The sequence below is a fragment of the Shewanella sp. 10N.286.48.B5 genome, from assembly GCF_002874355.2.
Lineage (GTDB): Bacteria > Pseudomonadota > Gammaproteobacteria > Enterobacterales > Shewanellaceae > Shewanella.
Genome location: NZ_MCVG02000003.1, coordinates 230,687 through 346,029, shown reverse-complemented (window position 1 = coordinate 346,029; position 115,343 = coordinate 230,687). Strand labels below are relative to the sequence as shown.

General features: G+C 43.3%; 108 protein-coding genes, 1 tRNA gene, 3 rRNA genes and 1 riboswitch (1 of these 113 cut by a window edge). Of the genes, 68 read left to right on the top strand and 44 right to left on the bottom strand.

Annotated elements, in window-relative coordinates; translation table 11 throughout:
* Together BCU57_RS18510 and BCU57_RS18505 are read left to right on the top strand one after the other, a co-directional pair.
* Nucleotides 1–233, top strand: the end of a protein-coding gene (locus BCU57_RS18510) for a DUF294 nucleotidyltransferase-like domain-containing protein (RefSeq protein ID WP_102437251.1). The gene continues 1,633 nt to the left of window position 1, outside the view; only the last 233 of its 1,866 coding nucleotides appear in the window; its start codon lies off the left edge, out of view; the stop codon is at nucleotides 231–233.
* Complete coding sequence (locus BCU57_RS18505) at nucleotides 234–944, top strand: 3'-5' exonuclease (RefSeq protein WP_102437249.1); 711 nt, start codon at nucleotides 234–236, stop codon at nucleotides 942–944.
* A 256-nt stretch (nucleotides 945–1,200) separates the two neighbouring features.
* Here the strand turns inward: BCU57_RS18505 and BCU57_RS18500 are convergent, their stop codons facing one another.
* The 3 genes from BCU57_RS18500 to BCU57_RS18490 all read right to left on the bottom strand — a co-directional run bounded on the left by BCU57_RS18500 (nucleotide 1,201) and on the right by BCU57_RS18490 (nucleotide 3,195).
* Nucleotides 1,201–1,824: a bifunctional 4-hydroxy-2-oxoglutarate aldolase/2-dehydro-3-deoxy-phosphogluconate aldolase gene (locus tag BCU57_RS18500; protein ID WP_102437247.1), complete on the bottom strand. Its 624-nt coding sequence runs from the start codon at nucleotides 1,822–1,824 to the stop codon at nucleotides 1,201–1,203.
* Nucleotides 1,825–1,902: 78 nt separating this feature from the next.
* Nucleotides 1,903–2,844, bottom strand: a complete 942-nt coding sequence (locus BCU57_RS18495) for a sugar kinase (RefSeq protein ID WP_102437245.1) — start codon at nucleotides 2,842–2,844, stop codon at nucleotides 1,903–1,905.
* An 18-nt stretch (nucleotides 2,845–2,862) separates the two neighbouring features.
* Complete coding sequence (locus BCU57_RS18490; RefSeq protein ID WP_102437243.1) at nucleotides 2,863–3,195, bottom strand: cupin domain-containing protein; 333 nt, start codon at nucleotides 3,193–3,195, stop codon at nucleotides 2,863–2,865.
* A gap of 436 nt (nucleotides 3,196–3,631) precedes the next feature.
* Here BCU57_RS18490 and BCU57_RS18485 point away from each other — a divergent pair, with 436 nt between their 5' ends.
* Together BCU57_RS18485 and BCU57_RS18480 are read left to right on the top strand one after the other, a co-directional pair.
* Nucleotides 3,632–5,767, top strand: coding sequence for a heparinase II/III family protein (locus BCU57_RS18485; protein ID WP_102439905.1), 2,136 nt, complete (start codon nucleotides 3,632–3,634; stop codon nucleotides 5,765–5,767).
* 4 nt (nucleotides 5,768–5,771) lie between these two features.
* Nucleotides 5,772–7,922: a heparinase II/III family protein gene (locus BCU57_RS18480; protein ID WP_102475843.1), complete on the top strand. Its 2,151-nt coding sequence runs from the start codon at nucleotides 5,772–5,774 to the stop codon at nucleotides 7,920–7,922.
* Nucleotides 7,923–8,057: 135 nt separating this feature from the next.
* On the opposite strand, the gene pstB is transcribed toward BCU57_RS18480, so the two are convergent.
* The 4 genes from pstB to BCU57_RS18460 form a co-directional block, all read right to left on the bottom strand.
* Nucleotides 8,058–8,807 carry a phosphate ABC transporter ATP-binding protein PstB gene (gene pstB, locus BCU57_RS18475; protein ID WP_102439903.1) on the bottom strand — a complete coding sequence of 250 codons (750 nt, stop codon included), beginning with the start codon at nucleotides 8,805–8,807 and terminating at the stop codon, nucleotides 8,058–8,060.
* Between the two features lie 12 nt (nucleotides 8,808–8,819).
* Nucleotides 8,820–9,683: a phosphate ABC transporter permease PstA gene (gene pstA, locus BCU57_RS18470; RefSeq protein ID WP_076541860.1), complete on the bottom strand. Its 864-nt coding sequence runs from the start codon at nucleotides 9,681–9,683 to the stop codon at nucleotides 8,820–8,822.
* On the bottom strand, nucleotides 9,683–10,594 hold the full coding sequence (pstC, locus tag BCU57_RS18465) for a phosphate ABC transporter permease subunit PstC (protein ID WP_076541861.1): 912 nt from the start codon (nucleotides 10,592–10,594) through the stop codon (nucleotides 9,683–9,685). Before pstC ends, pstA begins: the two co-directional genes overlap by 1 nt.
* Nucleotides 10,595–10,668: 74 nt before the next feature.
* Entirely contained in the window at nucleotides 10,669–11,478 is an 810-nt protein-coding gene (locus BCU57_RS18460; RefSeq protein WP_102439902.1) for a phosphate ABC transporter substrate-binding protein, read from the bottom strand.
* A gap of 641 nt (nucleotides 11,479–12,119) precedes the next feature.
* On the opposite strand from BCU57_RS18460, the gene BCU57_RS18455 reads away from it, so the two are divergent.
* Nucleotides 12,120–13,325: a potassium/proton antiporter gene (locus tag BCU57_RS18455; protein WP_102439901.1), complete on the top strand. Its 1,206-nt coding sequence runs from the start codon at nucleotides 12,120–12,122 to the stop codon at nucleotides 13,323–13,325.
* A 50-nt stretch (nucleotides 13,326–13,375) separates the two neighbouring features.
* Here the strand turns inward: BCU57_RS18455 and BCU57_RS18450 are convergent, their stop codons facing one another.
* The 3 genes from BCU57_RS18450 to BCU57_RS18440 all read right to left on the bottom strand — a co-directional run bounded on the left by BCU57_RS18450 (nucleotide 13,376) and on the right by BCU57_RS18440 (nucleotide 15,143).
* A complete protein-coding gene (locus tag BCU57_RS18450) occupies nucleotides 13,376–13,585 on the bottom strand; it encodes a DUF2061 domain-containing protein (protein WP_102439900.1) in 210 nt (69 codons plus the stop codon).
* Between the two features lie 220 nt (nucleotides 13,586–13,805).
* Nucleotides 13,806–14,708: a 1,4-dihydroxy-2-naphthoyl-CoA synthase gene (locus BCU57_RS18445; protein WP_102439899.1), complete on the bottom strand. Its 903-nt coding sequence runs from the start codon at nucleotides 14,706–14,708 to the stop codon at nucleotides 13,806–13,808.
* Between the two features lie 87 nt (nucleotides 14,709–14,795).
* Nucleotides 14,796–15,143 (bottom strand): hypothetical protein, encoded by a 348-nt coding sequence (locus tag BCU57_RS18440; RefSeq protein WP_102439898.1) that lies wholly within the window; start codon nucleotides 15,141–15,143, stop codon nucleotides 14,796–14,798.
* Between the two features lie 168 nt (nucleotides 15,144–15,311).
* Here BCU57_RS18440 and ccoG point away from each other — a divergent pair, with 168 nt between their 5' ends.
* The 7 genes from ccoG (at nucleotide 15,312) to BCU57_RS18405 (ending at nucleotide 24,374) form a co-directional block, all read left to right on the top strand.
* Nucleotides 15,312–16,739: a cytochrome c oxidase accessory protein CcoG gene (gene ccoG / locus BCU57_RS18435; protein ID WP_102439897.1), complete on the top strand. Its 1,428-nt coding sequence runs from the start codon at nucleotides 15,312–15,314 to the stop codon at nucleotides 16,737–16,739.
* Nucleotides 16,740–17,336: 597 nt separating this feature from the next.
* Nucleotides 17,337–18,879: ribosomal RNA gene (locus BCU57_RS18430) — 16S ribosomal RNA — on the top strand.
* A 377-nt stretch (nucleotides 18,880–19,256) separates the two neighbouring features.
* A 23S ribosomal RNA gene (locus BCU57_RS18425) occupies nucleotides 19,257–22,149 on the top strand.
* A 151-nt stretch (nucleotides 22,150–22,300) separates the two neighbouring features.
* Nucleotides 22,301–22,416 (top strand): 5S ribosomal RNA (gene rrf, locus BCU57_RS18420).
* Together the 16S, 23S and 5S rRNA genes with 1 tRNA gene alongside form the textbook arrangement of a ribosomal RNA operon.
* A 102-nt stretch (nucleotides 22,417–22,518) precedes the next feature.
* A tRNA-Asp gene (locus BCU57_RS18415) sits at nucleotides 22,519–22,595 on the top strand.
* 1,039 nt (nucleotides 22,596–23,634) lie between these two features.
* Nucleotides 23,635–23,886: a YkgJ family cysteine cluster protein gene (locus BCU57_RS18410; protein ID WP_102435385.1), complete on the top strand. Its 252-nt coding sequence runs from the start codon at nucleotides 23,635–23,637 to the stop codon at nucleotides 23,884–23,886.
* A gap of 32 nt (nucleotides 23,887–23,918) precedes the next feature.
* Nucleotides 23,919–24,374 carry an Rrf2 family transcriptional regulator gene (locus BCU57_RS18405; protein ID WP_102435383.1) on the top strand — a complete coding sequence of 152 codons (456 nt, stop codon included), beginning with the start codon at nucleotides 23,919–23,921 and terminating at the stop codon, nucleotides 24,372–24,374.
* Here BCU57_RS18405 and BCU57_RS18400 read toward each other — a convergent pair.
* From BCU57_RS18400 to gpmM, 4 genes are all read right to left on the bottom strand, one after another.
* Nucleotides 24,349–25,101: a divergent polysaccharide deacetylase family protein gene (locus BCU57_RS18400; RefSeq protein WP_102435381.1), complete on the bottom strand. Its 753-nt coding sequence runs from the start codon at nucleotides 25,099–25,101 to the stop codon at nucleotides 24,349–24,351. The genes BCU57_RS18405 and BCU57_RS18400 overlap by 26 nt on opposite strands.
* A gap of 10 nt (nucleotides 25,102–25,111) precedes the next feature.
* The gene (locus tag BCU57_RS18395; RefSeq protein WP_102435379.1) at nucleotides 25,112–26,314 is read right to left on the bottom strand and encodes a S41 family peptidase; all 1,203 of its coding nucleotides are present in this window, start codon (nucleotides 26,312–26,314) and stop codon (nucleotides 25,112–25,114) included.
* 110 nt (nucleotides 26,315–26,424) lie between these two features.
* Nucleotides 26,425–27,558, bottom strand: coding sequence for a murein hydrolase activator EnvC family protein (locus BCU57_RS18390; protein ID WP_198589350.1), 1,134 nt, complete (start codon nucleotides 27,556–27,558; stop codon nucleotides 26,425–26,427).
* 10 nt (nucleotides 27,559–27,568) lie between these two features.
* On the bottom strand, nucleotides 27,569–29,101 hold the full coding sequence (gpmM, locus tag BCU57_RS18385; protein ID WP_102435376.1) for a 2,3-bisphosphoglycerate-independent phosphoglycerate mutase: 1,533 nt from the start codon (nucleotides 29,099–29,101) through the stop codon (nucleotides 27,569–27,571).
* Nucleotides 29,102–29,478: 377 nt separating this feature from the next.
* Here gpmM and BCU57_RS18380 point away from each other — a divergent pair, with 377 nt between their 5' ends.
* The 4 genes from BCU57_RS18380 (at nucleotide 29,479) to BCU57_RS18365 (ending at nucleotide 32,885) form a co-directional block, all read left to right on the top strand.
* The gene (locus BCU57_RS18380; RefSeq protein WP_076541491.1) at nucleotides 29,479–29,913 is read left to right on the top strand and encodes a rhodanese-like domain-containing protein; all 435 of its coding nucleotides are present in this window, start codon (nucleotides 29,479–29,481) and stop codon (nucleotides 29,911–29,913) included.
* A gap of 131 nt (nucleotides 29,914–30,044) precedes the next feature.
* The gene (gene secB / locus BCU57_RS18375) at nucleotides 30,045–30,533 is read left to right on the top strand and encodes a protein-export chaperone SecB (RefSeq protein WP_102435374.1); all 489 of its coding nucleotides are present in this window, start codon (nucleotides 30,045–30,047) and stop codon (nucleotides 30,531–30,533) included.
* Between the two features lie 3 nt (nucleotides 30,534–30,536).
* Nucleotides 30,537–31,553 carry an NAD(P)H-dependent glycerol-3-phosphate dehydrogenase gene (gene gpsA / locus BCU57_RS18370; RefSeq protein WP_102435372.1) on the top strand — a complete coding sequence of 339 codons (1,017 nt, stop codon included), beginning with the start codon at nucleotides 30,537–30,539 and terminating at the stop codon, nucleotides 31,551–31,553.
* A 147-nt stretch (nucleotides 31,554–31,700) separates the two neighbouring features.
* Entirely contained in the window at nucleotides 31,701–32,885 is a 1,185-nt protein-coding gene (locus BCU57_RS18365; RefSeq protein WP_102435370.1) for an NAD(P)/FAD-dependent oxidoreductase, read from the top strand.
* Between the two features lie 114 nt (nucleotides 32,886–32,999).
* On the opposite strand, the gene BCU57_RS18360 is transcribed toward BCU57_RS18365, so the two are convergent.
* The 6 genes from BCU57_RS18360 to BCU57_RS18335 form a co-directional block, all read right to left on the bottom strand.
* Nucleotides 33,000–34,102, bottom strand: a protein-coding gene (locus BCU57_RS18360; protein ID WP_102435368.1) for an IS3 family transposase whose coding sequence is annotated in 2 segments (ribosomal slippage) — nucleotides 33,000–33,838 and nucleotides 33,838–34,102 — 1,104 coding nt in all. Because the reading frame shifts where the segments join, the coding sequence is not laid out codon by codon here.
* A 284-nt stretch (nucleotides 34,103–34,386) separates the two neighbouring features.
* Nucleotides 34,387–34,677, bottom strand: coding sequence for a cytochrome c3 family protein (locus BCU57_RS18355; RefSeq protein WP_102435366.1), 291 nt, complete (start codon nucleotides 34,675–34,677; stop codon nucleotides 34,387–34,389).
* Nucleotides 34,678–34,697: 20 nt separating this feature from the next.
* Nucleotides 34,698–35,639: a cytochrome c nitrite reductase subunit NrfD gene (gene nrfD, locus BCU57_RS18350; RefSeq protein WP_102435364.1), complete on the bottom strand. Its 942-nt coding sequence runs from the start codon at nucleotides 35,637–35,639 to the stop codon at nucleotides 34,698–34,700.
* Nucleotides 35,636–36,325 carry a 4Fe-4S dicluster domain-containing protein gene (locus tag BCU57_RS18345; RefSeq protein ID WP_102435361.1) on the bottom strand — a complete coding sequence of 230 codons (690 nt, stop codon included), beginning with the start codon at nucleotides 36,323–36,325 and terminating at the stop codon, nucleotides 35,636–35,638. Before BCU57_RS18345 ends, nrfD begins: the two co-directional genes overlap by 4 nt.
* Nucleotides 36,326–36,341: 16 nt before the next feature.
* Nucleotides 36,342–36,815, bottom strand: coding sequence for a nitrite reductase (locus BCU57_RS18340; RefSeq protein ID WP_102435359.1), 474 nt, complete (start codon nucleotides 36,813–36,815; stop codon nucleotides 36,342–36,344).
* An 84-nt stretch (nucleotides 36,816–36,899) separates the two neighbouring features.
* Complete coding sequence (locus BCU57_RS18335) at nucleotides 36,900–37,397, bottom strand: DUF2726 domain-containing protein (RefSeq protein ID WP_102435357.1); 498 nt, start codon at nucleotides 37,395–37,397, stop codon at nucleotides 36,900–36,902.
* Between the two features lie 524 nt (nucleotides 37,398–37,921).
* On the opposite strand from BCU57_RS18335, the gene BCU57_RS18330 reads away from it, so the two are divergent.
* On the top strand, nucleotides 37,922–38,887 hold the full coding sequence (locus tag BCU57_RS18330; RefSeq protein ID WP_102435893.1) for a LysR family transcriptional regulator: 966 nt from the start codon (nucleotides 37,922–37,924) through the stop codon (nucleotides 38,885–38,887).
* A gap of 102 nt (nucleotides 38,888–38,989) precedes the next feature.
* On the opposite strand, the gene BCU57_RS18325 is transcribed toward BCU57_RS18330, so the two are convergent.
* Nucleotides 38,990–39,976 (bottom strand): LysR family transcriptional regulator, encoded by a 987-nt coding sequence (locus tag BCU57_RS18325; RefSeq protein WP_102435895.1) that lies wholly within the window; start codon nucleotides 39,974–39,976, stop codon nucleotides 38,990–38,992.
* Between the two features lie 250 nt (nucleotides 39,977–40,226).
* On the opposite strand from BCU57_RS18325, the gene BCU57_RS18320 reads away from it, so the two are divergent.
* Both BCU57_RS18320 and mog read left to right on the top strand, forming a co-directional pair.
* Complete coding sequence (locus tag BCU57_RS18320) at nucleotides 40,227–40,811, top strand: C40 family peptidase (protein WP_102435897.1); 585 nt, start codon at nucleotides 40,227–40,229, stop codon at nucleotides 40,809–40,811.
* A gap of 110 nt (nucleotides 40,812–40,921) precedes the next feature.
* The gene (gene mog, locus BCU57_RS18315; RefSeq protein WP_102435899.1) at nucleotides 40,922–41,455 is read left to right on the top strand and encodes a molybdopterin adenylyltransferase; all 534 of its coding nucleotides are present in this window, start codon (nucleotides 40,922–40,924) and stop codon (nucleotides 41,453–41,455) included.
* Between the two features lie 72 nt (nucleotides 41,456–41,527).
* On the opposite strand, the gene BCU57_RS18310 is transcribed toward mog, so the two are convergent.
* The gene (locus BCU57_RS18310; RefSeq protein ID WP_102435901.1) at nucleotides 41,528–41,707 is read right to left on the bottom strand and encodes a hypothetical protein; all 180 of its coding nucleotides are present in this window, start codon (nucleotides 41,705–41,707) and stop codon (nucleotides 41,528–41,530) included.
* A 164-nt stretch (nucleotides 41,708–41,871) separates the two neighbouring features.
* On the opposite strand from BCU57_RS18310, the gene BCU57_RS18305 reads away from it, so the two are divergent.
* On the top strand, nucleotides 41,872–42,876 hold the full coding sequence (locus tag BCU57_RS18305) for a GlxA family transcriptional regulator (RefSeq protein ID WP_102435903.1): 1,005 nt from the start codon (nucleotides 41,872–41,874) through the stop codon (nucleotides 42,874–42,876).
* A 164-nt stretch (nucleotides 42,877–43,040) separates the two neighbouring features.
* Here the strand turns inward: BCU57_RS18305 and BCU57_RS18300 are convergent, their stop codons facing one another.
* From BCU57_RS18300 to BCU57_RS18285, 4 genes are read right to left on the bottom strand one after another with little or no spacing between them, the layout of a single operon-like run.
* Nucleotides 43,041–44,174, bottom strand: coding sequence for an ABC transporter permease (locus BCU57_RS18300; RefSeq protein WP_102435905.1), 1,134 nt, complete (start codon nucleotides 44,172–44,174; stop codon nucleotides 43,041–43,043).
* Nucleotides 44,174–44,296: a hypothetical protein gene (locus BCU57_RS18295; RefSeq protein ID WP_277869075.1), complete on the bottom strand. Its 123-nt coding sequence runs from the start codon at nucleotides 44,294–44,296 to the stop codon at nucleotides 44,174–44,176. The genes BCU57_RS18300 and BCU57_RS18295 overlap by 1 nt, the downstream gene beginning before the upstream one ends.
* Complete coding sequence (locus BCU57_RS18290) at nucleotides 44,296–45,030, bottom strand: ATP-binding cassette domain-containing protein (protein ID WP_102435907.1); 735 nt, start codon at nucleotides 45,028–45,030, stop codon at nucleotides 44,296–44,298. The genes BCU57_RS18295 and BCU57_RS18290 overlap by 1 nt, the downstream gene beginning before the upstream one ends.
* Nucleotides 45,031–45,032: 2 nt before the next feature.
* Complete coding sequence (locus tag BCU57_RS18285; RefSeq protein WP_241903445.1) at nucleotides 45,033–46,583, bottom strand: alpha/beta hydrolase; 1,551 nt, start codon at nucleotides 46,581–46,583, stop codon at nucleotides 45,033–45,035.
* A 663-nt stretch (nucleotides 46,584–47,246) separates the two neighbouring features.
* On the opposite strand from BCU57_RS18285, the gene BCU57_RS18280 reads away from it, so the two are divergent.
* The 3 genes from BCU57_RS18280 to BCU57_RS18270 all read left to right on the top strand — a co-directional run bounded on the left by BCU57_RS18280 (nucleotide 47,247) and on the right by BCU57_RS18270 (nucleotide 49,900).
* Nucleotides 47,247–47,381: a hypothetical protein gene (locus BCU57_RS18280; RefSeq protein WP_277869076.1), complete on the top strand. Its 135-nt coding sequence runs from the start codon at nucleotides 47,247–47,249 to the stop codon at nucleotides 47,379–47,381.
* Nucleotides 47,382–47,499: 118 nt separating this feature from the next.
* On the top strand, nucleotides 47,500–49,293 hold the full coding sequence (locus BCU57_RS18275) for an AMP-dependent synthetase/ligase (protein WP_102435909.1): 1,794 nt from the start codon (nucleotides 47,500–47,502) through the stop codon (nucleotides 49,291–49,293).
* A gap of 196 nt (nucleotides 49,294–49,489) precedes the next feature.
* A complete protein-coding gene (locus BCU57_RS18270; RefSeq protein WP_102435911.1) occupies nucleotides 49,490–49,900 on the top strand; it encodes an acyl-CoA thioesterase in 411 nt (136 codons plus the stop codon).
* A 13-nt stretch (nucleotides 49,901–49,913) separates the two neighbouring features.
* Here BCU57_RS18270 and BCU57_RS18265 read toward each other — a convergent pair whose 3' ends face one another.
* Nucleotides 49,914–50,339, bottom strand: coding sequence for an acyl-CoA thioesterase (locus tag BCU57_RS18265; RefSeq protein WP_102435913.1), 426 nt, complete (start codon nucleotides 50,337–50,339; stop codon nucleotides 49,914–49,916).
* 148 nt (nucleotides 50,340–50,487) lie between these two features.
* Here BCU57_RS18265 and BCU57_RS18260 point away from each other — a divergent pair, with 148 nt between their 5' ends.
* Entirely contained in the window at nucleotides 50,488–51,756 is a 1,269-nt protein-coding gene (locus BCU57_RS18260) for a hypothetical protein (protein WP_102435915.1), read from the top strand.
* Nucleotides 51,757–51,859: 103 nt separating this feature from the next.
* Here the strand turns inward: BCU57_RS18260 and mtnC are convergent, their stop codons facing one another.
* On the bottom strand, nucleotides 51,860–52,540 hold the full coding sequence (gene mtnC / locus BCU57_RS18255; RefSeq protein ID WP_076541452.1) for an acireductone synthase: 681 nt from the start codon (nucleotides 52,538–52,540) through the stop codon (nucleotides 51,860–51,862).
* 260 nt (nucleotides 52,541–52,800) lie between these two features.
* On the opposite strand from mtnC, the gene BCU57_RS18250 reads away from it, so the two are divergent.
* From BCU57_RS18250 to BCU57_RS18235, 4 genes are all read left to right on the top strand, one after another.
* Nucleotides 52,801–53,250, top strand: coding sequence for a dCMP deaminase family protein (locus BCU57_RS18250; RefSeq protein WP_102435917.1), 450 nt, complete (start codon nucleotides 52,801–52,803; stop codon nucleotides 53,248–53,250).
* Between the two features lie 348 nt (nucleotides 53,251–53,598).
* Nucleotides 53,599–53,922, top strand: a complete 324-nt coding sequence (locus BCU57_RS18245) for a c-type cytochrome (RefSeq protein WP_372000418.1) — start codon at nucleotides 53,599–53,601, stop codon at nucleotides 53,920–53,922.
* A 186-nt stretch (nucleotides 53,923–54,108) separates the two neighbouring features.
* Nucleotides 54,109–55,836, top strand: a complete 1,728-nt coding sequence (locus tag BCU57_RS18240) for a DUF3373 domain-containing protein (RefSeq protein WP_102435921.1) — start codon at nucleotides 54,109–54,111, stop codon at nucleotides 55,834–55,836.
* Nucleotides 55,837–55,883: 47 nt separating this feature from the next.
* Entirely contained in the window at nucleotides 55,884–57,266 is a 1,383-nt protein-coding gene (locus BCU57_RS18235; protein WP_413201665.1) for a tetrathionate reductase family octaheme c-type cytochrome, read from the top strand.
* A gap of 170 nt (nucleotides 57,267–57,436) precedes the next feature.
* Here the strand turns inward: BCU57_RS18235 and hutI are convergent, their stop codons facing one another.
* A complete protein-coding gene (gene hutI, locus BCU57_RS18230) occupies nucleotides 57,437–58,681 on the bottom strand; it encodes an imidazolonepropionase (RefSeq protein WP_102435925.1) in 1,245 nt (414 codons plus the stop codon).
* Nucleotides 58,682–58,802: 121 nt separating this feature from the next.
* Here hutI and hutC point away from each other — a divergent pair, with 121 nt between their 5' ends.
* From hutC to hutH, 3 genes are all read left to right on the top strand, one after another.
* On the top strand, nucleotides 58,803–59,507 hold the full coding sequence (gene hutC, locus BCU57_RS18225; RefSeq protein WP_102435927.1) for a histidine utilization repressor: 705 nt from the start codon (nucleotides 58,803–58,805) through the stop codon (nucleotides 59,505–59,507).
* Between the two features lie 91 nt (nucleotides 59,508–59,598).
* A complete protein-coding gene (gene hutU, locus BCU57_RS18220) occupies nucleotides 59,599–61,272 on the top strand; it encodes a urocanate hydratase (protein ID WP_102436061.1) in 1,674 nt (557 codons plus the stop codon).
* Nucleotides 61,272–62,816, top strand: a complete 1,545-nt coding sequence (gene hutH, locus BCU57_RS18215) for a histidine ammonia-lyase (protein WP_102435929.1) — start codon at nucleotides 61,272–61,274, stop codon at nucleotides 62,814–62,816. Before hutU ends, hutH begins: the two co-directional genes overlap by 1 nt.
* Nucleotides 62,817–62,918: 102 nt before the next feature.
* Here hutH and BCU57_RS18210 read toward each other — a convergent pair whose 3' ends face one another.
* Nucleotides 62,919–63,455, bottom strand: a complete 537-nt coding sequence (locus tag BCU57_RS18210; protein WP_102476489.1) for a hypothetical protein — start codon at nucleotides 63,453–63,455, stop codon at nucleotides 62,919–62,921.
* Between the two features lie 287 nt (nucleotides 63,456–63,742).
* On the opposite strand from BCU57_RS18210, the gene BCU57_RS18205 reads away from it, so the two are divergent.
* A complete protein-coding gene (locus tag BCU57_RS18205) occupies nucleotides 63,743–64,999 on the top strand; it encodes a mechanosensitive ion channel family protein (protein WP_102435933.1) in 1,257 nt (418 codons plus the stop codon).
* Here the strand turns inward: BCU57_RS18205 and BCU57_RS18200 are convergent.
* Nucleotides 64,996–65,568 (bottom strand): lysophospholipid acyltransferase family protein, encoded by a 573-nt coding sequence (locus BCU57_RS18200; protein WP_102435935.1) that lies wholly within the window; start codon nucleotides 65,566–65,568, stop codon nucleotides 64,996–64,998. The two genes, BCU57_RS18205 and BCU57_RS18200, sit on opposite strands and share 4 nt — an antisense overlap.
* 667 nt (nucleotides 65,569–66,235) lie before the next feature.
* On the opposite strand from BCU57_RS18200, the gene BCU57_RS18195 reads away from it, so the two are divergent.
* Nucleotides 66,236–66,634, top strand: a complete 399-nt coding sequence (locus tag BCU57_RS18195; protein WP_102435939.1) for a YybH family protein — start codon at nucleotides 66,236–66,238, stop codon at nucleotides 66,632–66,634.
* Between the two features lie 30 nt (nucleotides 66,635–66,664).
* On the opposite strand, the gene BCU57_RS18190 is transcribed toward BCU57_RS18195, so the two are convergent.
* Together BCU57_RS18190 and BCU57_RS18185 are read right to left on the bottom strand one after the other, a co-directional pair.
* Nucleotides 66,665–67,441: an NRDE family protein gene (locus tag BCU57_RS18190; RefSeq protein ID WP_102435941.1), complete on the bottom strand. Its 777-nt coding sequence runs from the start codon at nucleotides 67,439–67,441 to the stop codon at nucleotides 66,665–66,667.
* 100 nt (nucleotides 67,442–67,541) lie between these two features.
* A complete protein-coding gene (locus tag BCU57_RS18185) occupies nucleotides 67,542–69,149 on the bottom strand; it encodes a metal transporter (RefSeq protein ID WP_102435943.1) in 1,608 nt (535 codons plus the stop codon).
* A 224-nt stretch (nucleotides 69,150–69,373) separates the two neighbouring features.
* Between BCU57_RS18185 and BCU57_RS18180 the strand changes: the two genes are divergently transcribed.
* The 3 genes from BCU57_RS18180 to BCU57_RS18170 all read left to right on the top strand — a co-directional run bounded on the left by BCU57_RS18180 (nucleotide 69,374) and on the right by BCU57_RS18170 (nucleotide 72,851).
* Complete coding sequence (locus tag BCU57_RS18180) at nucleotides 69,374–69,967, top strand: YhgN family NAAT transporter (RefSeq protein ID WP_102435945.1); 594 nt, start codon at nucleotides 69,374–69,376, stop codon at nucleotides 69,965–69,967.
* 211 nt (nucleotides 69,968–70,178) lie between these two features.
* Complete coding sequence (locus BCU57_RS18175) at nucleotides 70,179–70,460, top strand: hypothetical protein (protein WP_102435947.1); 282 nt, start codon at nucleotides 70,179–70,181, stop codon at nucleotides 70,458–70,460.
* A 12-nt stretch (nucleotides 70,461–70,472) separates the two neighbouring features.
* Nucleotides 70,473–72,851: an immune inhibitor A domain-containing protein gene (locus BCU57_RS18170; protein ID WP_102435949.1), complete on the top strand. Its 2,379-nt coding sequence runs from the start codon at nucleotides 70,473–70,475 to the stop codon at nucleotides 72,849–72,851.
* Nucleotides 72,852–72,933: 82 nt separating this feature from the next.
* Here BCU57_RS18170 and BCU57_RS18165 read toward each other — a convergent pair whose 3' ends face one another.
* Nucleotides 72,934–73,512 carry a chorismate--pyruvate lyase family protein gene (locus tag BCU57_RS18165; protein ID WP_102435951.1) on the bottom strand — a complete coding sequence of 193 codons (579 nt, stop codon included), beginning with the start codon at nucleotides 73,510–73,512 and terminating at the stop codon, nucleotides 72,934–72,936.
* Between the two features lie 107 nt (nucleotides 73,513–73,619).
* Between BCU57_RS18165 and BCU57_RS18160 the strand changes: the two genes are divergently transcribed.
* Both BCU57_RS18160 and rlmF read left to right on the top strand, forming a co-directional pair.
* Nucleotides 73,620–74,021, top strand: coding sequence for a flagellar basal body-associated protein FliL (locus BCU57_RS18160; protein WP_102435952.1), 402 nt, complete (start codon nucleotides 73,620–73,622; stop codon nucleotides 74,019–74,021).
* 11 nt (nucleotides 74,022–74,032) lie between these two features.
* A complete protein-coding gene (rlmF, locus tag BCU57_RS18155) occupies nucleotides 74,033–75,073 on the top strand; it encodes a 23S rRNA (adenine(1618)-N(6))-methyltransferase RlmF (protein WP_241903444.1) in 1,041 nt (346 codons plus the stop codon).
* A 73-nt stretch (nucleotides 75,074–75,146) separates the two neighbouring features.
* Here rlmF and BCU57_RS18150 read toward each other — a convergent pair whose 3' ends face one another.
* Nucleotides 75,147–75,986, bottom strand: a complete 840-nt coding sequence (locus BCU57_RS18150) for a formate dehydrogenase accessory sulfurtransferase FdhD (protein ID WP_102435956.1) — start codon at nucleotides 75,984–75,986, stop codon at nucleotides 75,147–75,149.
* A gap of 401 nt (nucleotides 75,987–76,387) precedes the next feature.
* Between BCU57_RS18150 and BCU57_RS18145 the strand changes: the two genes are divergently transcribed.
* The 16 genes from BCU57_RS18145 to BCU57_RS18070 all read left to right on the top strand — a co-directional run bounded on the left by BCU57_RS18145 (nucleotide 76,388) and on the right by BCU57_RS18070 (nucleotide 94,629).
* Nucleotides 76,388–76,852 carry a DUF3305 domain-containing protein gene (locus tag BCU57_RS18145; RefSeq protein WP_076541409.1) on the top strand — a complete coding sequence of 155 codons (465 nt, stop codon included), beginning with the start codon at nucleotides 76,388–76,390 and terminating at the stop codon, nucleotides 76,850–76,852.
* Nucleotides 76,852–77,475: a DUF3306 domain-containing protein gene (locus BCU57_RS18140; RefSeq protein ID WP_102435958.1), complete on the top strand. Its 624-nt coding sequence runs from the start codon at nucleotides 76,852–76,854 to the stop codon at nucleotides 77,473–77,475. Before BCU57_RS18145 ends, BCU57_RS18140 begins: the two co-directional genes overlap by 1 nt.
* A 152-nt stretch (nucleotides 77,476–77,627) precedes the next feature.
* Nucleotides 77,628–79,307, top strand: coding sequence for a 4Fe-4S binding protein (locus BCU57_RS18135; protein WP_102435960.1), 1,680 nt, complete (start codon nucleotides 77,628–77,630; stop codon nucleotides 79,305–79,307).
* Between the two features lie 10 nt (nucleotides 79,308–79,317).
* Nucleotides 79,318–80,013, top strand: a complete 696-nt coding sequence (locus BCU57_RS18130) for a molecular chaperone (RefSeq protein ID WP_102435962.1) — start codon at nucleotides 79,318–79,320, stop codon at nucleotides 80,011–80,013.
* Between the two features lie 136 nt (nucleotides 80,014–80,149).
* Nucleotides 80,150–80,353, top strand: a complete 204-nt coding sequence (locus BCU57_RS18125) for a twin-arginine translocation signal domain-containing protein (RefSeq protein WP_102435964.1) — start codon at nucleotides 80,150–80,152, stop codon at nucleotides 80,351–80,353.
* A gap of 17 nt (nucleotides 80,354–80,370) precedes the next feature.
* Nucleotides 80,371–83,220 (top strand): formate dehydrogenase subunit alpha, encoded by a 2,850-nt coding sequence (locus tag BCU57_RS18120; RefSeq protein WP_102435965.1) that lies wholly within the window; start codon nucleotides 80,371–80,373, stop codon nucleotides 83,218–83,220.
* Between the two features lie 26 nt (nucleotides 83,221–83,246).
* Nucleotides 83,247–83,843 carry a formate dehydrogenase FDH3 subunit beta gene (fdh3B, locus tag BCU57_RS18115; protein WP_102435967.1) on the top strand — a complete coding sequence of 199 codons (597 nt, stop codon included), beginning with the start codon at nucleotides 83,247–83,249 and terminating at the stop codon, nucleotides 83,841–83,843.
* 48 nt (nucleotides 83,844–83,891) lie between these two features.
* A complete protein-coding gene (locus BCU57_RS18110; protein ID WP_102435969.1) occupies nucleotides 83,892–84,902 on the top strand; it encodes a formate dehydrogenase subunit gamma in 1,011 nt (336 codons plus the stop codon).
* Nucleotides 84,903–85,698: 796 nt separating this feature from the next.
* Nucleotides 85,699–85,896: a twin-arginine translocation signal domain-containing protein gene (locus BCU57_RS18105; RefSeq protein ID WP_102435971.1), complete on the top strand. Its 198-nt coding sequence runs from the start codon at nucleotides 85,699–85,701 to the stop codon at nucleotides 85,894–85,896.
* A gap of 17 nt (nucleotides 85,897–85,913) precedes the next feature.
* On the top strand, nucleotides 85,914–88,769 hold the full coding sequence (locus BCU57_RS18100) for a formate dehydrogenase subunit alpha (RefSeq protein WP_102435973.1): 2,856 nt from the start codon (nucleotides 85,914–85,916) through the stop codon (nucleotides 88,767–88,769).
* A gap of 28 nt (nucleotides 88,770–88,797) precedes the next feature.
* A complete protein-coding gene (fdh3B, locus tag BCU57_RS18095; protein WP_102435975.1) occupies nucleotides 88,798–89,367 on the top strand; it encodes a formate dehydrogenase FDH3 subunit beta in 570 nt (189 codons plus the stop codon).
* Between the two features lie 74 nt (nucleotides 89,368–89,441).
* A complete protein-coding gene (locus BCU57_RS18090) occupies nucleotides 89,442–90,431 on the top strand; it encodes a formate dehydrogenase subunit gamma (RefSeq protein ID WP_102435977.1) in 990 nt (329 codons plus the stop codon).
* A 319-nt stretch (nucleotides 90,432–90,750) separates the two neighbouring features.
* The gene (locus tag BCU57_RS18085) at nucleotides 90,751–92,088 is read left to right on the top strand and encodes a coproporphyrinogen III oxidase family protein (RefSeq protein ID WP_102435978.1); all 1,338 of its coding nucleotides are present in this window, start codon (nucleotides 90,751–90,753) and stop codon (nucleotides 92,086–92,088) included.
* A gap of 171 nt (nucleotides 92,089–92,259) precedes the next feature.
* Nucleotides 92,260–93,114, top strand: coding sequence for a PfkB family carbohydrate kinase (locus BCU57_RS18080; RefSeq protein WP_102436063.1), 855 nt, complete (start codon nucleotides 92,260–92,262; stop codon nucleotides 93,112–93,114).
* A 395-nt stretch (nucleotides 93,115–93,509) separates the two neighbouring features.
* Nucleotides 93,510–94,220 carry an MOSC domain-containing protein gene (locus BCU57_RS18075; protein ID WP_102435980.1) on the top strand — a complete coding sequence of 237 codons (711 nt, stop codon included), beginning with the start codon at nucleotides 93,510–93,512 and terminating at the stop codon, nucleotides 94,218–94,220.
* Between the two features lie 49 nt (nucleotides 94,221–94,269).
* Nucleotides 94,270–94,629 (top strand): DUF4870 domain-containing protein, encoded by a 360-nt coding sequence (locus tag BCU57_RS18070; protein ID WP_102435982.1) that lies wholly within the window; start codon nucleotides 94,270–94,272, stop codon nucleotides 94,627–94,629.
* A gap of 97 nt (nucleotides 94,630–94,726) precedes the next feature.
* On the opposite strand, the gene BCU57_RS18065 is transcribed toward BCU57_RS18070, so the two are convergent.
* Entirely contained in the window at nucleotides 94,727–96,376 is a 1,650-nt protein-coding gene (locus tag BCU57_RS18065; RefSeq protein WP_102435984.1) for an electron transfer flavoprotein-ubiquinone oxidoreductase, read from the bottom strand.
* Nucleotides 96,377–96,584: 208 nt separating this feature from the next.
* Nucleotides 96,585–96,718: riboswitch (molybdenum cofactor riboswitch) on the top strand.
* Here BCU57_RS18065 and moaA point away from each other — a divergent pair.
* The 11 genes from moaA (at nucleotide 96,706) to BCU57_RS18010 (ending at nucleotide 105,055) form a co-directional block, all read left to right on the top strand.
* Nucleotides 96,706–97,686 carry a GTP 3',8-cyclase MoaA gene (gene moaA, locus BCU57_RS18060; RefSeq protein WP_076541378.1) on the top strand — a complete coding sequence of 327 codons (981 nt, stop codon included), beginning with the start codon at nucleotides 96,706–96,708 and terminating at the stop codon, nucleotides 97,684–97,686. It overlaps the preceding riboswitch by 13 nt.
* Before the next feature lie 64 nt (nucleotides 97,687–97,750).
* Nucleotides 97,751–98,233: a cyclic pyranopterin monophosphate synthase MoaC gene (gene moaC, locus BCU57_RS18055; RefSeq protein ID WP_102435986.1), complete on the top strand. Its 483-nt coding sequence runs from the start codon at nucleotides 97,751–97,753 to the stop codon at nucleotides 98,231–98,233.
* 111 nt (nucleotides 98,234–98,344) lie between these two features.
* Nucleotides 98,345–98,593, top strand: a complete 249-nt coding sequence (moaD, locus tag BCU57_RS18050) for a molybdopterin synthase sulfur carrier subunit (protein ID WP_076541374.1) — start codon at nucleotides 98,345–98,347, stop codon at nucleotides 98,591–98,593.
* 2 nt (nucleotides 98,594–98,595) lie between these two features.
* Complete coding sequence (moaE, locus tag BCU57_RS18045) at nucleotides 98,596–99,072, top strand: molybdopterin synthase catalytic subunit MoaE (RefSeq protein ID WP_102435988.1); 477 nt, start codon at nucleotides 98,596–98,598, stop codon at nucleotides 99,070–99,072.
* 17 nt (nucleotides 99,073–99,089) lie between these two features.
* Complete coding sequence (modA, locus tag BCU57_RS18040; protein ID WP_413211467.1) at nucleotides 99,090–99,941, top strand: molybdate ABC transporter substrate-binding protein; 852 nt, start codon at nucleotides 99,090–99,092, stop codon at nucleotides 99,939–99,941.
* Nucleotides 99,942–99,944: 3 nt separating this feature from the next.
* A complete protein-coding gene (modB, locus tag BCU57_RS18035; protein WP_102435991.1) occupies nucleotides 99,945–100,625 on the top strand; it encodes a molybdate ABC transporter permease subunit in 681 nt (226 codons plus the stop codon).
* Nucleotides 100,606–101,712, top strand: coding sequence for an ABC transporter ATP-binding protein (locus BCU57_RS18030; RefSeq protein WP_102435993.1), 1,107 nt, complete (start codon nucleotides 100,606–100,608; stop codon nucleotides 101,710–101,712). The genes modB and BCU57_RS18030 overlap by 20 nt, the downstream gene beginning before the upstream one ends.
* 82 nt (nucleotides 101,713–101,794) lie before the next feature.
* Nucleotides 101,795–102,319 carry a hypothetical protein gene (locus tag BCU57_RS18025; RefSeq protein WP_102435995.1) on the top strand — a complete coding sequence of 175 codons (525 nt, stop codon included), beginning with the start codon at nucleotides 101,795–101,797 and terminating at the stop codon, nucleotides 102,317–102,319.
* An 11-nt stretch (nucleotides 102,320–102,330) separates the two neighbouring features.
* Nucleotides 102,331–103,008 carry a response regulator transcription factor gene (locus BCU57_RS18020; protein ID WP_102435997.1) on the top strand — a complete coding sequence of 226 codons (678 nt, stop codon included), beginning with the start codon at nucleotides 102,331–102,333 and terminating at the stop codon, nucleotides 103,006–103,008.
* A gap of 100 nt (nucleotides 103,009–103,108) precedes the next feature.
* Nucleotides 103,109–104,314 carry a sensor histidine kinase gene (locus BCU57_RS18015; RefSeq protein WP_413201618.1) on the top strand — a complete coding sequence of 402 codons (1,206 nt, stop codon included), beginning with the start codon at nucleotides 103,109–103,111 and terminating at the stop codon, nucleotides 104,312–104,314.
* Nucleotides 104,315–104,374: 60 nt separating this feature from the next.
* On the top strand, nucleotides 104,375–105,055 hold the full coding sequence (locus BCU57_RS18010) for a TIGR01621 family pseudouridine synthase (protein WP_102436001.1): 681 nt from the start codon (nucleotides 104,375–104,377) through the stop codon (nucleotides 105,053–105,055).
* 47 nt (nucleotides 105,056–105,102) lie between these two features.
* On the opposite strand, the gene BCU57_RS18005 is transcribed toward BCU57_RS18010, so the two are convergent.
* On the bottom strand, nucleotides 105,103–106,299 hold the full coding sequence (locus BCU57_RS18005) for a GGDEF domain-containing protein (protein ID WP_102436003.1): 1,197 nt from the start codon (nucleotides 106,297–106,299) through the stop codon (nucleotides 105,103–105,105).
* A gap of 138 nt (nucleotides 106,300–106,437) precedes the next feature.
* On the opposite strand from BCU57_RS18005, the gene BCU57_RS18000 reads away from it, so the two are divergent.
* Nucleotides 106,438–106,605, top strand: a complete 168-nt coding sequence (locus BCU57_RS18000) for a YqaE/Pmp3 family membrane protein (RefSeq protein ID WP_076541354.1) — start codon at nucleotides 106,438–106,440, stop codon at nucleotides 106,603–106,605.
* A gap of 139 nt (nucleotides 106,606–106,744) precedes the next feature.
* Nucleotides 106,745–106,966: a DUF2986 domain-containing protein gene (locus BCU57_RS17995; protein ID WP_102436005.1), complete on the top strand. Its 222-nt coding sequence runs from the start codon at nucleotides 106,745–106,747 to the stop codon at nucleotides 106,964–106,966.
* Nucleotides 106,967–107,037: 71 nt separating this feature from the next.
* Here the strand turns inward: BCU57_RS17995 and BCU57_RS17990 are convergent, their stop codons facing one another.
* The 3 genes from BCU57_RS17990 to glp form a co-directional block, all read right to left on the bottom strand.
* Nucleotides 107,038–107,370 (bottom strand): DUF333 domain-containing protein, encoded by a 333-nt coding sequence (locus BCU57_RS17990; protein ID WP_102436007.1) that lies wholly within the window; start codon nucleotides 107,368–107,370, stop codon nucleotides 107,038–107,040.
* A 77-nt stretch (nucleotides 107,371–107,447) separates the two neighbouring features.
* A complete protein-coding gene (moeB, locus tag BCU57_RS17985; protein WP_102436009.1) occupies nucleotides 107,448–108,218 on the bottom strand; it encodes a molybdopterin-synthase adenylyltransferase MoeB in 771 nt (256 codons plus the stop codon).
* A gap of 38 nt (nucleotides 108,219–108,256) precedes the next feature.
* Nucleotides 108,257–109,510, bottom strand: a complete 1,254-nt coding sequence (glp, locus tag BCU57_RS17980; RefSeq protein ID WP_102436011.1) for a gephyrin-like molybdotransferase Glp — start codon at nucleotides 109,508–109,510, stop codon at nucleotides 108,257–108,259.
* Between the two features lie 137 nt (nucleotides 109,511–109,647).
* On the opposite strand from glp, the gene BCU57_RS17975 reads away from it, so the two are divergent.
* Nucleotides 109,648–110,004 (top strand): GIY-YIG nuclease family protein, encoded by a 357-nt coding sequence (locus tag BCU57_RS17975; RefSeq protein ID WP_102436013.1) that lies wholly within the window; start codon nucleotides 109,648–109,650, stop codon nucleotides 110,002–110,004.
* 71 nt (nucleotides 110,005–110,075) lie between these two features.
* Here the strand turns inward: BCU57_RS17975 and BCU57_RS17970 are convergent, their stop codons facing one another.
* The 4 genes from BCU57_RS17970 to hslR form a co-directional block, all read right to left on the bottom strand.
* Nucleotides 110,076–111,944 carry a M14 family metallopeptidase gene (locus BCU57_RS17970; protein ID WP_102436015.1) on the bottom strand — a complete coding sequence of 623 codons (1,869 nt, stop codon included), beginning with the start codon at nucleotides 111,942–111,944 and terminating at the stop codon, nucleotides 110,076–110,078.
* Between the two features lie 197 nt (nucleotides 111,945–112,141).
* Nucleotides 112,142–113,683 carry a phosphoenolpyruvate carboxykinase gene (locus tag BCU57_RS17965; RefSeq protein ID WP_102436017.1) on the bottom strand — a complete coding sequence of 514 codons (1,542 nt, stop codon included), beginning with the start codon at nucleotides 113,681–113,683 and terminating at the stop codon, nucleotides 112,142–112,144.
* 299 nt (nucleotides 113,684–113,982) lie between these two features.
* Entirely contained in the window at nucleotides 113,983–114,843 is an 861-nt protein-coding gene (gene hslO, locus BCU57_RS17960; protein ID WP_076541343.1) for an Hsp33 family molecular chaperone HslO, read from the bottom strand.
* A 33-nt stretch (nucleotides 114,844–114,876) separates the two neighbouring features.
* On the bottom strand, nucleotides 114,877–115,275 hold the full coding sequence (gene hslR / locus BCU57_RS17955; RefSeq protein WP_102436019.1) for a ribosome-associated heat shock protein Hsp15: 399 nt from the start codon (nucleotides 115,273–115,275) through the stop codon (nucleotides 114,877–114,879).
* Nucleotides 115,276–115,343: the final 68 nt, after the last annotated feature.

The following is a 115,343-nucleotide window of genomic DNA, read 5'->3' as shown; positions in this document are numbered from 1 at the left end:
TGAATCAAAATCTACTCCATGAAGATGACTTTAAAGATATTATTGAGGCCTTCTATTTTGTGACTCAAGTGCGTTATAACCATCAACTATCGGCATTGCGTCAGGGGCAAAAACCCAATAATCACATGGAGCCGAGCTCGATCAGCTCATTTGAGCGTAAACATTTAAAAGATGCTTTTAGAATTATCAGTAACCTTCAGGATGCGGCCAAGCTTCGCTTTAGTGGTAATTAAATGATAAAAAAATGGCTAAACCACTTTCACCCACTAACGCGACTCAATAAAGCCAGGCAGGATTATATTGCTGCGCATCCGCAATTACCGGATTTTTTATTGGCGTTATTAACCCAGCCGTTGCCAGAGCTTGGAGCTAAGGTCACTGAACTCACCTATTTATCGCTAGACATTGAAACCAGTGGTTTGGATGCTAAGCAAGATCATATTTTGAGTGTTGGTTACGTTACTATGCGTGGCAAGCGAATTGACTTAGCCAGTGTCGGCCATACCTATATTAAAGGTGTGGTGAGGCCAGAAACCGCGGTGATAAACCACATTATGCCGCAGATGGTTAATCGGGCGCAGAAGTTGGATATTGTGATGGAGCATCTGTTTCGGCAGATGCAGGGTAAGTTACTGTTAGTGCATGGTAAGCAAGTTGAGCAGCAGTTTATTGATCATTATTTGATGAAAAAATATCAGCTACCACCCATGCCACTGTTGTGGCTTGATACCTTAGCGATTGAAAAGTCGATGACCTTGAACAAAGCTAGTCAACAAGATGGTGATTATCGACTGATATCGATACGACAGCGTTACGGTTTACCTGAATACCATGGTCATAGTGCCTCGGTTGATGCAGTGGCTACCGCAGAGCTTTATTTGGCCTTATGCACGAAATTATTTGGCAATCAAACAGGAGAGATTAAGCAGGTCTATCGCCCTTAACGTTGTGGTTTTATCGTGGTTTAGTTAGCTGCAGGCATAAAGCGAAAAATCCCCAATATCCATATTGGGGAAAGAATACCACCGGAGTGGGAGTATGATTTTTTTATTATTATTTGAGCATGGGGATTAGGTTTTCGCTAGTTTCTGCACTAGCTTTTATATCGGATTTAAAATGATGATTTGGTCTTTCTGTTAATCTTTTAATAAGCGCTGCAACTTGCTCATTTGCAGCAACTCATAATATTCACCACAGGTATTAGTTTAGTGCAGCTACCGCTTCACGAACTAAACGGCCAATTTCATCCCATTGCTGATTATCAACTAAATTCGCTGGCACCATCCAAGTTCCACCACAGGCAACCACAGCATCAACAGCTAAGTAGTCATTGATGTTTTTTGGTGAAACGCCACCAGTAGGCATGATTGTTACTGGGTAAACAGCGGTTAATGCTTTTAGCATTGATATGCCGCCAGAAGGCTCTGCTGGGAAAAACTTAACTGTGTCTAAACCCATTTCCATTGCTTGCTCAACTAATGATGGGTTGTTTACACCAGGGATAATCGGCATACCGCGTTGCTGACAGTATTTAACCGTGCTTGGGTTAAAACCTGGGCTAACAATGAAATCCACGCCTGCATCAATAGCCGCATCTACCGTTGCTGAATTTAATACCGTGCCCGCACCAATTAACATATCAGGGTAAGCTGCGCGCATATTCTTAATGGCTTGAGCCGCTGCTGGAGTACGGAAGGTAATTTCCGCACAAGGCATACCATTTTCAACTAAAACTTGGCTGAGTTTCACCGCATCATCGGCATTTTTTATGGCAATGACCGGGATAACTTTTAGCTGTTTTAGTCTTTCGTTTAGCGTGCTCATATTGTTTCCTTTTGAATAATAACTAGCGGTAATTCGCCCAAATGGATTACCTAAAACTGTTGCAGAAAATACTTAGCGCTATGAATCAAAGGCCATTGGTATTGCTGGCATTACGCTGATATCAATGATGGCACCTTTGTGCTGGATCACTTCACTTGCTAATGCATGACCGGTAAGCGCTGACTGTTGTTGGCTTGCGCCCAGTAAACGTTGTGACAAATACCCAGCAGCAAATGAATCGCCCGCTGAGGTGGTATCAACCACAGTTTCTACTAAGGTGGCTGGCACACTAACTTGGCCGTCTTTGGTGACGATGAGGCACTCTTCTGCACCGCGCTTAATGACTACTTCGCTCATGCCTGCACTGAGGCTGCGATCGATACAGGTCGCCAGTTGCGTGTCACCAAACAAGGCTTGTTCGTCTTCAAACGTGAGTAAGCCAATATCGGTTAGGGCCAACATTTTAAGATAGCTTTCTTGGGCCTGTTGATGTGACTGCCACAATCTGGGACGGAAGTTATTATCAAAAATAATCTTGCCGCCATTGTCTTTACACTTTTGCAGGACGTCGAACAGTATTGCTCGGCTTTTAGGGGTTAAAATCGCCAAGCTAATACCTGATAAGTACAACACATCGTATTGACTGATCGTTGTTAGCAGTGTTGCTGAAGCGTGTTCTAACCAGAATTTTGCCGCGGCATCATTACGCCAGTAATGGAAGCTTCGCTCACCTTCGTCATCGACTTCGATAGCGTATAAACCTGGCAGCTTTTCAGACATAATTTGAACGTGCTGGGTATCTATGCCTTCTTGTTGCCAGCTTTTAAGCATGTTTTGGCTGAAGGGGTCTTGACCTAAGGCACTGAAGTAGCTGATGGTCATATTTTTATCTTGAGTTAATCGAGATAAATACACCGCAGTATTCAGGGTGTCACCACCGAAGCTTTGGACAAGTTCGCCATCACGTTGTTGCAGTTCAATCATGCATTCGCCAATGATACCGACCTTTAACATAGACATATCAGCTCCTATTTGGCTTTATAGAAAATCTTGACGAGCAGGATTGAACATATCAATTAAAATGCTGTCTTGCTCTAACGCGACGGCACCATGCATCACCATTTTAGGCGCAATATAAGCATCGCCAGCTTTAAGCACTTTTTTAACACCATCGATTTCAGCTTCAAAGCTGCCTGCAGCCACATAACCAATTTGATCGTGAATGTCGTGAGTATGCGGGTGGCCGATGGCACCTTTATCAAATTTTACAAATACAGCCATTAAATCAGGAGTATAACCAATTATTTTGCGGCTCAAACCATCACCTAGGTCTTCCCAAGCGGTTTTGTCGTCTTCATAAAATGCGTTCATTACAATCTCCTTTTATTGTCGATAGCAGCAAGTAAGCTATATTCATCAGGCCTTAGTGCTTGATTGAACTTTGTGGTATCGACTATTTATCTTGGCTAAAGTTGCCGCTCAATTTGTACGTTAATCGAACGCCACCTTGTTTAGTATGATCTAAGTGTACTAGTAAAATACTTTTATTTGTAATACAAATCTACCGTAACTGTGATCGGCTTCGTATTTGTTTTATATTATTTTACAGGTCATACATCTATCTGATTGATTTATCGGGTTAAAAATAAATTATGTAATTTATTCATTATTTTAATAAGCACAGTTGATAGTGAAAACTAAAACTAATAGTCAGTGATCCAAGTCTATTATTAGTTTATATATGCTGAAATTTTTGTTTATTTGTATTATTTTAGATTCAGATGAGCACTTTTAGTTTGAGGTTAATATGTCGCAAGCCATTAAAGCGGTACTTTTTGAACAGTCGGAAATCACATCAATCGCCAATGAATTAGGTAAAGATAGCCTAATGGGTAAAAGCTTAACCAAGTTAATTGAAGATACTGACGCGTTTATGGCGTTAGGGGTTGAAGTCCCTGGCCATAGTGAAGCGGGTGGTTATGCACATAATCGTCACAAACAAAACTATCAATATATTAACCAAGCAGGACGTTTGTTTCTGGTAACAGGTGAAGACAAGTACGCTCAGTATACAGCTGACCTGTTACTTGCTTATGCAGATAAGTATTTGAAGCTTGATTATCATGAGCAATTGAACACTAACCCACCGGGTCGTTTGTTTCATCAAATCCTCAATGAACATGTCTTCCTGCTTTATTCTAGCTTAGGTTATAGCTGTATTCGCCATTGGTTATCTGCTGAGCAGCAGCAAACCATTATCGATGGTTTATTCCAGCCAATGTTAGATATGTTTACTGATAAGTATGCATTCGATTTTGACCGCATCCATAACCACGGCATCTGGGCTGTAGCAGCTGTTGCCATGTGTGGTTTAGCCATCGATAAGCCTGAATATGTTGAAATGTCTATTCACGGTCTTAAAGGTGATGACATTGAAGGTGGTTATTTAGCGCAAATCAGTAAGTTGTTTGCTCCTTCTGGCTACTACATGGAAGGTCCTTACTATCATCGTTATGCCATTCGTCCACTATGTTTGTTTGCTGAGGCGATTCACCGTCACCGTCCTGAGCTAGATATCTTTAACTTTAACGGTCAAGTCATTGGTAAAACCGTTAAAGCAATGCTGGCAACAGCTTATCCAAATGGGGTATTCCCTGCATTAAATGATGCTTCACTGACCATGGATATTTGCGATGCGGGTGTGATTGTGGCGCTGAGCTTATACGCGAAACACTATGGTATTGATGATGACATCTTAGGCATGGCGCAGATTCAAGATACAGTGTGGGTTAATGCTTGTGGCCAAGCACTTTCAAGCGCTTTTGATAACAATGAAGCTGCTTTAAACCCTTGCTGGGCCAGTGTTGAGCTAAACGAAGGCCCAAATGGTGATCGTGGCGCGCAGGCATTTTTACGTATGCAAAGTAATAAAGGCGATGTGAGCCAGTTAGTGATGAACTACGGTCAACACGGCATGGGCCATGGTCACTTTGATACCTTAGGAGTGAGCTTCTTTAACAATGGCCAAGAAGTATTACGTGAATACGGCTTTGGTCGCTGGGTTAACGTGGAGCCAAAATTTGGTGGTCGTTACTTAGATGAAAACAAATCTTATGCTCGCCAAACTATTGCCCATAATGCGGTAGCGGTAGATCAAAAGTGTCAAAACAACTTTGACGTTAAATTAGCTGATAGCCGCCACGGTGAACCACACTTCTTTAGCGGTGATGATAAAGAAATTCAAGGTGTGAGTGCATTTTGTCGTGACTTCTATGAAGGGGTTGATCAGCAACGTAGCTTGCTCATGATAAACGACGAGCGTTTAGCACAACCCATCTTGGTTGATTTATACCGTTTAACCAGTGAGGTGGCGCATCAATATGACTACGCACTGCATTACGATGGTCAAATCGTGCGGACAAACTTTGATTATCAAACTCACGCCGAGTTATCGACGCTAGGTGATGATTTTGGTTATCAACATCTTTGGAATGTTGGTCAAGGTAAAGCAAAAGACACCACTTTAGTGAGCTGGTTACAAGGTAGCAGCTATTATACTTGGCTTACGGCATCAAGCGAAGAAGACGAAGTTATCTTTACTCGCAGCGGCGCCAATGACCCATCATTTAACTTACGCAGCGAGCCAGGCTTAGTATTACGTCGCAATGCAAAAGACACGCTATTTGCCAACGTACTTGAGACTCATGGTTACTTTAATGAAGCCATTGAAGCCAGTACTGAAGCCCGCGGCCAAATTACCGAGGTTAAGGTTATTGGCACCAATGAGCAGGGATCGGTCATCGAAATTATCGCTAAAGATTACTCAATCATTGTGATGGTCAGTAACCAAGTTGGCGTGACTGACGAGAGCAAAACTAGCGTGACATTTAACAATCAAGATTTCCAATGGCAGGGTTACTTTGCTGTTGAAGTAAGAGGTTAATACCATGAGTTACCAACCATTATTAATGAGCTTTGAAGAAGCTGCCGAGTTACGTACTCATCTAAATACAGACAGCTTAATGGGCCGCTCTATTGCTACTGAAGTGGCAGCTCTAGAAGCTTATCTACCTGTCGGCATTGAAATTCCTGGCCACGGTGAAGCGGGCGGTTATGAGCATAACCGCCACAAGCAAAACTACATCCACCTGGATTTAGCAGGGCGTTTATTCTTGATCACTCAAGATAAGCGCTACCTTGATTACGCTAAAACCATGTTGGTTGAGTACGCTAAGGTGTATACCAGCTTTGAGCTGAACACTAGCCGTGACTCAAACCCACCAGGGCGTATTTTCCATCAGACACTGAATGAAAACATGTGGATGCTGTATGCATCTTGTGCTTATTCGTGTATTCGTCATGAGTTAACCACTGACGAACAACAATTAATCGAAAACGACTTATTCCGTCCTATGATTGACTTGTTTGTTGATACTTATGCCCACGATTTTGACATCGTCCATAACCATGGCCTTTGGGCTGTGGCGGGTGTGGGTATTTGTGGTTACGCCATTAACGACCAAGCCAGTGTTGATAAAGCACTTTATGGCTTAGCGGGTGACAGCGTATCAGGTGGCTTTATTGCTCAGCTTACGCAACTGTTCTCGCCAGATGGTTACTATATGGAAGGTCCGTATTATCACCGTTTCTCGCTTAGACCGATTTACTTATTTGCTGAGACTATTCAACGTCGTCAGCCTGAAATCGATATCTATAACTTGAAAGATCAAGTGATTAAAACCACCACTTACGCCGTGATGTCTACCGCGTTCCCTAATGGTGTGTTGCCAGCCCTTAATGATTCATCTAAAACCATGGACATTAAAGACGAAGGGGTACTGATTGCCACTAGCGTGTGCTTTAAGCGTTACTCCCAAGATGACAACCTTAAATCAATGGCTGTGCATCAAGATAAGGTTTGGGTACATGGTTCAGGTGCCGCATTATCTGACGGTGTAGCAAACTCTGAAAAACTCGCCGGTTTTAACTGGGGTAGTTTACAACTCACTGACGGCCCACAAGGAGAGCGCGGCGGTATTTCAATTTTACGTCATCGTGATGTTAAAGCTGACGATAGCATGGCGCTACTATGGTACGGCCAACACGGTAGTGACCATAAATTGCATTCAGCATTAGATCACGGTCATTTTGATGGTTTACACCTCAGCCTGTTTAATCACGGTCAAGAAGTGACTCACGATTATGGCTTTGGCCGTTGGGTTAACGTTGAGCCAAAATTTGGCGGTCGTTATATTCCTGAAAACAAAAGCTACTGCAAGCAAACTGTTGCTCACAATACAGTTGTGGTTGATGAAACCAGTCAAAACCAAGGTGACACCGCCACTGCTGAAGCACGTTGGGGTGAACCGCACTTCTTTGTGGCAGGTGATAACAACATGCAAGCCATGAGTGCATTTGTACGTGGCTACTACCCAGGGGTTGATCAACAACGCACAGTAGTGATGTTCGAAGTTGCCGGCATTGCTAAGCCAATCGTATTGGATTTATTCCGCTTAACCAGTGACGAGCAGCATACCTATGATTATGTAATGCATCACAGCGGTCAAATTATCCGTACTGATTTTGAGTACCAAACGGCGTCTAAGCTTAAGCCTGTCGGTGAAAAATCAGGTTATCAGCACTTGTGGAACATTGCTTCAGGCAAGGTTGATCAGCAAGGCAGCTTGGTAAGCTGGTTAATGGGCAGCAGCTACTATTCAATGGTGAGCAGCGCAACCCAAGACAGTGAAGTCATTTTTGCCCGTACTGGCGCCAATGATCCTGATTTTAACTTACGCAGCGAGCCGGTAATGCTGTTACGTCAGCAAGGCAAGACGCATTTATTTGCTAACGTCTATGAAACCCATGGCTATTTCAATGAAGCGATTGAAGCGAGCACTGATGCTCGCGGTCAAGTGAGCAAGGTTGAAGTACTCACTCACACAGCTGATGCATCAGCTGTGAAACTGACGCTGGTGTCAGGCCAAGAGGTTAATGTGTTTGTATCAAACAAAGCTGATGTCAATGCAGACAGCCACACAAGCCTTGAAATTGCTGGTAAAACAGTAAGCTGGAAAGGTGAAGTGCATATTGGTTAATGGCCAATAAGGCTGCCTAATAAGCAGTCTTATTTATTACCAATCAAAAAAGCCCGAGCTAACCATGTTAGTCTCGGGCTTTTTGTCTTTAGCGGGCAGTATAAGCAGGCTTGGATAAACTATTTAGTAGACTGCTTAACCAAATTCACCGCTAACATAACCTTGAGTGCGGCTATCAACAGGATGTTGGAATAAGGTGGCGGTATCTGCATGTTCAACTAACTCGCCCATCCAGAAGAAGGCGGTTTTATCTGAAATCCGTTTTGCCTGATTCATTGAGTGAGTCACAATTACAATGGTGAACTTTTTACGTAGCTCGTCCATTAACTCTTCAATTTTATGGGTGGCGATAGGATCAAGCGCACTGGTTGGCTCGTCCATCAAAATCACTTCAGGTTGCATAGCAATGGCACGGGCAATACACAAACGTTGCTGCTGACCGCCTGATAAACCAAGTGCTGGACTATGAAGGCGTTCTTTCACTTCATCCCATAATGCTGCACCACGCAGAGACTCCTCTACGGTTTTATCAATCACTGACTTGTCTTTTTCGCCTTGCGCTTTTAGGCCAAAGGCAACATTGTCATAAATACTCATTGGGAATGGGTTGGGTTTTTGAAATACCATCCCCACGCGCATCCGCAGTTGTTTTACATCAATGTCTGAATATATGTTTTCGCCTTCAAATAACACATCACCATCAATTTTTACCCCTGCCACTAAGTCGTTCATGCGGTTTAAGGTGCGCAATAAGGTTGATTTACCACAACCTGACGGGCCAATTAACGCCGTGACCTGTTTAGCAGGAATAGGCAATGAAATATTCTTCAGCGCTTGGTTTTCGCCGTAGAAAAGGTTGAGATTATTGACTTCAAGCTTGTTCATTTTTAAATTGCCTTAATGTGAATGTTTATCAAATCGAGCTGCGATAATTTTGGTGGCTAGATTGAGTACTAGCACTAATACAATCAAGATGGTGGCTGTGGCATAGGCCTGGTCCCACTCATGTTGAGTAAATAATTCTTGGGTGAGTTTATATAAATGCACGGTTAAGGTGCGGCCAGAATCTAATACTGATTCAGGAATTTGTGTCACCATGCCCGCGGTTAAAAATACCGGTGCCGACTCACCAATCACCCGGCCTGTACTCAAAATAATTGAGGTCACAATACCCGGTAATGCGTTAGGTAAAATGAGGCGCCAAATGGTATAAATCTTTGAACTGCCCAGTGCATAACCCCCTTCACGGTAGCTCATAGGTACCGCCATTAACGCTTCTTCAGTGGTACGAATAATTACAGGTAAAATCAGCATTGACAGTGTCAGTGCGCCAGCAAGGATAGAGAACCCAAGGCCCAGTACTGTCACAAAGAAGGTCATACCAAACAGACCGTAAACAATCGATGGTATACCGGCTAATGATTCAATACAAAAACGGATCACTTCAACCAATTTACTGCCTGGTTTGGCGTATTCGGTTAAGTAAATAGCGGTCATAATCCCCAGTGGCGCTGCGATACCCAGTGACAATCCAACCATATAAACGGTTGATACAATCATCGCCCAAATACCTGATGCTTCGCCAATGCGTGTGTAGCTACTGGTAATAAACTCCCAACTGACATGGCTTAAGCCGTTAGATAAAATGTGCCACACGACCCAAAGTAAAAATACTATGGTGAGCGCTGCAGATGCCCAAACGCCTGCCAGTGCAGCCTTGTCTTTAAACACTCGGGATTGCTTGTTTGATACTTGAGTCATTATGCATGCCCTCTTTTACGGTTTAGATAAAGTAGTCCAGCATTTAAACAAACGATAAAGGCCAGTAATACAATGCCTGTAGCGTATAAAGCACTTGAGTGGATGCCGGTTGCATAAGACATTTCCATAGCGATGTTAGCCGTTAATGAACGTGCAGGTTCAAGTAGTGAACCTGGCATAGCAGGAGCATTACCCATCACCATGATAATGGCCATGGTTTCACCAATGGCGCGGGCGACACCTAAAGCCACACCGGTATAAATTCCGCTTTTAGCAGCAGGAATTAATACGTTAAAAATACTGTAAATGTGCGATGCCCCTAAGGCTAAAGCACCTTCTTTATAAGTCGGGGTGAGTGCGCGTAGTGATGTTTCTGAAATCGTAATAACGGTTGGCAAAATCATAATCGCCAACACGATAATCCCCGCTAATAGAGTGTTACCTGCAGGAATATTAAAAATGCTTTCAATAGCTGGCACGATAACAATCAAACCGAAAAAGCCATAAACCACCGACGGAATACCCGCTAATAGCTCAACAGCAGGTCTAACAATGTTGGCGAGCCACTTTGGGGCAATTTCCGCTAAGAAGACTGCGGTTAATATTGCGACTGGTACGCCAATCATTACCGCGCCCATGGTTGAAGCAAGCGAGGCGACAATCATGGCGGCGATACCGTAAAGCGCAGGTGGTAGCCATTCTTTACCAAAAATGAGGTTTAACACTCCCGCTTCTTTAAATGCGGGTAATCCTTCATAGAAAACGAACCAGCCAATAGTGATGACCGATACCACGCCGACCATGGCGCTGAGAAAAAATAACCCGTGAAAGAGTAGTTCAACCCAATCAATTTTCTTGGCAGGAGACAGTGACACCTTTGTCGTCATGTCTATTTTGCTAGCCGTTTCCATGTTACAACCTCTATATAAACAAAAAGCAGCATAAGAAGGTCTAGGCCTTCTTATGCCATGCATTCAATCAGTAATTACTGAACGCGGATGTAGCCTTCTTCTGCAACGATACCTTGACCGTCTGCAGACATAATAAATTCAATAAATGATTTTGCTGTTGCTGGTGCGTCTTCATTTATTAACGCAATGAAAGGGCGGGCAATTTGATAGTCGCCAGCGGCAATGTTGCTACCGGTAGCTGCAACACCATTGACTGATAATGCGTTGAGTGAATCATCAACACTACCTAGTGAAATATAACCAATAGCGTATGGGTTGTTAGCAACGATGGTTTTAATCATGCCGTTACCGTTACCGACTTGAGCGGAAGGAGTAATAGCAGTTACTGTGTGGCCATTAACTTTACGTTGTAGCTGCATGATTTCTTCAAATGCGCCACGAGTACCTGAACCATTTTCGCGAGTAACAACAACGATTGGACGTGCTTCGCCGCCAACTTCGCTCCAGTTTTTGATTTCGCCACGGTAGATTTTAGAAATTTGTTCTTGAGTCAGGTCTTTAACTGGGTTTGCTTTATTTACTGCAGCAGCAATACCATCACGAGCAATAACAATTTCTTTTGTTTTTGGCGTTAATTCATTTGGTTTGATATTACGAGATGACATACCAATCATACTGGTGCCATCTTTAGCGGCGCGAATGCCTGCTGATGAGCCGGTGCCCTGTACTTCAACATTTTTGTTTGTCGTATTTTGATAATTTTCTGCCAGCACTTCCATAACGTGGGCAACAGAGGTTGAACCAGACACTGTAACTGTACCAGCTTGAACAAGAGGTGCTGCCATTAAACCAACAGCTGTTAGTAAACCAATCACTTTTTTCATCACAAGTTCCACTTAATATAGGTAGTTCGTTTAATCCATTTGGATATCAACATTAGGGCGCTTCTCTTTTAAGGTTCGATTTGAAGCGAGTGCATTAAGACAGATCAATATGACAGTTAAGTTACAGTCAAAAGCGAGCAAATTAATTTGGATTAATTGTGGTTAGGTTATTGTTTTGTTGGTGTTAATTGGTTGTTGCCGGTAACGGGTGGTCGAGTGAGGCATTTTGGAAGTTGGCTTTTAATTTCTTAAATTTGCAGGCTTTATGTGGATATAGTTGTAGTGGGTGCTTGGGTGCGTTCGGGGCTTGTCAGCTAGTTGTTTTGCTGTGTTAAGTTAATTGTGAATTAAGTTTATTTTAACCTTGTGTCGATATTTGGGTTTTTCTTTATGCAGTGGTTATTAACATTTGGGCTAATATGAAAGTTTTATGACAATCAATTAAGGCGCTAAAATAATATACAATTAGTAAGCTAAACCGCCGTTTGAGTGGGGTTAAGTCATCGCAATGTACACTGCAACATCGTCTTTTTACCTTTTCATTGCCAAGTTTACGAGCAACTAAGATATGCACACCGCATGCAACGCCCACTCTTACAGCAGAGTGCATCGACATTATTCACACTATATAAGGTAAATGTATGACAACAGAAATGGTCATGATTGGCATCTCAGTACTCATTGTTATTGGCATTTTATTGCACCATCCATCTCGCACCTTAGGCATACCTTCGTTGCTGATATTTATGGGGGTCGGTTTATCCTTGGGTAATGGTGAGTTTAATTTCGTGTATGACAATCTCGACCAAACTGCATGGATAGGGGGGTTGGCACTTAATGTGATTGTATTTGTCGGTGGCTTAAATACCTCCACCGATAAAATTAAAGTGGCCTATAAAGAAGGCGGAGTATTAGCGTCATTTGGGGTGATATTTACCACACTCATCTTTGCGGCAATTCTTTATGGACTGCTGGATTTTAATCTAATCACCTGCTTGTTATTTGCCGCTATCGTATCTTCAACTGATGCGGCGGCAGTATTTTCAATTTTAGAGTCTAAAAAGCTTAAGTTAAAAGAGCAAACCGATACTGTGCTGGAGTTCGAGTCAGCCACCAATGACCCTGTGGCAATGCTAATGGTGATTGTATTAACCGATATGACACTGGCTTCTCATCAAGCGGTTGCTATTTCAGCCTTATCACTGCACCTAGCGAGCCAGATTTTGGTTGCCATTGTGGTGGGCTTCTTAATTGGTAAATTAGCAGTATTACTGCTTAATCGAATTAGTTTGGCTGAATTCGGGCTTATTCCGGTATTTGTGTTAGCGAGCTTTATTATTGCTACTTATAGCGCCGAGATGCTTGGCGGTAATATTTTACTGGCGTCTTATATTGCTGGTGTGGTGATAGGTAATGGCATTAAGCGCGGCCAACTGGTTAATTTACACTTTTTTAATAGTTTATCTTGGTTGGCGCAGGCGTTGATGTTTATCGTGCTCGGACTGCAGATATTCCCGCAGACATTAATGAACGTCTTTTGGATTTCTATTATTCCGGGGCTATTACTTATCTTGGTCGCGAGACCGTTAGCGGTGCAGTTATGTTACTTGCCGTTTGTGAAGGCCAGCTGGAAAAAGCGTTTATTTATTTCAATGATAGGCCTAAAAGGGGCAACTCCGATTGTGTTTGCCTTAATACCTGCAGCGGCAGGCGTACCAGGTGCGATAGAAATCGTCCACATGGTATTCTTTTTTGTATTGATGTCTGTGTTTATTCAGGGCGGCGCTATTGCACCCTTGGCCAATAAACTTGGGTTAGAGCAAAAAGAGCAGCATAAAGCAGAGTGATCGATCAGATCATTTGATACTGTAATTGGCTAAGCCATTATAAATGGGGGTTAAGCTGCGCTGAGTTGTTGCAAGGTATCTTCAGCTTTAGCTTGCTCAATGCGTTTCCAGACTTTCTCATGAAAATAGAATACTACGGTATTTACAGCAGGTTCTAATAGTGCGATAGCGCCGCCGATAACAATACTGCCTGTTAATAGATAAGTGACAGTAAAAGCGACACAGAAATGTAAGATGGCGAAAGTGATTGTTTTTTTCATGATAAATGACCTGTTTTATTAACCTGATGCAAATGATAATCGTTATCATCTAGGTTGTAAAGGTCAGTTTATCGATAGGCGTTATTTGATTTTTCAATTAAGCCGACCGAGAAATGGTCGGCTTAATTTGCTGCTATTACTATGAGTGGCTGACATCTTCTAAGTTAACGATAGTAAGCAACAGTAAGCAACAGTAAGCAACAGTAAGCAACAGCAAGTATTAGTAATGCCAAGGGAACTTAGAAAAGTCTTGGTCGCGCTTTTCTAAAAATGCATCACGGCCTTCTTGCGCTTCGTCTGTGCCATAAGCTAAACGAGTGGCTTCACCAGCAAATAATTGCTGCCCAACCAAACCATCATCTGGCAAGTTAAAGCCATATTTGAGCATACGCATCGCGGTTGGGGATTTACTGTTGATTTCTTTCGCCCAGCTTAATGCTTCAGTTTCAAGTTCAGCATGGGGGATAGAGCGGTTAACCATGCCCATATCAAACGCTTCATCAGCGGTATAATTAAAGCCAAGGAAGAAAATCTCACGAGCACGTTTTTGGCCGATCATTTTCGCTAAATAAGCACTACCATAGCCTGAGTCAAAACTGCCTACATCAGGATCCGTTTGCTTAAATACCGCATGTTCTTTAGAAGCTAAGGTGAGGTCGCACACAACATGTAAGCTATGGCCGCCGCCAACAGCCCAGCCAGGTACTACAGCAATAACCACTTTAGGCATAAAGCGGATAAGGCGTTGTACTTCTAATATGTGCAAGCGGCCCATGCGTGCCACATCAGGTTTACCTTCTTCTGCGCCTTCATATTTATAGCCATCTTTACCTCGGATACGCTGATCGCCACCGGCGCAAAAAGAGTGCTGACCTTTTGCTGATGGGCCGTTACCTGTAATTAATACACAGCCGACATCAGACCATTGGCGGGCATGATCTAACGCAGTGTAGAGTTCATCAACGGTTTTTGGGCGGAATGAATTAAGACAGTCGGGGCGGTTAATCGCGATACGCACCGTACCTTGAACTTTTGCGCGATGATAAGTGATGTCTTCAAAATCGAAGTCAGTTACAGTGTCCCAAAGTGTTGGGTCGAATATGTCAGAAACCTGCTGAGTCATTTTTTGCTAGCCTTTTTCAATAGATTATCCAAAGGCTAGGCTGAAATAATTCTCAGGTCAATTGACATAGGGCAGGAAAGCCAAAAATTATATTTTATCGCAGATAAATTGCAGGTTTTGTTTACTAATAGCAGGATGTGTCAGCCCAAAACCGCAATACTCATCTTTAAATGCACTCACAGACTCATTGTCAGTAAACACGCTTTTCAGTTCAGTGAGTTCTTTAGCTGTCAGTCTTTCAATCACCTCACTGGGAATGGTCGGGATCCGCTCTTCCTTTCTGGTGATCTTAGTGCCCGTCATTGATTTTAGTTTTTTTTCTGTATCGTTGAATACCGACTCAACTGCAGCAATAGGTTCATCTAATTTGTCGGTTTCGGTGGCAAAGTAGTAAATAACGCCGCCAATCAGTGCTATAAGGATCCAGCCTCTCATCTTTTAGTCCAATTAAAGTGAATAAGTTTAAACAATGCGAGTATAATACACTTAATTAACACTCTATAAACGAGTGCGTAGCAGTTACAGGCTATTTTTATCTAAATTAATAACGTTTTCTGTAACCTAAACAGAATTTGCCCCTTTTTTGAGTAGTAAGGCATCAAGATGACACAAGAATCTCAAACTAAAGATTACGCTAAGCAAACCCGGATCAAGATTCATCAACCCGACGCCAGTAAAGCGGATCGCTTTAATCCGAGTAACAGTATCTATGTCCGTGCTGTCACAGGACTGTGGACCACGGTAAGACGCCGTATTGGCTGGGCGACTTTATCTTTCTTTCTTATCCTGCCTTGGTTGCCTTGGGGTGATAGACAAGCCGTGTGGTTTAATTTGGGTGAACAGAAGTTCCACATCTTTAATCTCACTATTTGGCCGCAAGATTTAACCCTATTGGCAGCACTCTTTACTATTGCCGCATTTGGACTGTTTTTTGTTACCACCTATCTCGGGCGAGTTTGGTGTGGCTACACTTGTCCGCAAACCGTGTGGACATTTATCTTTATCTGGTTAGAAGAGAAGTTTGAAGGTGCGCGAAATAAACGTATCAAGCTAGATCAGATGCCCTGGAGCTTTAATAAGCTATGGCGTAAAACAGCCAAACACACTTCTTGGTTACTCATATCATTACTTACAGCGATGACCTTTGTGTCGTACTTTGTGCCAAGCCGTGAAGTCTATATTGATGTATTTACCCTTAATGCCGATATTGGCATTTATTTCTGGGTAGTATTTTTTACCTTAGCAACCTACGGTAATGCTGGCTGGATGCGTGAGATCATGTGTATTCATATGTGCCCTTATGCGCGCTTCCAAGCAGCCATGTTTGATAAGAACACTTATATAGTCGGTTATGACGCAAAACGTGGTGAAACCCGTGGCCCACGTTCACGCAAAGCAGACCCTAAAGAAATGGGCTTAGGTGATTGTATTGACTGTGACCTATGTGTCCAAGTTTGCCCTACCGGTATTGATATTCGTAATGGACTTCAATATGAGTGTATTAACTGCGGCGCCTGTATTGATGCCTGCGATACCACAATGGAGCGAATGGGTTATGACAAGGGACTTATCAGCTACACCACCGAAAATAAATTAGAAAACGTTAAAGAAAGCATCATAAGACCGAAATTGGTGGGTTATGGTGTGGCGTTAACAGTCATGATCTTAGTGTTTATCTATGCCAGCGCCACAATTGCCCCTGTGCGAATGGATGTTATCCGAGACCGAAATGCTTTATATAGAATAACCAACGATGGCTTAGTGCAGAACACCTATACCTTAAAGCTACTTAATAAAACTGAGCAAGCACAGCAATATGCACTTTCGATGGATGGTATTGAAGGATATGAATGGAGCGGTCCACAAACCGTATCAGTGCAAGCGGGTGAAGTGCTCACCTTACCTATTAGTATTGCTGTCGATCCAGGGGTGTTAGAGCGAACCGTGACTAAAATTAACTTAATCGTAGCCGCGACCATTGATGATGAGGCCGTTGTCATCAAACAAGAATCAAGATTCTTTGGTGAGTAAAGCCTGATATAGCGCCTTAAAAGGGACGGTTAGTCCCTTTTTTGTGCGTTTCGTTTGAAATAGCAACGAACAAGCCATTTTCTATCGTTTTCTTCATAAAAGCCCTTGCGCTAAATCTTAACTTGCCTATAATGCGCATCCACTGACACGGCGACAGGCCAATAGCCTCAAGGTGTTAGCGTTAATTAAGACGCTTTTAAAGCTTCATAATTAACCGGTTGAAAAGCATTTTAAATTAACGTTAAAAATGACTTGACGCCAACAACGGGAGGTGTAGAATACGCATCCCTAAGCCAACGACCTAGCGTCAAATGGCTGCTGATATGAAAGATTATTTCTTACATAATTAGCAACGCTCTTTAACAAATCAAACAAGAAATCTGTGTGGACACTCACAGGTGTTGAGTTAATCGAAATTGCTCATTCTTTCTCGTAAAGAGTGAAGCAATCAAAATTATTACTCAATGTAACGATGAGTGTTCATAGCAATATGTAACAAACGTTTTAGAGATTCTTCCGAGTCTTTAAATCGAAATCAGAATTCATTGAGCCGAAACGAAGCTTTTATTTATAAGAGTGGTTGTTTCAACAAAACTTTAATTGAAGAGTTTGATCATGGCTCAGATTGAACGCTGGCGGCAGGCCTAACACATGCAAGTCGAGCGGTAACAGGAATTAGCTTGCTAATTCGCTGACGAGCGGCGGACGGGTGAGTAATGCCTAGGGATCTGCCCAGTCGAGGGGGATAACAGTTGGAAACGACTGCTAATACCGCATACGCCCTACGGGGGAAAGGAGGGGACCTTCGGGCCTTTCGCGATTGGATGAACCTAGGTGGGATTAGCTAGTTGGTGAGGTAATGGCTCACCAAGGCGACGATCCCTAGCTGTTCTGAGAGGATGATCAGCCACACTGGGACTGAGACACGGCCCAGACTCCTACGGGAGGCAGCAGTGGGGAATATTGCACAATGGGCGAAAGCCTGATGCAGCCATGCCGCGTGTGTGAAGAAGGCCTTCGGGTTGTAAAGCACTTTCAGTAGGGAGGAAAGGTTAACGGTTAATAACCGTTAGCTGTGACGTTACCTACAGAAGAAGGACCGGCTAACTTCGTGCCAGCAGCCGCGGTAATACGAGGGGTCCAAGCGTTAATCGGAATTACTGGGCGTAAAGCGTACGCAGGCGGTTCATTAAGCCAGATGTGAAATCCCCGGGCTCAACCTGGGAATTGCATTTGGAACTGGTGAACTAGAGTCTTGTAGAGGGGGGTAGAATTTCAGGTGTAGCGGTGAAATGCGTAGAGATCTGAAGGAATACCGGTGGCGAAGGCGGCCCCCTGGACAAAGACTGACGCTCATGTACGAAAGCGTGGGGAGCAAACAGGATTAGATACCCTGGTAGTCCACGCCGTAAACGATGTCTACTCGGAGTTTGGTGCCTTGAGCACTGGGCTCCCAAGCTAACGCATTAAGTAGACCGCCTGGGGAGTACGGCCGCAAGGTTAAAACTCAAATGAATTGACGGGGGCCCGCACAAGCGGTGGAGCATGTGGTTTAATTCGATGCAACGCGAAGAACCTTACCTACTCTTGACATCCAGAGAATTCGCTAGAGATAGCTTAGTGCCTTCGGGAACTCTGAGACAGGTGCTGCATGGCTGTCGTCAGCTCGTGTTGTGAAATGTTGGGTTAAGTCCCGCAACGAGCGCAACCCCTATCCTTATTTGCCAGCGCGTAATGGCGGGAACTCTAGGGAGACTGCCGGTGATAAACCGGAGGAAGGTGGGGACGACGTCAAGTCATCATGGCCCTTACGAGTAGGGCTACACACGTGCTACAATGGCGTATACAGAGGGTTGCAAAGCCGCAAGGTCTAGCTAATCTCACAAAGTACGTCGTAGTCCGGATTGGAGTCTGCAACTCGACTCCATGAAGTCGGAATCGCTAGTAATCGTAGATCAGAATGCTACGGTGAATACGTTCCCGGGCCTTGTACACACCGCCCGTCACACCATGGGAGTGGGCTGCACCAGAAGTAGATAGTCTAACCTTCGGGAGGACGTTTACCACGGTGTGGTTCATGACTGGGGTGAAGTCGTAACAAGGTAGCCCTAGGGGAACCTGGGGCTGGATCACCTCCTTACCTATACGACTAACTTAATGTTTGTTGAGTGTTCACACAGATTGCTTGTTAACTTCTTCGGAAGTTGAGCGAAATGCGCCGCTGGCCGGTTAGCATTGTTCTTTAACAATTTGGAAAGCTGATAGTATTTAATACGATGATGTCTGTCGTTGTATTAATTACAAATCGTATTATTGGGAAATTAATCCTTTTCTGATAATACATTGAGTTCTCAAAACACTTTATTAAGTGTCTTGAATATTCTAAAAACTAAGGCGAATTTGTGTACTCGCAAGAGATGCAAATTATGTAATAAACCAGCTAGTTACGATACAGCTGTTAGGGCTACCCGCTCTAACAACGATTAAGTTTCCTTGTGAAACTCATTTGGGTTGTATGGTTAAGTGACTAAGCGTATACGGTGGATGCCTTGGCAGTCAGAGGCGATGAAGGACGTAGTAACTTGCGAAAAGCGTTGGCGAGCTAGTAACAAGCATTTGAGCTAACGATGTCCGAATGGGGAAACCCGGCCACATAAGTGGTCATCATAACGTGAATACATAGCGTTATGAGGCGAACCTGGGGAACTGAAACATCTAAGTACCCAGAGGAAAAGAAATCAACCGAGATTCCCCTAGTAGCGGCGAGCGAACGGGGATTAGCCCTTAAGTCTATGGGGTGTTAGTGGAATGAGTTGGAAAGCTCAACGGTACAGGGTGATAGTCCCGTACATGAAAACTAACCATAGATGAAAACGAGTAAGGCGGGACACGTGACATCCTGTTTGAATATGGGGGGACCATCCTCCAAGGCTAAATACTCCTGACTGACCGATAGTGAACCAGTACCGTGAGGGAAAGGCGAAAAGAACCCCTGTGAGGGGAGTGAAATAGAACCTGAAACCGTGTACGTACAAGCAGTGGGAGCGGTTCTTGAGACCGTGACTGCGTACCTTTTGTATAATGGGTCAGCGACTTACGTTTTGTAGCGAGGTTAAGCGAATAGCGGAGCCGTAGGGAAACCGAGTGTTAACTGCGCGTTTAGTTGCAAGGCGTAGACCCGAAACCGAGTGATCTAGCCATGGGCAGGTTGAAGGTTGAGTAACATCAACTGGAGGACCGAACCGACTAATGTTGAAAAATTAGCGGATGACTTGTGGCTGGGGGTGAAAGGCCAATCAAACTCGGAGATATCTGGTTCTCCTCGAAAGCTATTTAGGTAGCGCCTCGAGCGAATACCACTGGGGGTAGAGCACTGTTAAGGCTAGGGGGTCATCCCGACTTACCAACCCTTTGCAAACTCCGAATACCAGTGAGTACTACTCGGGAGACAGACGGCGGGTGCTAACGTCCGTCGTCAAAAGGGAAACAACCCAGACCATCAGCTAAGGTCCCAAAGTTATTGCTAAGTGGGAAACGATGTGGGAAGGCTTAGACAGCTAGGATGTTGGCTTAGAAGCAGCCATCATTTAAAGAAAGCGTAATAGCTCACTAGTCGAGTCGGCCTGCGCGGAAGATTTAACGGGGCTAAGCAATACACCGAAGCTATGGGTTTGCTCTTATGAGCAAGCGGTAGAGGAGCGTTCTGTAAGCGGTTGAAGGTGAAGGGGTAACCCACACTGGACGTATCAGAAGTGCGAATGCTGACATGAGTAACGATAAAGGGAGTGAAAAACTCCCTCGCCGAAAGACCAAGGGTTCCTGTCCAACGTTAATCGGGGCAGGGTGAGTCGACCCCTAAGGCGAGGCCGAAAGGCGTAGTCGATGGGAAACGGGTCAATATTCCCGTACTTCTGCTAACTGCGATGGAGAGACGGAGAAGGCTAGGCTAGCGCGGCGTTGGTAGTCCGCGTTTAAGGTTGTAGGCTGTTCACTTAGGCAAATCCGGGTGAACATTAGGCTGAGAGCTGATGACGAGTCACTAAGGTGATGAAGTAGTTGATGCCATGCTTCCAGGAAAATCTTCTAAGCTTCAGGTTAGTAGGAATCGTACCCCAAACCGACACAGGTGGTCGGGTAGAGAATACCAAGGCGCTTGAGAGAACTCGGCTGAAGGAACTAGGCAAAATGGTACCGTAACTTCGGGAGAAGGTACGCTGCTGTTGGTGATGGGACTTGCTCCCTAAGCTGACGGCAGTCGCAGATACCAGGTGGCTGCAACTGTTTATCAAAAACACAGTACTGTGCAAAATCGCAAGATGACGTATACGGTATGACGCCTGCCCGGTGCTTGAAGGTTAATTGATTGGGTTATCTTCGGAGAAGCTCATGATCGAAGCCCAAGTAAACGGCGGCCGTAACTATAACGGTCCTAAGGTAGCGAAATTCCTTGTCGGGTAAGTTCCGACCTGCACGAATGGCGTAATGATGGCCACGCTGTCTCCAGCCGAGACTCAGTGAAGTTGAAATTGCGGTGAAGATGCCGTATACCCGCGGCTAGACGGAAAGACCCCGTGAACCTTTACTATAGCTTGGCACTGAACATTGAACCTACATGTGTAGGATAGGTGGGAGACTTTGAAGCTTCGTCGCTAGATGGAGTGGAGTCAATCTTGAAATACCACCCTTGTAGTTTTGATGTTCTAACCGTGGCCCCCTTATCGGGGTTCGGGACAGTGCCTGGTGGGTAGTTTGACTGGGGCGGTCTCCTCCCAAAGAGTAACGGAGGAGCACGAAGGTTGGCTAAGTACGGTCGGACATCGTACGGTTAGTGCAATGGCATAAGCCAGCTTAACTGCGAGACATACACGTCGAGCAGGTACGAAAGTAGGTCATAGTGATCCGGTGGTTCTGTATGGAAGGGCCATCGCTCAACGGATAAAAGGTACTCCGGGGATAACAGGCTGATACCGCCCAAGAGTTCATATCGACGGCGGTGTTTGGCACCTCGATGTCGGCTCATCACATCCTGGGGCTGAAGTCGGTCCCAAGGGTATGGCTGTTCGCCATTTAAAGTGGTACGCGAGCTGGGTTCAGAACGTCGTGAGACAGTTCGGTCCCTATCTGCCGTGGGCGTTGGATGATTGAAGGAAGCTGCTCCTAGTACGAGAGGACCGGAGTGGACGAACCGCTGGTGTTCGGGTTGTTATGCCAATAGCATTGCCCGGTAGCTACGTTCGGAATCGATAACCGCTGAAAGCATCTAAGCGGGAAGCGAGTCCTAAGATGAGTCATCCCTAGAGATTTAATCTCTCTAAAGAGCCGTTCGAGACTAGGACGTTGATAGGCAGGGTGTGTAAGCGTTGTGAGGCGTTGAGCTAACCTGTACTAATGACTCGTGAGGCTTAACCATACAACCCAGATGAGTTTTATCTGAGTTGATGGTAACTAGATTTATTACAAAAGACTTAGTGATAGAATTTAAGCACTTGATAAAGTAAGAAACTCAAACAGCTTTCCGAATTATTATTTACTGCATTTGCGGTAAATAAAGCAAGAATTTGCTTGGTGACAATAGCATTGTGGTACCACCTGATCCCATCCCGAACTCAGTAGTGAAACGCAATCGCGCCGATGATAGTGTGGGGTCTCCCCATGTGAAAGTAGGTCATCGCCAAGCGCCTAATTTCTCGTAAGAGAAGCTCGAAAGAGCAAGTCTACTAACTTTGACATGTTAGCGACTTTAAAAGAATTTAGTATACTGCGTAAGCAATTTACTAAAGGAGCGGTAGTTCAGTTGGTTAGAATACCGGCCTGTCACGCCGGGGGTCGCGGGTTCGAGTCCCGTCCGCTCCGCCAACATTACGATAAGCCCTGCTAGCAATAGCAGGGCTTTTTCGTATCTGTTATTTAAAGAATGAATAATAGTGACCTGCTAAAGTAGTTTGCTAAAGCAGCGGTAATTCAGTTGCTTAGACGCTTGATTAGAGATCAACGGCCTGTCACGCCGGGGGCGAGGGTTCGTCTCTTGATAAGAGTAAGTCCGCTCCGCCAACATTACGATAAGCCCTGCTAGCAATAGCAGGGCTTTTTCGTATCTGTTATTTAAAGAATGAATAATAGTGACCTGAAAAGTAGTTTGCTAAAGCAGCGGTAATTCAGTTGCTTAGACGCTTGATTAGAGGTCAACGGCCTGTCACGCCGGGGGCGAGGGTCGTCTCTTGATAAGAGTAAGTCCGCTCCGCCAACGTAAAGACGAAAGCCTATACAGCAATGTAGAGGCTTATTTCGTTTTAGAAATGAATGAATTGTCTGCGAGAAAGCGAAAGTTCAGCTGTGTGAATCTGATAATGTGATTGTTATTAGAGACTGTCGACTCGTCACACGCTAAGACGCACTGGTATAACTCTTGATAAGAGTAAGTTAGCTGCGGCAACATAAAGAATAAAGATCAAAGCCTCTACCGTAGTGATTTAGTGCAAGGTAGAGGCTTTTTTAGTTCTGGAATTTAGTTTTTATTTACTCAATATTAATGCAGAAGTAGAATATTCGGTTGGTCAGGATGTTTTTAGAAACTGCCGACCTATGAGACGTTCGAATTTCAAGATCCAAGAATTATGGTTCTATTGCAACATGCAGACTTTTTGTTTTTAGCAAATTAAGAAAGTTTTTGGCTTATTGCATCAATCTTGTCTAAATGAAAGTAAAGGCTTTTTGTCATTATGGGTAAAGGCTTTGACTCTTTAACTCTAGTCAATACAGATACAAGTAGTTTCGATTGTACCCAAAACTCACATTTTTAAACAAAAGATGCATTTAATGTACTTTTTTTGATTTAGATGTTTTTATATTAGTGATGAGTAAGATATATTGCTCTTTTAAGCAGGTAGGTGGAAGTATGGATTGTCGTTTAGGTTGTGGTGCATGTTGTATTGCTCCGTCAATTACCAGTCCAATACCCGGCATGCCTAACGGTAAACCTGCAGGGGTTCGCTGTATTCAGTTAAATGACGATAATTTGTGTAAGATTTTCGGCGATCCATCAAGACCTGCTGTTTGCGCAGAATTTACCGCGACAATGGATGTTTGCAGTACATCAAATGAGCAAGCATTGATTTTGATCACTGAGCTAGAAGCTTCAACGTCTTAGTATGTACCTTTAATTAGTTTGGATATGACTTTATGCAACTGACCCGTTATACCGATTATGGCATCCGTATTTTAATGTACCTTGCTGCACAGCCAAAAAGAGAGACTTTATTTCGTATTGCTGAAGTCACGGAAGTCTTTGAGCTGTCTTCTAATCATGTTGCAAAGATTATTCATCATCTGGGTAAGCTAGGTTATATACAAACTTTACGTGGTAAAAGTGGTGGGTTTAAATTAGCAGTGAAGCCTAGTGACATTAATCTTGGTCAGCTTGTTGGTGAATTAGAGCCTTCACTGGCCCCTGTTAATTGCAGTGAACCCTATTGCCGCTTTACGCCAGCATGTAGTTTAAAAGGTATTCTTGCGAACGCAGTTGCTGCATATATGAACGTGCTGAATGACTGCACTTTGGCTGATATCGTTAAGAATGCAGATGAGTTAATGGATACCTTACCTGATTTATCTATCTCAATACTTGAACTGAACTAGTGGCTTTATTACTGATCATTGTTACGGGCAACAGCTTTGAAGTATGGACTAGGCTAATTCCTTCGGCTTCTAAGCGATGTAAATTTTGATTCAAAAAGTGCACTGTTTCAGGATATGGGTGTGCTATTACAACAATATTTTCATCGTTTTTTGCTTTTAGTATGATCTGCTTAAATTGTTTCTCTAGTGCCTGCTCACTGACATCGTTATCTAAAAAAATTTGTCTGCGTAATAATGGCACCTCATGTTGCTGCGCCTGCTCACTGGCAACACTAAAGCGGGTTGTCCTGCTATCGACAAAATACAAGTCCTGCTCTTTTAAGCTTTGCATCAGCCAAGTCATTGGGCTTTCAAGTTGTGTGAGCAAACTGCCCATATGGTTATTTGCCCCTTTAGCATAAGGGATATTGGCAATAGAATCTTTTAGCTGGTGTTTTAACTCTTGCTCATCCATTTCATTCGTTAAACCACCTTGGCCTAGGTTTTTACCATTGAGTGCCTGCATGGGAATATGCAGCATAATTTCATTGCCACGCTGATGGCCTTGCTTTGCAAGTTGCTGACCTAATGGAGTATGAGGTATTACCGAAAGGGTAATGCCGTTTGGTAAAGACAAAACCGCCTCATCGGTTTGACGATAACCAATATCGTCAATGATGATAGCGATTTGGGTTGCTTGAACTGGAGCCGTTAACAGTAAAGCTAAAAGTATCAATATATAGCGCACAAAGTCTGCTTTAATTATGAGTTGTTATCCATGCAATAGCGGAAGAAATTTGACCATCCTGTGGTTCATCATATTGCGCTGTAGTTTGTTCAATTATATCCAGATAATCTGTTTTTAGGATAGCATCATTTGATATTTTAATGTCCGGTTCAATACCTTTAGTGTGAATGTCGTTACCATCTGGCGTGCTATATTTTGCAATCGTGAGCTTTATAGCGTTGCCCATATCCAGCATGGGGATCAAACTTTGCACCGTACCTTTTCCAAAGCTGGTTTCTCCCACTAGCGTGGCGCGGTTATTTTCTTGTAATGCTGCAGCCAGTACTTCTGATGCCGATGCTGAGCCCTTATTAATAAGTACTACCATAGGCACGCCTTTAAATATGGTAGCTTGCGATGCATAGTAGTTTTCATTTGCATCGAAAAAACGCCCTTCAGTTGAAACAATTAAACCTTTTTGCAAAAACAAATCAGCAATACTGATGGCTTGACTGAGTAGCCCGCCGGGATTGTTTCTAACATCTATAATAAGACCTTTTAATTGCTGTTGTTGCCATAGTTTAGCTTGGTTAATAATGGCATTGGTAGCGTCTTCCTGAAACGAGTTAAGTTGTATATAGCCGATATTATTATCAATAATTTTCGCATTAATTGATTTAATATGAATTAGCTCAGGGGCGAGATTAAATAGAAGTGTTTCGTTAGCTTGGCGCTCAATGGTGAGTGTTATTGGTCGCTTGTTGATACTGTGCTGCTTAATCTCGGTAAGTACATCGGTTAAATTGGTTTGATCAATCAGGGTGTCGTTAAGTTGCAGGACCTTATCGCCAGGTTGAATATTAGCGCGGGCCGCAGGTGAGTTGGCATAAGGAGTAATGATAGTGATTTGGTTGTCATCAGTTGCCACTTCAAAGCCGAAACCAAAGTACTGGCCATTATTACTGTCATTAATGCTTTGATAATCGCCAGTATCTAAAAAGCCTGAATAGGGGTCTAGTTTATTGAATATTCCTTCGATGGCGTATTCAATTAAGTCTTCGCGGTCTACTTCATTAAAGTAATAGGTATGAACCGTATCGATGACATCAAGTAAGAGTGAGTAACTGTATTCAGATTGGGTTTTATAGTGTTGCTCTGAACTGGATAAGTTCAATGAAAATGCAACGCTTACGCCTAATATGAAGCACAAAATATAACGTGTAATTTGCATCATAACTGCCCCTTAGATACCTTGCGGTATTATTAGGGCGTCGATTGATCAACGATTAAACCTACGGAAGGTTTGATAACCGCCAAAGATTAAATTACTTTATTATTAGCGTGTTATCGACAATATCTCGCTGGGTTAATGGCTTGCCCTTTGTGTCTTATTTCAAAGTATAGGCCAGATTCTGTTTGTCCGCCTGAACTCCCAACAAGTGCAATGGATTCTCCTTTTTTAACGGTTTCGCCAGGTGGAATAAGTAATGACTGCGCGTGACCATATAAACTCATATAGCCTTCGCCGTGATCGATCACCATAACCATACCAAAGCCTCGTAACCAGTCTGAATAAATAACGGTGCCATGAGCAATAGCGGTGATGGTTTGTCCTTCAGGAGCGGCAATTACCGCACCTTTCCAGCTGATTTGTCCTGAGCGGCTACTGCCAAATTTGGACGAAACTCGTCCTTTAGTTGGCCATTTTAATTTACCGCGCAGCTTGGCTAAGCCATCCATTGAGGGGCTATTTTTGGCCGCCAGCACCGCTTGTTCAATAAGGTGTTTTAAGCTGGCTTCTTCAATTTGTAGTTGTTCAAGCTCTGCGCCTTTGCTGGTCAAGGTGCGTTGAATTTGTGCTAAGGTTTGTTGACGTTGTGATTGTTCTTTAGCGAGTTGTTTAGCCTGCTTTTGTTGCTCAAGAATTAAGGAATTAAGTTTTTGCTGTTCATTAACTTGCTCAACTTTAACTAGCTCTAATTGCTCAATAGTTGTTTTTAAACTGGTAATGGCTTTAATACGGGCATTATTAAGGTATTGATAATACGCTAACATCCGCTCAACTGTGGCAGGGTTTTGCTGGTTAAGCATCATCTTTGAATAGTCATGGTTACCGGCAAGGTAAGCGCTAGATAATTGTTTAGATAAGGTCTTTTGCTGCGTAACTCGCAGTGTATCTAAGTTGACTTTTTCAGCATCAAGTTCGCGAAGTTTAGTATTTACCGCAGACAGTGAGTTTTGGGTTTGATTAACTTTTTGAGCAGCATTAGAGATAGCTTGCTCATCTCGCTTTAACAACGAAATGAGCTTTTCTCGTTGACGACTGGTGTCCTTCAAAGAGCTTTGTTGTTGGTTAATCTGAGCCTGAATAGATTTCAGCTCTGATTGACGCTTACCAAGATCGGCACTTTGAACTGATGATGTCAGTATCACCAAGCCAGCAAACATGCTGGCTTTAAACAAAAGTCGTTTTTTCACGAGTGGCTAGTTACTCTTTGAGTTTAATGATTGAACGGCCGGTCATTTCCTGCGGCACTTCTTGTTCCATCAAGGTTAACATAGTCGGCGCAATATCGCTCAATCGTCCACCTGCATCAATGGTGGCTTCACGGCCTACATAAATGAAAGGTACCAACTCACTGGTATGGGCAGTATGAGCTTGACCCGTTTGTTCATTGGTCATTTGCTCAGCATTACCATGATCGGCAGTAATAATGCATTCGCCGCCGACTTTCGCTAGCGCCTCTACTACACGACCAATACAAGCATCGACTGCTTCACAGGCTTTAACCGCAGCATCAAATTTACCGGTATGACCGACCATGTCACCATTTGGATAATTACAAATAATCACGTCATAGTCAGTAGACTCAATGGCAGCAACTAATTTATCTGTGAGCTCGGTTGAGTTCATTTCAGGCTGCAAATCATAAGTTGCCACATCTGGCGACTTAATCAAGGTGCGATCTTCGCCTTCAAATGGCTCTTCTTTGCCGCCATTAAAAAAGAAGGTCACATGGGCATATTTTTCTGTTTCAGAAATACGCAGCTGTTTTTTACCCTGTTTTTGTAAGGTTTCACCTAAGGTATTGACCAGATCTGTTGATGGAAATGCCACCACAGCGTCAATGTCATTAGCATAGTTGGTTAGCATCACGAAGTTGATTGCAGGGGTAACTTCACGTGTAAAGCCAGCAAAATCGGTTTCGACAAAACAACGAGTGATTTCTCGGGCGCGGTCAGCGCGAAAATTCATGAAGATTAACGCATCGCCATCAGCTAAGCTTGCGGCCTCACCTATGGTCGATGCAGCGACAAACTCATCGTTTTCATCACGTTCGTAAGCGGCGTCTAATGCCGCAACTGCGCTTGGGTAATTAAAGTCACCTTTACCTTGAGCAATTAAGTTGAACGCTTTTTCAACTCGATCCCAGCGGTTGTCGCGATCCATGGCGTAGTAACGACCAATCAATGAGGCTACCTTACCGTGACCCAAGCTTGCAAATAACTCATCAAAATGGATCAAAGAGTTTTTTGCGCTACGAGGTGGGGTATCACGACCATCTAAAAAGGCATGTAAATACACCTTAGTGGCACCGCGCTCAACCGCCATGCGGCACATGGCTTCAATGTGCTCTTCATGGCTGTGAACACCACCTGGCGACATTAAACCCATAATATGCACAGCACCATCATTGGCGATAGCTTTATCGATTGAAGCGCACAGTGCCTCATTTTGATTAAACTCATTGTCAGCAATGGCTTTGCTAATGCGGGTAAGCTCTTGGTAAACAATACGGCCAGAACCAATATTGATATGACCCACTTCTGAGTTGCCCATTTGACCGTCAGGTAGGCCAACATCCATACCTGATCCGGAAATTAAACTGCTTGCATATTGGGCGGTTAACTTATCTAAAACTGGAGTTTTCGCATGAAAAACCGCATTTTTATGCGTATTTTCACGATGACCCCAGCCATCTAAGATAAGTAATGCCAGTGGACGTTTTGGTGTCGTCATGGGAGTACCTTTAAGTTTTAAAAGAAAAAGTTTTAAGAGAAAGCTAAAATTTTAATGGTATGGATATTACTTCTTTTTCAGCTCCTGAAAAAGAAATTTACCTTTGAAGAGCGGCTCAGTAGAGGCAATTTACGATGAATAGCTTGCCCAGTCACAATCCCGTGCAAGATGAATAAGGCTCAATAACAACACATTTAGTCAAAAACCTGTGAGCTATTGCCCTTAGGATAGTAAGCAAATGCAATGTTTCGTCGTTAAAGTGCTGCCCATGGCACAGTAGAGAAGATGATTAGGCTTGAATTTGCTGCATTATAAAGATGCAATCGGTATACTCTGTGGCTTATTAATTTTAGCCATTTTTAAAGTAGGCAGAGAAGATGCAAGAATATATCGAATTTTTTCAAGCTAACCCTGTATTAAGTATCGCATGGGTTGGTTTATTTGCTGCAGTTGTGGTGATGACCATTAAATCAGCAACCTCAAAAGTGAGCAACGTCAATACTCAAGAACTGACCATGCTAATGAACAAGCAAGGCGCTAAAGTTGTTGATGTGCGCTCTCAAGACGATTACCGCAAAGGTCACATCGTTGACGCTATTCATGTGCCATTAGCAGAAATCAAAAATAATAAAGCGACTGCCCTTGAAAAGTTTAAAACCAGTCCCATTATTACTGTATGTGCTGCTGGAATGACATCTTCGCAAGCTGCTCAACTTCTTGTCGCTCAAGGGTTTGAGAATGTTCATAACCTAAAAGGCGGTATGGGTGATTGGCAAGCGGCAAACTTACCTGTTGTTAAAGGTAAGAAGTAAGATAACAAACTGGTGAGACCCAATTTACCGGGATGGTCTAAAATGTTGTCTAACGGCCACATTTTAGCGACAAGCCCAAATTTACGATTAGCTTCGCAGAAGAGCTAAAAAACATTTGAAGGTAGGAAATCATGGCTGAAGTAGCAAACAACGAAGAGCAAGCACCACAATTCAACATCCAACGCGTTTACACAAAAGATGTGTCTTTTGAAACGCCAAACAGCCCAGAAGTTTTCCAAAAAGAATGGAATCCAGAAGTTAAGCTGGATCTTGATACTCGTAGCAACAAGCTATCTGATGATGTTTATGAAGTGATCCTTTCTCTAACTGTTACTGCACAAAATGGCGAGCAAACTGCTTTCTTATGTGAAGTTCAACAAGCGGGTATCTTCTCTATCACTGGCTTAACTGAGCAACAACTTGCTCACTCTTTAGGTGCTTACTGCCCTAACGTACTATTCCCATACGCACGTGAAACAGTAGGTAACTTAGTTTCTCGTGGTACTTTCCCACAGCTTAACCTTGCTCCAGTGAACTTTGATGCACTATTTGCACAATATGTTCAACAGCGTCAGCAAGAAGCTGCTGCAGCACCAGCTGCTGAAGAAGCAAACGCATAATATATGAATAACACTGCTGAAATTGCGGTTTTAGGGGCGGGGTCTTACGGCACCGCCCTTGCCATTTCTCTTGCAAGAAGTGGCCACAAGACCTTACTTTGGGGTCATGAGCCTGAGCACATGACCGCGTTAACTAACGATCGCGCCAATAATGCCTTTCTACCAGGGATTACCTTTCCTGATAGTCTTGAAATTGAAGCCGACTTAGCCACCGCACTTGCTGCCACTAAAAATGTATTGGTTGTGGTGCCAAGCCATGTGTTTGGTTTAGTACTGCAACAGGCCAAGCCTTTGCTACGAGATGATGCACGCATTGTCTGGGCGACAAAAGGTTTAGAGCCTGAAACAGGTCGATTACTGCAAGATGTTGCTCTTGAGCATCTTGGGGATAAATTTCCATTAGCAGTATTATCAGGCCCAACCTTTGCAAAAGAACTGGCTGCAGGTATGCCAACAGCAATTTCGGTAGCGGGCACCTGCCCAAGCTTCACTAATGATTTAGTGGAACTACTGCATAGCCCGAAACGTTTACGTGTTTACGCTAATGATGATTTTACCGGCTTACAATTAGGTGGCGCAGTTAAAAACGTTATCGCAATTGGCGCTGGCATGTCTGATGGCATTGGCTTTGGTGCCAATGCACGCACCGCATTAATCACTCGTGGTTTGGTTGAGCTAACCCGTTTAGGCGTTGCTTTAGGTGCTGATGCTAATACCTTTATGGGTATGGCAGGCCTTGGTGACTTAGTACTAACTTGTACCGATAACCAATCACGTAACCGTCGTTTTGGCTTGGCATTAGGTAAAGGCTGCGATGTCGATACTGCTCAAGACGAAATCGGTCAAGTGGTTGAAGGCTATCGCAACACCAAAGAAGTTTACACTTTAGCTAAACGTCTTAATGTTGAAATGCCTATCACTGAGCAAATTTACCAAGTGTTATATCAAGGTAAAAGCCCAACAGATGCCGCTAAAGAGCTACTGGGTCGAGACCAAAAGTCTGAAACCATTAGTGAATAGCTAAGTGTGAATGCGACTAAAAGGGTGCTAATATAGCGCCCTTTTTTGTGGCTTAAATATACCGCTTGCTAGCTGATTAACGCTGTCGAGTAGGCAGCGTAAACTGTCACAATAATCGCCCCCAATCATTTTAAAGAGAGTAAGCTTGTGAAACATCATGACGTGATCATTATTGGCGCTGGCGCAGCAGGACTCATGTGCGCCTCTACTGCTGGCTATCGAGGTCGTGATGTTCTAGTGCTAGATAATGCTAAGCAAGCAGGCCGTAAAATTCTCATCAGTGGCGGCGGTCGTTGTAACTTCACTAATCAAAAAGTGGAACCTCACAACTTCTTGTGTGGTAACAGCCACTTTGTAAAATCTGCCTTAGCACGTTACCGTTCAAGTGACTTTATCGAGTTAGTTGAGCGTCATGGCATTGAATATCACGAGCGTGATCATGGGCAGTTATTTTGTAATGACTCAGCTAAAGAAATTGTCAGCATGTTAATGACAGAGTGTGAATGGGCTGGCGCGCAAATACAGCTACGCACTGAGATTGTGTCGGTCACCAAAAATGATGCTGGGCAGTTTGCAGTCGTGACCTCAAACGGTGAGTTTAGTTGTGAGTCACTGGTGATTGCCACGGGCGGCTTATCAATGCCCAAACTTGGCGCATCACCTTACGGTTACAAGCTTGCAGAACAATTTGGACTAAAGGTGTTACCGACCACAGCAGGCTTAGTGCCGTTTACATGGCATACGGAGCAAAAAGCGCGTTTTGAGCCTCTGTCGGGCATTGCGGTGCCAACAACAATCACCGCGCAAGATGGCACTCAGTTTAGCGAAGCATTGTTATTTACCCATCGCGGCTTATCAGGCCCGGCAATTTTACAAATTTCAAATTACTGGCAAGCAGGCCAAAGTATTAGCATTAACCTGTTACCCAATGAGTCAGCGAAAGATAAAATCGAGCTAGCGCTTGCAAATCACCCTAAGCAAAGCCTACGTAACACCATCAGCCAATGGCTACCAAAGCGCTTGGTTGAAGCGTTATTTGAAGCAGCACTGCTTGATAAAGCCTTAAACCAGTTAGGCCACGGTGAGCGTGAGCAAATAGCACAAGACCTTAATGAATGGTCAATCGTGATGAACGGTACCGAAGGCTATCGCACTGCTGAAGTCACCTTGGGTGGCGTTGATACTAATGAGTTATCATCTAAAACCATGCAGTCTAGCAAGGTTACTGGATTGTACTTTATTGGAGAGGTGATGGACGTAAGTGGTTGGTTAGGCGGGTTTAATTTTCAATGGGCTTGGTCGTCTGGTGTTGCTGCAGGTATGGCGGTTTAGTTGTAATGATGAAATTCGAACGAAGACTATTTGAACTCAACGAAGACAATCTTTTTGTGAAAATTGCTTTGAAACAATCTATGTGATTGATTGTGTAACCCTCCCTTATATCGATCATATTTTAAGAGAGTTTTCTTTATTTAACCGCTCATATAGCTTGGGCGGTAGATCGTTTAGTGATTCATGGGGCCGATCATAATTATATTCTTCAAGCCAACTGTCCGTGATTTCCCTTACTTCAGTCAAGCTGTTGAACAAATAACAGTCCAATACTTCATTTCGATAAGTTCGGTTAAATCGTTCAATAAACGCATTTTGAGTGGGCTTACCTGGCTTAATAAAGTCTAACTTAATACCGTGTTGTTCAGCCCATATCTCAAGTGCATGTGAGATAAACTCAGGCCCATTATCTTGCCTTAAACGCTTAGGGTAACCGCGATAGGCTGCGATTCTATCCAGTACACGTATTACCCGTTGAGCAGGTAAGCTTGAGTCCACTTCTATCGATAAAGCTTCACGATGATAGTCATCAATCACATTAAAAGTTCTGAACGACTTTCCTGAAAACAAGTTGTCGTTCATAAAATCCATTGACCAGCATTCATTTGCCTTTACAGGAACGGCTAGTGGCTCTGGCTCACGTGAGGGTAAACGTTTTTTGCCTTTACGTCGTAAGTTAAGTTTTAAACCACAATAAACGCGATACACACGTTTATGATCCCATTGATGCCCTAGGAGCCGTAGTCGTTTAAATATCTTTCGAAAACCATAAGCCCTATGTTTCTCTGCAATGCCTGATACGGCCTCAATGATGTCATTATCATCGATACGCTTGAGTTGGTAATAAAATGTGCAACGACTAATACTTAGCGCATCACAAGCCAACACAACACCTAGGCCAAATTCATTAATGGCATAGTGGGCTAACACCTTCCGCTCTGCTGGCTTTATAGCTTTTTTTCAACAATGTCTTTAAGTGCCATGTTTTGCAAACTGACATCTGCAAACATCTTTTTAAGCTTGGCATTTTCAGCTTCTAATTCACGCATACGGGTTAAATCAGAGGCTTGCATCCCACCGTATTTCGATTTCCATTTGTAATAGGTACTTTGACCAACATTATGTTTGCGGCATAACTCAGGCACAGTGAGTGCGCCTGACTCACCTTCTTTGAGGATATTGATAATTTGGCTTTCAGTAAAACGTGTCTTTTTCATGTGATTCTCCATTTGGTTTAGTGTAAATGGAAAACTCTATTTAAAACATTCTGATTTTAAGGGAGGGTTACAGCATCAAATTACCCCTAAAAAAGCCACCTTGTTAAAGGTGGCGAACCCATTTGGAGGTTGGGTGCAAGTTAATGCAAAGTATAGTTATCTAAAAAGTGGCATCCTGCCCAATGACCTCCTTGTGGATTCGATGAAATGGCAGAATGCCATTTCTTCGATTTCACAGCCCTTCAAAGGCTAATTATATCTTCCATGCTTTTGTTTACTGCGCTCTAGTGGCAGTCTGCACAGGTGTCATTTGGGTCAGCCACTTCGTGAGTGATATGACAAGTACCACAGTCCAAAATACCATCGTGTTGCTGATGAATTACACCTTCAATGCTGTCTAAACCGCCATGACAATCAATACAAGTTTGATTCTCATAAGCCATATCTGCTGATGGCTCACCGTCCATGTGACAAGCCTCGCATCCGGCCATATCTGTATGGGTGTCTGCGATTGACGCCGCAAATGCTGTACCAGAAAAACTCAGTAAAATGGTCAATCCTAAAACTTTAAGCATGGTTTACTCCTACATATTGATTAAGCAACGGTCATTTGACCGGTATAAAGAATGAAATTACGCAGTAACAGCACACCGAATAGGCTGCAACTTGCTGTGATAGCCACATATGAGAATTTACGTTTGGCTGATGCGGTCATGAATAAGTTAAACGCCAATGGCATTGCTAACCCGACGACGACAATACCTCCCCAGAACACCCAGCCCCAGAAACCTTCACCAATGGCATTAAGTGCAGCTACCTGGCTTTGACCACCGGTTAGGATAAGGCCAACAAAGAAAGTAAATAGCAGTGCTAATTCAAGCAAAATTAACGGAATTTCAATGTTATGGATAAAGTGCACTTCTTTACCATCAGGATTCCCTTTCATCAATAAACCGCCAAGCAAAGTGCCTGCAGCACCAGATGAAATACCCGAGATTAAGAACAACATTGGTAATACTGGGTTATTCAGCATTGGGAACGTGGTGAGTGCTGACAATAAGAACCCTGTGTAAGCACCCAGTGACAATGCAAGGATAACGAGTAACCCTGTAATGGTTGCTTCTAACTTCATTAAGTAGTTCAGTACTTTTTCAACGATAGGCCAGCGGTTATCACACCACTTCAGAATCGGCTCTTTGAACAAACATGCTAACCATGCAAACAATGCCACCTGATAAACCATGAGTACTGCTACACCCACTGACATTATCGATGTCGGATTGTAAAATACTAAAATTTTCCAAAAGTCGAACGGCTTGGTTAAATCGATAACCAAGATCCCTAAGCCACCCCATACGGCTAAAGGCGCAATGAGACAGGCCGCTTTTACGAAGCTTGATTTATAGGCATCTTTACCTAACTTGAAGTGCTTTAATAACACTGCAAAACAAATCGCACCGGCTGAAATACCTGCTAGAAATAAGTAAATGGCAATTGGCCAGGGCCAAACCAAACTGTCAAAGTGAAATGGGCTCATAATTTGATTTCTCCCTCTTGCGACGCAATACGGAACACTTTAGGGCGAGTGCCTAGTTCTGTTTTACTGCGATAGTTAGGCGTGGTCTTAAGCACTTCAACCACTTGTGAGTGGGGATCTTTAAGGTCGCCAAAGGTTAGTGCTTTTGTTGGACAGGCTTCAACACATGCTGGCTGTCTGCCTTCTTTTAAACGGGTCTCTTTACAGAAATCACATTTGTCAGCGGCTTTAGTCACAGGGTTAATAAAGCGAATTTGATATGGACAGGCGGCGATGCAATATAAGCAACCCACACACTTCCATTCATCAACACTCACAATACCTGTTTTAGGGTCATAGTAAGCTGAACCCGTTGGGCAAACGTTGACACAAGGCTTACCTTCACATTGCTGACAAGATTTTCGGGTAAAGCGATAGAATTGATTTGGGTATTCTCCATAAGGGCCTTCACGTTCAATATCTAAACGGCTTACACCTTCTGGTACATCATTAGCTTCACGGCAAGCGACGGAGCAGGCGTCACAACCAATACATTTGTTTTCATCATGGATCAGCGCATATTTACAGTTTGTTTCGTCACTACCTTGCTGACTTCTAGACTGTGCGATGCTAAGACCTGATGCGCCTGCAACACCAACCGCTGCTAAACATGCACCTTTTAAAAATAGTCTTCTTTCTTTTTTCATTGTTTTATCCTCCTGATTACTGGCTTTCATGACAGCTCACGCATGACTTAATGCGAACGGTCTCTGTTTGACCAATAACGGGATCAACTTCTGGATGTAGCTGATGGCAGTCTGCGCAGTTCACTTTGTCTGAGTGGACATTGTGGGTCCAATCAGCTTCGGCAAGTTCTTCTTGACCGTGACACGCCATACAAGCCGCTGTTTGTTGCTCTGCTGAGGCTGGTGAGTTTTCGCCAAAACCGATGAGCTCTGACTCGCCACGAGGATGTCTGCCTTTTTCACCATGACAGTCCTGGCAGGTCTGGCCTAATGCGTCATTAGCATGCATGCCATACATGTTGCCGTTTTTCTTGTGACACATGATGCATTGACGGTTTTGATTCATTTTAAACTCTGGGGTGTCAGCTTTAGCAATGGGTGCAGTAAAGCTGAGTACCACCATCAAAATGGAGGTCAGCAGGGGAAGGGTGATTCTTGAAATTCTGGACATAATGAGCCCTCACATAATTCAGTGATACAGTTGGATCTTGTTAAGGATTGGAGTGCTGAAAAAATTCTTCAGCACTCGATAGAGTTATGCTGCGAGAGAGTTCCGGATTAAGGTTTCATCACATTGTTGGTTACTCGCAAGGTGAATTACTTTAATGCCAACTTCTGCTAATGACTGGTCGATAAACTCATTATTTTCAGGTGTGTTGTGCTGTGGATCGGTAATCACCAATTTCACTGAAGATTGCTCATCGACAACGACATAGTCGAGGTGACAGTGCTGTAAATGCTGGTGAGCATCTTCTGGCTTGTCAGTATTGCCGATATCAACGATGCTATCCATTGTTGTGCCGTATAAGATGTTGTACTTACCCTTAACTATTGTATTTAGTTTATTGAAAATGCCAACTGGCTTATTCGCAATTCTATCTGGGTTTAATTTAATATTAACTCCCACATTCTTTACATGGCTTGTTTTGAAAAACTTTATGCAGGTCATAGTAAATGTCACTAAAACAAAAGGGACAACCAAGAACAATACAAAGTAGACAAAAGCATAGCTTAATATGACTGATGTGTTCATAAACGCCTCCAAACTTTCATTGATTATTAAATTTATATTTTTAACGCAGAGCCAGTATTTCGTTCTTCAGCTTTATAAACATTGATTTAAATCAATTTAATAATGAGATGGTTATTTTTGTATTTAAATATCTAACTTGCAGCTGTTTATTATTATTCGCAATTTATAAATTTGAATATTCACTTTCCCAATTTCATTTTTTGAATATTTGAATCAAATATTTTAATTGTTGAAATGTGTGTATTCTATAATTTTAAAGTGATATTTTTAAAGTGTGTTTAATTGTCGGGAGCCCTTATGTAGCCTAGATTTTACGTTTTGACTTTTGTTGTTTTATAATTTTTTATTAATAATTGGTGATCCCAGTTGTGAGTATTTCAATGTTTACATAATTGCTATTCATTATCTGTATATCCAAATAAGTGACTTGGTCAACATTTTCAAAAAAACAATTAAAATAAAACAACAAACATAAATATAAATTTGGTATTATGAAATTGAACTTATCATTGGGAGGTATTTAGATGAGAGATATTAGCTATAGTGACCTAGATTTATTAAGCATTAATATTCTAGTGAACCTCTATGAAAACAAATCTGCGACATATGTATCGAATAAATTGAATGTACCAGCGCCCAAGATAAGCCGTTGCCTTAAACATGCTCGTGAAATTTTTGGTAATGAGCTATTTATACGCAAGAAGTATGGCCTAGTACCTAACGAGTTCGCAGGAAAGGTTTATCCCATTGCGAAGCAGATCTTAGAATGCTCTAATAGCCTACAACAGCTACATGGTGAGGCTGTTGCTGATAATGTTCATAACTTTGAAATTGTCGCACCTGATTTAGTGTCATTTCCATTCCCTAAGATGTTATTAACATCTATTAGAGATGCAGGTAAAGATGTTAACTTTAATATTTCTGCTTGGAATAAGTCTTCTCTTGATAGTATTGTGTCTGGTGACATCGATATTGGAATATGTTGCAGTAAAGCATTAGATAAATTAGAAAAAATTGATGATAACCTTGCTGTTTTACCTTTGATGAAATTGAATAAGCTTTTTTTGATTTGTGATGATAAACATCCAATTCTAAAAGAAGAAATTACTTTAGAGTCAATTGCCAAATACCCTTACGTTAATAGTAATGTCGGTGATGCAGAGCAAAAAATGAGTGGGTTTCAAGAATATTGCTCCCGCAAACAAATACCGCTAAATACTGAAATGGATTTAAATGGTGTTTCTAGCTTATTCGAATACCTAAGACAAACTAACGCCGTTGCACTGCTGCCTTATAGCTCTATATATAACATGATTAATACAACACCTGGCTTGCATGCTTGTCGGATAGCAGAAGTTGAATCGGAAAGGCTGTATATGGAAGTCGAAGCTCCAACCTTATATATGGTTTATAAAAAGAATAATCATGAAGCTAATTTTCACTGGCTATCAGAAAAAATTCAAGGGTTAGTCCACTCCGCATTACATTAAAGGTATATGTAATCGTAAATATAAAAAGGCCACTAGATTAATAGTGGCCTTTTTATATATTTATGTATTGAATGATAGAAGTGTGGATTGCACTTTTTGAAATTATATATTTAATAATTGGCTTTGTTTTATTTTTTTATAACTATCCTGTGCACTTTTTAAATGAATTGTCATTGAATCTGATAATAGTGTCGTAAAGTTTTTATCATGGGCATCATGATATTGTAGAAAGTGCTTTGGATGTAGAATTTCTTCTACGTGTTTTAAATTTTCATTATAGAATTCTGTAATATCGATTAATTCAATATCATCTCGCTTCTTAGCGAGTTCATAGGGAAATACTGATGGTGCAGAACAAATATCCTCGGAGTGGGCTGCTCGTTCAAAGGCCATGAGTAAACTGGAAGTGATCAAGCTAATATTCGCTTTTTTGTTGACCGTTTTACTGCAAAGATCTACTAATGTGGTTAGTTCTGCAATCGGGGCGTTATTAATGAAGATTAGACGGTAGTCTAATATCGTTTCAAGGCTAATTGGCTTTTGCAATATTGGATGGCCCTTCTTGACCGCCAGAAACCTAAATTCAATATCACCCAACTTGTTGTTTATGACATTCTCGTGCATAAACTCGCGAGACGAAATGGCATAGTCTAGCTTTCCTTGAACAATCAACTGTTCTACATTTTCAGTCCAAGGGTTAATGTCGACGGTTAAGCTTATATTAAGGCTCTTACTGACTTGCTCAATGGATTTAAAAATGAATGATGACATCTGTTCTGGTGCAGCAATATGAAGCACTTTGTGTTGCTCTGGTTGCGTGTTGGCTACAACCGCCATTTGGTCATAAGCTGCAATTATATTTTTAGCTAAAGGGTATAGGCGCGAGGCCATGGCGTTGGGCTGTAAGCCATATTGCTTTCTGATAAACAGTTCATCATGGATAACTTCACGCATGTTGCTTAGCGCTCGGCTTATCTTAGGCTGAGTGCTATTGAGTTTCTCTGCCACTATGCTGCCATTTTTAAATTCGAATAAACCGATCAGCACTTTTAACGTAAAATAATCTAGTCTTGACAGTTGTTTTTGCATAGTTTTTTACCAAGTGAGCCAGTCTGGATGAGTAAGTTAGCATAATATGTAGTTGCTAAAGTGTGCTTAAATCACACAAATACCTAAATAGGGGTATGTTTTTGGGTTTGTACGATCTATTTCTCATTATATTCAGTTAGATACTGCATTAATTTGAGGTGCTTGTTGTTGGTTTGTTCTGGTTTGGTGACGTTGAGGTTTAAGATGCTAAACTTTTATCTGCCTTGTTGGTCACAGGGGGCTTTAATTAATGAAAACCATTCCCAATACGCAGATAAAGCGTAAAAGTATTGATAGTTTCCTAGATAATGGCGAGTTAGTAGCGGAATACATCACAGAGGTGACTTTGTACAAAAAAATCCTTATTGCGTTTATTGCACTTGTCATTAGTGGTTGTGCTGCACGTATTGAGCAAACTGCTGGCAATGGCATAGCTGTCGATGGGTATAGCGTAATGACTGATGCTCAACGATGGAATGAAGCTCGTTTACTGCAATTTCACCAGCAGTGGCAGGGTACACCATATCGATTAGGCGGATTAACCAAAAAAGGCTTAGATTGTTCTGGTTTGGTGTATGTGGCTTATCAAGATCTCGTGGGGCCCAGTATTCCAAGAACTGTGCAAGGTCAAACAAGCTTAGGTATTCGCATTGCTAAAAGTGACTTACAAAGTGGTGATTTAGTGTTTTTTAAAACCACGGGCAGTGGACGTCATGTTGGGGTGTATTTGTCTGGTAATCGCTTTTTACATGTATCGACCAAAAAAGGGGTGATTATTTCCAGTATGGATAATGTTTATTGGAAACCGCGATACTGGTTTGCTAGTCGTATTTAACACCGTTTCGCTATCTGTTGATCAATCTCTCCGCTATGGCAGATAAATTATGTTATTTTAGCCTCATCTAAGTCGTTATTGTTTATGTGATCAAGTTTAAGGACCCAGTCATGACTAAAGCTAAAATCGGTATTGTTACTGTAAGTGATCGTGCGAGTGCAGGTGTATACGAAGATTTATCAGGTAAGGCCATCATTGCTGTACTAAATGAGTACTTAACCTCTGAATGGGAACCTGTTTATAAAGTTATCCCTGATGAGACAGATGTGATTGAAGCCACCTTGATAAAAATGGCCGATGAGCAAAATTGCAGTTTGATTGTGACCACTGGTGGTACCGGCCCTGCTAAGCGTGATGTGACCCCTGAAGCCACAGAAGCGGTGTGTGATCGCATGATGCCAGGCTTTGGTGAGCTAATGCGCGCTGAGTCATTAAAGTTTGTACCAACGGCTATTTTGTCTCGTCAAACAGCAGGTTTACGCGGTGATTCACTGATTGTTAATTTACCAGGCAAGCCTAAGTCAATTCGTGAATGCTTAGATGCAGTGTTCCCAGCGATCCCTTACTGTATTGATTTAATGGATGGCCCATTCTTAGAATGTGATGAAGCGGTAATTAAGCCATTTAGACCGAAAGCTAAATAATGAGCTGAGAAGTTTGTTATAGCGATGAATAAAAACCAGCCGCGGCTGGTTTTTATGTTTGTAATCTGGCATTTAAGCCCCTTTTCGGAGGATTAAATTGGCACTGTAACCAGTAAATAACACCAAACTTGGTATGGCAACAAGGTGGGCAAATATATCGGGTTCAGTACTAAAGTTTAGCCAAAATAGTAATCCCCAGCTTATTAATAAATAGCCAATGCTGAGTGCGATATGTGGTATGTACTTTTTCATTGTAGTTTCCTTACTGGGTATTTCATTCACTAAGTTGTTACTGGCTGAGCTCCTCAATGACCAGCTTTAAACTTACCTCTATCAGTATAAAAACTAGACAATCCGTTCGTAAGTGTCATTATTGACAAAATCAGGGTCGATAGTGACATTGTTTGGGGTTTATCATGAAAAGGATTTACATTCTTGCTGCGGGTAATGTTGTCGCAGGTGGTTTAGTCAGTTTTCTCGATGTGTTCAGTTTCTGTAATAGTTATTGGCGGCGGATGCATGCCGAGGTGACTGAAGACTTATTCCATTGTCAGGTCATTTCCAGTGATGGCGAAAACGTTAAAACCACCCAAGGATTCGAAATTCCTGCCAAAGGCTTTGAGCATCCTGAAGATATTTTGCAAGCTGATGCGGTTATTTTGGCAGCCTCTTTTGTGACCAATCGGCAGGAATTTCAAGCGCTGTTAACCGATTTTGAGCCATTGTTTGCGCCGCTAGCCACCTTTGTGGAAAGTGAAAAACCGTTAGCGGCTTATTGTTCTGGGACACTATTGCTAGCGGCATCGGGGCTACTTAACCAAAGGCGAGCCACGACGGTGTGGTGGCTAAGGGAAATGTTTGAGCGCAACTTTAAAGAAGTTGATTTGAGTATGGATACATTCATTGTGTCTGATGGTCAGTTTCACACTGCAGGGGCGACCACCTCTAATTTAAGTTTGGCACTGCATTTGGTATCAATGCTGGCTGGTGAAGAGCTGGCGCAACAGATGTCGAAGATATTATTGATTGACCCCAATCGCTCTCAACAGCCCTTTATGACCATGTCGATTAATCCTGAGCAACATAATGATGAGCTGATCCAAAAGGTGCAGTTATGGATGCAGGTGGATTTGAGCCAGCATTGGTCATTGGATGACATTGCCGATAAATTTGCTGTGGGTAAACGCACCTTAATCAGACGCTTTAAAAAAGCGGTTAATGAAACCCCAGCCAGTTATATGCAGCGCTTACGTGTGGATGAGGCGAAACGCTTACTGGAAACTACCGATCTTGCCATTGAGCACATTGTTCAGCGGGTCGGCTATGAGGATGTCAGTTCATTTAGAAAGCTGTTTATTCAACTCACCAGCTTAAGCCCTAGGGCATACAGGCAAAAATTTAATATTAATATCCGTTGGTAACTTTAATCTGGTTATTCATGATGACGAAGTCTATGACAATGACAGTCAATTAATCAGCTGCTTAAGTTCATCGCCTGTTTCGAGCAAACTCCTTGTAGATGATTGAACATGACTGGCTCGATGTTACTTGAGCCAGTCATGTTCAAATGATTAATTAACAGGCATTACAATCCAAAGACCACTTTTTCACTTTTAAGTAGTCGCTCTAACCCTAGTGCAAGGGCGATTGAAATCACTATGGTGGCAGCTGATGAAACTAACAGCTGCAACATAGGCACTTCACGGCCTTTAATAAACGCCATTAACGCTTGCTGCTGGCCTGAAACCGGAAGCCACTCAAGTACATCTGGAGCAATGTTATAACTGGCGGCCATGGATAATGCCAGCGGCACAAATAACACCATAGTCAGATAAGACTGCGCCTCTTTAAAGCTTTTGGCCATGAAAGACACAAACAGTTGCAGTGTTGCCGCCATGATGGCGAGTGGAATGCCGATAAATAGCATCAGTCCCATAAAGTCAGGCGAAATAGTGACGCTAAAGCCCAGCTGCTGCCAAGGCACAAAGGTATAAGCGAATTTAGAGACGATTAAAATCAAGATTAACCCCAGCAAGGCAAAGCAAGTAACTGCGATAATTTTGCCCAGCACTAACTGACGGGTACTAATAGGGTGGCTGAGTAACAATGCCAATGAATTACGCTCGCGTTCACCGGCACTGGTATCAATGGCCAAGTTCATGCCAGAGATAAACACCGAATAAATCATGGTGAAAATCGCAATGCCGAGAATAAAGCCGCCTTTAGAGTCAGGTGTAGCCTGATCTTCTACAACAACTTTAACTGGCTGTACAACCGCTGGATTAATTCCGCGTGCAATTAAGCGTAAACTGCCCATTTCACTGCTGTAAGCTTGCAACTGTAGCTCAACTCTACGAATTGATTTTTGTAGCTTTTCATTAGAGTTATCTGCAATTAAGGTTACTTCAGCAGGTTTAGCTGCCGCCATTTGTGCGGCGTAGTCAGCACTGATGAGCAGCTCTATTTCTTTGGTGTCGTTATCATCAGTATGGGTAATACCGCGATTATTTAAAAAGCGCACTAAGTCAGGGGCATTGTCAGCATTGCTGATTTTAATGTTGAGATCTTCAGGGCTTGAAAGCTGACCAATAAGCACCATAAACATGCCGCACATTAAAATAGGTGTACCAATGGCGTAATATAATCCCGCCATCACCGAACGCTTGTCACGCATTGCATCAATCAGTTCTTTTTGAACCATAGCTATCACTGTTTTCATTAGGCTGGCATTCCTTTGTCAGTATTGAAATCAAGATTGATCAATGCGGGGTTATTTGCTGGCTGCATTTTACTTTTGAACGGGATAAGTTCTTTTTCAATTATGGCTAATATGGTTTTCATTAGGCTGCGATCCCTTCGTCAGTTCCAATCAGTTTTATAAAGGCTTCTTCTAATGAGTCTTCGCCTGTTTGCTGGCATAACTCGGCAGGGCTACCAGTGGCAACAACCTTACCGTCGGCCATCACAATCACTTGGTCACACAGCGCGGCGACTTCTTGCATCACATGGCTTGAGAACAACACACAATGACCGGCTTCTTTAAGCTCGATTAGAATGTCACGCAGTAAGCGGGTACTCATCACATCCAAACCACGGGTTGGCTCATCCAAAATAATATTAGTTGGCTGGTGGACTATGGCCTGGGCTAATGCTGTTTTCATCCGCTGACCTTGGGAAAACCCCTTACAACGTCTATCGGCAATATCTTCTAGCTTAAGCTGTGCAATCACATTAGTGGTTGCTTGCTTAGCATCAGCTTTTGACATGCCGCTAAGTTGGGCAAAATAACTGATATATTCTCTAGGAGATAAACGCTCATAGAGGCCAAATGGATCAGGAAATAAGCCTAACTGGGCTTTGGCTTTAGTGGGCTCTTTGGCGACATCAATACCGTCGATTTCAGCATGACCTTCATCGGCAGCGAGTAAGCCAAATACTGTGCGCAGACAGGTGGTTTTACCTGCGCCATTGGGGCCAAGTAGGCCAGTAATATGGCCGTCATGGGCACTGAAACTTAAGTTGTCTAACGCTTGTACGTCACCAATTTTCTTCGAGAGATTAGATACGGTAATCATGATTATTCTTCCCCTGCTGGAATGGTTTCAACAGTATTGGCATTGAGGTAAAAGCTGCGGCGGGTGTCTTGTTCAAGGCATTCAGCATCGATACCGTCAATTGAACCTGACTTGACTAAATCGGCGATTAACTCATTCCCACAGCTTTGATAGGCCACGCCGTGGGTCGCATACATAGAGGTAAAATGCTTCGCATTAGTCAATTTTTCAGTGGCCATATCGCCCCAGCTTGGCGGTGTTGCTGGATCTAACTCACCTGATAATAAAAGCGTTGGAATATCACTTTCAATGGCGTCACTAAAGCTGTCATCTACCGCAGGAATTGCCCACACGTTACAGGTCGCTTCTAAGCCTTCGAGCATGGTTCTACTCATATAAGAGTTTTGCGCTTGCTGGCGTATATCATCGGTAATGCGGTGAATATCTTCACCACACACGACAGAAGCGTGCATGCCCATGGCGATACCTGTGCTATCAGCTGTCAGGGTGTAAATACCAAGTATTGGTTGGTAATTCCCTAATGCCGCTTGATGAATAGCATGAGGGATTAAAGCGCGAATATTGGGCATATATAACGCCATTCTGATAGCGCCATTATATTTACCGCGAGTGAGGGTAAAGCTGGCTATCTCATCGGTTTGTGGGTCGCGAGTTTGGGTAATAATAGGCGCTTTAGCTAGGGCTGAGTCTACTGTTTCAAACTCTTGCTTCAACTCAGGGAACTGCTGCTGACATTGGGCGTTTTGCTGGCAATCTTTAAATAATAAATCATAGCCACGGTCAATAGCGCTGCCAATGGCGATAACACTTTGCTGCATTGGCACAACGCCATCTAAGGTTACTGTGGCTATGGCTTGCGGGTATTCACGCATATAAAGCTGCGCCATGCGGGTACCGTAAGATACACCATAAAGGTGCAGTTTTTCATAACCTAAATGCTGACGCACGGCTTCAAAATCGGTTAGTGCAGTTAAGCTGCCATATTGGCTGACATCGGCATCAAGGTTATCAAGGCATTCTTGGGTGTCTTTGGTGATATCAATATCGTCATCATTAAAAGATAGCGCCGACATGGTGTCATCATCACAAGCCAGCAGGTTTGATTGGCCCGTGCCGCGCTGATCTATCAGTAATATATCCCTATCTTGGCGTACTTTGGCTAACATGCGATCAAAGCCCGCGGCATTTTCAATGGCTGACTGACCGGGGCCGCCTGCAATGGCGAGCATGGCTTGTTTTTTAAAGCTGGGCTTGATGGCTGGCAATACTGCGTAATGAACCGCAATTTGTTTGCCATCAGGTTTGGCTGGGTTTTCAGCAAGCTCAAGTGAGCCACATTGCATTTGCTCTGATAAACCATCGAGGTAGCAGCTAGATAAGATGTCGCTGTTACTTACTGCAATCTTGTTTTGACTAGCATCAGCCAAAGCGGCGCTACTAAGCCCCAAGCTACAGATGCTCATAGCAACGCTTAGACCAATACTGATGCTTAGCGCCGAAAGTAATAAAGACGAACGCTTTTTGCTGCCCACCTTTATTGGTTGGTTAACCATGTCTGACTCTCCTTGTGACATTAGTTGGTTGATGTTCATGACATCTTTCCTTTTTGCATTTCATGATGATTATGGATAAATCATGACTGCTTGCTTAAGTGCGACCGTCGTTAAGGAGGCTGGCAAAGGACCTCACAGTTAATCCGACGGCAATTTTTAGCTTTAATAAATGCTGAAAATCTCTAACTTGTAGCTTTAACTCGCACTGCGATAGCAGTCATGTTGTAAATTCTTAAATTGATTCTAAATAACATTGCTGTCAATTACTTAGAGTGTACTTATTTATAAGCTCACTATGAAGCTGTCAATTAAGGTTATTTGAGCATTATGACTTAATCACCTGTTAGCTACTGGCGGTGTGTTCACTAATTTATCGAACACGTGTCCAGTATTGTCTATGTACCTCAAGTGTATTTGTATTGCCAAATTTTAGCGCGAAACAGGATTTAGCGGGTCATTTTGTAAGCCTCAACAGCGCTTGTTAATAACTATAACGCGAATAATGAGGTTACTTTTTTGCTGGCAGTCGCTTTAGATCCACAATATCACAAGTTGTAAGGCTACATTGTCCGATGACAGTTGTTAGATAAGTTGGTCAATATAGTAAACCACAGCCAGTCGCTAATTATCATACTCATACAGCTTGTATGGTTAGCGAGTGTCATGGTGTCGTTACCAGAGCAGGGCGAAATTGAGCCAATATATTATTGCGGTGACATCGAGTTACTGGTGTTAATGGCTATTTTGCTGGTTATCAGCAAAGACAAGTTATGGGAAAACCCTGTTACGCAAATGTAATAATCGCCCTAAAACTGTGAATTGCGCTTAATTTAGACTAAAAACTCTTATTTTTCCTGAGAGCTTGCAGTAGAATGCCCCAAAAGCGGAACACTTGTAAGCTTAAAGGTGGTTAGTAATGTCTCTTGAAAAATTTCACTTAGTAAGACTGCTACAGCAGCAAAGCCAAGCATTAAAAGATAAAATCGCCCTCGAAGGATTTGAGATGGCCGCTCCATGGAACAAAGTTTCTTGGAGCCAGTTTGATACTATTACCAACAAAGTCGCACAACTGTTGATCGACTTTGGACTAAAAGCCCAGGACAAAGTTGTCATTGTGGCGCAAAACAGCCCCCAGTGGAGCTGTGCTGATATCGGCGCATTAAAAGCCCGTACTGTTGTCGTACCTGTATACCCAACAAGTACAATGGAACAAGCGGTGTTTATCGTTAACGATGCTCGCGCTAAAGTTATTTTTGCTGGTGATGAAAGCCAGTATGTCACCGCTCGTAAAATTCAAGCTCAATGCCCAAGTGTTGAGCACGTGATTGTATTCGACAGTCAAGTCGCATTAGTATCAGATGAGCATTTTCATTTTGATGACTTATTAATTTCTGAGACCTCGCCAGCAAGTGCAACCGAGCTAGAGTCTCGTTTATCACAAACCAGCCTTGATGATTTACTGACCCTTATTTATACCTCAGGCACCACAGGTGACCCAAAAGGTGTGATGCTGGATTACCGTAATATCGCATCAATGGTTGAGCAACATGATGCTGAAATCGCCTTTAAATCAGGTGATGTATCGTTAGCCTTTTTACCATTAAGCCATGTATTTGAGCGTGGTTGGACTTTCTACGTACTTTGCCGCGGTGGTCATAATGTTTACTTAAATGACACTAACCGCGTTAAAGAAGCCATTGCTGCAGTTAGGCCGCATACTTTATGTGTGGTGCCACGCTTTTTAGAAAAAGTGTATAGCGCAGTTCATGACAAGGTGAATAGCGCCCCGGCAATCCGTCAAAAGCTGTTTAACTGGGCAATCGGCGTGGGTGCGCGTCAGTTTGAAGTAAGCCAAGGCCGTAAACGTGCCAGTTTTGCTTTATCTACGCAGTGGAAATTGGCTAACAAATTAGTCTTTAGTAAATTGCAAAACGTATTGGGTGGACGCCTTAAGTTTATGCCTGTTGGCGGCGCTGCGTTAGATGTTAATGTCGGCGGTTTTTTCCATAGCATTGGCGTACCTATTTTATGTGGTTACGGCATGACAGAAACCTGCGCTACAGTAACCTGTAATACCTTAGATAACCGAGTATCGGGGTCAAACGGCAAGCCATTACATGCAATGGAAGTTAAAATTGGCGACAACAACGAAATTCTCATTCGCGGTGAGACGGTAATGCGTGGTTATTATAATCGCCCACAAGATACCGCAGAAGCTTTTGAAGAGGGTTGGTTAAAAACCGGTGATGCCGGCATGCTAGATGCTGAAGGTAACTTATATATTACCGATCGCATTAAAGAGTTAATGAAAACCTCAAACGGTAAGTATATTGCGCCGCAACGGGTTGAAGGTAAGGTCAGCTGTTGTCCGTTCATCGAGCAAGTGGCTATTGTCGCAGATGCGCGCAACTATGTGTCCGCCTTGATTGTTCCTGCTTTTGAGTCTTTAGATGCTTGGGCTAAAGAGAAAGGAATTAGCTATGAATCGCCACTTGAGCTACTGCGAAACTCATATGTGATTGAGCACTTTGAACAGAGTTTAAAAGAGCTGCAACACGAATTAGCAGGCTTTGAAAAAATCAAAAAATTTACTTTACTGCCGGAAGCATTCTCGACTGAGTCAGGGTTAATCACCCCAACCATGAAGTTGCGTCGTAAGAATATTTATACTAAATATGACCGTGAAATTAATGCGATGTACGCTCGCTAGTACGGATTAAATCAGTACGGCAGTACGAATAAGTTACTGGTTTACATTTATTTCAAAAGGGAGCTGATAGCTCCCTTTTTTTGTGGCCATTATTTATAGGTGACTCAAACACGAAGGTCGCTTAAGCTATCGGCTGCCGAGTTTAAATCCGCTGGTTATAACAGCTTAAAAACAATAATAATAAAAGGACTTACCTGTGTCTGATACTCAATTTACCATGAACCTTACTCCACGCTTTTGCGAAACCGATGCTTTAGGCCATATCAATAACACAGTGATCCCAGTGTGGTTTGAAGCGGCGCGTGATCCGATTTTTGAGATTGTGAATCCCGGCCAAGATTTGTCGAAGTGGAACATGATTATTGCTGGTTTTACGATAGCCTTTAACGCTCCGACTTTTTATGGCGCTGAAGTAACGGTAAAAACCTACGTGAGCCGAGTGGGTAATAGCAGTTTTGAGATAGCCCAAAGCTGTTGGCAAAATGGTTGTCAAACAGCAGAGGCCAAAACCACTATGGTGCATTACGATTATCAAGCAGAAAAGAGTAAGCCGTTAACTGATGCAGTAAAAAGCCAACTAGCGCAACTAACTGGCCCTGCAGAGTAATCTAGCTTATAAGCTATTCGCCATGCTGCTCTAATGCTGCTAATAATTCAGCAGTCAGAGTGGCTTTTTGGCCAGTTTTAAAGTTAAACATCACCACTTTTGCGCTGCCTGTAGTGGTAATCGCTTGTTGGGCTTTACTAAAAACACGGTAATGCATCATAAAGCGGTCTTGTTTAATATCGCTGATAGTGATGCCAACCAGTAGCGTGTCAGGAAAGGTCACTGGGCGCTTAAATTTCGCTTGAGTTTCACTAAGCACTGGGCCCACCGAGGTTTTTTTCAATTCATCCATCATGTTTATTTGACTGAAAAAATCAATTCTTGCGGTTTCAAAATAGCGAAAATACACCGCATTATTGACGTGATTAAGAGCATCCATTTCTCCCCATGCCACAGGGATTTCAGTAATAATTGAGTCTTGCGCGATAAACTGTTCCATAACACCACTTTATTTAAACGTTTGTTTGAATTTTGTGCAGCATATCAGTCGCTAACAAATTCAACAACCTCGGCTAATTCTTTGCTATCGATTTGCCAATATGCTTTGATGATTAATAATGATGTCATTGCTAGGGAACGCGCAGAACTTGAAATCCTTAAACTATGCTCGCTTGCAGCAGCTAATCAGCGAACCCATAAATAGTTGGCGCGCCTTGCCAGGCGCTATTCTCACCTACTTTAAAACCGTTATCGGCAAGCTCACCGTGGCGCAAAAGCTATACTTTATTGCGTTTCTGCTGATGCTGGTTTTTGATGGTTTCACCTTAGTGGCTATCATTGCCATGATTGCGATGATGGTCGAGTTTTGGCCACTATTTACTAAAACCTGGCATAGTTTGGCCGGCAAAGCCTTTTTATTATTATTTTATGCGGTGATAGCTAACTTTTCACTAGTATGGGCTGGTACCGTGGTGAATGAAGTCACCGGTATTTCGGCTCAGCACTTAGCTTATACCCACAATTTAGTGGTGCTGCTGTATATGCCTGTGTGGTTTGTGGTGATCAGTGGCATCGCTTTAATGCTGCTTCAGTTTGCTATCCCACTATATTTTGTATTTCGACCATTTTTTAAATTGGTTGGTGTGAAAGCGATTAGCTTTACCAACAGCGAGCATTACCGTAAACGGACTATTTTGTTACGGGTGATCCTGGCTTATATCGTGCTGACCAATATCTTGCTGCTGGGAGATTTTGAACACAGTTTTGATAGCATTGACCCCAAGGCCAGAATGGCGAGCTTATTAAAAGAAGAAGCCAGTGTGCAGGGAAGAAATGTTGTTAAAGCGCCAGAGCCTACAACGCAAGAGCCAATTCCTGCAAAGCCAATCGCTGAAGAGAAAATCCCCCAAGAGCTTGAACAGCTGGTTAAAGATATGACGGGTAATTCTATCGCTGAAATTAACCAGGGTAATTTAGCGCCAGCGGATATTACTGCAGATTTAGCAGAGCCTACCTCTGAACAATCAACACCTGAACAAGTTGGCTTTGAAGAAGTTGAATTTGAAAAGACTAAGCAGCTGATTGAAGATATTACCGGAGAATCAACCGAAGATATTGAGGCCGCTGATTCATTTAATATTAACTTTAGCGATGAAAATACTGAGCGCCGTTATGACTTAGTGCGTGAAGCTTACCGAGTGTTGGTAAGAAGCATGGTAGCAGGCTTTGTGTATTATTTTGAGGCTGACCAATTTTCTCGTTGTGAGCACATTAAAGACAGTAAAGTGGTTGAGCTTAATGACTATGAAATTTTAGAGATTAGCGCTGATAAAGAGAAAGGTAAATACGGCTACACATTTACAGTTAAGCAGTGTGTTTCTCCTGCGTTTCCAGCGTCTTATTATTCGGCCCAATAAGTGGTTTTGCAAATTTGAAGGCTGGTTTTAGATAGCTTATTTTGTAAGACGTAAGCCATAAAAAACGACCATCAAGGTCGTTTTTTATGGTCGTTAATCATGCTTAATCAATGGTTAACTCAGCAAAGCTTTTGATTTGCGCAAACTTAGCCGTTTTTTGGTTTTCAAAACGCACCATATGGCGGGTATGTAGACCTGCTGCTTCAGCGGCTTTTAGCTCTTCTACCACATCAGAGATAAACAATACCTGCTTAGGGCTCAAGCTGATGGTATTTAAGATATTGCAGTAGGCCTGCTTATCTAATTTGTTACCGGTACGGGTATCAAAATGGCCACTAAATTTAGGGGTTAAATCACCCGCATCGCTGTGGCTAAATAATAGTTTTTGCGCTTCAGCAGAGCCTGACGAAAAGCTATAAAGACGAATATTGCTCGCTTCTAAGCCTGGCATGGCATCAATAAAATCTGGATAGATATGGCCTGTAAACTCGTTAGCGGCATAACCTTGCTTCCAAATTAACCCTTGTAAGGTTTTTAATGGCGTAGCTTTGCGGTCTTCATCAATCCATTGAGAGAGGATTTCAGTAACGCGTTCAATTGAAGCGTCTGCTTCTAATGCTAAGTCGCGTACATCACTGATACAGTATTCAACTAGCGGGTTATGTTGATTTTGCGCTAGAAAATCACCCATAGCCTTTTTTGAATAAGGAAATAGTACATCTTGAATAAAATCTAGATCAGTGGTGGTGCCCGCTGTATCTACGATAATCGCTCTAATACCCATAATGAATATGTACTCCAATCCTTAAGTTTGCCTGCTGAAGATCCTAAGCTTTATTGGGGCTATTGGCTAGTCCAAATAACAACTTGTGGCGCAGTAACGCACAAATCAGTCGGCAGTATTTATATTTTTGCTAGCTACGCAGATGAAAACAGCCAATATTCAACAATCTTACTGTAGAAAAGGTGAGAATGTTAACAACATTAGGTATGATGAATTCAGTTACTTAGCTAAAAACATCATCACCTTAAAAGGCTATTACTATGATCTCAAAATGGGCAAAACGATTTTTCCAAATGGCAGAACTGGTAGGCTCTTGGAGTAAAGATCCCTCTACCCAAGTGGGCGCGGTGATCACCAAGCATAACCGTATAGTGTCTGTTGGCTTTAATGGTTATCCCCATGGTATTTCTGACAGTGCAGAAACCGATGACCGTGATATGAAGCTACTTAAAACCCTGCATGCGGAAGAAAATGCCATTTTATTTGCTAAGCGAGATTTAGATGGTTGTGATATTTGGGTGACCCATTTTCCTTGCCCTAACTGTGCTGCCAAGATTATCCAAACCGGGATAACCGGGGTGTTCTGCCCTGAGCAAAGCACAGACTTTTTGTCTCGCTGGGGCGACAAGATTAAAATTAGCCAAGATATGTTTTTACAAGCTGGGGTTAAAGTGAACTGGTTACCGATAAACGAACTTAGCGACGATTAACCTTACTGTAACTAATACGCTGAAGAAGTCGCCTTATTGGCGACTTTTTTTGTGGTTGATTTTCGGGTTATAGTTTGCGTCATTTTATTTCACTGCTGTACTCATTCACCCCTAGCTAAGTTTTTCACAACTTACTAATACTTAAAAAGTATAAAAATCAGTATTGTTATTACTCGCTCAATTAGATTTTATTCAATTATATTTTTATCAATTAGATTTATCTCATGAATATGATCAAGGTCAAATTAATGCCTACCTATTTTGAGTAACATCTTTAACAAGGCATTAAAGATTTGGTTTGTCTTGATTGATAAAAAGAACTAAAGAAAAATTGATGAGGTAGTAATGATGAACAAAAAAATAGCGATGACAGTAGCCTTAGTGGCAATGTGCATGATTGGCGGCAGTTTTGCAGCTGATGGCGGCAACCCTAAAAAGGGTAAACATCTGTATAAAAAACAATGTAAAGCTTGCCATAGTGTCGGCACCGAAGGCCCTGAGTTAACCCCAATGGCAAAAACCATGAGCCAGTGGGACAGATTTTTCAAGCGCGATCAACATAAGGCTAAGCCTGAAGTATTCAAAGCCCTATCAGAAAAAGATCTGAAAGATATTCAGCAGTTTTTATATGACCACGCAGCGGACTCTGATCAGCCACAAACCTGCGGCTAGCGGAAATCGTGCGTCCTGATGGCGGCTTAGACTTAATGCAAAAGTCAGAATAAGCCAGCAACACCATCAGTTAATCCAGATAAAAAGCAGAAAAATTGAGTTTATCGCTCAGGGATTTCTGCAGCCAAAATTTAGCCTAAACCTATGTATTTGGATGGTTTAGGCAAAATAAAAGGAAGCCAAATTATGCGTACCTTAATATCAATACTCGTTGCCAATGCATTAGCGTTTAGTGGTGCGGCCATGGCCGCAGCACCGTCATCAGCCAATGATGATGCTCAAAAAATGGCAGAGCTAAAACAGCAATTAACCGAAATAACCGAAGAGCTTGACGATCTTAATTCACGGGTGGATAAAACTGAGCGCCATAGCGCCTTAGATAGATTAACTATCACAGGTGACTTTAGAACCAAAGTGCATTCATTGCACTATCAAGATGTGACTTGGAATCCTGCCATTAATGTTAATTTTTCAGATTTTGGCGCCAAAGCCATGTCAGGAGCATTTGGCGACCCTACTAGCGCTGACTCACCACTTGGGCAAATGATGGCGACCAATCCTGCTTTAGCTCAAGCATTTCAAAGTGGCCAATTACAAGGTGTTATGCCCTATGTACTCGCGCCTAAAACAGTTCAAGACATCGACAATGACTTACTTTATACCACTCGTTTACGCTTAAATATGAAAGCTAAAGTGTGGGATAACGTCAGCTTTGCGGGTCGATTATCTATGTATAAAAACTGGGGTGATTCAACGGGAACTCAAGTATTTGACTCATGGCGCTCTTTTACTATGGATGGCACCAGTAGCGGTAATACCAGTGGTGATTGGCTAAGAGTTGAAAGAGCCTATTTTGACTGGCGTAATATCGGCGGTAGCCAAACTTACCTGTCTATTGGACGACGTCCGTCAACTTATGGCCCTCCAAGCCATTACCGTGAAAACGAAATGCGTGGCGGTACCCCATCTGGTCATTTAGTTAACTTTAACTTTGACGGCGCCACTTTAGGTTACAAACTCGGTGAAATTACTGGTATTGATGGCCAAGTGGTGCGCTTTTGCTATGGCCAAGGTTTTGAGTCTCAGTGGGGCAATGGCGAAATGTTTGGCGATATCGTCACCAAAGATACCCATTTAGGCGGCTTTAATATTGATGCCATTAACGATGGTAACCACTTCTTACAGTTAACCTTATTTGGCGCCAAAGATGTTAATGATGGCTTCAAAGGCACCATGGCATTTCCAACTCAGTTGGCAGGTATATTTGCGCCAACCATGTATCAAGATATGCAAAAGTTCGACAACTTTAACTTTGTCACCCGCGTACAACCCAGTGGCGTGATTGGTGATATGTACTTAGGTGGTTTGGGTTATGCCTATGAAAGTGATGAAGACTTTAAAGCCTTTGCTTCATTAGGCTGGACTCGCGCTGAGCCAAATGGCAACAGCGGTATGTTTGGTGGCATGTTATCTGATGCCGTTTTTGAAGCGCAGCTTAACAGCACCGGTACTGAAATCATTATGATGCCAACGGTTGCTGATGATGCCTCAACAAAAGACGGCTATGGTATTTATGTTGGTTTCCAAATGCCTGCACCAATGGGTAAATTTGGCCTTGAATATAACTATGGCTCTGAATTCTGGACGCCGTTCACCCAAGCTCAAGATGACCCAATTGGCAGCAAATTAGCGACTCGTGGCCATGTTGCTGAAGCCTATTACATCTTTGATATCAATCCTAAAATGTTTATCAAGGTCGCAGGGCTGTATTACGACTATGAATATACCGGTAGTGGCACTCCAGTGGGCGCACCGCAAAAAATTGATGATGTGATTGCAGGCTCTGCCTATTCCATGTTGCCTGTTGTTGATACTGCTTATGATGTAAATGCATCATTAACAGTTAATTTCTAAACATGGTGCCCCTGCGTGGCAGGGGCTAGGAGTGCTATATGAAAACCATGAAATTAGTAGTCGCATTAGCCTTTTGCAGTCAGATGGCCTATGCAGAATTTGATCATAAAGAAGTGATTGAGGGGCCGTTTACCCAAGGCTCTGACGTCACTGAGCAATGTATTGAATGCCATGAAGACCATGCGAAAGAGTTTATGAAATCTTCCCATTGGACTTGGGAGTTAGAGCAAGAATTACCAGGCCGCACTGTGAAGCGCGGTAAAAAAAATAGTATCAATAATTTTTGTGTCTCCATTAGTGGTAACGAGCCGCGCTGCACCAGTTGTCATGCGGGTTATGGCTGGAAAGACAACAGCTTTGACTTTACTGATATGACTAAAGTGGATTGTTTAGTGTGCCATGACACCACAGGAACTTATATCAAAGAGCCTGCAGGCGCGGGTGAAGCGATGGCGAAAGTGAATCTTGAGCGGGTAGCACAAAATGTCGGCCAACCGGTTCGAGATAACTGCGGTACTTGCCATTTTTATGGTGGCGGTGGTGACGCGGTGAAGCATGGGGATTTAGACTCTTCCATGTCATATCCTGAAAAAGATACCGATGTGCATATGGACACTGACGGCAATGACTTCCAATGCCAAACCTGTCATACCACTGCAAGTCATCAAATCTCTGGCAATGCCATGGGCGTGTCACCGGGGGGAGAAAACCCCATTGGTTGTGAAAACTGCCATGACAGTGCGCCCCATGACAATAAAAAGCTTAATACTCATACTGCTGCGGTCGCCTGTCAAACCTGTCACATCCCATTTTTTGCTCGTAATGAGCCAACAAAAATGCGCTGGGACTGGTCAACAGCAGGGCAAGAGTTAACTGAAACCAAAGACAAAAACGGCAAAAAAACCTTTATGAATAAGAAAGGGAGTTTTGAATGGCAAAAAATGGTGCCGCCGCAATATGCTTGGTTTAACGGTAAAGCTGATGCCTATATGGCGGGTGATAAAATTGATCCAGCTCAGGTGATAAAACTCACTTATCCTTTGGGTGATATCAATGACAGCAAAGCCAAAATCTACCCGTTTAAAGTCCATACTGGTAAACAGATATTCGACAGCAAATTGAATATTTTAATTACCCCTAAAGTGTTTGGTAAAAATGGCTATTGGGACAAGTTCGATTGGGACTTAGCATCAAAACTTGGCATGGAAGCTAATACCACCATGAAAGAAAAAGGCCTCAGTTATAGCGGTGAACATGGCTTTGTGGAAACTGAAATGTGGTGGCGTATCAATCACATGGTTTCACCTAAAGAGCAAGCCCTACAATGTAGCGATTGCCATAACAAAGGTCAGCGCCTTGATTGGCAAGCATTAGGTTATGACGGCGACCCAATGAAGAATAAAAAGGGCAAACGTCACCCAACTGATTAAGGTTATTGGTTTAATCAAAATCGTTTAGATTTGAACCTTGTTTGCAGTGATTAAAAAGTGCTTAGCCCGAAAAGGTTAAGCACTTTTTTGTTGTTACGCTTGAGTCAAAGGAAATACTCGCGGCGGGTCGAGATTGAGCTGACTCAATAGTCGCAAGTTAAAGCAAGGCTTTATTGATGCACTAACACGCCGTTTTTAACCACATCCTTACAAGGATTCACCCCATAAGAGTAGGCCAGTTGCGCTGGAGTGCTGATATCCCATAAGCAGAAATCAGCTGTCATGCCGGCGGCTAAACTGCCGACATTGGCTTCAATACCTAAAGCTTTGGCGGCATTAATGGTCACGCCTTTTAAGGCTTCCTCTGGAGTCAGCTTAAATAAGGTGCAGGCCATGTTGAGCATTAATAAGGTTGAGCAAATAGGCGATGAGCCCGGATTAAAGTCACTGGCGACCACCATAGGTACATTATGTTTGCGTAACAGATCTATTGGCGGCATTTGGGTTTCACGTAAAAAGTAATACGCGCCGGGTAACAAGGTTGCGCAGGTACCATGTTCACTGAGCGCGATAACCCCTGCTTCATCAAGGTATTCAATATGATCGACTGATTTAGCCCCCATTCTTGCCGCCATAGCGGAGCCGCCTAAGTTAGATAATTGCTCAGCGTGGAGTTTGATATCTAAACCGGCCTGTTTGGCGGCGGTTAATACTCGCTCGGTTTGCTCAAGGTTAAAGGCAATGTTTTCACAAAAAACATCCACTGCATCGGCAAGGTTTTGCTCGATAACCGCAGGCAGCATGTCGTTAATCACCATATCAATATAGGCATCACTTCGTGCGGTGCTGTTTGCAGTGTCTTTATATTCCTCAGGTATCGCATGAGCGCCTAAGAAAGTGGTTTTAACATCAACATGATGATTACGGCCAAGTTCGCGGGCCACTTTAAGGATTTTGACTTCGGTTTGGGTATCCAAACCATAGCCTGATTTAATCTCGACCGTGGTGACGCCTTCTTTGGCTAAGGCGTTTAATCTTTGTCTGCCAAGTTCAAATAGCTCGGCTTCGTCAGCTTCACGACACGCTTTTACGGTTGAAATAATCCCACCGCCAGCGCGGGCGATATCTTCATAGCTGGCGCCTTTGAGGCGCATTTCAAATTCGTTAGCGCGATTGCCAGCAAAAATTAAATGGGTGTGGGCATCAATCAGCCCTGGGGTGATCCAGCCGCCTTTGCCGCGATAGATGGGCATTTCAAATACATCAAATTCAGGCATTTCTTTACGCGGGCCCATCCAAGCAATTTTACCGTCTTTTACTGCAATGGCGGCATCGGTTATTGCGCCATAAGCGACTGAACTGCTTGGATCCATTGTTGCAATATTGACATCAATCCACACATGATCCCACGACATAACCGCTCCTGAAAATACTCATTTTTTAGACTTTATCACAAAACAGTACTTGTTTTAACTTGTATATACAAGGTAAGGTTGTTGGTAGATTTTTAATCACATCAAGGGCTGGGCGAAATCCGTGTTGGCTAAATTTGCACAAATAAAGCAATCCATTCTGGCTCGTATCGAAGCGGGTGAGTGGCAAGAAAATGATCAAGTGCCATCAGAAAATCAACTTGCTGAGTTGTTTTCTTGTAGTCGCATGACAGCAAGAAGAGCATTGACTGAGCTGGTGGAGGCTGGGGTGTTAGAGCGCACTCAAGGTATTGGTACTTTTGTGGCGGGGATTAAATCGCAGTCATCATTATTGGCCATTCGAAACATTGCCGATGAAATTAAAGACCGTGGTCATGGCTACAGTGTTAAGCAGCTTAAGTTAACCCAAATTGCTGCCACAAGACCCGTTGCGGTGGCCTTAGGATTAGAAATTGGCGACCTTGTGTATTACTCGGTATTGCTGCACTGCGAGCAAGATGCGCCATTACAGGTCGAAGAGCGCTTTGTGAATCCAGAATTAGTGCCTGACTACTTACTGCAAGACTTTACCCAATTAACCCCCCATGAATATTTATCCAAGGTGGCACCTTTAACCGAAGCCCGTCATCGCATCGAAGCCATTATTGCCAGCGAGCAAATGCAGCAATTATTAAATATTGAGCCAACAGAGCCTTGCTTACAAATTTTGCGTCGCACTTGGTCACGCAAAGGCGTGGTGAGCTTTGCGCGCTTGGTTCACCCCGGCAGTAAATTTAGTTTAGGGGGCCATTTAACCTTTAACAGTTAACTGCTTCTAAACAGAACATCATTAAAAAAACCTAAAAATATTAGACATCAAGCTGACAATGTTAGTTGAAGAGGAAAATATGGATAACACCATTAGTAAAAGACACGACCCTAGCCGCCGCATTATTGCCCCTCATGGCAGTCAATTGAGTTGTAAAAGCTGGATGACAGAAGCGCCAATGCGGATGTTAATGAACAATCTGCATCCTGATGTAGCCGAGCGCCCTGAAGATTTAGTGGTTTATGGCGGTATTGGCCGCGCGGCGCGTGATTGGCAGTGTTACGACAAAATAATTGAAGTACTGCAACGTCTAGAAGATGACGAAACCTTGATGGTGCAGTCAGGTAAACCTGTGGGGGTATTCAAAACCCACACTAATGCGCCGCGGGTGATTATTGCTAACTCTAACCTAGTGCCACATTGGGCTAACTGGGAACACTTTAATGAGCTGGATAAAAAAGGTTTGGCGATGTACGGCCAAATGACCGCCGGTTCGTGGATTTATATTGGCTCCCAAGGCATTGTTCAGGGCACTTATGAAACCTTTGTCGCCATGGCCAAGCAGCACTTTGGGGGCTCATCTGCGGGTAAGTGGATTTTAACTGGTGGCCTTGGCGGCATGGGCGGCGCGCAGCCTTTAGCCGGCACTATGGCGGGTTATTCAGTATTAACCTGTGAAGTAGATGAAACTCGCATTGATTTTCGTCTGCGCACTCAATATGTCGATAAAAAAGCTACCAGTCTTGATCAAGCATTAGCCATGATTGATGAGGCTAATGCCTCTGGTAAGCCTGTGTCCGTTGGCCTATTGGGTAACGCTGCCGATATTTTTGCTGAGTTAGTTGAGCGTGGTATTACCCCTGATGTGGTGACCGATCAAACTTCTGCCCATGATCCATTAAACGGTTATTTACCTCAAGGCTGGACATTAGAGCAAGCTGCTGAAATGCGTAAAACTGACGAAGCGGCAGTGGTTAAAGCGGCTAAGCAGTCAATGGCGGTGCAAGTTAGAGCCATGCTGGCGCTGCAAGCGGCAGGGGCGGCCACAACAGATTATGGTAATAACATTCGTCAAATGGCCTTCGAAGAAGGGGTTGAAAACGCCTTTGATTTCCCCGGTTTTGTGCCAGCTTATGTGCGTCCACTATTTTGTGAAGGTATTGGTCCGTTTCGCTGGGTGGCATTATCGGGCGATCCTGAAGATATTTATAAAACTGATGCCAAGGTCAAAGAGCTTATTCCTGATAACCCTCACTTGCACAACTGGTTAGATATGGCCCGCGAGCGGATTGCCTTTCAAGGTTTACCGTCACGAATTTGTTGGGTGGGACTAAAAGACCGCGCCCGCTTAGCATTAGCCTTTAATGAAATGGTTAAAAATGGCGAGCTATCAGCGCCGATTGTCATTGGCCGTGATCATTTAGACTCTGGCTCGGTTGCCAGCCCAAATCGTGAGACCGAATCCATGCTCGATGGCTCAGATGCGGTTTCTGATTGGCCATTAATGAATGCCTTACTTAATACGGCTAGCGGCGCAACTTGGGTGTCATTGCACCATGGCGGTGGTGTGGGAATGGGCTTTAGTCAGCACTCTGGGGTGGTGATTGTAGCCGATGGTAGTGATGATGCAGCAGTGCGTTTAGGCCGAGTATTATGGAATGACCCAGCCACAGGCGTGATGCGCCATGCGGATGCTGGATATGAACTTGCGCAACAATGCGCCCAAGAGCAAGGCCTAGATTTGCCAATGCAAGGAGCTAAATAATGACTGCAACACCTTATAAACTGCTGCTAAAACCAGGCACACTGACGTTAGCGCAATTACGCCGTATTGGCCGTGGTGCAGTTCATCTAACCTTGGCAGAAGAAGCGATTCCTGAAATTAATACCAGTGCCGCGATAGTGCAACAAGTATTAGATGAAGGCCGAACTGTATATGGCATTAATACTGGCTTTGGCTTATTAGCTAACACCAAAATTGCCCCTGAGGATTTGCAGTTATTGCAGCGCTCAATCGTGTTATCACACGCTGCGGGCACAGGCCAATACATGCAAGATGCCACAGTGCGTTTAATGATGGTGCTAAAAATTAACTCATTAAGCCGCGGCTTTTCAGGTATTCGCTTAGAAGTGATTAACTTTCTTATTCAGTTGGTTAATGCCGGTGTTTATCCCTGTATTCCAGAAAAAGGCTCAGTGGGCGCATCGGGTGATTTAGCCCCGCTATCGCACATGTGTTTACCTATGCTGGCAGAAGGTGAAATGAGCTACCAAGGTCAAATCATTACAGCAGCAGAAGGGCTTGAAATTGCAGGGCTTAAACCAATAGAACTGGCTGCAAAAGAAGGTTTAGCACTGCTTAATGGCACCCAAGCGTCAACCGCTCTAGCCCTTGAAGGTTTATTCCATGCTGAAGATTTATTTGCTGCAAGTTCAGTTATTGGTGCCATGAGTGTTGAAGCGGCTATGGGCAGTCGTAGCCCGTTTGATGCCCGTATTCACGCGGCTCGTGGCCAACAAGGTCAAATTGATTCAGCGGCTATCTTCCGTCACTTGCTAGCTGATGAGTCTGAGATCAGCCAAAGCCATGTTGATTGTGAAAAAGTGCAAGATCCATATTCTTTGCGCTGTCAGCCACAGGTGTTGGGGGCATGTTTAACCCAAATTCGCCATGCTGGTGAAGTGTTAGGGGTTGAAGCTAATGGTGTGACCGATAACCCACTGGTATTTCAAGACACCGGCGATATTATCTCAGGTGGTAACTTCCATGCTGAACCTGTTGCTATGGCAGCAGATAATTTGGCTATTGCTATTGCTGAGTTAGGCTCAATTGCCGAGCGCCGCATAGCACTGCTCATTGACTCTAGCTTATCGAAATTACCGCCATTTTTAGTGAAAAATGGTGGGGTGAACTCAGGCTTTATGATTGCACAGGTGACGGCGGCGGCATTGGCATCTGAAAACAAAACCTTTGCGCATCCAGCTTCTGTGGATAGTTTACCGACCTCAGCGAATCAGGAAGATCATGTCTCGATGGCAACTTTTGCAGCTCGTCGGTTGCGTGATATGTCTGAAAATACCCGTGGGGTGTTAGCGATTGAGCTATTAGCTGCAGCGCAAGGGTTAGATTTTCGCACTCCATTACAACCCAGTGATGCGGTAGTGGAAGCCAAAGCCGAGCTGCGTGAAGTGGTTGCGTATTACGATAAAGACCGCTTTTTTGCGCCGGATATCGAAGCGGCGACAGATTTACTCTATAGCGCCAGCTTCAATACTTACTTACCTGCGGGTATGTTAGTGAGCTTTTAGGGTAGCGAGTTAGCAGCTTGAAACAAAAGGCTTGAACAAAAAGACTCAAAACAAAAAAAGGACCTGCGGGTCCTTTTTCTATTATGACGATTTTGATAATGCTTACATGGTAAAACCAATGGAGATTATTGCCGCTTCGGCACTGGTGTCGTAACCCGCGCCGATGACAAAGCTATCAAACACTGTGTAGCGTACCCCAACTTCAGCGCCCCAGTCTTTATCACGGTTAGATTCCCAGCGCGGCTTGCCGTTAACTTCGCGGGTAGAAATATTGTTGGTGTAGTTTTGTTCGTTTATAAAAACCGTGGCGCCGCCATAGAGATTAAAATTTTCAGTTAGGCTATAGCTTAACCCAAAGCGCCACATGTATTCTTCGGCATAAGCTTCAGCCGGCTCTGGTACATCAAGGTCGTATTTATCACCCCAAGCATAACCAATATAATAGCCCCAGTCGGCGTAATCAGGGTCAAAATGTTTCATGGCAAGGGTGATACCAAACATATCGCCGCGGCTATCGATAAAATCCACTAACAAGGCAGTCGAAGGCTTAAACTTTTGTTCATCCGTTTCTGCGCGGGCGTTACTGCTAACCGAGAGAATGCTCAGTGTTAGGATGACTGCTAGCCAAGTGTGTTTCATAGGAACCTCAATTCGTTTTAATGTTCCAATGGTAAGTGAAGGGAGCTCTAGGTCAATTAATGTGCTCAACTTTGCAACCAATATCATTAGTTTACTTTGGTATGCTGTCGCCTTGTTTGAATGCGGTGGTGATTTGATGGCGAACTTGTTATCAAATTGAAAGCGGGTTAATTAATCGATAAATATGCTATTTTGGATCGTTCTCAATAAGTCTTTGTTCTCTATAATGGCTTTGGATGTTGTAAACCTAGTCTTTCAATCAGTATAAATGTGTAAGGAATTAATGCGTGGATAACGAGTTACGTGATGATATTGCCAGTTGGTTGCTTGATATTGGGGTGAATAGTCAGCCCTCTGACAGTGTAGCAACATCAATATTACTGATGGTGAGCTTTATTTTGGCAACTATCGCTTATTACATTACCAAAAAGGTATTTGTAAAAGCGGTTAATGCGATGATCCGTAAATCGACCGTGACTTGGGATGATATTTTCATGCGCTATGGCGTATTGGAAAAATTGTCCTTGTTAGTGCCAATCATGACCTTGGACTTACTGATCCCGATTATTTTAACCCATCAACAGTTGCTGGGCTCAGTCATTGACCGTGGCCTAAGCGTGCTGGTGGTCATTTTTGTTATTCGGGCGATTTACGCCTGTTTAGATGCGGTAAATGAAATTGCTGATGTCAGGCTGATTAGTCGCCGCTTACCGGTTAAAAGCTTCGTACAACTATTTAAACTATTTTTATTCTTTGTTGGTTTTATTATTGGCATATCAGTGATTGCAGATGAGTCGCCAATTTACTTTTTAAGTGGTTTAGGTGTTGCCACCGGTTTAGTGATGTTGGTGTTTAGGGACACCATTTTAGGCTTTGTTGCTGGGATTCAATTAGCTGCTAACCGTATGGTGAGTAAAGGCGATTGGATTCAAATGGACAAATATGGCGCTGATGGTGCTGTAGATGAGGTATCACTCAATACCGTAAAAGTACGTAACTGGGACAATACCATCACCATGATCCCAGCTTATGCGCTGGTATCAGACGCCTTTAAAAACTGGCGCGGTATGTCAGAAAAGGGCGGCCGCCGAATTAAGCGTTCAATTAATCTTGATGTTAATAGTATCCACTTTCTGACAGAAGACGATATTACTCGGTTGTCGAAAGTGAATTACCTTAAAGATTACTTCCCTAAAGTATGTTCAGAAATTTCCCATGCCAATGAGCAGGTTAGTGATATTGATATGCCGGTTAATGGCAGACGCTTAACCAATGTGGGGACGTTTAGAGCTTATTTAGATGCCTATTTACGTCAAAATAATAAGCTACACAAAGACATGACTCTGATGGTGCGCCAACTTGCGCCAACGCCAGAAGGTCTGCCTATCGAGTTATATGTGTTTACCAATGACGTCCGCTGGGCCTTTTATGAAGGCATTCAAGCAGATATCTTTGATCACGTCTTTGCCATCTTACCTGAATTTGGTTTACGTGCTTTTCAAAGCCCTACTGGGGATGATATTCGTAGCATCAAGCCACACTAGCTTTTTGGCTGCTCATCCGAGGGAATATAGTGCGGGATAACCTTAGGGTGGCGACCGTTAATATTACGGAAAAAATCTAAAATACGATTCATGTCAGTGGCAACATCGCCACTGGGATGCAGCGGTTGATTAATCACAATAGACTTGGTTTTAAAATCTAATCCCACGGTGATTATCGGCACCTTGGCTTTAGTGGCAATATGATAAAAGCCGGTTTTCCAGCGAGTAACCGCGCTTCTGGTTCCTTCGGGGGCCAGCGCCAACTTATATTGGTTATCGTCATTAAATAGCTGCACCACAGCATCGACCATATTGTTGTTTTTGCGTCGATCCACAGGGCTGCCGCCTAAGGCTTTAAAAAACCAACCCCAAGGGGGAATAAACAGCTGATGTTTGCCTAAAAAGTGAATTTTTACCCCTATAGCAAAGCGGGCGATAATACCGACAATAAAGTCCCAATTACTGGTATGTGGGCCAACCACCATAATGAATTGTTCATCAGCGGCGACCTGGCCGTCTAATTTCCAGCCATTAATGGCCAATAGCCATAAACAAAATTTACTAAACATGCGCTATTTTCCAGTTTATTTCACTCTGATACGCTAGAATCTAACCATAACAGAATGAATTTATATATTAATTTCACAGAATCTCATGTTACAGATATCGCTTATCTCAACATGTTTTATAAGCCAAACCGCAGTTGGGATAAACACGACACAGCATGCTTACTGGGTTATTAATCTAATGCAAAAGTACTAAATCATTGTTATTACTGTGGCACTCGTGTTGGGTAATTTCAACCTTGGTACAAATTAAGGAGAGTGTGTGAAGCACCCGATAATTATTTTATTCGCCGTTATTTTTGGTGGTTTTACTACTATGTTAGCGGCAGAAGATAAACCAACAGCGACTCAAACCGCCTCAGATGTTGCACTCAAACAAGCTGAATTAAAAATCGTGCCATTAAAACCTGCTTCAACTGCCAAGGTCGAAGTTGGCGTGATTGAACCCGTTGCCGATTTAAAGGTAGAGCCAAGCCCTTCAGATAGCTCACCTAAAACCACGAATACAGCAGATATTGCAGCAGAGCAGCTAGTTAGTGCCGTTACCGACACCTTAACTTCAGCGCCGGCTGAGGCTGAGGTTGAGGTTGAGGCTGAGGTTGAGGCTGAGGTTGAGACTGAGACTGAGCCTGATGCCGTCAGCGCAGTTGTCTCACTTGAACAACAATCCGTGTCACTAGACGAAGTTAATACCAATAGTGCTATACCTACAGATAGAATTAGAGCAGTGATTTCACAGCAAGAACAAGCCTGGAATAGCGGCGATATTGATGCCTACATGCAAGGCTATTGGCAAAGTGACAATTTACGTTTTGTGTCTAATGGTAAGTTTAGCTACGGTTGGGATGTAATTCTTGCTAGCTATAAAAAAAGTTATCCTGATTCAGCGCGCATGGGCAAACTGTCGTTCAATGTGAAAGAGATTAAAATGCTCAGCAACTACGCCGCATTGGTTGTGGGTCGTTGGCAATTAGAACGTACAAAAGACAAACCTAATGGTGTGTTCACCCTACTGATAGAGCGTATTGATGATAAGTGGGTGATAACCCATGATCATTCATCTGATTAATTGCTTGGCTGCGAATAGATTAATTCGGACTTAGGGTGTTATAACAAAATGCTGTTGCCCTAAGTTTCGAGCTTTGCCGTCATAACGCACTTCATAAAAGTCGATGTTGCCGTTTTTATCTCGCATTACCACACTGGTTGAGCGGGTGCCATATTCTGGATGGCGAATAAAAATCGACGACAACAGCCTTTCCCACTCAATTTCAATGCCAGTACTAGGTAGGCTGCTATCTTCAGCTTGAGATTCATCACGCATAAATGCCAACATTTGTTCAATATTGGGCTGCTTTTCAGCTAATAGATGCTGCTCTAACGCCTGTAATCCCTTGGCCATTTTCGGCCAGACATCATCTATAGCGCCATTACTCACAGCATGAAAACCTTTAGTTAATGGCGTGTTCTCAGCAGTGACGCTATTAAAACAGTAAAGTTGCTGCTGTTGCTGATAAACAAGATTAAACGGACTGTAATTAGCGCTGTGTTGGCGTAGCCAATCAAGGCTGACATCTTGGCGAAGATCGAGAGTGTTAACCACCAGTTCGCCGCGACTTCTTAGGCCATCGGCTTGTTGATTGCGAATATTGGTAAGGCCTGCAAAGTGACCTTGTTGATTCACTCCAAGCCAAGTGCCGCCAGCTTGTAGGTCTTTGCCTGCTAATATCGACTGAGATTGAGGTAAACTGCTGTTAGCAACTGTTTGCCAAAAATGGGCTGGATCGGTGGCGCGATGATGAAACTCATCACGATTAGCGCACACAATCAGTGGCCATTGGGGATGCATGTCTACCGCGATAAATAAAATACACATAGGCTTGGTTAAGTCGGCTCAGTTATTCGGTCGATGATAAAACATCATAGCCTGAATAACATGAACCTGACAGTAACCCTCGCTTAATGCGGCGGCTTAATTAGTGGTGATGTTTATGCTCTGTTGGCGCAGCCGCAGATTTATCTGAGGTATTAGCACCATGGGCGTGTCCATGGGAGTGATCGTGGTTATGATCATGGTTATGACCGCTAAACTTAATCATTAAGCGACTTAAGAACTTACGTGGTCCTAAGCGCAGTAAGCTAGCACTAAAGATTAATCCCACCACAACTAACCCCGCAATATTAACGTTATTTGGCAAGGTGAGTAACTGGTGCCAATCAACCAGATACTGGTGTGCGAATAACAACGCGACGGCTAATACAGCTGACAATGACAAGCGCATGCTCCAGCTCATTAGCTTTAACTGGCTAAGGCTAAGCACAGGCGCTGCAATAAGTGCAAATGCCACTGCGACATTGCTCCAGCCGCTATAGGCTAATGATAATGCCAGTACTGCCGCGCCTAAATTACAAAAACGCATCGGTAGAAAGACGACTAACAAGATTAATACTTGCAGTGCTGGGTGCTCAAGATGTACCGACGGATGACCAATGAGGTTGGCTAAAATTAAGCTAAGGGCAATCCAGGGCGCGCTGCGATCCACTAAATGTGCAAACCCAAAGCGCCAAGCCGATTGCGGTAAATTCTCGTGGGGATCGGTAAGTTCAACTTTACCCAAGCTGAGTAACGTGCCAATCGCCAACAATGAAATAGCTTGATATATGGCAAACCAAGGCCCCAATAATAGCAAGGTGATCAGCAAGGCTTCAGGGCCCGCTAGACGCTGTAACCAGCGACTGGAGAGGCTACTGTTTTGCGGGGTTAACCCAGCTTTGAAGCGCGCAGTGGCAATTAAGTAACTGGCAATTAATATTGGCGAGATGGTCAGTAACCAAGACATAAACTGATCCGAGCCATGGCTGTGATGGGCGTGTGCGTGGGCATGGCCACCACTGTCCATTAACAATAATACAGTTAGTAATGCGACCCCCAATAAACTGCCAATGCCTGCTTGGTATTGATAGCGACCTTGATGATCTTCTTCGTGTTGTCCGTGGGGCTGATGTAGCACCACATGCAAAATTGATCCGGTAACAAAGGCTTGTAAATAAACGGTATTATCTAAGCTGAGGCTATCGAGTAGTTGCTCGCCAGCAAAGTAACCCAAGCCTGTGAGTACCATCATCGCAGCTAATACCGCACTGGCCCAGCGGGTACCAACCTGGGGTTTTAATAGCCACCAAATTGCCACACCAACGGGTAAGCGATGCATAATCACTCCCAGCGCTAATAAGCTAGAGTTACCCTCTTGTTGGGCTAAAACCATGGCGCCACCATCGGTAATGGTGTGCAGCAATAGTCCGCCAATCCCTAAAGTTAGGGTAACGTTATGGGTAATATCTGAGTAGCGGTGGAAAAGCCGTTCACTGGCTGTGGGACCCCATAAGCCAAGCACCACGAACAGCAAAGTGATAAAACCACCATGTTCAAGGAGTTCAGGCAAAATATGGATAAGCACCAACCCGCCTAATGAGACGAAGATAAATCCATCTAAGCCTTTTTGTAGCCCACTCCCTGATGAGAAGTAGCGATAAAAAAGCGGTCCGAATAAAAGTGCAATACAACTAGCAGCTAGATAGAGCATGGGATCCAAAGAATCAATGAAACGGAAAAAACACCGCAGTATATCGCAGTCTTTCAATTAACTTAATACTTGCTTTGCTTGATTATCACTCATGATGACAATTTACACGGTAAAGATAGCCTTCAGCGTTGCAAGATAGAGCGAAAGTCACGGTTATTTCTGCCAAATGACTGTATTAAGTATACAATAGTAGTTCATTGTTAATAATTAATAGAACTAATGTAATGGACATCTTTTCTGCTGCAGTCATGCTTTTCCTGATTATGGACCCTTTGGGCAACTTGCCTATTTTTGCTTCAATTTTGCGACATATTGAACCCAAAAAACGCCGCCGAGTGCTTATTCGTGAATTATTGTTTGCGCTGGCAATCATGTTGCTGTTCTTGTTTGCCGGCGAGGTGATCCTTAATTTTCTTAGCCTGCGTCAAGAGTCAGTGAGTATTGCAGGCGGGATTATTTTGTTCTTAATTGCCATTAGGATGATTTTCCCACAACCGGGCGGCGTGGTAGGTTTAGCCGCCGGTGAAGAGCCATTTATTGTTCCTATGGCTATACCGTTAATGGCTGGGCCATCAGTGTTAGCTGCATTAATATTATTGGCGCACAGTGACAGTAGCAGAATGATGGATTGGACTATTGCCTTAGTGGCGGCTTGGGGTGTGAGCGCAGTTATCTTACTATTCTATAAAGTCTTTACTCGCATATTGGGCGAAAAAGGCTTAACCGCAGTCGAGCGTCTAATGGGTATGGTGCTGGTAATGATTTCGGTGCAAATGTTCTTAGACGGGGTGTCGAGCTATTTAAAAACTGCCGGCTAATCAGCTCATGTCAGGCATCGCTATAGTCAACAAGGCCGCTTAATGCGGCCTTTTGGTTTTCTACGCAATATTCTCTACCTTTCAGTTTATCTTCGATTATTTTTTACTTCTTTAGTTGTATAAAAATCGCTCTAAAAAGTTGTGTAAAGCCGTTTTAGCAACTTTACTTAATATTACTCTTTGATTCATCTTCGTTGTTTGGGCGTTCATTATGCGCATTGTATTCGCTATCTTTTTTAGCTGGGTTATTTGGGGCTGTAGCCATAGTAATAGCGCCGAAAACGGCTCTAATCAGACCCAATTAACGCATCAAAATAATACCATTCAATGTGGGGCAATACCTCCTCCTTTAGATATGTCCGGCGTTAAACAGAATTTAATCAAAAGTGGTGAAATAACGACAGATATGAGTGAACAACAGCAACAAGAGATTGTTCGTCGTTATATCGCCAAGCGTAACAATGCATTTAAAAAGTGCAATCAAAGGAAGTAAAGGAGGCATAGGATGCCTATTCAATGGAGTAAAATCTTTACTGGTGCTATGACCATATTGGCAATGACTCTTTTTTCGTTAAACGCCATGGCAGCGCCGAGTCAATACGCTTCTCCAGCAGATGCTGGGGTAATGAATCAGCAACAGATCCAATACTGGTTGATTAAGCGCGGTGAGCTGGCAATTGATGCCAGCGAGGCAGCAAAGCAAGCTGCGGTAGAGAAGTTCACTCGCAAAGCAAGTCATAATTATCTGCCTGCTGAGGTCAAAATACTAAAGCAAATAGCTGCCAAGAATCGATCCCAACGAATAAAAGTCTCACCAGTATCAGCTCCGGCATTGGCTGACACGGATGTCACCAAAACCGTGAATGTGCTGGCGGTATTGGTCGACTTTCCTGATTTACCCTATAACGCCAATCGTTTAACCAAGTCTGATACGTCAATGTTTTATGACGATTATTCCGTACAACATTATCAAGATTTGCTTTTTTCTCGATCTGGATTTTCTGGACCTAACCGTGAGGTGCTTCAAACGGCTTATCAATATTTTGCTCAAGCCTCTGGTGAGAGTTTTTTCTTTCGTGGTCAGGTTAAAGGCTGGGTAACCGCCAGTAACAATGCTGCTTACTATGGCGCCAATAATTCGGTTTTCAGTGATAATGATATTGCAGTACCTGAATTGGTTATGGAAGCCGTTACTCAGGCCGTTAAAGGGATGAGCGCGACAGAATTAGCTGAATTCGATAGTGAAGATCCATTTGATTTTAATAACAACGGCAATGAAAATGAGCCTGATGGCATCATAGACCACATTGTCATATTTCATTCCAGTATTGGTGAAGAGGCGGGCGGCGGCGTGTTAGGCACCGATGCTATTTGGTCGCATCGCTTTTTTGTTGGTGCCAATAGCCAAGGACAAGCTCTTCCTGGCACGTCAATGAAAGTTTATGGCTATACCATTCAGCCTATCGACTCAGGTACCGGGGTCGTTACCCATGAGTTTGGTCATGATTTAGGCCTGCCTGATGAATACGACACTAATCTGGGGGATGGCGCGCCAGTGGGTTACTGGTCGTTAATGGCAAGTGGTACTTGGGTGGGTCAAGCGCAAGCGGGTAATCCTTATATTGCTGGCAGTAAGCCTGCGGGCTTAAGTCCTTATGCCCGTTCATATCTGCAACAACGTTACCAAGGCAAGTGGGTCAATGAGCAAGCCATCGACTTGGCCGATATTACTGCTGAAGGTTTGACTGCTGAGGTTTTTGCAGCAGTTAATGCTGATGCTGTGAATCAATTGTCCATCGCATTACCCAATCCCCCCTTCGCCTTTAAGTCACCTTTAGTTGGCGACTATCAATACCATTCAGGTAAAGGCCATCAACTTACCAATAGTCTGAGTTTCGAGGTAGATTTACCCGCTGACGCACAGATTGAGCTTGTTATGCAGGCACATTGGAGCATAGAAACAGATTATGACTATATGCAATTGTTGATTGATGGCGTAGCCATTGTCGGCAACCATACCAGTGCCAGTAACCCTCTGTTCAACAATGTAGAGCACTATATTTCTGGGGTATCGAGCGATATAGCTGGCGCTTCAGGAACAGATGCTTGGGTTGAACTGGTTTATGACTTGAGCGATTTTTCAGGGCAAAGTGTGCAAGTTGAAATGAGCTATGTAACGGATCAAGCTGTAGGTGACTACGGTATTGTTATTGACCAAATTGAAATTAATCAGCAAGGCGTCAACATTTACCAAGACGGGGCCGAAGAGCAAGGCAAAGTTGATTTAGTGGGTTTTTCAAGGATCGATGATACCTTACCCGGTTTGCCGCAACGCTATATTGTGCAACTGAGAAACCATCAAGGTATTGATGCGGGCTTGCAAAGTGTCGGCTACGAGCCCGGTATTTTATTATGGCTCGAAAATAACAACTATGAAGATAACAATGTCGCCGAGCATGAAGGTTATGGCTTTATTGGGGTTATTGATGCTGACCAGAGTCTAATAACTGGCGGGTCTTCAAGTGTGCAGGTACGTGATGCCAGCTTTAGCTTATATCCTCAGTCAAGCTACGCTAACGATAGCGCTCTAAGTAACTTTAGTTTATTTGATGATAATGCTGATTACTCAGCGCCCCTGCAACCGCAATCAGGCATGGTGTTACCTGAACTGGGCTTAACGATGGAGGTGCAGGCGCAATCGTCAGACAGCTCAAGGGCAATCGTCGAATTTAAACTAAATGGTGTAGTTACTTCAGAGTTTATGGGCGAAAACCAGACAATTGCTGGCGACGATGGATCTCAAAGCAGTAGTGGCGGTAGTTTAGCTGGGGTGTATTTGTTGCTACTGAGCTTACTTCTTGTAAGGCACTCGACTAAAACATAAGGCTATAAGCTTTATGGTTACTTTACAAATAGCCATGATGTTGCCAACGTATGGTAAACCGCATGGCTTTGTTGGACTAACTTTAACAAGATTGCTTTAGTGTTAAGGCGTTAATTTGCTTAACCGCATAAGGAAGGAAAATTTCGCTAACAATAATGTCTTGGTTGGCTAAGTTAAAGTAACGGCGACGCCCCCAAAGTGAAGAGGTGACAGGTTGGGACAGGCGGGTTGCCAGTTGGGCTAGCTTAGTGCAGCTTTCAAATTCAGCGACCTCTATTTTGCCCGGGACAATATCAGCACTGGTAAACAGTAGTTCACCCAATGGGCGCTTACCTAAGGCTTTAAAGTTGTGTTGATCATTGGCTAGGTTCTCAGGGATTAAGGTGCGTGCAAACACCCAAGGCTCGCCATCAAGGCACAGCAGTACTTCTCTTACCCAAACCTGCTTTTGCTGCGGGCATTCCCCTGCTAATGGTGTAGTAAGTTGTTCGCCAAGGACTTTAACTTCAAAATCGTGGCAACAGCCTTTAAGCTTTTGGGTTAAACTACCGGTAGCGAGTAACCATTCTTTTAGTGCCGATTGCGGCATAGAATTGATTGCATCAGGTGAAAACCACTGGATTGATTCACCATACGGGAAGCTAAGACTGGTCACGTTCATTCAATACTCGTTACAATATACTCAAACGAGTGCAGTTTATCATGACAGAGCAATGGCTGGATAGCCGCTGCTATTAGGCAGATTTAAATAATGGAGTTTGATTAACTATGGCAAAGTACCTATTCGCAGTGTTAGTTGCACTGTTTTTTTTCCCCAATGCGCATAGCGCAGATGACAAAGCCACTGGGAACTTTGCTTACTATGGTTTCGAACCTGACATTGTCACTAACTATATCTCTAACCGCAAAAAACTCGGTTTTGTAAAAATCAGTGTTGAGTTAATGGTTAAAGATCCTAAACAATTGCAGCAGATAGAGCACCATGATCCGTTACTGCGAGCCGCCATCGTTGAAGTGCTAGGAAATCAGCCTGAAGACAAGGTTAAGTCCTTGACCGGAAGAGAGGATATTCGTCGTGCGTGCTTTGAAACGGTTAATCGACTGCTAGAAGCTGAAACGGGTGAACAGTCCGTGGTTAATTTACTGTTTACTAAATACCTATATGATTAATGAACATTTGCATGAAAAACAGTAAAGCTGGCAACAAAACGAACAAGCAAACATCTGCGGCAAGCAAAGGCGTCGCTCATACTCAAGTGAAAACACTACACCCGCGAAATAAGCATAATCAAGGTTATGATTTCGAAGGATTAATAAAAAAGTGTCCCAAATTGTCCCACTTTGTCAGACCAAACCCCTACGGTAATCTTTCAATCGACTTCTCAGATCCTGAAGCGGTCAAAAGCCTCAACGCAGCAATTTTATTGACTGATTATCACATTGAGCAGTGGGATATTCCGGCAGGGTTCTTGTGCCCGCCAGTACCAGGTCGAGTAGATTATTTGCATTACATTGCTGATTTACTGGCTGTTAATGGTAAAGCGCCTAAGGGAAATAAGATCCGCGCATTGGATATTGGCACCGGTGCTAATGGTATTTATCCATTATTAGGGGTTAAAAGCTATGGTTGGCAGTTTGTCGCCAGCGATATTGACCCAGTTTCAATTGCAAATGTCGCTGAAATTATTAGCCATAACCCTGATTTAGCATCGAAAATTGACCTGCGCCAACAGACTAATCCTCAAGCTATTTTTAGCGGAATTATCGGGGATAATGAGCGCTTTGATATTACTCTGTGCAACCCGCCATTTCATCGCTCATTAGCCGAAGCGAGTCAAGGCAGCGCCAAGAAAAATGCCAATTTAGCCGCCAACAGAGCTAAAAAGCACAGCCAAAAGCCAGCCGTTAGCTCAAGTAGTGCCGCACTTAATTTTGGTGGGCAAAAAGCTGAGTTATGGTGTGAAGGTGGTGAGCAGCAGTTTTTAACGAATATGATTAAAGAAAGTCAGCAGTTTGGGCAACAATGTTTGTGGTTTAGCTCATTAGTGTCCAAGTCAGAAAACCTAAAGCCCTGTTATCAATTATTAAAACAGTTACATGCCGATAGTGTGCAGACCATTGAAATGAAGCAAGGCAATAAAATTACCCGGGTTTTAGCTTGGAGTTATTTGCCCGAAGCGGCAAGAAAGCAGTGGGCTAAATTTAGGCATAATGCTATTTAGCATAGGGTTACATGATGAGTGATAACAAGGTGGTCATCACCTTGTTATCAATTGTTTGCGTTAATAGGTAACGCTAAACTTTCATCGCATCAAATTCAATATTTTCTGCGCCGTGGTAAACCAAGAAGTGACGCCCCTTGGCTCTGGCAATAATAGTGATCCCCAACTTTTGAGCTAGTTCTAACCCCATCTGAGTGACACCACTGCGTGATAGCAATACTGGTATACCCATCTTGGCAATTTTTATCACCATTTCAGAGGTTAAACGGCCAGTGGTATAGAAAATCTTATCGTGCCCATTTTCACCTTCAAGCCACATGTCGCCCGCGAGGGTATCAACCGCGTTATGGCGGCCAACATCCTCAATGAAAGCTAAAATTTGGTCGTCTTTACAAATGCCGCAACCATGGACGGCACCGGCATTTTTGTAGGTTTCATTATAAGCACTAATGTTTTTTAGCAGGCTATATAAGGTTGATTGTTGTAATTGGGGCGTTGGCAGCTTTATATCATCGAGCCCTTGCATGAAACCACCGTAAACAGTACCTTGACCGCAACCTGAAGTGACGGTTTTTTCAGATAATTGTTTATCTAAATCAGCTGTTTGCTCTTTAGTCAAAATGGCTGCAGAGTTAACATCCCAATCGACGATAATTGATTCAAGTAAGCTGGCATCGTTAATAAAGCCCTGATTTTTCAAGTAACCCAAAGCTAATGACTCAGGTTTTGCGCCCAAGGTCATTAAGGTCACTATGGGTTGCCAGTTCAAATATACCGTTAATGGTCTTTCACAGGCCACGAATTTATCAACACTCTCTCCTTGCTCATTAATTGCTTTAACTGCAATTGTAAGGGGAACTTCAGCATTGGTTTTGACCAGTTTTAGCGATTTATTAGCATTTGATTGGGTCATTGAAAGTGTGGCCTCTGAAATAGTTAACTAGCTCGGTAGTGAGGATGGTAATGAAAACTAATTAACTATCAGCATAGCAACTTTTATTCCCGAGGCGGCAATGTAGTTTGTAAATGCGTGATCTAACTCTGATGTTAATCAGCAGCGACTAATTAACGTAGCCTTATGTCCTAGTATAATTAGTAATATAGACAAATTGTCCTACTCTTAGTGGTAATTAGGAGATCTGGATCTAGCTTTTTGTTCTTATTTATCTGGCACTATTTTTGCAGTGTACTGATTAGTTAAGAGAAATAAAGTGGTTTTTAGCTTCTAAAAATAATCAAGAGCAACTTTTAAGTCGTTGTTAATATATATTTTATTTATTTCTTGTGGATTTATGTTTTAAGGGCAAGGCTTGTATGCAACACACTGAAAATGTTTGGCCTATGTATGTTTCGCTTAGAAAAGTCGAAAAAATGATGGGGCGTTGGCCCTCAATCACTTGGGAAGTGGAACAAATGGTTCCTGCGACTCATGAGGCACCTGAAGGGGCCAAATTAATATTGTTTCAACTTTATAAAGATGAACGTGGCAGTTACCGGATAAATTTAGACATGGATAACACCATGTTATATATCGTTTGTGATGAGTTATCGGATGGCACTTGGGTTCCTGCAGCTATCTCTGCAGACCAAAATATTGCCGCAGCCTGTTTGGAGTCTGAAACCCCAGTGCTGAATATCCCAATGCCAGAAGCACTGGCATGTTGGGTTGAAGCTTTCATCACCCGTCATGGCGAAGTTGAAATATCAGCTAAACGCCGTAAGCATGTGAACCGCCGAAAGGATACTGGCCCTAGCACAGATCACCTTCGGAGACATTAATGAGCAATAATTCGAAAGGTTTTTTCTCTCGTTGGACTGAGCGTCGTGAGCAAGTTGAAGCTGAAGCTGCTCGTGAGACTGAACTGCAGCAAAAGAGTGTGGCGGCAGAGGAAGAAAGCCTTGCTGACTCTTCCACTGAGGATGCCATACAAGAAGCGCCTCAGCCTGAGAAGATCCTTGAAGCTGAAGATTTACCGGATCCCGAAAAAATTGAAGTTGGAGGCAGTTTTGCTTCGTTTATGGGGGCGAATGTATCACCTCAAGCGAAATCAGCAGCGTTAAAAGCACTGTGGAAACAACCCCAATACAATGAAATCGACGGCTTACTCGAGTACGCCCTTGATTACAGTAATCAACCTAAATTGTCTGCCGAAGTTTCGGCTGAATTAGCCAAAAAAGTCTTCCGTAACGTCGTAAAAGACAAAGAAGAAACGGAAGAGCAAGAGTTACTTGCTCGTGAGGATGATGACACAGTTGTTGATACAACTGATGCCTCACCAGTATTAAATGATAAGAGCGAAATCGTGTCTGCCACTGACTTAGATACCAACCAAGACCAGAGTGATGTTCTGGGAATGGTTGATGAAGAAGCTATAACGGCTTCAAGTAGCGCTAAGGCTTAGTGTGTAGTTAAAAATTTTAGTCCACTATTTAGCGTATAAGGTGTTTTGTTTATCATTTTAAGCTGATGTATTTAAATAAATGTTTAAATACAAAATGGATTTGCAGCCCTGATAAATCACCTAAGCGTTAAAAAACTGTTCAGGAACGCAATGTGAGCAATAGTCAAACCCCGCTAGAACTAAAACAAGTTCGCCAGCAGGTATTAGCACAGACTCAAGTGATCCAAAACTTGATCCCGCCAACAGTCAGTTATACGACTGAAGGCAATGTGTTAGTCATCGGCCCAGAAGATTTGGCCCGATTAGCTGCGGATAAACTGTCAACCATGGCCAATACGGTTATTTTGGCAAATGAAGCCATTACCAGCCAAGATGAAGCTCATCTTGAAGCGGTAATGAACGCTGCAGTAAATAGCGAAAGCTATTACAACAAACTTATTTCTGTTAAAGGCTTTTTAGGTCAGTTTCAGGTAACCGTTGAGAATGAAGGCGCGGGTGAAAACCAAGCGGCGACTGAGTTAAGTCTTGTTGCTATTCGTAAGCCGCATTTTGATATGGTTTTAGACCTGAGCATGTCGCCATGTCTTAACCTTGAAATGCTACCACCAGGTTATTTCTATGTCGGTCAAGATGCAGATAAATTAGCTGATGCGCTGGAGCAAATTCCAGATTTAGTTGGTGAATTTGATAAGCCACGTTATGTGAAGGTGAACAGTGATATCTGTGCTCATAACCGTAATGGCGTCAATGGCTGTAATCGCTGTTTAAACTTCTGCCCTGCTGATGCAATTAGTAGCATCGAACAAAAAATCGAAATTGATCCTTACCTTTGTCATGGTGCGGGTAGTTGTACTAATGCTTGTCCTACAGGGGCTATCGCATTTGATTTACCAACGCCACAAGCACTTCATAGCTATATTCAAAAACTGGTTAGTCGTTACCTTGAGCAAGCACAAGCTGCCCCTGTCATCTTATTCCATGACGGTGCCGTTGGTGCAGAGCACATTACCGCTGATCTAGTGGGTGACATCATTCCAGTTGAGCTGGAAGAAATCACGGTTGCTAGCATTGATCATTGGATGTCAGCATTAGCATGGGGCGCACGTCAGGTATTAATTTTAAATACCGATGCGACTGCACCCACGTTAACGCAAATGTTAAATGGTGAACTAATATTAGCTAATAGCATTCTAGATGAAATGGGTCAGCCACAGCGCATTAGCTTGATAGACACCCAAGCATTAGCAGCCTTAGATGATAAGTTAGCCATAAGCCTAGATTGGCCATTAATCGTACCTGCTGCGTTCACGCCAAGTACCAAGCGCGAAACATTATACGCTGCAATTGATCATTTAAATGAACAAGCAGCAGCGACTGATAGTGCCATTGCAATGAGCAATGTGCCTTACGGTGTAGTTAACGTCGAAGTTGATAAATGTACCTTGTGTATGTCTTGTGTAGCAACCTGCCCAACACAAGCATTAACCGATGGTGGTGAATCACCGTCACTGCATTTTGTAGAGCAAGACTGTGTGCAATGTGGTTTATGTGAAACCTCTTGTCCTGAAAACGTGATTAGCTTAACGCCGCAAATCAATTTGGACCAAGCAGCACGTCAGCAGCGTCAAACGTTAAAAGAAGAGGCTCCGTTCGAGTGTATTCGTTGCGGAACCGCTTTTGCTACACAATCGATGGTTCATAGAATGATCGATATGATTGGTGGACATTCTGCATTTAACGCCAATATTGAGCGCCTAAAAATGTGTGGTGATTGCCGCGTAAAAGATATGTTTGAAGACATTCTTGAAGACCCAGAGAAGCAACTTCGATAAGAGATCCAATATGACCGAATTAGTTAGAGAAATTTCAGAAAACGATCAGCTACGGGCAGATATTTACCAATTATTAGCTGCATTACTACGTCGCCATCCGAGTGAAGAGCTGCTGTCATTTTTAGCTGACATCGAAATAGAAACAGAAGCTGAAGATGATAACGACATGAGCACGGCTTGGCTGGCGCTAAAGGCAGCGGCGACCCAGTACACACAAGAGCAACTTGAAGAAGAATACTTCAATATTTTCTTCGGTGTTGGCCGTGGTGAAGTATTGCCATACGGCAGCTGGTTTATGACAGGCTCGTTAATGGATAAGCCATTAGCACTGTTACGCCAAGATTTAATGCAATTAGGTTTTGCTCGCGAAGAAGACGTTAAAGAGCCAGAAGATCATGTTGCAGCATTATGTGAAGTGATGGGTACCTTGATTTTAGAGGCGCCAGGTTATCGTCAATTAGCATTTTATCAGCGCCATATTGGCAGCTGGATTGCGCGCTTTTGTGACACCTTAGAGAAAACACCGAGTGCAGCGTTTTATGTGCCTGTGGCGCAGCTAGCAAAAGCATTTTTCATCATTGAAGCCAATGAGTTTGAGCAACTAAGCTTAGATATTCCAGTTAATTGCCCAGGTTCTGAAGCCGAAAAAACTGCTGCTGATGAAGCAGACAAGATTGAACCATCAACCAATGAACTTGCCTCTTAGGTAATTTTTAGGCTGTTGGTGCAAAGATTTATGCCACAGAGTTTGACTCTGTGGCATAGACTGAAAAGGAAGGCAACTTCCATAAAAACAGAGAGTAATTTTACTCTTATAACACGCGTTAAATTAAGGAGAGACTATGAAGAAGCAAGCTTCCGACATGGGTCGTCGTCAAATGCTAAAAGCATTGGCTGTCGGCAGTGCCGCTGGCGCAGTTGCCACTGTTAGCGGACAAGCTCTTGCCGCCTCACCAGAAGCTACACCCGTTGTAGGTAAAAGTGATGGTTATAGAGAAACAGACCATGTACGTAGTTATTACGACACATTACGTAGTAGCAAGTAATTTAAGGAGAATATGTGATGCGATTAACCCGCAAAACAGAAGCAGTCAAAGTCGCAGATAAACCTGCACTTGGACTCAATCGTCGCCAATTTTTGAAGTCTGCAACCCTTGCTACAGGTGGTATTGCTGCCGCTTCAATGCTGGGCGCCGGAATGATGCGTAAAGCTGAAGCAAAAGATGTTGCTTACGATGCGCCGACTGAAGTGATACGTACTATTTGTTCTCACTGCTCAGTGGGCTGTGGTATTTATGCTGAAGTGCAAAATGGTGTATGGACAGGTCAAGAACCTGCATTTGATCACCCATTTAACGCTGGTGGCCATTGCGCCAAAGGTGCTGCACTGCGTGAACATGGTCATGGTGAAAAACGTCTTAAATACCCAATGAAGCTAGAAGGAGGCAAATGGAAGAAACTTTCTTGGGAACAAGCCATTGAAGAAGTGGGTCAAAAAGCCCTCGATATTCGTCAAGAATCTGGTCCTGATTCAGTATTTTTCATGGGTAGTGCGAAGTTTTCGAACGAACAAGCTTATATGTACCGCAAATTGGCAGCAATGTGGGGCACCAACAATGTCGACCACTCTGCACGTATTTGTCACTCTACCACTGTAGCCGGTGTTGCAAACACTTGGGGCTACGGTGCGCAATCAAACTCTTTTAACGACATGCGTAGCTCGAAAGCGATGATGTTTATCGGTTCGAACCCTTGTGAAGCTCATCCGGTTTCAATGCAACACATCCTTGAAGGTAAAGAGCGCGGCGCGAAAATTATCGTAGTCGACCCGCGTTTCACTCGAACTGCAGCTAAGTCTGACGAGTTCGTGCATATTCGTCCTGGTACGGATATTCCTTACATTTATGGTTTGTTGTGGCACATTTTTGAAAATGGTTGGGAAGACCAAACATTCATCGACCAACGTGTATACGGTATGGAACGTATCCGTGAGGAAGTGAAAAAGTGGACCCCTGCCGAAGTTGAACATGTTGCTGGCGTGCCTGAAGCGCAGATGCATCGTGTCGCCAAGTTACTGGCTGAAACTAAGCCTGGTACTGTGGTTTGGTGTATGGGTGGGACTCAGCATCACATAGGTAATGCTAACACTCGTGCATACTGTATCCTCCAATTAGCCCTTGGTAATATGGGTGTTTCTGGTGGTGGAACTAACATCTTCCGTGGCCATGATAACGTTCAAGGTGCAACTGACTTTGGCTTATTGTTTGATACATTGCCAGGTTACTATGGCCTTAAAACAGGTTCATGGAAACATTGGTGTAATGTATGGGACTTGGATTACGAGTGGGTTAAAGCCCGTTTCGATCAAGAGCAACGTCTAGGTCAAGATCCAATGACTTCAACGGGTATTCCATGTTCTCGCTGGCATGATGGTGTCCTTGAAGACAAATCTAAGATTGCGCAGAAAGATAATATTCGTATGTCATTCTTCTGGGGGCAATCAGTCAATACTGAAACCCGTGGTCGTGAAGTGCGTGAAGCATTGAACAAAATGGATACAGTTGTTGTTGTGGACCCATTCCCAACGATGGCAGGTGTCATGCACGAACGAACTGACGGTGTGTATTTATTACCTGCTGCAACTCAGTTTGAAACATACGGTTCAGTCTCTGCTTCAAACCGTTCACTGCAGTGGCGCTCACAAGTTATCGAACCATTATTTGAGTCAAAAGCTGACCACATTATCATGTACAAGCTGGCGAAAAAATGGGGTATCGATGCTGAGTTCTGTAAGCATATTAAAGTTAATGGCGATGAGCCGTTGATTGAAGATATGACCCGTGAGTTCAACAAAGGTATGTGGACCATTGGTTACACTGGCCAGAGCCCTGAGCGTTTGAAAATGCACCAAGAAAACTGGGGCACATTCGATATGGAAAGCTTAGAAGCGCCAGGTGGTCCAGCTAAAGGTGAAACCTACGGTTTACCTTGGCCTTGTTGGGGCACGCCAGAAAACAAACATCCAGGTACGCAAATTCTTTACCGCACTGGACGTGAAGTTAAGTATGGTGGTGGTAACTTCCGTGCACGTTACGGTGTTGAGCATAACGGTAATAATATTCTTGCTGAAGGTTCTTATTCAAAAGGATCTGAAATCAAAGACGGTTATCCAGAGTTCACCGCTGACATGCTGAAACAGCTTGGCTGGTGGGATGACTTAACTGCTGAAGAGAAAGTTCACGCTGAAGGTAAAAACTGGAAAACAGATATTTCTGGTGGTATTCAACGTGTTGCTATCAATCACGGTTGTATCCCATACGGTAATGCCAAAGCACGTTGTATTGTGTGGAACTTCCCAGATGATATCCCGATTCATCGCGAGCCGTTATATACCCCTCGTCGCGACTTAGTGGCTAAGTACCCAACTTACGAAGATCGTATGGTTGCACGTCTTCCAACTCTGTATAAGTCTATTCAAGAAAAAGACTTTGCTAAAGACTTCCCATTAGCGGTAACTACGGGTCGCTTAGTTGAGTATGAAGGTGGTGGTGAAGAAACACGCTCAAATCCATGGCTTGCAGAATTGCAGCAAGAAATGTTTATTGAGATTAACCCTGCTGATGCAGCCGACCGCGGCTTACGTGATGGTGATGATGTATTCGTTCACAGTCCAGAAGGCGCTAAAATCACAGTTAAAGCAATGGTGACTCCACGAGTCATTGCTGGTGAATGTTTCATGCCATACCATTTCGCGGGTGTATTCGAAGGCAAGAGCCTAGAGAAAAATTACCCTGAAGGAACCGTACCTTACATTATTGGTGAAGCTGCCAATACCGTAATGACCTATGGTTATGATGTTGTGACTCAGATGCAAGAGACTAAGTCTAGCTTGTGTCAGATCAGCAAAGCCTAATTAACTTGATGAGGAGATAAGCCATTATGGCAGTCATGAAATTTTTGTGTGACACAAAACGCTGCATCGAGTGTAACGGTTGCGTCACAGCTTGTAAGAACGAAAACGATTCCGCTTTAGAGTGGGGTATTCAGCGTCGCCGCGTGGTTACTATCAATGATGGTGAACCCGGTGAAGCGTCAATTTCTGTTGCATGTATGCATTGTACCGATGCTCCTTGTATGGCCGTATGTCCGGCGGATTGTTTCTATCAAACCGACGATGGCATTGTGCTACACGATAAAGATACTTGTATCGGTTGTGGTTACTGTTTTTATGCATGTCCTTTTGGAGCGCCACAGTTCCCGAAAAAGACCGCATTTGGTAGCCGCGGTAAAATGGATAAATGTACTTTCTGTGCCGGTGGCCCAGAAGAAAACCATTCCGATGCCGAGCGTCAGAAGTACGGTGCAAACCGTATTGCTGAAGGTAAGTTACCTATGTGTGCTGAGCTTTGTTCAACTAAAGCCCTGCTTGCTGGTGATGCCGAAATCGTATCGAGTATCTATCGCGAACGTATGTCTAAGCGCGGTAATCCGAATACCATTTGGGGCTATGATCCTAAAACGGGTGATATGGTTTAGACAGTGCAAAGGTTACGGGCTTTGTCCGTAACCAAGCAAGGAGTGACAATGTTAAACAAACAGTTAAACAAATCACTGCGTAGCTTGTTTGCTCTGTTGGTTCTGGTGATGGGGTTAGGTTTTGCAACCACAACCTTAGCGGCAGATGAACAATCAAGTAAGCAGCAGGCAGGGAAGGAAAACCCGGCTGAATTATGGCGAGCAGTGAAAGCCGGCGATTCTGGTTTTACAACAGCTCAAGGTATTGAACCCGGCGTACTGATTAATGTTGCGGGCAATCAAGGTCGAATAATCAGAGATGACTATATTACTCCCGGAGTGGCGTTAGCTCTCGTAGGTGTATTTGCTGCATTTTTACTATTCTACTTTGTTAATGGCCCAGCAAAATTGGCGAAGGGGTATTCAGGCAAGATGGTTGAGCGATGGTCTAAAGCAGATATTTGGCTGCATTGGATTATGGCCGTTGCCTGTTTAACGTTAATGCTAACTGGTCTGGTTATCATACTAGGTAAAATTGTTATTCAGCCCTATGTCGGTGCGAGTATTTGGGCTGGTGTTATTGGTTTTAGTAAACTAGTACATGATTGGACAGGTCCGGTATTTATCGTATCTTGGTTGCTATGTATTGTTAAATGGATGCCACTGCAAACCTTTAAGATGTATGACTTAAAATGGTTTTTAGTGGTTGGGGGTTACATCAATTTCGGTCCATTTAAAGGTAAGCATCCAGATAGTGGTTTTGCCAACGCCGGTGAAAAAATGTGGTTTTGGACCTTAGTGTTCTTTGGCCTCTTTATCAGCGTATCAGGCATCATGCTAGTGTTACCGGGATTAGATTTACCCCGTGAAGCTTCAATGGCCGCGCTACTTATTCACGGCATTAGTGCTGCGATTCTCATTGCATTTACCATTGTGCATATTTGGATGGCAACAGCATTGAGTGAAGGTGGTATGGAATCCATGGTTTCAGGCTATTGTGATGAAAATTGGGCAGTGCAGCATCACAATGTTTGGTTCGATGAAATCAAAGCTAACGGTTCGATAAAATATCAGAAGTGATAGTGAGTTAGCCTTTTGCTGATTTAGTCACTTAATTACTTTCAAAACACCTCAACTGAGTCTATCTTGTTGAGGTGTTTTTATATCTGCCTGTTGGCGGAACGGGTAGTTTTGTCAGTACCTATTTTATTGCTCGCAGCAGGCGAATAAATCGCTTAATTTAGGCTGCTATTCCAACAGTTATTTCAACAGTTATTTCAATAGTTATTTCAATAGTTATTTTGACCAATTTTAGTGGCTTATTGATTGCTGTTACTACTGAATTTTTACGGCCGCTTTTTGTGCGCTACCTATGCTCAAAAGTAACTTGCTTGTTAATGTTTACAGAGGCATCTGTGGTCAGCTAAATATTGGCTATTTTAATAACGAAAAGCACTGCAAGTACAGCTTTTAAGTACTAAAAGTTATATAGTGATTGTGGTGTTTATTTAGACAAAAACCGTATAAAAATCCTTTTAACTCAATCTGCTTGTTAAGTAATTTAACATTGTAAGCACTGCTAAAATCCCACCCAAAAGTTTTGTTCTCACACGGCATGATTTGAAAACATGACCCAGTTAACGCTTTCTTTATTTATTGGTTATTTTAGGCCAATGAACAGGTGTTAGATCATATTATTTCAGCCTCTCTCTCTATATATTAGCGGCGTAAATTTGTGGACTAGATTCATTTATATGTGTTTTTACCTTTTTAGCTCATCCACTTAACCATTGATTAACAATGGTGTTTGGTAACTAAAAAGGCCTAAGAGGGCATCTGCATGATAAGCAGATGTGTATTAAACCCAGGAGTAAAGATGAAGAAGCAACAGCCTGATCTGAACCGCAGATCTTTGCTGAAAGCCATCACCGTAGGTAGCGCTGCTACTGCAGCAATTGCTGTTTCAGGTGTGAGTGTGGCAAAAGCAACCGAGAGTAACATTAGTATCAAAGGTTCTAATGGTTACAAAGAAACTGCGCATATTCGTAGCTACTACGATAGCTTACGCGGATAATTCAGGAGAAATAAGCGATGAAGTTAACTCGCAAGTCTACAGCAGCACCTAAAGCTGCTAGCAAGTCGCTCGGTATCAACCGTCGTCAATTTATGAAGAATGCAGGTATTGCTACTGGTGGTATCGCCGCTGCTTCATTAATGGGCACTGGCATGATGCGTCGAGCTGAAGCAAAAGAAATTGCTCATGATGCACCAACTGAAATCAAACGTACCGTATGTTCTGCATGTGCTGTTGGTTGTGGTTTATACGCTGAAGTACAAAATGGTGTTTGGACAGGTCAAGAGCCTGCATTCGATCACCCATTTAATGCTGGTGGACACTGTGCTAAAGGTGCTGCATTACGTGAACATGGTCACGGTGAGAAGCGTCTTAAATACCCAATGAAATTGGTTGATGGCAAGTGGAAGAAACTATCTTGGGAGCAAGCTTACAACGAAGTTGGCGACAAGATGCAAGATATCCGTGAAGAGTCAGGTCCTGATTCAGTTTACTTCATGGGTAGTGCTAAGTTCTCGAACGAAGGTTGTTACATGTACCGTAAATTTGCGGCTATGTGGGGCACGAACAACATCGATCACTCTGCACGTATTTGTCACTCTACCACTGTAGCTGGTGTTGCAAACACTTGGGGCTATGGTGCGCAAACTAACTCTTTCAATGATATCCAAAATGCAAATGCAATCTTCTTCATCGGTGCAAACCCGGCTGAAGCGCATCCAGTTGCAATGCAGCATATCTTATTAGCGAAAGAGAAAAACAACGCGAAAATCATCGTTGTTGATCCTCGTTTCTCACGTACTGCAGCGCACGCTGACCTACATTGTGGTCTACGTCCTGGTACTGATATTCCATTCATTTACGGTATGCTATGGCACATCTTTGAAAATGGTTGGGAAGACAAGACGTTCATCAAAGAACGTGTTTTCGAAATGGAATCAATTCGCGAAGAAGTGAAAAAATTCCCGCCTAAAGAAGTTGCTGATGTAACTGGCTGTAGCGAAGAAGAAGTTTACCAAGCTGCGAAAATGATGGCAGATAACCGTCCAGGTACTGTTGTTTGGTGTATGGGTGGTACTCAGCATCACGTGGGTAACGCAAACACTCGTGCTTACTGTATCCTTCAATTAGCCCTTGGTAACATGGGTGTTAAAGGCGGCGGAACAAACATTTTCCGTGGTCACGATAACGTACAGGGTGCGACTGACTTAGGTTTGTTATTTGATAACTTACCAGGTTACTACGGTCTGACTTCTGGCGCTTGGGATCACTGGACGAACGTTTGGGATCTTGAAAAATCTTGGGTTAGTAATCGTTTCGACCAAGGTACTTACTTAGGTCGCGACCCAATGACCACTCCTGGTATTCCTTGTTCTCGCTGGCACGATGGTGTGTTAGAAGAGAAGGGTAAACTAGCGCAGAATGACAACATCCGTATGGCATTCTTCTGGGGTCAATCTGTTAACACTGAAACTCGTCAAAGCGAAGTGCGTGATGCATTAGATAAGATGGACACAGTTGTTGTTGTGGATCCATTCCCAACTATGGCGGGTGTTATGCATCGTCGTCAGAACGGTGTTTACTTGCTTCCAGCTGCGACTCAGTTCGAAACTGAAGGTTCAGTATCTAACTCTGGCCGTAGTCAGCAGTGGCGTGAAAAGGTTATCGAGCCTTTATTCGAATCAAAAACTGACCTTGAGATCATGTACCGTCTATCTCAAAAGCTTGGTTTTGCAGAGCAATACACTAAACGTATCGCTAAAGATGCCAATGACATCCTAGTTATTGAAGACATCACTCGCGAAATCAACCGCGGTATGTGGACTATTGGTATGACAGGTCAAAGCCCTGAGCGTATCAAACAGCACACTCAAAACTGGGGCACGTTCAGCAACAAGACTCTTGAAGCTGCTGGCGGACCTGCTAAAGGCGAAACTTATGGTTTACCTTGGCCTTGTTGGGGTACGCCAGAGCAGAAGCATCCTGGTACTCAAATCCTGTATAACACAAGCAAACACGTTAAAGACGGTGGTGGTAACTTCCGTGCACGTTACGGTGTTGAATACAAAGGTGAGAACATTCTTGCTGATGGCAGCTTCTCTAAAGGCGCTGAAATCACTGATGGTTACCCAGAGTTCTCTGCACAAATGCTTAAGCAATTAGGTTGGTGGGACGAACTAACAGCTGAAGAAAAAGCATCAGCTGAAGGTAAAAACTGGAAAACTGATTTGCTAGGCGGCATCGTACGTGTTGCTATTAATCACGGTTGTATTCCATTCGGTAACGCTAAAGCGCGTTGTATCGTTTGGACTTTCCCAGATATCGTACCTATTCACCGTGAGCCGTTATACACATCTCGTCGTGATCTTGTGTCTAAGTACCCAACTTACGATGATATGCAAGTACATCGCTTACCAACTCTTTACAAGTCAATCCAAGAGAAAGACACGTCAGCTAAGTACCCATTAGTACTGACTTCTGGTCGTTTGGTTGAGTATGAAGGTGGTGGTGAAGAGTCTCGTTCTAACCCTTGGCTTGCAGAGCTTCAACAAGAAATGTTTGTTGAAATGAACCCTGCTGATGCCGCAGATCGTAGTCTACGTGACGGTGATACTGTGTGGTTAGAAGGTGCTGAAGGTGGCCGTATTAAGATTAAAGTTATGGTTACTCCACGCGTTAAACCAGGTGTTACTTGGATGCCTTACCACTTCGCGGGTGTTATGCATGGCGAAAGCTTAGCGCCTAACTATCCAGAAGGTACTGTTCCTTACGTAATAGGTGAGTCTTGTAACACTGCAATGACTTACGGTTATGACCCTGTGACACAAATGCAGGAAACTAAGGCATCGCTTTGTCAGGTAGAGAAAGCGTAACAGCAGTTTAAGCTAGGAGAATTGCCGAATGGCTACAATGAAATTTTTATGTGATACCAAGCGCTGCATCGAATGTAATGGTTGTGTCACAGCTTGTAAAAACGAAAACGACTCTGCTTTAGAGTGGGGAATTCAACGTCGTCGCGTAGTGACTATCAATGACGGTCAACCAGGTGAAGCGTCTATCTCAGTGGCATGTATGCACTGTAGTGATGCACCTTGTATGGCTGTTTGTCCTGCAAACTGTTTCTACAAAACTGAAGACGGTATCGTACTGCACGATAAAGATACTTGTATCGGTTGTGGTTACTGTTTATATGCATGTCCATTTGGAGCGCCTCAGTTCCCTCAAGGCGGCGCTTTTGGTGCTCGCGGTAAGATGGACAAGTGTACTTTCTGTGCTGGTGGCCCAGAAGCTGATCACTCTAATGAAGAGCGTCAGAAATATGGTGCTAACCGTGTCGCTGAAGGTAAACTTCCAATGTGTGCTGAGCTTTGTTCAACCAAAGCACTGCTTGCAGGTGATGCAGAAATCGTTTCTGCTATCTTCCGCGAGCGTGTTGCATACCGCGGAGCTAACAAAGGTGTTTGGGGTTAATCTCCAAGCGTGTTAGTCAGCTTAGCTATGATGCCTAGGGCAACCTAGGCATCGAATAGCATAGAGGATGTAATATGAACAAGTGGTTCAAACAAATTGGCGTTGTTATCGCACTGATGTTCAGTGTCATGACCTTCGCCCACGCAAGTGGAAATGTTGAAGAGTCTCTAACCGTTCAAGATGGCAATGCACAATTATGGGCACAGCTTAAAGACGGTGCTGAAGGACGTACGACTTCAACAAGTGAGTTCCATAAACAACCAATCAATACCTATGATTTACGTGTATTTGATTTGCGTAGTGACTGGCTTGCTCCTGCTTTAGCTTTATCGCTATTTGGCATGATCATCATTTTCGTACTGTTTATGAAAATTAACGGTATTTCGAAATTACACGGTGGTTTCACTGGTAAGATGGTATATCGCTGGTCTAAATTTGACGTATCAATTCACTGGCTAGGTGCGATTCCTTGCATGTTATTGATTTTGACAGGTTTAGTACTACTTGCTGGCCGTTACTTCCTTCAGCCATACATTGGTGAAGGTATGTGGGCTGGATTGGTAAATGCTTCTAAAGTTATCCATGATTACATGGCTATCCCATTCATGTTGGGTTGGGCGTTAATGGTAGTACTTTGGGCTAAAAACCAAATGCCAAAAATGTATGACATTAAATGGATGATGGTGGTTGGTGGTTACATTAACTTCGGTCCATTTAAAGGCAAGCACCCTGACGCTGGTTTTGCTAACGCAGGTGAAAAACTATGGTTCTGGGCATTTGCTCTATTCGGTCTAATCATCTCAGTATCAGGAATGTTATTACTGTTCCCGAACTTATTTGAACCAAGCCGTACCTTAAGTTTGATTGCACTAGTTACTCACTCAGTGAGCGCTATCGTAATCTGTGCTTTCTCAATCGTGCATATCTTCATGGCAACCGCTATGTCTGAAGGTGGTATGGATTGTATGGTGTCTGGCTACTGTGATGAGCAGTGGGCGAAACAGCATCACAACCTTTGGTATGATGAAATTAAAGCGAATGGCGAGTTAAAATATAAAGACTAATAGGTCTGCAGTATTTTTAGCTAAAGCTTAAAAAGCACCTCCAATGACTTCGGTTTTGGAGGTGTTTTTATTTCGGCTTTAGGTTAACCGTGTTTTAACACAACTTTTTATGATTTTTAACAATGTGATACCTTATATTAGCTGTTGGTTATTTAATCACTCCTAATTTGTGATCGTGGCTGTAAAAATCGACAGATTTGGTTGTTTTTAACTGATAACTTCTAGATAGTTAACATCCTTGTAGCGTATATCGAAATTTTCTACTTGAGTAGCAACTCATTAGCGTTGTTTGCGAGCCCCTTTTTAACTAGGAATTGCCATGTCATCAATTATCCGTCCATCAGATACCATTATCCAATCACCTTATCAGGCCAATATCACCACGCCAGATTGGATGATCAGTGCGATGGAAAAAGTGATGCAATTTTACGTTGATCGTAATTTGCGTTTAGACACGGTTTCAGCGGAAATGATGCCAGCGCCAGTAGAAGGTAAAAAGTACATGCTGTATGCTCATGTACCTTTTTGTCATACCTTGTGTTCATACTGTACTTTCCATCGTTTCTTATTTAATGAAGATAAAGCTCGTCGCTATTTCGTGTCTTTACGCAAAGAAATGGATATGGTTAAAAACCTCGGTTACGACTTTGAATCTATGTATATCGGCGGTGGCACCACCACGGTATTAGAAGATGAGTTGGCTCGTACCATCGAGCATGCTAAAACCCTATTCCCGAATATTAAAGAGGTATCGTGTGAATCCGATCCTCAGCACTTAGACAGCCCTGGCTTTAAGCAGTTAGAAGGCTTAGTCGATCGTATGTCTATTGGTGTGCAAAGCTTTAATGATGACATTTTAGCCATGACAGACCGCATCGAAAAGTTCGGTACCGGTCAGCAAACATTTGATAAAATCATGGCGGCAAAAGAACTGTTCCCGATCATCAATGTTGATTTGATTTTTGGTTTCCGCGGTCAAACAGATGAAGTTATTCAGCATGATTTAGATATGGCGTCTAAGCTAGACCCTCGTCAAATCACCACTTATCCATTGATGATTACTCACCAAACACGTAAGAGTGTTAAGGGTAAATTAGCCGCTCCTCATGGTGATATGGCCCGTCAGTATCGTCAAATTCTTAATACCTTAAATGGTCAATATACTCAGCTATCAGGTTGGGCATTTGGTAAAGCGCAGAACGAAGGCTTTGATGAGTATGTTATTGATTATGATGAATACTTAGGCGTAGGTTCAGGTTCATTTAGTTTCTTAGATGACACCTTATACGTGAATACCTTCTCGTTGAAGAAATACCAAGAACGTATTGCCAATGGCAAAATGGGTGTCGAGCAACAAAAGCAATATGGCAAGAAAGAAGTGATGCAATATCGCTTCTTACTGGGCATGTTCTCTGGTCGTTTATCACGTAAGTATTTCCGTGAAACCTTCGGCGTTAACTTAGATACCGCATTGTTTAAAGAAATGGCCTCAATGAGAGCCATAGGTGCAATTAAAAATGACCCGAACGATCCTGATAACCTCATTTGGACCGATAACGGTAAAATGATGGGCTTATTGATGATGAAAGAATTTTATTCAGGCATGGATAATGTTCGCGCTCAATTACGTAAACCCTTGCAAGCCGCTGATATGTAAGCGTCCCAAGCTTAAGAAATAAGTTAATGAAAGGCAGTGACCATGGTCACTGCCTTTTTTGTTATTTGCAGTATACTGATTTTGAATGCATCATCACTGTCCCACTATCCTCGTCATTTTTATCATGATGATTTTGGTGCATTGGACATTGGATTGTTAAAAGAGACCGCTATGGCTAATATTTTACTGCTTGCCAACATTAACTGTGACCGCTTACTGGAATTAGATAAACCGCTGCAAACCGGTGGTCGCTTTCATTATCACGATGGCGGCTTAAGGCTCGGTGGCGGTGGTGCTAATACCGGCATCGGTTTGGTATGGGCTGGGCACAATGTCTCGTTAGTGAGCCAAGTGGGCTCTGACAAGATAGGTAATTGGATTTTGGCTCAAGCCAGCACCAAGGGGCTAGATTGCCGCTTAGTGGAACGCTTTGATGGCGCAACCTGTGAAATGTTATTGGTGATGACGCCCGATGGTGAACGCACTATTATCCGCCCACAAAGACCCCTATTTGAACTAAGCACGCCGCCAAACTGGCAACAATGGGATGCGCTATACACTAACTCATCAGCTAAAGGCATTAGTCAATGGACCGCATCAGCCCTTGATCATTGCTTGGTCGTATCGCAGTTAGCTAAAGATGAGCGGGTACGACCATGCCATATTTTAATTGCTTCAATTACCGATATGCATGGCCGCTGTGATGACAATAAGTGGGATTTTGCCGCTAAAATTGCCGGTGAGTCATTGCAATACTTTGTGGTCACCGATGGCGAGAATGGGGCGATAGCCTATAGTGCCAATGAACAGTTTCATGTACCAGCAGTAACAGCGCAAGTGTTAGATACTACAGGGGCTGGAGATGCCTTTGCCGCAGGCTTAATCCATTATTTATGCCAGCAAAAAGCCATTACCCAAGCCATGGAAGAAGGGGCAAGATGGGCCGCCATTGCCGTGGCTACTGCCAGCTCAGTCCCAGGAGATGCGCTGCAGCATTATCTTCAATCAAAAAAACATAGTGAGTAACTGAAATTAACTCAGTTTAAATAGTGGGCGAATATTTTAGGCTAATTGCTGTTAGTTATCATTTTACTGTCGCCTCAGGTCATATTTTTATCATAAAAGTGTCGTTGTTCTGTCATGTGAGACGATTATTATGACAAGGTAACTTATTGAACAGGATGCTTTATATGGCTTTTTGTTGAAAAAGTTTCTTCCATTTCTGGGATACGTTAATGCCCAATGTAATTTGAAAGATTTATGCCCCTGCAATCTCCCCATTTGCAGGGGCTTTTTGTTTAGCATCGCTCTTTTGTGTTAGGGCTAAAAATGCGCTTTGAAAATTCCCTATAGTAAGCACTGCTATAAGCCTGCTATATTCTTAAATAATCCAATCCCTTGTTAATTAAGAGTTACTGCTCATGGATGCTCAGTTGCTGGTTAAAAAAATTTCCGCTTTATATCAAGGAGAACAAGTTAGTGCTCTTGGTGATCAGACGCACCTTATTGATAGTGGCATTAACAATAAACAACTCGCCCAAACCCTTATCGTCTCCAAGCTGGGCGTAACAGGCGATGGCCAAGCAGATCCACAGCATCATGGCGGCAGCGATCGGGTACTGCATCACTTTCCTCGAGAGCATTATGGCCAATATCGTCGTTGGGATTTAATGGCAGGTTTTAAAGATGCGCCTGCCATGGGCGAAAATATCAGTAGCGTTGGCTTAGATGAATCACAGGTCAATATTGGCGATATTATTCAAATTGGCACTACGCTATTGCAAGTCACCCAGCCTCGTTCGCCCTGTTTTAAGCTTAACTTACAGTTTGGTCACCCTCAATTTGCCCTTGCTATGCAACAAACTGCGATGTGTGGTTGGTTTTATAAAGTCTTGCAACAAGGTGAAATTAACGCTGGTGATAGCATTTATTTAGTCGAGCGAAAATCGAATATCTCTATTGCTGAGGCGATGAAAATTTACTTTCTAGCAGAAGTGAATATCGAACAATATTCGACTCTGTTGCACTGTGAAGGGTTAGCGCAAACTTGGGTTGCTAGCTTACAAAACCGAATTCAAACGCAAACAATAGAGAACTGGCATTACCGTTTATATGGGCCAGCGCAAAACTAGAAACAGCGACATCAAAATCAAATCAGTAATATAAATAATAGGGAAAATCATGAGTGATTCAGTGGATACAGTAGAAAAAGAAGCACGTAATATGGGCTTGTTAGTGTATGCGGCAAGTTTTGCTGGTTATATTATTCCACTGGGCAGCATTATTGGACCACTAATCGTGTGGTTGATGAAACGTGATGAATTTAAATTTGTTGATGAGTGCGGGAAAAACTGTCTCAACTTTAAATTGAGCTTACTCATTTATGCCATCGTCAGTTCTATTTTAGCCTTTATTGGTATTGGCTTTATATTGCTTATTCTTTTAGGGTTGATGGATATCATTTGTACCATTATTGCCATTATCAGGGCAGGCGAAGGTATCGCATATCGCTATCCATTAACGATTAACTTCATAAAGTAATGACGTTGAAAATCATTTAGAGCCTATATTGCTTGCAACAAAAAGCCGCATTGTTTATATGCGGCTTTTTAGTGGCTGAAACACATCTAAATAAAGATTACATGTTCGGGTAGTTTGGACCACCGCCACCTTCTGGGGTGACCCAAGTGATATTTTGACTTGGATCTTTAATGTCGCATGTTTTGCAGTGAATACAATTTTGCGCATTAATCACAAACTTGTTTTCAGCGCCGTCGGTAACCACTTCATACACGCCAGCAGGGCAGTAACGCTGGGCTGGCTCGTTGAACTTAACTAGGTTTACCGCGATAGGGATCGAAGGGTCTTTTAAATGTAAATGACACTGCTGATCTTCTTCATGGTAAGTATTAGATAGGTAAACTGACGATAATTTATCGAAACTTAATTTGCCATCAGGTTTAGGGTACTGAATTTCTTTGAAGTCTTTAGCTAAGCCCATTTCTGCATGATCTGGAGCTTCATCACGTAAGGTGATTGGAAATTTACCGCCGAACCAGTTTTGGTCGATATAGTTAAATGCACCGCCAAGGTAAGTACCAAACTTATGTAAAGCAGGGCCAAAATTGCGAGATTTAACCAGCTCTTCATGGAGCCAGCTTTTTTCTATGCGCGTTTGGAAACAATCTAAATCTTTACCTGCTTCAACCCCAGCCATTAATGCTTCCGCTAAGGTTTCTGCAGCGACAATACCGCTCTTCATTGCGGTATGGGTGCCTTTAATTTTGGCAAAGTTTAGCGTACCTGCATCACAACCAATTAATAAGCCGCCAGGAAAGCTCATTTTAGGTAATGAGTTAAGCCCACCTTTTGCAATTGCTCTTGCGCCATAAGTAATACGCTCACCACCCGATAAAGTTTGTGCGATAACCGGATGCTGTTTATAACGCTGAAATTCATCGAACGGACTGATGTGAGGGTTTTTATAGTTAAGGTCGATAATCAGTCCAACTGCCACTTGGTTATCTTCCATGTGGTATAAGAAGCCGCCACCAGATGCACCATCATTTAAGGGCCAGCCACCTGTGTGTACCACTTTACCTTGCTGATGCTGTTCAGCAGGGATTTTCCACATTTCCTTAAAGCCTAAGCCGTAATGCTGTGGTGTTTTACCATTATCTAGATGATATTTTGCAATTAACTCTTTACCTAAATGACCACGACAACCTTCAGAAAACACCGTGTATTTAGCGTGAAGTTCCATGCCCGGCATATAGCTGTCTTTAGGCTGACCATCAATGCCAACACCCATATCGCCAATTAAAATACCTTTAACGCTATTATCGGTATTGTAAAGTACCTCACTGGCCGCAAAACCAGGGAAAATTTCTACCCCTAATGCTTCAGCGCGCTCAGCTAACCAGCGAGCGAGGTTACCGACACTGATGATGTAGTTGCCATCATTGTGCATGGTTTTTGGTACTAAGCTATTGGACATAAGCTGAGATTTACTATCAGAGCTCAATAGGTAGATTTCATCGTGAGAGACTTTAGTATTAAGTGGAATGTCTGAATCGCGCCAATCAGAGAATAGCTCATCCAATACCGTTGGTTCAAATACGGCACCGGACAGAATATGAGCGCCGACTTCAGATCCTTTCTCAACCACGCAGACAGTCATTTCCTTGCCTGCATCTTGTGATATTTGCATTAATCGACAAGCAGTCGCGAGTCCGGCAGGGCCAGCACCAACGATAACTACGTCGAATTCCATTGATTCGCGTTCCATCATTTCACCTTAGTTCTTAATTTCCCGTTTTTTGGCGGGTTTGTTATTTTTTTGTTTTACTCACCTTACCTTAAAATTGCTAAAGGTCACAGTAGCAAGTGAGATTTTAAGCTCGTGAGCTGGCTCGCAAATATTTACAGATTTTTGACTAACTGGGACAAAATGTCATAAAAAGATACTGATTCGAGCGAATTTAGGCCTATAATTGAGTCTGACGGTTCTCCGAGCTTTATGTCCTACGTCCACAGATATGGATATTTAGCCGTGGTAATTATGCCACCGGGGTCAGCAAAGAAATGCGCTTACCTCCCACACTTGGAAAGGTTAACATGTCCCAATTACAAGACAGTTTCGGTCGAAGGTTTCACTATTTGCGAATGTCAGTCACTGATGTTTGTAACTTCAAATGCACCTATTGCCTCCCAGATGGTTACAGACCTGATGGCAAACCTAAGTTTCTCGCGTTAAATGAAATTGAAAATTTAGTGGCAGCTTTTGGTGAAGTAGGCACCCAAAAAATCCGCATCACCGGTGGTGAGCCAACCTTACGTAAAGATTTCACAGATATCATTCGTATCGTTGCAGACAATGACAATATCAAAACCATTGCTACCACCACTAATGGCTATCGTCTCGAGAAAAATGCCAAAGAATGGTATGACGCCGGACTTAGACGAATCAATGTGTCGGTTGATAGCTTAGATCCTAAGATGTTTTATCAAATCACTGGTGAGAACAAATTTGATGAAGTCATGCGTGGCATTGATGCTGCACTTGATGCAGGTTTTGAGCGAATCAAAATCAATGCAGTCTTACTCAAAGGGCTTAATGATAAAGATTTGCCCCGTTTTCTACAGTGGATAAAGAATACGCCGATTGATTTGCGTTTTATCGAACTGATGGAAACAGGCTTAGGCCATGATTATTTCAACGCTCATCATCTAGCTGGACTCGATATTAAGTTAAAACTTGAGTCAGAAGGTTGGTTATATGATCTTCCTGATGTAGATGATGGTCCTGCGCAAAATTTCAGTCACCCAGATTATAAAGGCCGTATTGGGCTTATCATGCCTTATGCGAAGAATTTCTGTGCTAGCTGTAACCGTTTAAGGGTCTCTGCCAAAGGTAAATTACACTTATGTCTATTTACTGAAAATGGTGTTGATTTACGAGACTTACTACAGCATGAATCGCAGCGCCCTGAGTTGATTGAACGCTTACATGGGCAATTAGCCCAGAAAAAAGAAACCCATTATCTCCATCAGGGGATCACGGGTGTCACCAAGCACTTAGCCTCTATTGGCGGTTAAGTTGCAGTGGTTTACTTATATTTGAATGAATTTTTACTCTCAATATTCTATAAGGCAAGTTAGCATGAGCAATTGTTTTACCCATATCAATGCCGATGGCAATGCCCACATGGTTGATGTCACTGAAAAAAATATCACTGAGCGTGAAGCACGTGCCGAAGCCTTTATTGATATGGCGTCAAGTACGTTAGATATGATCATGAGCGGTAGCCACCACAAAGGTGATGTGTTTGCTACAGCGCGTATTGCAGGTATTCAAGCCGCGAAAAAGACCTCAGATTTAATCCCACTATGTCATCCATTAATGCTGACCAAAGTGGAAGTAGACCTTGAAGCGCAGCCAGAGCTTAATCGCGTAAGAATTACCAGTTTATGTAAACTATCTGGTAAGACGGGCGTTGAAATGGAAGCATTAACAGCCGCTTCAGTTGCCGCTTTAACCATTTACGATATGTGTAAAGCGGTACAAAAAGACATGATCATTTCCCAAGTACGTTTACTTGAAAAACGTGGCGGCAAATCAGGTCATTTCCAAGCTGAAGATTAGCCTGCAGCGCTGAACTAGCACTATCGCGCTAGTTATCAATGCGAGTTAGCAACACCAGCTATAAAGACAAAATATTAGCCATTTTAAAATTTTGAAAGACGAGAGATTGACATGATCCAGGTCCTTTTTTTTGCACAAGTAAGAGAGTTACTCGGCACCGCTAAAGTAGAAGTTGCTGCAGATGGCGTTAGCAATACTGAACAATTACGTGCAGCCCTAGCCGCTAAAGATGAAAAGTGGGCTAAAGTACTCACCTCAGATAAGTTGCTAGTTGCCGTTAATCAAACGATGAGTTCATGGGATGCCGCGGTTAAAGATGGCGATGAAGTGGCCTTTTTCCCACCTGTCACTGGAGGCTAACCATGAGCCAAGTGAATACTAAGCAAGTGGTGAGAGTACAAACCAAAGACTTTAATGTCGCCGATGAGTATGCCGCTATTGCACTAGATAACAGTGATGGCGCAGTGGTGACCTTTGCCGGTAAAGTGCGTGACTTTAATGACGGCAGCGCAGTTACTGATCTCACCCTTGAGCATTACCCTGGCATGACTGAAGCGGTATTAGTGCAACTGGCTGAGCAAGCCTATGCTCGCTGGCCGCTGAATTATGTCACAATTATTCACCGTGTTGGCCGTATGGAGCTTGGTGAGCAAATCGTGTTTATCGGTGTTACCAGTGCCCACCGTAAAGCCGCTTTTGCAGCCTGTGAGTTCTTAATCGACTTTTTAAAAACCAAAGCACCATTTTGGAAACTAGAAGCTGGTGAGCAAGGCAATAATTGGGTTGAAGCCCGTGATTCAGATGAGCAAGCAGCCACTATGTGGAATGAATCTAAATAGCATAGGATGCTGACATGATGACGTTAAGCACGATTCGCCGTTGTTTTCGATTGAGTCAATGGCGACGAACCGCTTTTATCAGGGCGTTATGTAGCCTAGTGTTATTGGTGTCATTTTCATCGCTGGCTGCCAAACCGCCAGCGATTGCCGCCGCTGCTAATGTTAAATTTGCTCTTGATGAAATTGTTACCAACTTCACTGCCTCAACTGGATTGCCATTAAGAGTATCCTATGGATCTTCGGGTAATTTTGTCGCCCAGATCCAACATGGGGCTCCCTTTGAAATGCTGTTAAGTGCTGATGAGTTTTATGTTCAGCAGCTGCATAAAGCGGGAAAAACAGACTCTGATGGCACCATTTATGCTATTGGTAAGTTAGCCCTAGTTGCCCCGAAAAACTCCTCCCTAGTGCTTGATGCTGAGCTTAACGGCTTACAACAGCAGTTAACTGATGGCAAGATTTCCCGCTTTGTTATTGCTAACCCTGCTCACGCGCCTTATGGCGAAAGAGCCAGAAGTTTATTGCAAGCAAAAGGCTTATGGCCGCAGTTAGAATCTAAAATCATCATGGGCGAGAATGTCTCGCAAGCGGCGCAATTTGCCTTAAGTGGTTCTGCACAAGGTGGCATAGTGGCGCTATCGTTAGCGTCATCTGAGCAGTTTCGCAAAATGGGCAATTATATCGAAATACCCCAGTCGTTATATGAGCCGATTAATCAGCGAATGGTGATGATGCCCAATGCTGGTGCTACCACTCAGCAGTTTTATCAGTATATGCAAACCCAAGCCGCAAAAGATGTACTGCTCAATTATGGTTTTGGTTTTCCTCAGCGTGCTAATTCAAGCGCTTTTATGCAAGTCGAGAATTAATCTATGGATTGGCAATCGTTATGGTTATCAGCCAAGCTGAGTAGCGTTACTGTGCTAATTTTAGTGCCATTGGCCATTGTAGTTGGTCGACTACTGGCTTACCGTCAGTTCAAAGGGAAGTCATGGGTTGAAGCGTTAATCATGGTGCCCTTAGTGCTGCCTCCCACAGTAATAGGCTATTACTTACTGGTTGGCCTTGGCAGTCAAAGCCTCATCGGCCAATGGGTTGAGTCACTCTTTGGCGCGCAATTAGTGTTTAACTTCTCCGGTTTAGTTATTGCCTCTATTTTAGTCAATATTCCCTTTGCAGTGCAGCCAATCCAGCGGGCATTTGAAACTATCCCTCACGATATTCCTGATGCCGCCGCCTGTTGTGGCATGAGTTGGTGGCGAATTTTTGTCAAAATTGAGCTACCGATGATTTGGCCTGGGGTGTTAACCGCAGTGGTGCTGTGTTTTTCCCATGTGCTGGGTGAATTTGGTGTAGTGCTAATGTTAGGCGGTAATATTGCCGGTGAAACCAAAACCATATCTATTGCCATCTACGACAGTGTGCAGGCCTTTGATTTTGAAGCGGCTGGTACCATGTCGTTAGTGTTATTGGTCTTTGCCGTTAGTGTCTTGGCAATCACCACCAGTCTTTCAAGGCGTTTAGGAGGCGAGCATGCCAATCCGCAACGTTGATTTACATTGCCATATTTCCCAACAAGCACCGATCCCGTTAGAGGCTGACTTTAGTTGTAAAGCGGGAGAAGTATTAGCCGTCGTTGGCCCTTCAGGTGGTGGTAAAACCACCTTGCTGCGAATGATTGCGGGCTTAGGTTCAGCTCAACAAGGAGCGATTCAAAGTGGAGATAAAACTTGGTTTTGTCATCAGAAGCGCATCAATTTATCGCCGCAGCAACGTCATATCGGCTATGTGCCACAGCACTTTGGTTTATTTCCGCACTTAACGGCACTGGAAAATGTCATTTCTGGGCTCGATCATATTGCAAAGCATGAGCGTAAAGCCCGGGCGTTAGATTGGTTAGAGCGAGTGAATTTACATGGCTTACCCGCACGCTTACCGGCTCAGCTTTCAGGGGGCCAGCGCCAACGCGTCGCCTTAGCCAGAGCGCTTGCCAGAGAGCCGGCAGTATTATTGCTCGATGAACCCTTTTCGGCAGTGGATAGAGAAACCCGTGAAAGATTATATATTGAGTTAGCACGGCTAAAATCGCAGTTATCAATTCCAGTGATTATGGTCACCCATGATATGAATGAGGCTTTATTACTGGCCGATAAAATGATTTTAATCAGCCAAGGCAAAATGCTCCAGCAGGGTAAGCCCTTTGAAGTGCTCTATCATCCTCGCAATGAAATCGTGGCAAGGCAAATGGGCTTGCGGAATATTTTTACTGCTCAAGTGTCGGGCCGAGATGCAAACGCCAATATTACTTGGCTTAAAATGGGCGACCAGATTATTGCTAGCGATAGCGCCCCAGATTGCGAAGTGGGACAAACCGTACGCTGGGTTATTCCTAACCAAGGCATTCGTTTCAGTGCTATTACCAGCGGACGCCTTTGCCGCAGTATCAATAAACTCGATATCATGATTGATTCTATGCTGGTGATGGGGGAATCGGTGCGCATAAAAGCGTGTATGGCAGGGAGTGATGAGGCGTTTAATATGGATGTGCCAACGCATTTAGCCAATAAACTTAACTTACAACAAGGTTTAGCCACCACAATAGCATTGAAGTCAGAACAAGTTCATATTCTAGAATCATGATCAATTATTAATCTTACAAAGCTTGGGTCTTTTAATCGGCTTAGGTAAAGTAGCACAATTATCAATGTCTTTTGAGGCTCTCATGTTCCGTATTGTTCTATCATTGCTTGTGGTATTTCCTTCAATGGTGATGGCAACGCCTAGTATGCATACTTTGTTATCTCAAGGTGAGTACGTTGAACCAATTGTGGTGATCCAGCAAGTTGAAATGGAGCACGATGGTTTGGTTTCAGCTTTTGATATGGATATTGAAAACGATCAATTAATTTATGAAATAGAACTCATCAACTTAGATACTAACGAACTCATAGCATTTGAATTTGACGCCCAAGATGGCAGTTTGAAGAGTAAAAAGTTAAGTCAATTTGCCTCAGATGATTTAGACCAGATTAAGGCCGCTAAAGTACTTATTGAACATAACATGAGCTTTTCAGATTTGGTGAAGTTAGCGACAAAAAATAAATCTGGCTATTTAATTGAAGCAGAACTCGAACACGATTTGACCATTAGTTATTTAGAGTTAAAACTACTTAATGTAAATAATAAGCATACCATTGCTTTTGATATTGAGAATTTACGTCCATTACCCCTACTGCAGTGGGACTAAGGAACAGCACTATGCGAGTATTAATCGTTGAAGATGACGCAACAACATTACAGTATGTTGCAGAGGGTTTTACGGCTCAAGAATATCAAGTAGATACGGCAACCAACGGCCATGATGGCCTGTATAAAGCCAAAAATAATGATTTCGATATTATTATTCTAGATCGAATGCTACCCCAAATTGATGGGTTAACACTGCTAACGGCATTACGTAAAAATGGTAATGATACTCCAGTATTAATCTTGTCAGCGCTAAGCCATGTGGATGAGCGTGTAAAAGGCCTGCGTGCCGGTGGCGATGATTATATGACTAAGCCCTTTGCGTTTGCAGAGTTGCAAGTGCGAGCTGAAAAGTTAATTCAACGCAATGCGCCAGCTACAAATAGTACCGATCTTGAAGTGGGTAATTTGAAAATGGAGCTACTCACGCGCAAAGTGACCTTAGATGACCATGAACTCATGCTGCAACCTAAAGAATTTCAGTTACTCAAATACTTAATGGAGCATCCCAACAAAGTCATTAGCCGTACGCTATTGTTTGAAGCTGTGTGGGATTACCATTTTGACCCCCGCACCAATGTGATTGATGTACATATCGCTAAGCTACGCCGTAAGTTTGAAGAGTTAGGTCACCCAGAAATTATCGAAACCGTTCGAGGGGCTGGTTATCGCCTCTGTAAAGGGAATTAAACCCTACCAAAGTAGTGCTTGGCGGATCACGCTAATATTTTCTACTTTGGTGACCTTGTTAATTGTACTGCTGGTATCGGGTTTATACCGGCAGCTAGTCATGGAACAAGAAAGCCAAGTTGAGCAGCATCTCGCGACTGAAATGCAGCGCTACAAGCAATTAGCCCTCACTGTGGACCGTCGTAGTTTTGCGGCGCAAATTCGCGCGGCTGATCCCAAAACCGCGTTAATTGCTTGGCGTAATAATGTCGACATGGTTGGTGCCTTAAGTTTTGTACCTGACAACATGCCATTATTGCCTGAAACCCGCGATTTCCCCATTCTCACTGGCGGACCAGATAAACTGCATATTTTGACCGGAGGATTGGTGTTAACCAATTACGGTCCCGTGCTTATCGCCACCCGTACTGATAACTTAGCTGCATTGATTGATAAATTTGTTAATGCGGCCTTTTGGATGGTGGCGCTGACATTAGCAATGACCTTAGCCGTTGGTTTTATTTTCTCTAAAGCCATCTTACGGCGCTTAGTCCAATACAATCTATTGAGTCAGAAAATTGAGCAAGGACAATACGATACCCGTTTTCCTGTCAGTCATAATCAAGATGAATTTGATATGCTCGCAGGACAGTTTAATCGGGTATTAGATACCTTAGAGCACAACTTAATGTCAGTACGCGGGGTGACCGATAATATCGCCCATGACTTACGTACGCCGCTTTCGCATTTGCGCATAGGTATCGAGCAGTTACCGCAAAAACCGGCCGAGCAGGTACCTGAGCTCACCGCAATGCTGCTAGAAGAGCTAGATCATTGCTTAGCAACCTTCGATGCCATGTTGTCACTAACGCGCATTGAAGAAGGCCAGCAGACCCTTGATATGCAACCCGTTAGCTTGCAGCAGCTTTGCCAAGATTTATATGAAATGGCAGAAGTGGTAGCTGAGTCTAAACAGCAAACCCTTAATTTAGTGATTGAAAATGATGTCACTATTTCAGGGGATAAATACCTGCTATTCCAAGCATTATTTAACCTAGTGGATAATGCCATTAAGTACGCGCCTGAAGATGCCGAAATTAGCATTGTGCAACAAGGTCGGCGGATCCAAATTATTGATAATGGCCCAGGGATAAATGCGCAAGACAAAGAACGAGTGTTTGAGCGTTTAGTGCGTTTAGATCCTAGTCGTCACCATCAAGGCACAGGCTTAGGCTTGTCGATGGTAAAAGCGATTTTATCTCGCCACCGTGCCAGTATTGAATTGGTAGATAATAACCCTGGTTTGATTGCCGATATTCATTTCTAATATTCACTTTCAGTATTCGATGTTATTTCGCATCAGTTATTCTTTAATAGAAGCCCATTTATGTATCAGCTAGTTGAGCAACATCCCGACTTTATTATCATTAATAAATCTGCAGGGGTTCATTTTCACAGTCAAGATGGTAAAGCCGGCGTAGTGGCTCAAGTTGAGGCTGATTTAGGGATTAAATTATATGCGGTACACCGCTTAGATACGCCAACTTCAGGCTTATTGATTTTGGCAAAATCTTCAGCCGCGGCTGCTATATTCACCGAGATGTTTAGCGCTCATAAGATCCAAAAATATTATTTGGCCATTGCTAAAGGTAAACCGAAAAAGAAACAAGGTTGGGTGATTGGCGATATGGCTAAGTCACGTCGCAGTATGTATAAGCTATTACGCTCAACTGATAACCCGGCGATCACGCAGTTTTTTTCCCATTCAATTGCCGCTGGGACTCGGTTGTATTTACTAAAACCACTGAGTGGTAAAACCCATCAATTACGGGTCGCGTTAGCCAGTCTAGCGGTACCGATTTTAGGGGATAGCCTTTATGGCGGAGAGGCATCAGATAGATGCTACCTGCATGCAATGGCGCTGCAGTTTGAATATAAAGCTACGCAGTACCAATTTATTCAATGGCCCCATTTAGGTGAGCAATTCAAACTGGCAGCAGTCACTCAGCAGCTAGCAAATGAATGGCAAAGTCCCAATGATTTACCATGGCCTGCGCCAGTAAAGTAAACGTGCTCAGAGTCATCACGCTTGCAGTAAAATGGATTTGTTAGCGGTTAAATTGAATCGCTTTGTAAGCGCATTAGGTTGGCTGATTTAACACAATTACGACCACTGTTTTTTGCTTGATACATGGCTTTGTCGGCCAGTCCTAATAACGCTTCGGCATCGACGCCTTCTTTCATGGTGACACAGCCGATACTGGCTTCAATGGATATGGTGTTACCGTGCCAGTCCAGTTGAATTTGAGCTAATTTATGCTGCAGTTTGCTTGCCACTTGTAGCACGTTATCTTCATCGGTTAAGGGTAAGATCAGCACAAACTCTTCGCCGCCAAAGCGGCATAAATAGTCTAATTTTCGGGTCGCTGAGCTCAATTGTTGCGCCACCGCTTTAAGCACTTCATCACCAGCCACATGACCATAATTATCGTTTATATCTTTAAAGCGATCTAAATCAATCACCATCACACTGAAGCTAACCTTATCCCTTAACCAGCGTTGATGTTCAGTATTGAGTTTATGTTGCAGGGCATTACGGTTCCATAATCCGGTGAGGGCATCCTTGTTGGCGAGAGTTCTAATCTTTACGACTAGGCGATTGATAGTGTTACCAATAATAAGAATATTCACGATCAAAATAAGTGCGATATAGGTCCATAAAATAGGGATAGATTCTTTGGCATTAAAGGCGGCGTAATTGGCTACTTTTTCTGGATAGAGCATCAAAATGAACGCTCTGATAAAAAACATGAATCCAATAGCAACAATGGGGATGACTAACCAATAAGTTGCAAAAGCAGTAAAGTTAGCTTTCAACGCGACATAGTGATCTTTGGCGAGCATAAAAAATAGTGTGGCGGCACTAAAGGATAAAATAATCATCAAGTACGCAGAGCTAGAGGCTTGTGGTTTAGCCAATAGCATTAACCCGCCAGTGATAAACAGCAGCATTAAATCATTGCGATGGCTAGAGGTCAGGTGATACAGCCGTTGTGCGCCCCAGCGTAATAAACAAAAGCCAATCAGGATGAACATATCAGCGACTAGCCAATGTAAGTAGCTGGGTTCATCTGTGCGCTGAATGTAAAGCTGCATGCCGACAAGGATAGAAAAATTAGCCAATGCAAAGCGTGAGCTGGCACTGGGCGCGACCTTCATTGGTACGACCATGATGATCCAAGCGACAGTTGCTGCAATACAAAGCACGCAAATAACTTGAATTAACACTAAGCTACTACTATTTTCTATCATTAAGCCTTCAAAAATTTATAAATATTTCAATATGAAATTGTAGGTAAAATAATCATAATGATATTTAGCGACTTTCACAATTGGTTATTATTTTACACTAGTTAGCTTTTACTGTTGATAAAAAGGACACTGAAACTTATGGACGCAAACAAAATTCTTCTGATTATACTGGCAATTTTATTACCACCGGTGGCGGTTTTCTTGAAAAAAGGGGTCGGTAAAGACTTACTGATCAACATCATTTTATGCTTATTATTCTTCCTTCCAGGTGTACTACATGCGATTTGGGTGGTGATACAAGATTAATTAATCTTAAAATCTAAATACCAATTTTGATGATTCAAAATTGGTATTTTTAACCGTTCAATTGTAAAATCGCCCTCCATTTGAATATCTGCAGTAAAAATATTGAATTTTTTCGGCGTAACAGTAACGAGAGTATGCAATGAATCGTCGTAAAAAAATCAACTCAACCCTGAAAGCGAAAGCCAAAAAAGCCAATGCTAAAAAAGCTGGCAGTAACAAACCGGCCTACATTGCTAAAGCCGATAGAATTAAACTTGATGAAGCTGCAGTCACTGAGGTTGCAGTCACTGAAGTTGCAGCGGTGAAACCTGATAGTGCAGTTTTACAAAGTGACTTGGTAACGGCTACCACTACAAGCTAATCCGTTTTATCACGCTGATACTTATAATTTTAGGCGCTAGCCAATTCAATTGTGCTTAGCGTTCAGTGCCACTACGATTTTTGATGGTCGCGTCTAAATAATTCCCAAGACTCCACTACTTCACCGTCGGGTAAAGTGCACAGTAAGATATCGCCATTGATGTGAGCTATGGTCGCTAAACTGCCGTCTAGCTTAAGGCAGTAATCGGCAGCAGGATTAGTTTGGTGTAACGGGGTTATATCGTCACCTGAGCAGGCCGAGAGAAGCGTAACGCTACAGCCTAAGCACAGTGTTTGCATTGGCCTTAAGTGGCAGTAAAATTCTTGAGACGAGCTTGGTGTAAATCCAGTTATCTGGCGCAGTTGTTGAATGCTTAGATGCAGTTGTTGAAGAAGAGCTGACATAACAGAGTTCCTGTTTATAAAGCCGTTTTATCTCTTCTTCAACTATAGACAAGTTTGCCTTGTTAGGTGAATTACTTCTATTGCCCACAAACGGGGCAGTGAATTTGCTTCGGTAGTTTCATTTCTCGAAACTCCATCGTCATGGCATCAATCATTAGAATGCGGCCATTAAGCCCTTGGCCCATACCGCTAATGGCCTTAATGGCTTCAGTGGCTTGAATACAACCCACTAAACCCACGACAGGAGCTAATATTCCTGATTCAACACAGGTTAGCTGCTGCTCACCAAACAGACTGCTGTAGCATTGATAGCAAGGCGACTGCGACTGATAATCAAATACCGTCACCGTGCCTTCCATACGAATAGCTGCCGCTGAAATAAAGCTGACTTTATGCTTAAAGCAGCTGCGGTTAAGTTGCTCGCGAACTAATACATTATCAGTGCAATCCAGCACCAGCATATGTGTTGATACTAACTGCTCAATGGCAGCTTCATCCAGAAACTGATTAATGGTATTGATGCAAATAAGTGGATTGAGTTGCTGTAATGTTTGCTTCGCAGAATCAACTTTTGCTTGGCCGATATTTTCATCATGATGCAGTACTTGGCGCTGCAAATTTGATAACTCCACGGTATCAAAATCCACTATGGTCATTTCACCCACACCTGCCACTGCCAGATATTGGGTTACAGTGCAGCCTAAACCGCCAGCGCCTATGACTAAGACTTTGGCTTGTTTAAGTTTCTCTTGGCCTTCGATATCCATGGCTTTAATGGATATTTGGCGGCTATAACGCAGCATTTCATTATCGGTAAGAATATCGTCAGTTAACATGTCATTGCTCATTAAGCTGCTAGCCCCTTGCTGTCGGTCATTATTAATCCTTAGCAAAGTACGCTGTTAAAGGGTTCAACTTCGACTGTGCTACCCGCTGCAACATCGCCTTGAAATTGCGCTAAGTTAATAAAGCAATTCGCTAGGCTCATTGAGGTCAACATGCCAGAGCCTTGACCGCCAGTGGTGGAAACAACTAACTCGCCATTGTCATCACGGCTAAGCACCCCACGCTGGTATTCGGCGCGGCCCGGCTGTTTACGGATAGGGCTTGAAAGTGTCGCTGTTACGATGACAGGTGCTTTAGGGGTTAAGCCCTGCATTTTGTTGATAATAGGCCAAACAAGCTTGTAGAACGTCACCATTGATGACACAGGGTTACCCGGTAAACCGCAGAATACCGCTTTACCTAATTTACCAAAGGCAAACGGTTTACCCGGTTTAATGGCCAAGCGCCAAAAGGTGATTTCACCTTCTTCAGACAAAATTTGTTTGGTGTAATCCGCATCACCCACTGAAACCCCGCCAGAGGTGAGCACGATATCAGCTTGCTCTGCTGCTTCTCTGAATGCACCTCGAATAGCTTCTTTGTCATCTTCGATGACACCTAGGTCAATCCATTCCACGTTTGCTTGGGTTAATAAGCCTTTAATTGAGTAGCGATTAGAGTCATAAATTTGCCCAGGGGCGAGATCGCTACCAACAGGTCTTAATTCGTCACCCGTTGAGAAAAAGGCGACTTTAAGCTTACGTTTTACTCTGATTTGGCTAATACCGATAGTGGCCAGTACGCCCATCTCTGCGGCGCGAATTTGAATACCGCTTTTTAGCACATTGGTGCCAGCAAGCAACTCTTCGCCGCGGTAGCGCACGTTAGCGCCTTTCGCTTTGGGCGCTTCAATACTAATGATGTCAGCATTGGTGGTAGTTTTTTCTTGCATCTGCACTGTGTCATAACCAGCGGGTACCGGCGCGCCGGTCATTATCCTGATACAAGTATTGGCTTGGGGCGTCCCTTTAAAAGGGTGACCCGCAAATGAGGTGCCGATAAGGGTCAGTTCAGTCGATGCTGCGCTGAGGTTTAAATCTTCAAAACGAAAAGCAAAGCCATCCATTGATGAATTATCAAAGGGAGGCAAATCAATACAAGAAGCTAAATTCTCAGATAATACTCGCCCAACTGCATCATTTAAGCTGACCATTTCATTGTCTTGGGTGGCATTAACTTGCGCTAATAACGCTTCGATAGCCTCCTGTGGCGGCATTAAATCGGGTTGTGCGCAGGCATCTGGTTGCTTTGACATCGTTGCTTCCTCACATGGCTATTGCCATATACTGATTGCACTTAGCGAGTGCTAAGATGATAAGATTTATGTTTGATTCTGCATTATGCCATGCTGGCAGCAGATAACTATGATCAGACCGAAGGTTTTTTATATCGATGCCGACCCAAAACCAACAAACTGCCAGTGACTGCAATAATAGTTTAATGACCACATCGAAAAAGCCAGCAATCGTGGCATCTGCTTGGTTTTTATATATGGTCAAATGCCATAACGGTCACTTGTACACTGGGGTTACCACAGATGTTAGTCGCCGTTTTGCTGAGCATCAAGCTGGTGGCGTTAAAGCGGCTAAATTCTTAAAAGGAAAAGGGCCACTCACACTGGTATATCAAGAGTCACAGCCTGATAGAAGTCGTGCATTGAAGCGGGAAATAGCGGTAAAGAAGTTAACGCGTAAGCAAAAGTTAGCCATGATTGCGAGTTATGAAAACGCGCAAGCTAAAGCCACTTAACAGGCGCTTATGGCGTATTAAGTGGCAATGTTTGCTGCTGCAGCTGGTTATCGTTAGTTTTAGAATTTGAGTTAGTGAGATCTCAGTACTGGATACTTCAAGTATTGCTCATCGTAATAGGGGCTACGTTGATAAAACCAGCGCAGTCTGGCTTTCGGATCTGCAGCAAAGGCTTCATCCTCTAAGGCTTTTTCAAATTCTAGTTTCAAATTATCGTCTTCAGCCAGCATTTTGGCCGCTAATGGCTCGACGGCATAGTCTTCAATGTATTCAGTACGGGTAAAGATGCTATTGAAAAATCCCCATTGAAAAAACGAATCTGCAGATTGAGGTTCCAGCAGCAAAATGGCTAAATCACCCAGAGGTTGGTTAGTGGCAATTTGAATAGTACCAGCTGGTAAAGTGGTTGTTATTTTAACTTTAGTGCTGCTAGCTTTAACCCGTTGACGCCCCTCATAATCTACTGCGTTAAATTCAGGCTGACTAAATTGGTATTGCGCCGCCTTGATGGTTTTAGGCTTTTCTAAGCGAGTCATTCTTACGCCATGTATGGCTAAGCGCTCAATCACTTGCTGCCACTGGGCGGGAACATAATAGAATTTAGGCCGTTGAGTGATGATATCGGCTTCAGTGTTACCCATTAGCGGTAAGTTAGGGTATAGCTTTGGCTGGCCATTCCATCTGACCACATTTGTGCCACTAATGTCACTTTGCTCAACGCTGTAGTCAATGCCTTTAAAATCCCAACCTTGGGGTTGTTTGACGCTTTGCCAAGTTAACGCAAGCTGCTGCGGGGTGCGGTACTTATCTTCATAAATTGCCGCTGTTAATTTAGTGCCATGCTCGGCAACCGTTTTAAGGGTTTGCTCAAGCATCACGTAGGTACCAAGCACCCGTTGTTTAAAGGGTTTTAAGCTGTGGTTTTCAATTAAAATGGTCGGTAAATGGCGCGCATCACCGTAACCATTTGAAAAGCGTGGGCTTGGATTCCAGTAAGACAGCCCTTTAGACATATCGGTATTATCAATGGCAAACACTAACCCGCCAGGGACATGACCTTGCTTGGTCAGCGCCGCTTCAACTTCAGGGCGATAATAGTTTTCTAGCCAATCAAAACTTGCTGGGCTATAGCCTTGTTTGACGTTGTAACCAAAGGTGACATCGTATTGGTAGTCGATGCCGTCAGTCACATGGACATCAATGTACAAGTCGGGTTGCCACAAATTGATGGCACGGATCATATGCTGTAATTCAAGGGTATCTAACTTGGCGTAATCACGGTTTAAATTAAGGTTTCTGGCGTTGGTGCGCCAGCCCATATTAACTGGCCCTCGCTGATTAACCCGATTAAACTCATCACTGCGCTCATGACCATCGACACTTAAAATGGGCACAAACAACAGATTTACCTTATCCAGTAAGGCTTTTTTGTCGCCATGGCTAATGTCACGTAGCAACATCATGCCGGCATCTTTGCCATCAATCTCGCCAGAATGGATTCCCGCCTGTACCAGGACTGTGGGCTTATTATTGCCGCTAAGCTCTTTAGCCGTGGCAGCCCCTTCTTCCGATGCGACCAGCATCCAAATATCACGGCCTTGGGGGCTTTTACCGATGGAGACTTGTTGCAGTAAATCACTGCTGTCGACCAGCTTGGTGAGCCATTGCTGGGTATCATTGTAATTAGGGCTGCTAATTAAACCGTTTTGCTCAAAAGGGGTCGCCCATGGTGCATTTTTTGATTGAATTAATGCTTTACTGGCGCCTTGCCAGCTGGCAATTGGCGGTAAAATCGGGTCGTTTACAAAGGTGTTATTAACGCTAGGGCTGGCAGTTATTATTTTTTCTGAATGCTTACTAAGGTTTTCAGTGGCGAATGCATTGCTATTGAGCAGCAAGAATGAATTAATCACTAGAGTGGCAATGATGGCGCGGCGCATAGATATCCCTATGATATATCCAAAGTTTATTGTGTCATCTTAAATTAATTCTCTATGGAGGCAATAGCAGATTGATACTGATTAAAGGAAAGTAAATTACGCCATTAAAAAAGCCGCAACTGGGGATTTGCGGCTTTTTGATTAGGCTTCAACTTGGTAGCGCCGTGATGACAAGTTAATATGTCATCGGCTCAACACTAGCTATTAGGGCCAGCATTTTTAATCTCATCAGACACGTCATACTTAGCAAAGTTTGCGGTGAACTCTTCGGCGAGTTGCTGAGCAAATTTGGCATATTCAGCTTTATCTGCCCAAGTGTTTACTGGGTTCAATAATGCAGTTTCAACCCCTGATACCGCGACAGGCACCTTAAGGTTAAGTTTATCAATATGCACGGTTTCAACGTCTTTAAGCTCGCCGCTGACAATGGCATCGACAATCGCGCGGGTCGTAGGGATGTCAAAACGCTTACCAACACCGTGAGGTCCACCAGTCCAGCCAGTATTAACCAAGTAAACTTGGCTGCCAAATGATTCAATGCGCTTCATCAATAGTTCAGCATAAACCCCTGCTGGACGTGGGAAGAATGGTGCGCCAAAGCATGTTGAGAAGGTCGATTGAATGGCTGCGGTCGAGCCCATTTCAGTTGAGCCGACTTTGGCGGTATAACCTGACAAGAAGTGATAAGCCGCTTGCTCTTTGCTTAACACAGACACTGGCGGTAATACCCCAGATACGTCACAGGTTAAAAACACCACCGAGTTAGGCTCAGCGCCACGATTTTCTTCAACACGCTGGCCAATATGCTCTAACGGATAAGCAGCACGGCTGTTTTCAGTCAAGCTAGTATCTGTGTAATCAGGAGTGCGAGAGTCATCTAACACCACGTTTTCAAGTACGGTGCCAAAGCGAATCGCATCCCAAATAACCGGCTCATTTTTTTGACTTAAGTCGATACATTTAGCGTAGCAGCCGCCTTCAATATTAAATACCCCGCCCGGTGCCCAGCCATGTTCATCATCGCCAATTAAAAAGCGCTTAGGATCGGCTGAAAGGGTGGTTTTCCCTGTGCCTGATAAGCCAAAAAATAAAGTAGTGTCACCTTTAGCGCCCACGTTAGCGGAGCAATGCATTGGCAATACCCCTTTTGCTGGCAATAAGAAGTTTTGCACCGAGAACATCGACTTTTTCATTTCGCCGGCGTATTTAAGGCCTGCTAGCAGTACCTTTTTGGCGGCAAAGTTAATCATCACTACGGCATCGGAGTGGGTGCCGTCACGGGCAGGATCGCAAACAAAATCAGGTGCATTGATAATTTGCCATACTGCTTTATCGCCACGGTTAAAGCTTTCTGGGGTGATAAATAGATTACGGGCGAATACCTGATGCCAAGCATATTCTGTAGTAACACGAACCGGAAGGTAGTGCTCATCAGAGGCACCAACTTCAAGTTCAGAAACAAAAAGCTCTTTATCAGCAAGGTAGGCTTCAACACGGCCCCAAAGTGCATCAAAGGTATCGGCAGCGATACCTTTGTTGACTGAGCCCCAGTCGATTTCATCTTGGGTGTTGGCTTCTTGAACAATAAAGCGGTCGTTGGGAGAGCGACCTGTTCTTGCGCCGGTTTTTGCTACCAGTGCGCCATTGGCGGTTAATGTCCCTTCATTACGTTGTAAAGCAAGTTCAATTAACTCAGCGCTAGTAAGGTTAAGGTGTACGCTGTTGGTTTCATCTGTCATCGAGTGGTTCTCCGTCATAAGTAGGTCGTTTATCGGTCTATGGCGCCGATTTTTTTGTTTAGGATGACTTACGTTAGCTTGCTTAAGTTTGGCTTAGGTGCGGCTGAATTAAGGTTCGGTTGAACACTAAATTAGCGATCCCTATGCAATTTAATAATAACGCAATAACGGCACGGGGGAGTAACAGTTTGGTAACTTTTTTGTAATTAGTGGCATTTTTTAAGTTGAAAGGGGGATTTTTAGCGATAAAAAAAGCGCCTTAGGCGCTTTTTTTGAAAGTTTACTTGAGGAGGTAACAGTTATTGCTGCTTGTCTGCACTCATGTTACCAGCAAAGATTGCCGCAATATCGATACTGTCAAAGTTGTAAACTGCAGGACAATATTCACAGTCCATTTCAATTTTACCCTCTTCAGCGAGTATGGCTTCAACTTCTGCTTGCTCTAAGGTAGCCAGCGCTTTAGCGCTACGCTCTTTAGAGCAACTGCACTTAAAGGTGACATCGATAGGATCAAATAAGCGCACTTCTTCTTGATGGTATAAACGATGTAACACTTCTTCTGCGGTTAAGCCAAATAGCTCTTCTGACTTGATAGTATGAGTCAGCGCAGATAAGTGTTCGAACTCTTCGTTTTCTTTGTTTTCAGTCGGTAATACCTGTAACAACATACCGGCAGCTTGTTTACCGTCAGCAAATAAACGGATCACTGTGGGTAGCTGCTCAGATTGATTGAAGTATTCTTCTAAACAGGCGGCTAAATCAGCATGCTCAAGAGACACAATACCTTGGTAGCGTTCACCTTCATCAGGGGTTAGGGTAATCACCATAATACCTTGGCCAAACAGCTCCGCCAGTGAAGCGTCATCTGCTAACTCACCTTTCCAGCGGGCTATGCCGCGTAAGGCCTGTAAGTTGCTGCCATTGATAACTGCTAAAGATACTGGGCCATCACCTTGCAATTGCACACTGATGTCGCCAGTAAATTTAATGGTGGCTGTCAACAATGACGTTGCCGCCATTAATTGGCCGATGATGTGCTGTAATGCAACAGGGTAATCATGGGCGGCTAAAATTTCTTGGTAGCTGTTTTCCAGTTGTACCATTTCACCACGGACTTCGGCATTATCGAATAAGTAGCGATGTAATAGATCTTTGCTCATGTGGTCTCTCAATTTGTTGTGCCCTTAAAAAGTTTATAACTCTTTAAAGCGTTTAAGTTGTCGACGTTGCTTTTTATCCGGCTTAGTTTCAGGCGCCGGATTATTTAAGATATTTAATCTCCTGGCTTCAGCATTAAACTCGCGTTTTTTGATGCTTTCAGCCGTTTCTTGATATAGCGTTTGCGCTATAGCAGCCCCTTGTCGATGTTCAGACAATTGAGCAATAATTATTTCCCTATCATCGTGCCCTTGGCGAAGTCGCACTGTTGCACCGACTTCTGCTAGTTTGCTCGATTTGGCTCTTTGGCCGTTATAGTGAACTTTGCCACCATTGATCATGTCTTTTGCTAGCGAGCGAGTTTTATAAAAACGTGCCGCCCATAACCATTTATCTAACCTTACTGACATAGTATTAACTTGAGCTATGCTCATTAAGCCCCCTCAAAAGTGGTATGAGTTCACAAGGTTGACATTTTTCACATGTAAAATGGAGGCAAGAG

Bases quoted from the DNA above. Each gene is read 5' to 3' on its own strand.
- BCU57_RS17990 (WP_102436007.1), bottom strand. From the start codon at position 107,370: ATGTCAGCTCTTCTTCAACAACTGCATCTAAGCATTCAACAACTGCGC.
- moaC (WP_102435986.1), top strand. From the start codon at position 97,751: ATGAGCAATTGTTTTACCCATATCAATGCCGATGGCAATGCCCACATG.
- BCU57_RS17965 (WP_102436017.1), bottom strand. From the start codon at position 113,683: ATGACAGATGAAACCAACAGCGTACACCTTAACCTTACTAGCGCTGAG.
- gpmM (WP_102435376.1), bottom strand. From the start codon at position 29,101: ATGACGACACCAAAACGTCCACTGGCATTACTTATCTTAGATGGCTGG.
- moaE (WP_102435988.1), top strand. From the start codon at position 98,596: ATGAGCCAAGTGAATACTAAGCAAGTGGTGAGAGTACAAACCAAAGAC.
- BCU57_RS18015 (WP_413201618.1), top strand. From the start codon at position 103,109: ATGGAACAAGAAAGCCAAGTTGAGCAGCATCTCGCGACTGAAATGCAG.
- BCU57_RS18150 (WP_102435956.1), bottom strand. From the start codon at position 75,986: ATGACCCAATCAAATGCTAATAAATCGCTAAAACTGGTCAAAACCAAT.
- nrfD (WP_102435364.1), bottom strand. From the start codon at position 35,639: ATGAGCCCATTTCACTTTGACAGTTTGGTTTGGCCCTGGCCAATTGCC.
- BCU57_RS18200 (WP_102435935.1), bottom strand. From the start codon at position 65,568: ATGTTTAGTAAATTTTGTTTATGGCTATTGGCCATTAATGGCTGGAAA.
- BCU57_RS18175 (WP_102435947.1), top strand. From the start codon at position 70,179: ATGCGCATTGTATTCGCTATCTTTTTTAGCTGGGTTATTTGGGGCTGT.
- BCU57_RS18245 (WP_372000418.1), top strand. From the start codon at position 53,599: ATGAACAAAAAAATAGCGATGACAGTAGCCTTAGTGGCAATGTGCATG.
- BCU57_RS18185 (WP_102435943.1), bottom strand. From the start codon at position 69,149: ATGCTCTATCTAGCTGCTAGTTGTATTGCACTTTTATTCGGACCGCTT.
- pstA (WP_076541860.1), bottom strand. From the start codon at position 9,683: ATGACTCAAGTATCAAACAAGCAATCCCGAGTGTTTAAAGACAAGGCT.
- modA (WP_413211467.1), top strand. From the start codon at position 99,090: ATGACGTTAAGCACGATTCGCCGTTGTTTTCGATTGAGTCAATGGCGA.
- BCU57_RS17995 (WP_102436005.1), top strand. From the start codon at position 106,745: ATGAATCGTCGTAAAAAAATCAACTCAACCCTGAAAGCGAAAGCCAAA.
- BCU57_RS18020 (WP_102435997.1), top strand. From the start codon at position 102,331: ATGCGAGTATTAATCGTTGAAGATGACGCAACAACATTACAGTATGTT.
- rlmF (WP_241903444.1), top strand. From the start codon at position 74,033: ATGAAAAACAGTAAAGCTGGCAACAAAACGAACAAGCAAACATCTGCG.
- BCU57_RS18235 (WP_413201665.1), top strand. From the start codon at position 55,884: ATGAAATTAGTAGTCGCATTAGCCTTTTGCAGTCAGATGGCCTATGCA.
- BCU57_RS18065 (WP_102435984.1), bottom strand. From the start codon at position 96,376: ATGGAACGCGAATCAATGGAATTCGACGTAGTTATCGTTGGTGCTGGC.
- BCU57_RS18160 (WP_102435952.1), top strand. From the start codon at position 73,620: ATGGCAAAGTACCTATTCGCAGTGTTAGTTGCACTGTTTTTTTTCCCC.
- BCU57_RS18500 (WP_102437247.1), bottom strand. From the start codon at position 1,824: ATGAGCACGCTAAACGAAAGACTAAAACAGCTAAAAGTTATCCCGGTC.
- BCU57_RS18340 (WP_102435359.1), bottom strand. From the start codon at position 36,815: ATGTCCAGAATTTCAAGAATCACCCTTCCCCTGCTGACCTCCATTTTG.
- glp (WP_102436011.1), bottom strand. From the start codon at position 109,510: ATGTCAAAGCAACCAGATGCCTGCGCACAACCCGATTTAATGCCGCCA.
- BCU57_RS18490 (WP_102437243.1), bottom strand. From the start codon at position 3,195: ATGAACGCATTTTATGAAGACGACAAAACCGCTTGGGAAGACCTAGGT.
- BCU57_RS18005 (WP_102436003.1), bottom strand. From the start codon at position 106,299: ATGATAGAAAATAGTAGTAGCTTAGTGTTAATTCAAGTTATTTGCGTG.
- fdh3B (WP_102435967.1), top strand. From the start codon at position 83,247: ATGGCAGTCATGAAATTTTTGTGTGACACAAAACGCTGCATCGAGTGT.
- BCU57_RS18495 (WP_102437245.1), bottom strand. From the start codon at position 2,844: ATGTCTATGTTAAAGGTCGGTATCATTGGCGAATGCATGATTGAACTG.
- BCU57_RS18125 (WP_102435964.1), top strand. From the start codon at position 80,150: ATGAAGAAGCAAGCTTCCGACATGGGTCGTCGTCAAATGCTAAAAGCA.
- BCU57_RS18310 (WP_102435901.1), bottom strand. From the start codon at position 41,707: ATGAAAAAGTACATACCACATATCGCACTCAGCATTGGCTATTTATTA.
- BCU57_RS18120 (WP_102435965.1), top strand. From the start codon at position 80,371: ATGCGATTAACCCGCAAAACAGAAGCAGTCAAAGTCGCAGATAAACCT.
- BCU57_RS18485 (WP_102439905.1), top strand. From the start codon at position 3,632: ATGTCGCAAGCCATTAAAGCGGTACTTTTTGAACAGTCGGAAATCACA.
- BCU57_RS18170 (WP_102435949.1), top strand. From the start codon at position 70,473: ATGCCTATTCAATGGAGTAAAATCTTTACTGGTGCTATGACCATATTG.
- BCU57_RS18285 (WP_241903445.1), bottom strand. From the start codon at position 46,583: ATGGTTAACCAACCAATAAAGGTGGGCAGCAAAAAGCGTTCGTCTTTA.
- BCU57_RS18300 (WP_102435905.1), bottom strand. From the start codon at position 44,174: ATGAAAACAGTGATAGCTATGGTTCAAAAAGAACTGATTGATGCAATG.
- BCU57_RS18025 (WP_102435995.1), top strand. From the start codon at position 101,795: ATGTTCCGTATTGTTCTATCATTGCTTGTGGTATTTCCTTCAATGGTG.
- mog (WP_102435899.1), top strand. From the start codon at position 40,922: ATGACTAAAGCTAAAATCGGTATTGTTACTGTAAGTGATCGTGCGAGT.
- BCU57_RS18240 (WP_102435921.1), top strand. From the start codon at position 54,109: ATGCGTACCTTAATATCAATACTCGTTGCCAATGCATTAGCGTTTAGT.
- BCU57_RS17970 (WP_102436015.1), bottom strand. From the start codon at position 111,944: ATGCGCCGCGCCATCATTGCCACTCTAGTGATTAATTCATTCTTGCTG.
- BCU57_RS17975 (WP_102436013.1), top strand. From the start codon at position 109,648: ATGCCGACCCAAAACCAACAAACTGCCAGTGACTGCAATAATAGTTTA.
- fdh3B (WP_102435975.1), top strand. From the start codon at position 88,798: ATGGCTACAATGAAATTTTTATGTGATACCAAGCGCTGCATCGAATGT.
- moaA (WP_076541378.1), top strand. From the start codon at position 96,706: ATGTCCCAATTACAAGACAGTTTCGGTCGAAGGTTTCACTATTTGCGA.
- BCU57_RS18480 (WP_102475843.1), top strand. From the start codon at position 5,772: ATGAGTTACCAACCATTATTAATGAGCTTTGAAGAAGCTGCCGAGTTA.
- BCU57_RS18355 (WP_102435366.1), bottom strand. From the start codon at position 34,677: ATGCTTAAAGTTTTAGGATTGACCATTTTACTGAGTTTTTCTGGTACA.
- BCU57_RS18140 (WP_102435958.1), top strand. From the start codon at position 76,852: ATGAGCAATAATTCGAAAGGTTTTTTCTCTCGTTGGACTGAGCGTCGT.
- BCU57_RS18505 (WP_102437249.1), top strand. From the start codon at position 234: ATGATAAAAAAATGGCTAAACCACTTTCACCCACTAACGCGACTCAAT.
- BCU57_RS18295 (WP_277869075.1), bottom strand. From the start codon at position 44,296: ATGAAAACCATATTAGCCATAATTGAAAAAGAACTTATCCCGTTCAAA.
- BCU57_RS18190 (WP_102435941.1), bottom strand. From the start codon at position 67,441: ATGTGTATTTTATTTATCGCGGTAGACATGCATCCCCAATGGCCACTG.
- BCU57_RS18210 (WP_102476489.1), bottom strand. From the start codon at position 63,455: ATGAAACACACTTGGCTAGCAGTCATCCTAACACTGAGCATTCTCTCG.
- moeB (WP_102436009.1), bottom strand. From the start codon at position 108,218: ATGAGCAATGACATGTTAACTGACGATATTCTTACCGATAATGAAATG.
- BCU57_RS18105 (WP_102435971.1), top strand. From the start codon at position 85,699: ATGAAGAAGCAACAGCCTGATCTGAACCGCAGATCTTTGCTGAAAGCC.
- BCU57_RS18440 (WP_102439898.1), bottom strand. From the start codon at position 15,143: ATGAGAGGCTGGATCCTTATAGCACTGATTGGCGGCGTTATTTACTAC.
- BCU57_RS18335 (WP_102435357.1), bottom strand. From the start codon at position 37,397: ATGAACACATCAGTCATATTAAGCTATGCTTTTGTCTACTTTGTATTG.
- pstB (WP_102439903.1), bottom strand. From the start codon at position 8,807: ATGAACAAGCTTGAAGTCAATAATCTCAACCTTTTCTACGGCGAAAAC.
- BCU57_RS18010 (WP_102436001.1), top strand. From the start codon at position 104,375: ATGTATCAGCTAGTTGAGCAACATCCCGACTTTATTATCATTAATAAA.
- BCU57_RS18280 (WP_277869076.1), top strand. From the start codon at position 47,247: ATGGTGTCGTTACCAGAGCAGGGCGAAATTGAGCCAATATATTATTGC.
- BCU57_RS18445 (WP_102439899.1), bottom strand. From the start codon at position 14,708: ATGACTCAGCAGGTTTCTGACATATTCGACCCAACACTTTGGGACACT.
- BCU57_RS18455 (WP_102439901.1), top strand. From the start codon at position 12,120: ATGACAACAGAAATGGTCATGATTGGCATCTCAGTACTCATTGTTATT.
- BCU57_RS18305 (WP_102435903.1), top strand. From the start codon at position 41,872: ATGAAAAGGATTTACATTCTTGCTGCGGGTAATGTTGTCGCAGGTGGT.
- BCU57_RS18395 (WP_102435379.1), bottom strand. From the start codon at position 26,314: ATGATGCAAATTACACGTTATATTTTGTGCTTCATATTAGGCGTAAGC.
- BCU57_RS18275 (WP_102435909.1), top strand. From the start codon at position 47,500: ATGTCTCTTGAAAAATTTCACTTAGTAAGACTGCTACAGCAGCAAAGC.
- BCU57_RS18090 (WP_102435977.1), top strand. From the start codon at position 89,442: ATGAACAAGTGGTTCAAACAAATTGGCGTTGTTATCGCACTGATGTTC.
- pstC (WP_076541861.1), bottom strand. From the start codon at position 10,594: ATGGAAACGGCTAGCAAAATAGACATGACGACAAAGGTGTCACTGTCT.
- BCU57_RS18165 (WP_102435951.1), bottom strand. From the start codon at position 73,512: ATGAACGTGACCAGTCTTAGCTTCCCGTATGGTGAATCAATCCAGTGG.
- BCU57_RS18410 (WP_102435385.1), top strand. From the start codon at position 23,635: ATGGATTGTCGTTTAGGTTGTGGTGCATGTTGTATTGCTCCGTCAATT.
- BCU57_RS18265 (WP_102435913.1), bottom strand. From the start codon at position 50,339: ATGGAACAGTTTATCGCGCAAGACTCAATTATTACTGAAATCCCTGTG.
- BCU57_RS18380 (WP_076541491.1), top strand. From the start codon at position 29,479: ATGCAAGAATATATCGAATTTTTTCAAGCTAACCCTGTATTAAGTATC.
- BCU57_RS18325 (WP_102435895.1), bottom strand. From the start codon at position 39,976: ATGCAAAAACAACTGTCAAGACTAGATTATTTTACGTTAAAAGTGCTG.
- BCU57_RS18290 (WP_102435907.1), bottom strand. From the start codon at position 45,030: ATGATTACCGTATCTAATCTCTCGAAGAAAATTGGTGACGTACAAGCG.
- ccoG (WP_102439897.1), top strand. From the start codon at position 15,312: ATGACACAAGAATCTCAAACTAAAGATTACGCTAAGCAAACCCGGATC.
- BCU57_RS18110 (WP_102435969.1), top strand. From the start codon at position 83,892: ATGTTAAACAAACAGTTAAACAAATCACTGCGTAGCTTGTTTGCTCTG.
- modB (WP_102435991.1), top strand. From the start codon at position 99,945: ATGGATTGGCAATCGTTATGGTTATCAGCCAAGCTGAGTAGCGTTACT.
- BCU57_RS18180 (WP_102435945.1), top strand. From the start codon at position 69,374: ATGGACATCTTTTCTGCTGCAGTCATGCTTTTCCTGATTATGGACCCT.
- BCU57_RS18130 (WP_102435962.1), top strand. From the start codon at position 79,318: ATGACCGAATTAGTTAGAGAAATTTCAGAAAACGATCAGCTACGGGCA.
- moaD (WP_076541374.1), top strand. From the start codon at position 98,345: ATGATCCAGGTCCTTTTTTTTGCACAAGTAAGAGAGTTACTCGGCACC.
- BCU57_RS18080 (WP_102436063.1), top strand. From the start codon at position 92,260: ATGGCTAATATTTTACTGCTTGCCAACATTAACTGTGACCGCTTACTG.
- BCU57_RS18085 (WP_102435978.1), top strand. From the start codon at position 90,751: ATGTCATCAATTATCCGTCCATCAGATACCATTATCCAATCACCTTAT.
- secB (WP_102435374.1), top strand. From the start codon at position 30,045: ATGGCTGAAGTAGCAAACAACGAAGAGCAAGCACCACAATTCAACATC.
- BCU57_RS18450 (WP_102439900.1), bottom strand. From the start codon at position 13,585: ATGAAAAAAACAATCACTTTCGCCATCTTACATTTCTGTGTCGCTTTT.
- BCU57_RS18460 (WP_102439902.1), bottom strand. From the start codon at position 11,478: ATGAAAAAAGTGATTGGTTTACTAACAGCTGTTGGTTTAATGGCAGCA.
- BCU57_RS18000 (WP_076541354.1), top strand. From the start codon at position 106,438: ATGGACGCAAACAAAATTCTTCTGATTATACTGGCAATTTTATTACCA.
- BCU57_RS18320 (WP_102435897.1), top strand. From the start codon at position 40,227: ATGAAAACCATTCCCAATACGCAGATAAAGCGTAAAAGTATTGATAGT.
- gpsA (WP_102435372.1), top strand. From the start codon at position 30,537: ATGAATAACACTGCTGAAATTGCGGTTTTAGGGGCGGGGTCTTACGGC.
- hutI (WP_102435925.1), bottom strand. From the start codon at position 58,681: ATGTCGTGGGATCATGTGTGGATTGATGTCAATATTGCAACAATGGAT.
- BCU57_RS18070 (WP_102435982.1), top strand. From the start codon at position 94,270: ATGAGTGATTCAGTGGATACAGTAGAAAAAGAAGCACGTAATATGGGC.
- BCU57_RS18145 (WP_076541409.1), top strand. From the start codon at position 76,388: ATGCAACACACTGAAAATGTTTGGCCTATGTATGTTTCGCTTAGAAAA.
- BCU57_RS18405 (WP_102435383.1), top strand. From the start codon at position 23,919: ATGCAACTGACCCGTTATACCGATTATGGCATCCGTATTTTAATGTAC.
- BCU57_RS18330 (WP_102435893.1), top strand. From the start codon at position 37,922: ATGAGAGATATTAGCTATAGTGACCTAGATTTATTAAGCATTAATATT.
- BCU57_RS18250 (WP_102435917.1), top strand. From the start codon at position 52,801: ATGATCTCAAAATGGGCAAAACGATTTTTCCAAATGGCAGAACTGGTA.
- BCU57_RS18030 (WP_102435993.1), top strand. From the start codon at position 100,606: ATGCCAATCCGCAACGTTGATTTACATTGCCATATTTCCCAACAAGCA.
- BCU57_RS18100 (WP_102435973.1), top strand. From the start codon at position 85,914: ATGAAGTTAACTCGCAAGTCTACAGCAGCACCTAAAGCTGCTAGCAAG.
- BCU57_RS18345 (WP_102435361.1), bottom strand. From the start codon at position 36,325: ATGAAAAAAGAAAGAAGACTATTTTTAAAAGGTGCATGTTTAGCAGCG.
- hslO (WP_076541343.1), bottom strand. From the start codon at position 114,843: ATGAGCAAAGATCTATTACATCGCTACTTATTCGATAATGCCGAAGTC.
- hutH (WP_102435929.1), top strand. From the start codon at position 61,272: ATGACTGCAACACCTTATAAACTGCTGCTAAAACCAGGCACACTGACG.
- BCU57_RS18075 (WP_102435980.1), top strand. From the start codon at position 93,510: ATGGATGCTCAGTTGCTGGTTAAAAAAATTTCCGCTTTATATCAAGGA.
- mtnC (WP_076541452.1), bottom strand. From the start codon at position 52,540: ATGGGTATTAGAGCGATTATCGTAGATACAGCGGGCACCACCACTGAT.
- hslR (WP_102436019.1), bottom strand. From the start codon at position 115,275: ATGAGCATAGCTCAAGTTAATACTATGTCAGTAAGGTTAGATAAATGG.